This window comes from Polaromonas sp. P1_A2 (assembly GCF_056406895.1).
Map to the genome: position 1 here is coordinate 676,921 of NZ_JBFTZI010000002.1, position 111,305 is coordinate 788,225.

104 protein-coding genes (1 of these 104 running past the window's edge) are annotated in these 111,305 nt (G+C 65.0%); 51 read left to right on the forward strand and 53 right to left on the reverse strand.

Annotated features, from left to right (window positions below):
- Positions 1-660 carry the 5' portion of a Crp/Fnr family transcriptional regulator gene (locus AC1D09_RS10170; protein ID WP_477663103.1) on the reverse strand. Its footprint begins 36 nt before the window's first position, so only the first 660 of its 696 coding nucleotides appear in the window; the start codon lies at positions 658-660; the stop codon falls past the left edge of the window.
- 230 nt (positions 661-890) lie between these two features.
- Here AC1D09_RS10170 and AC1D09_RS10175 point away from each other — a divergent pair, with 230 nt between their 5' ends.
- The 19 genes from AC1D09_RS10175 to AC1D09_RS10265 all read left to right on the forward strand — a co-directional run bounded on the left by AC1D09_RS10175 (position 891) and on the right by AC1D09_RS10265 (position 21,683).
- On the forward strand, positions 891-2,519 hold the full coding sequence (locus tag AC1D09_RS10175) for a 3-(methylthio)propionyl-CoA ligase (RefSeq protein WP_477701037.1): 1,629 nt from the start codon (positions 891-893) through the stop codon (positions 2,517-2,519).
- Between the two features lie 304 nt (positions 2,520-2,823).
- Entirely contained in the window at positions 2,824-4,089 is a 1,266-nt protein-coding gene (locus AC1D09_RS10180; protein WP_477701067.1) for a branched-chain amino acid ABC transporter substrate-binding protein, read from the forward strand.
- An 85-nt stretch (positions 4,090-4,174) separates the two neighbouring features.
- The gene (locus AC1D09_RS10185; RefSeq protein ID WP_007874505.1) at positions 4,175-5,128 is read left to right on the forward strand and encodes a branched-chain amino acid ABC transporter permease; all 954 of its coding nucleotides are present in this window, start codon (positions 4,175-4,177) and stop codon (positions 5,126-5,128) included.
- 14 nt (positions 5,129-5,142) lie between these two features.
- A complete protein-coding gene (locus AC1D09_RS10190) occupies positions 5,143-6,435 on the forward strand; it encodes a branched-chain amino acid ABC transporter permease (RefSeq protein ID WP_477663106.1) in 1,293 nt (430 codons plus the stop codon).
- Positions 6,432-7,211, forward strand: a complete 780-nt coding sequence (locus AC1D09_RS10195) for an ABC transporter ATP-binding protein (protein ID WP_477663107.1) — start codon at positions 6,432-6,434, stop codon at positions 7,209-7,211. Before AC1D09_RS10190 ends, AC1D09_RS10195 begins: the two co-directional genes overlap by 4 nt.
- Entirely contained in the window at positions 7,211-7,906 is a 696-nt protein-coding gene (locus tag AC1D09_RS10200) for an ABC transporter ATP-binding protein (protein ID WP_477663108.1), read from the forward strand. Before AC1D09_RS10195 ends, AC1D09_RS10200 begins: the two co-directional genes overlap by 1 nt.
- Positions 7,907-8,124: 218 nt before the next feature.
- Positions 8,125-10,233 (forward strand): 3-hydroxyacyl-CoA dehydrogenase NAD-binding domain-containing protein, encoded by a 2,109-nt coding sequence (locus AC1D09_RS10205; protein ID WP_477663109.1) that lies wholly within the window; start codon positions 8,125-8,127, stop codon positions 10,231-10,233.
- A 47-nt stretch (positions 10,234-10,280) separates the two neighbouring features.
- Complete coding sequence (locus tag AC1D09_RS10210; protein WP_074574256.1) at positions 10,281-11,456, forward strand: acetyl-CoA C-acyltransferase; 1,176 nt, start codon at positions 10,281-10,283, stop codon at positions 11,454-11,456.
- Between the two features lie 91 nt (positions 11,457-11,547).
- Positions 11,548-13,371 carry an acyl-CoA dehydrogenase gene (locus tag AC1D09_RS10215; protein WP_477663110.1) on the forward strand — a complete coding sequence of 608 codons (1,824 nt, stop codon included), beginning with the start codon at positions 11,548-11,550 and terminating at the stop codon, positions 13,369-13,371.
- Positions 13,371-13,601: a hypothetical protein gene (locus tag AC1D09_RS10220; RefSeq protein WP_477663111.1), complete on the forward strand. Its 231-nt coding sequence runs from the start codon at positions 13,371-13,373 to the stop codon at positions 13,599-13,601. The genes AC1D09_RS10215 and AC1D09_RS10220 overlap by 1 nt, the downstream gene beginning before the upstream one ends.
- A 193-nt stretch (positions 13,602-13,794) precedes the next feature.
- Positions 13,795-14,586, forward strand: coding sequence for an SDR family oxidoreductase (locus tag AC1D09_RS10225; protein ID WP_477663112.1), 792 nt, complete (start codon positions 13,795-13,797; stop codon positions 14,584-14,586).
- A gap of 6 nt (positions 14,587-14,592) precedes the next feature.
- Positions 14,593-15,048 carry a PaaI family thioesterase gene (locus tag AC1D09_RS10230; protein ID WP_477663113.1) on the forward strand — a complete coding sequence of 152 codons (456 nt, stop codon included), beginning with the start codon at positions 14,593-14,595 and terminating at the stop codon, positions 15,046-15,048.
- A 50-nt stretch (positions 15,049-15,098) separates the two neighbouring features.
- A complete protein-coding gene (locus AC1D09_RS10235; RefSeq protein ID WP_477663114.1) occupies positions 15,099-16,115 on the forward strand; it encodes an NADP-dependent oxidoreductase in 1,017 nt (338 codons plus the stop codon).
- A 24-nt stretch (positions 16,116-16,139) separates the two neighbouring features.
- On the forward strand, positions 16,140-17,780 hold the full coding sequence (locus AC1D09_RS10240) for an isovaleryl-CoA dehydrogenase (protein WP_477663115.1): 1,641 nt from the start codon (positions 16,140-16,142) through the stop codon (positions 17,778-17,780).
- Positions 17,781-17,806: 26 nt separating this feature from the next.
- A complete protein-coding gene (locus tag AC1D09_RS10245) occupies positions 17,807-18,745 on the forward strand; it encodes a glutathione S-transferase family protein (RefSeq protein ID WP_477663116.1) in 939 nt (312 codons plus the stop codon).
- Positions 18,742-19,197, forward strand: a complete 456-nt coding sequence (locus tag AC1D09_RS10250) for a GNAT family N-acetyltransferase (RefSeq protein ID WP_477663117.1) — start codon at positions 18,742-18,744, stop codon at positions 19,195-19,197. Before AC1D09_RS10245 ends, AC1D09_RS10250 begins: the two co-directional genes overlap by 4 nt.
- A 101-nt stretch (positions 19,198-19,298) precedes the next feature.
- Positions 19,299-20,204 carry an SDR family oxidoreductase gene (locus AC1D09_RS10255; RefSeq protein ID WP_477701038.1) on the forward strand — a complete coding sequence of 302 codons (906 nt, stop codon included), beginning with the start codon at positions 19,299-19,301 and terminating at the stop codon, positions 20,202-20,204.
- Positions 20,204-21,043 carry an alpha/beta fold hydrolase gene (locus tag AC1D09_RS10260; protein ID WP_477663119.1) on the forward strand — a complete coding sequence of 280 codons (840 nt, stop codon included), beginning with the start codon at positions 20,204-20,206 and terminating at the stop codon, positions 21,041-21,043. The genes AC1D09_RS10255 and AC1D09_RS10260 overlap by 1 nt, the downstream gene beginning before the upstream one ends.
- 46 nt (positions 21,044-21,089) lie before the next feature.
- Positions 21,090-21,683 carry a DsbC family protein gene (locus tag AC1D09_RS10265; protein WP_477663120.1) on the forward strand — a complete coding sequence of 198 codons (594 nt, stop codon included), beginning with the start codon at positions 21,090-21,092 and terminating at the stop codon, positions 21,681-21,683.
- Between the two features lie 6 nt (positions 21,684-21,689).
- Here AC1D09_RS10265 and AC1D09_RS10270 read toward each other — a convergent pair whose 3' ends face one another.
- The 11 genes from AC1D09_RS10270 to AC1D09_RS10320 form a co-directional block, all read right to left on the reverse strand.
- Positions 21,690-22,550 (reverse strand): calcium-binding protein, encoded by an 861-nt coding sequence (locus tag AC1D09_RS10270; protein ID WP_477663121.1) that lies wholly within the window; start codon positions 22,548-22,550, stop codon positions 21,690-21,692.
- A 364-nt stretch (positions 22,551-22,914) separates the two neighbouring features.
- Positions 22,915-23,262, reverse strand: coding sequence for a hypothetical protein (locus AC1D09_RS10275; protein ID WP_477663122.1), 348 nt, complete (start codon positions 23,260-23,262; stop codon positions 22,915-22,917).
- A 247-nt stretch (positions 23,263-23,509) separates the two neighbouring features.
- Entirely contained in the window at positions 23,510-24,739 is a 1,230-nt protein-coding gene (serA, locus tag AC1D09_RS10280) for a phosphoglycerate dehydrogenase (RefSeq protein WP_477663123.1), read from the reverse strand.
- 119 nt (positions 24,740-24,858) lie between these two features.
- Positions 24,859-26,463, reverse strand: a complete 1,605-nt coding sequence (locus AC1D09_RS10285; protein WP_477663124.1) for a calcium-binding protein — start codon at positions 26,461-26,463, stop codon at positions 24,859-24,861.
- Positions 26,406-27,548, reverse strand: a complete 1,143-nt coding sequence (locus AC1D09_RS10290; RefSeq protein ID WP_477663125.1) for a M10 family metallopeptidase C-terminal domain-containing protein — start codon at positions 27,546-27,548, stop codon at positions 26,406-26,408. The genes AC1D09_RS10285 and AC1D09_RS10290 overlap by 58 nt, the downstream gene beginning before the upstream one ends.
- 208 nt (positions 27,549-27,756) lie before the next feature.
- Positions 27,757-28,242: a rod shape-determining protein gene (locus tag AC1D09_RS10295; RefSeq protein WP_477663126.1), complete on the reverse strand. Its 486-nt coding sequence runs from the start codon at positions 28,240-28,242 to the stop codon at positions 27,757-27,759.
- 23 nt (positions 28,243-28,265) lie between these two features.
- Positions 28,266-28,784, reverse strand: coding sequence for a hypothetical protein (locus AC1D09_RS10300; protein ID WP_477663127.1), 519 nt, complete (start codon positions 28,782-28,784; stop codon positions 28,266-28,268).
- 12 nt (positions 28,785-28,796) lie between these two features.
- Positions 28,797-29,147 carry a GlpM family protein gene (locus AC1D09_RS10305; RefSeq protein WP_477663128.1) on the reverse strand — a complete coding sequence of 117 codons (351 nt, stop codon included), beginning with the start codon at positions 29,145-29,147 and terminating at the stop codon, positions 28,797-28,799.
- 75 nt (positions 29,148-29,222) lie between these two features.
- Positions 29,223-29,720, reverse strand: coding sequence for a GNAT family N-acetyltransferase (locus AC1D09_RS10310; RefSeq protein WP_477663129.1), 498 nt, complete (start codon positions 29,718-29,720; stop codon positions 29,223-29,225).
- A gap of 30 nt (positions 29,721-29,750) precedes the next feature.
- Positions 29,751-30,494 carry a DUF1223 domain-containing protein gene (locus AC1D09_RS10315; RefSeq protein WP_477663130.1) on the reverse strand — a complete coding sequence of 248 codons (744 nt, stop codon included), beginning with the start codon at positions 30,492-30,494 and terminating at the stop codon, positions 29,751-29,753.
- A 104-nt stretch (positions 30,495-30,598) separates the two neighbouring features.
- Complete coding sequence (locus AC1D09_RS10320; protein WP_477663131.1) at positions 30,599-31,117, reverse strand: hypothetical protein; 519 nt, start codon at positions 31,115-31,117, stop codon at positions 30,599-30,601.
- 206 nt (positions 31,118-31,323) lie between these two features.
- On the opposite strand from AC1D09_RS10320, the gene AC1D09_RS10325 reads away from it, so the two are divergent.
- Both AC1D09_RS10325 and AC1D09_RS10330 read left to right on the forward strand, forming a co-directional pair.
- The gene (locus AC1D09_RS10325) at positions 31,324-33,696 is read left to right on the forward strand and encodes a Tex family protein (protein WP_477663132.1); all 2,373 of its coding nucleotides are present in this window, start codon (positions 31,324-31,326) and stop codon (positions 33,694-33,696) included.
- Positions 33,697-33,776: 80 nt separating this feature from the next.
- On the forward strand, positions 33,777-34,862 hold the full coding sequence (locus AC1D09_RS10330; RefSeq protein ID WP_477663133.1) for a patatin-like phospholipase family protein: 1,086 nt from the start codon (positions 33,777-33,779) through the stop codon (positions 34,860-34,862).
- A 4-nt stretch (positions 34,863-34,866) separates the two neighbouring features.
- Here AC1D09_RS10330 and AC1D09_RS10335 read toward each other — a convergent pair whose 3' ends face one another.
- Positions 34,867-35,973, reverse strand: a complete 1,107-nt coding sequence (locus AC1D09_RS10335; protein WP_477663134.1) for a porin — start codon at positions 35,971-35,973, stop codon at positions 34,867-34,869.
- A gap of 514 nt (positions 35,974-36,487) precedes the next feature.
- Here AC1D09_RS10335 and AC1D09_RS10340 point away from each other — a divergent pair.
- Both AC1D09_RS10340 and AC1D09_RS10345 read left to right on the forward strand, forming a co-directional pair.
- Positions 36,488-37,279, forward strand: coding sequence for a calcium-binding protein (locus AC1D09_RS10340; RefSeq protein ID WP_477663135.1), 792 nt, complete (start codon positions 36,488-36,490; stop codon positions 37,277-37,279).
- Positions 37,233-38,930 carry a hypothetical protein gene (locus AC1D09_RS10345; protein ID WP_477663136.1) on the forward strand — a complete coding sequence of 566 codons (1,698 nt, stop codon included), beginning with the start codon at positions 37,233-37,235 and terminating at the stop codon, positions 38,928-38,930. Before AC1D09_RS10340 ends, AC1D09_RS10345 begins: the two co-directional genes overlap by 47 nt.
- A gap of 124 nt (positions 38,931-39,054) precedes the next feature.
- Here the strand turns inward: AC1D09_RS10345 and AC1D09_RS10350 are convergent, their stop codons facing one another.
- A complete protein-coding gene (locus tag AC1D09_RS10350) occupies positions 39,055-40,191 on the reverse strand; it encodes an iron-containing alcohol dehydrogenase (protein ID WP_477663137.1) in 1,137 nt (378 codons plus the stop codon).
- 175 nt (positions 40,192-40,366) lie between these two features.
- Here AC1D09_RS10350 and AC1D09_RS10355 point away from each other — a divergent pair, with 175 nt between their 5' ends.
- Positions 40,367-41,323 (forward strand): alpha/beta hydrolase, encoded by a 957-nt coding sequence (locus AC1D09_RS10355; protein ID WP_477663138.1) that lies wholly within the window; start codon positions 40,367-40,369, stop codon positions 41,321-41,323.
- A 13-nt stretch (positions 41,324-41,336) separates the two neighbouring features.
- The gene (locus AC1D09_RS10360) at positions 41,337-42,194 is read left to right on the forward strand and encodes a YbgC/FadM family acyl-CoA thioesterase (RefSeq protein ID WP_477663139.1); all 858 of its coding nucleotides are present in this window, start codon (positions 41,337-41,339) and stop codon (positions 42,192-42,194) included.
- Here the strand turns inward: AC1D09_RS10360 and AC1D09_RS10365 are convergent.
- Together AC1D09_RS10365 and ygfZ are read right to left on the reverse strand one after the other, a co-directional pair.
- Positions 42,181-42,999, reverse strand: a complete 819-nt coding sequence (locus AC1D09_RS10365) for an NRDE family protein (protein WP_477663140.1) — start codon at positions 42,997-42,999, stop codon at positions 42,181-42,183. The two genes, AC1D09_RS10360 and AC1D09_RS10365, sit on opposite strands and share 14 nt — an antisense overlap.
- A gap of 5 nt (positions 43,000-43,004) precedes the next feature.
- Complete coding sequence (ygfZ, locus tag AC1D09_RS10370; RefSeq protein ID WP_477663160.1) at positions 43,005-43,943, reverse strand: CAF17-like 4Fe-4S cluster assembly/insertion protein YgfZ; 939 nt, start codon at positions 43,941-43,943, stop codon at positions 43,005-43,007.
- Positions 43,944-44,028: 85 nt separating this feature from the next.
- Here ygfZ and mltG point away from each other — a divergent pair, with 85 nt between their 5' ends.
- From mltG to AC1D09_RS10415, 9 genes are all read left to right on the forward strand, one after another.
- Complete coding sequence (gene mltG / locus AC1D09_RS10375) at positions 44,029-45,036, forward strand: endolytic transglycosylase MltG (RefSeq protein ID WP_477663141.1); 1,008 nt, start codon at positions 44,029-44,031, stop codon at positions 45,034-45,036.
- Positions 45,037-45,038: 2 nt separating this feature from the next.
- The gene (gene tmk / locus AC1D09_RS10380) at positions 45,039-45,734 is read left to right on the forward strand and encodes a dTMP kinase (protein WP_477663142.1); all 696 of its coding nucleotides are present in this window, start codon (positions 45,039-45,041) and stop codon (positions 45,732-45,734) included.
- The gene (locus AC1D09_RS10385; protein ID WP_477663143.1) at positions 45,731-46,834 is read left to right on the forward strand and encodes a DNA polymerase III subunit delta'; all 1,104 of its coding nucleotides are present in this window, start codon (positions 45,731-45,733) and stop codon (positions 46,832-46,834) included. Before tmk ends, AC1D09_RS10385 begins: the two co-directional genes overlap by 4 nt.
- A 62-nt stretch (positions 46,835-46,896) precedes the next feature.
- Positions 46,897-47,277, forward strand: a complete 381-nt coding sequence (locus AC1D09_RS10390; RefSeq protein ID WP_007874426.1) for a PilZ domain-containing protein — start codon at positions 46,897-46,899, stop codon at positions 47,275-47,277.
- Between the two features lie 94 nt (positions 47,278-47,371).
- Positions 47,372-48,172 carry a TatD family hydrolase gene (locus tag AC1D09_RS10395; RefSeq protein WP_477663144.1) on the forward strand — a complete coding sequence of 267 codons (801 nt, stop codon included), beginning with the start codon at positions 47,372-47,374 and terminating at the stop codon, positions 48,170-48,172.
- Positions 48,169-48,837, forward strand: coding sequence for an ankyrin repeat domain-containing protein (locus tag AC1D09_RS10400; protein ID WP_477663145.1), 669 nt, complete (start codon positions 48,169-48,171; stop codon positions 48,835-48,837). Before AC1D09_RS10395 ends, AC1D09_RS10400 begins: the two co-directional genes overlap by 4 nt.
- A gap of 302 nt (positions 48,838-49,139) precedes the next feature.
- Complete coding sequence (locus AC1D09_RS10405; protein ID WP_477663146.1) at positions 49,140-49,625, forward strand: hypothetical protein; 486 nt, start codon at positions 49,140-49,142, stop codon at positions 49,623-49,625.
- 84 nt (positions 49,626-49,709) lie between these two features.
- Positions 49,710-50,174, forward strand: coding sequence for a type II toxin-antitoxin system Phd/YefM family antitoxin (locus AC1D09_RS10410; protein ID WP_477663147.1), 465 nt, complete (start codon positions 49,710-49,712; stop codon positions 50,172-50,174).
- Positions 50,171-50,758: a DUF6036 family nucleotidyltransferase gene (locus AC1D09_RS10415; protein WP_477663148.1), complete on the forward strand. Its 588-nt coding sequence runs from the start codon at positions 50,171-50,173 to the stop codon at positions 50,756-50,758. Before AC1D09_RS10410 ends, AC1D09_RS10415 begins: the two co-directional genes overlap by 4 nt.
- Positions 50,759-50,807: 49 nt before the next feature.
- Here the strand turns inward: AC1D09_RS10415 and AC1D09_RS10420 are convergent, their stop codons facing one another.
- A complete protein-coding gene (locus AC1D09_RS10420; protein ID WP_477663149.1) occupies positions 50,808-51,425 on the reverse strand; it encodes a LysE family transporter in 618 nt (205 codons plus the stop codon).
- 115 nt (positions 51,426-51,540) lie between these two features.
- On the opposite strand from AC1D09_RS10420, the gene pdxR reads away from it, so the two are divergent.
- A complete protein-coding gene (gene pdxR, locus AC1D09_RS10425) occupies positions 51,541-52,980 on the forward strand; it encodes a MocR-like pyridoxine biosynthesis transcription factor PdxR (protein ID WP_477663150.1) in 1,440 nt (479 codons plus the stop codon).
- Here pdxR and AC1D09_RS10430 read toward each other — a convergent pair.
- Complete coding sequence (locus AC1D09_RS10430; protein ID WP_477663151.1) at positions 52,969-54,138, reverse strand: citrate/2-methylcitrate synthase; 1,170 nt, start codon at positions 54,136-54,138, stop codon at positions 52,969-52,971. The two genes, pdxR and AC1D09_RS10430, sit on opposite strands and share 12 nt — an antisense overlap.
- Before the next feature lie 108 nt (positions 54,139-54,246).
- Between AC1D09_RS10430 and AC1D09_RS10435 the strand changes: the two genes are divergently transcribed.
- Genes AC1D09_RS10435 through AC1D09_RS10445 form a run of 3 tightly spaced genes read left to right on the forward strand, consistent with a single transcriptional unit; the run spans position 54,247 to position 57,246 of the window.
- Positions 54,247-55,200 carry a 2-hydroxyacid dehydrogenase gene (locus tag AC1D09_RS10435; RefSeq protein ID WP_477663152.1) on the forward strand — a complete coding sequence of 318 codons (954 nt, stop codon included), beginning with the start codon at positions 54,247-54,249 and terminating at the stop codon, positions 55,198-55,200.
- Positions 55,201-55,256: 56 nt separating this feature from the next.
- Positions 55,257-56,231, forward strand: coding sequence for a Bug family tripartite tricarboxylate transporter substrate binding protein (locus tag AC1D09_RS10440; protein ID WP_477663153.1), 975 nt, complete (start codon positions 55,257-55,259; stop codon positions 56,229-56,231).
- Between the two features lie 40 nt (positions 56,232-56,271).
- Positions 56,272-57,246: a Bug family tripartite tricarboxylate transporter substrate binding protein gene (locus tag AC1D09_RS10445; protein WP_477663154.1), complete on the forward strand. Its 975-nt coding sequence runs from the start codon at positions 56,272-56,274 to the stop codon at positions 57,244-57,246.
- A gap of 301 nt (positions 57,247-57,547) precedes the next feature.
- On the opposite strand, the gene AC1D09_RS10450 is transcribed toward AC1D09_RS10445, so the two are convergent.
- The 6 genes from AC1D09_RS10450 to AC1D09_RS10475 all read right to left on the reverse strand — a co-directional run bounded on the left by AC1D09_RS10450 (position 57,548) and on the right by AC1D09_RS10475 (position 64,434).
- Positions 57,548-58,258 carry a hypothetical protein gene (locus tag AC1D09_RS10450; RefSeq protein WP_477663155.1) on the reverse strand — a complete coding sequence of 237 codons (711 nt, stop codon included), beginning with the start codon at positions 58,256-58,258 and terminating at the stop codon, positions 57,548-57,550.
- Positions 58,259-58,620: 362 nt separating this feature from the next.
- Positions 58,621-61,206: an ATP-binding protein gene (locus AC1D09_RS10455; protein WP_477701039.1), complete on the reverse strand. Its 2,586-nt coding sequence runs from the start codon at positions 61,204-61,206 to the stop codon at positions 58,621-58,623.
- Positions 61,207-61,258: 52 nt separating this feature from the next.
- Positions 61,259-62,362 (reverse strand): sulfotransferase family protein, encoded by a 1,104-nt coding sequence (locus AC1D09_RS10460; RefSeq protein WP_477701040.1) that lies wholly within the window; start codon positions 62,360-62,362, stop codon positions 61,259-61,261.
- A gap of 107 nt (positions 62,363-62,469) precedes the next feature.
- Positions 62,470-63,147 carry an adenylyl-sulfate kinase gene (gene cysC, locus AC1D09_RS10465; RefSeq protein ID WP_477664569.1) on the reverse strand — a complete coding sequence of 226 codons (678 nt, stop codon included), beginning with the start codon at positions 63,145-63,147 and terminating at the stop codon, positions 62,470-62,472.
- 233 nt (positions 63,148-63,380) lie between these two features.
- On the reverse strand, positions 63,381-63,983 hold the full coding sequence (locus AC1D09_RS10470) for a flavin reductase family protein (RefSeq protein ID WP_477664570.1): 603 nt from the start codon (positions 63,981-63,983) through the stop codon (positions 63,381-63,383).
- Position 63,984: 1 nt separating this feature from the next.
- Positions 63,985-64,434, reverse strand: a complete 450-nt coding sequence (locus AC1D09_RS10475; RefSeq protein WP_477664571.1) for a VOC family protein — start codon at positions 64,432-64,434, stop codon at positions 63,985-63,987.
- Between the two features lie 113 nt (positions 64,435-64,547).
- Here AC1D09_RS10475 and AC1D09_RS10480 point away from each other — a divergent pair, with 113 nt between their 5' ends.
- Positions 64,548-65,429 (forward strand): LysR family transcriptional regulator, encoded by an 882-nt coding sequence (locus AC1D09_RS10480; RefSeq protein WP_477664572.1) that lies wholly within the window; start codon positions 64,548-64,550, stop codon positions 65,427-65,429.
- A 44-nt stretch (positions 65,430-65,473) separates the two neighbouring features.
- Here the strand turns inward: AC1D09_RS10480 and AC1D09_RS10485 are convergent, their stop codons facing one another.
- Both AC1D09_RS10485 and AC1D09_RS10490 read right to left on the reverse strand, forming a co-directional pair.
- On the reverse strand, positions 65,474-65,848 hold the full coding sequence (locus AC1D09_RS10485) for an antibiotic biosynthesis monooxygenase family protein (RefSeq protein WP_477664573.1): 375 nt from the start codon (positions 65,846-65,848) through the stop codon (positions 65,474-65,476).
- Between the two features lie 21 nt (positions 65,849-65,869).
- On the reverse strand, positions 65,870-66,742 hold the full coding sequence (locus AC1D09_RS10490; protein ID WP_477664574.1) for a nuclear transport factor 2 family protein: 873 nt from the start codon (positions 66,740-66,742) through the stop codon (positions 65,870-65,872).
- 168 nt (positions 66,743-66,910) lie between these two features.
- On the opposite strand from AC1D09_RS10490, the gene AC1D09_RS10495 reads away from it, so the two are divergent.
- Positions 66,911-67,798, forward strand: coding sequence for a helix-turn-helix transcriptional regulator (locus AC1D09_RS10495; RefSeq protein WP_477664575.1), 888 nt, complete (start codon positions 66,911-66,913; stop codon positions 67,796-67,798).
- A gap of 21 nt (positions 67,799-67,819) precedes the next feature.
- Here the strand turns inward: AC1D09_RS10495 and adeC are convergent, their stop codons facing one another.
- The 3 genes from adeC to AC1D09_RS10510 are packed head-to-tail and all read right to left on the reverse strand — an operon-like array spanning position 67,820 to position 73,632.
- Complete coding sequence (adeC, locus tag AC1D09_RS10500; RefSeq protein ID WP_477664576.1) at positions 67,820-69,265, reverse strand: AdeC/AdeK/OprM family multidrug efflux complex outer membrane factor; 1,446 nt, start codon at positions 69,263-69,265, stop codon at positions 67,820-67,822.
- Position 69,266: 1 nt separating this feature from the next.
- Entirely contained in the window at positions 69,267-72,431 is a 3,165-nt protein-coding gene (locus AC1D09_RS10505) for an efflux RND transporter permease subunit (protein WP_477664577.1), read from the reverse strand.
- 19 nt (positions 72,432-72,450) lie between these two features.
- Positions 72,451-73,632, reverse strand: coding sequence for an efflux RND transporter periplasmic adaptor subunit (locus AC1D09_RS10510; protein ID WP_477664578.1), 1,182 nt, complete (start codon positions 73,630-73,632; stop codon positions 72,451-72,453).
- Positions 73,633-73,791: 159 nt separating this feature from the next.
- Between AC1D09_RS10510 and AC1D09_RS10515 the strand changes: the two genes are divergently transcribed.
- Positions 73,792-74,394, forward strand: a complete 603-nt coding sequence (locus AC1D09_RS10515; RefSeq protein WP_477664579.1) for a TetR/AcrR family transcriptional regulator — start codon at positions 73,792-73,794, stop codon at positions 74,392-74,394.
- A 132-nt stretch (positions 74,395-74,526) separates the two neighbouring features.
- Here AC1D09_RS10515 and AC1D09_RS10520 read toward each other — a convergent pair whose 3' ends face one another.
- The 7 genes from AC1D09_RS10520 to AC1D09_RS10550 all read right to left on the reverse strand — a co-directional run bounded on the left by AC1D09_RS10520 (position 74,527) and on the right by AC1D09_RS10550 (position 79,430).
- Positions 74,527-74,718, reverse strand: coding sequence for a hypothetical protein (locus AC1D09_RS10520; protein ID WP_477664580.1), 192 nt, complete (start codon positions 74,716-74,718; stop codon positions 74,527-74,529).
- 83 nt (positions 74,719-74,801) lie between these two features.
- Entirely contained in the window at positions 74,802-75,008 is a 207-nt protein-coding gene (locus AC1D09_RS10525) for a DUF3606 domain-containing protein (RefSeq protein WP_477664581.1), read from the reverse strand.
- 161 nt (positions 75,009-75,169) lie between these two features.
- Complete coding sequence (locus AC1D09_RS10530; protein WP_477664582.1) at positions 75,170-76,390, reverse strand: pyridoxal phosphate-dependent aminotransferase; 1,221 nt, start codon at positions 76,388-76,390, stop codon at positions 75,170-75,172.
- Positions 76,387-77,049 carry an RraA family protein gene (locus AC1D09_RS10535; RefSeq protein WP_477664583.1) on the reverse strand — a complete coding sequence of 221 codons (663 nt, stop codon included), beginning with the start codon at positions 77,047-77,049 and terminating at the stop codon, positions 76,387-76,389. Before AC1D09_RS10535 ends, AC1D09_RS10530 begins: the two co-directional genes overlap by 4 nt.
- A 4-nt stretch (positions 77,050-77,053) precedes the next feature.
- On the reverse strand, positions 77,054-77,725 hold the full coding sequence (locus AC1D09_RS10540) for an RraA family protein (RefSeq protein WP_477664584.1): 672 nt from the start codon (positions 77,723-77,725) through the stop codon (positions 77,054-77,056).
- 2 nt (positions 77,726-77,727) lie between these two features.
- On the reverse strand, positions 77,728-78,705 hold the full coding sequence (locus AC1D09_RS10545) for a Bug family tripartite tricarboxylate transporter substrate binding protein (RefSeq protein ID WP_477664585.1): 978 nt from the start codon (positions 78,703-78,705) through the stop codon (positions 77,728-77,730).
- Positions 78,706-78,731: 26 nt separating this feature from the next.
- The gene (locus AC1D09_RS10550) at positions 78,732-79,430 is read right to left on the reverse strand and encodes an RraA family protein (RefSeq protein WP_477664586.1); all 699 of its coding nucleotides are present in this window, start codon (positions 79,428-79,430) and stop codon (positions 78,732-78,734) included.
- A 68-nt stretch (positions 79,431-79,498) separates the two neighbouring features.
- Between AC1D09_RS10550 and AC1D09_RS10555 the strand changes: the two genes are divergently transcribed.
- Positions 79,499-80,398 carry a LysR family transcriptional regulator gene (locus tag AC1D09_RS10555; protein ID WP_477664587.1) on the forward strand — a complete coding sequence of 300 codons (900 nt, stop codon included), beginning with the start codon at positions 79,499-79,501 and terminating at the stop codon, positions 80,396-80,398.
- On the opposite strand, the gene AC1D09_RS10560 is transcribed toward AC1D09_RS10555, so the two are convergent.
- Genes AC1D09_RS10560 through AC1D09_RS10575 form a run of 4 tightly spaced genes read right to left on the reverse strand, consistent with a single transcriptional unit; the run spans position 80,395 to position 82,032 of the window.
- Positions 80,395-80,799, reverse strand: coding sequence for a DUF1801 domain-containing protein (locus AC1D09_RS10560; protein WP_477664588.1), 405 nt, complete (start codon positions 80,797-80,799; stop codon positions 80,395-80,397). The two genes, AC1D09_RS10555 and AC1D09_RS10560, sit on opposite strands and share 4 nt — an antisense overlap.
- 34 nt (positions 80,800-80,833) lie before the next feature.
- Positions 80,834-81,265, reverse strand: a complete 432-nt coding sequence (locus AC1D09_RS10565) for a DUF1801 domain-containing protein (RefSeq protein WP_477664589.1) — start codon at positions 81,263-81,265, stop codon at positions 80,834-80,836.
- A gap of 30 nt (positions 81,266-81,295) precedes the next feature.
- A complete protein-coding gene (locus tag AC1D09_RS10570) occupies positions 81,296-81,712 on the reverse strand; it encodes an SRPBCC family protein (RefSeq protein ID WP_477664590.1) in 417 nt (138 codons plus the stop codon).
- Positions 81,709-82,032 (reverse strand): ArsR/SmtB family transcription factor, encoded by a 324-nt coding sequence (locus AC1D09_RS10575; protein ID WP_074575104.1) that lies wholly within the window; start codon positions 82,030-82,032, stop codon positions 81,709-81,711. The genes AC1D09_RS10570 and AC1D09_RS10575 overlap by 4 nt, the downstream gene beginning before the upstream one ends.
- Before the next feature lie 130 nt (positions 82,033-82,162).
- Between AC1D09_RS10575 and AC1D09_RS10580 the strand changes: the two genes are divergently transcribed.
- The 4 genes from AC1D09_RS10580 to AC1D09_RS10595 all read left to right on the forward strand — a co-directional run bounded on the left by AC1D09_RS10580 (position 82,163) and on the right by AC1D09_RS10595 (position 86,775).
- Positions 82,163-83,089, forward strand: coding sequence for a LysR family transcriptional regulator (locus AC1D09_RS10580; RefSeq protein ID WP_477664591.1), 927 nt, complete (start codon positions 82,163-82,165; stop codon positions 83,087-83,089).
- A gap of 76 nt (positions 83,090-83,165) precedes the next feature.
- Positions 83,166-84,590 carry an FAD-dependent tricarballylate dehydrogenase TcuA gene (gene tcuA, locus AC1D09_RS10585; protein WP_477664592.1) on the forward strand — a complete coding sequence of 475 codons (1,425 nt, stop codon included), beginning with the start codon at positions 83,166-83,168 and terminating at the stop codon, positions 84,588-84,590.
- Positions 84,577-85,761, forward strand: a complete 1,185-nt coding sequence (gene tcuB / locus AC1D09_RS10590; protein ID WP_477664593.1) for a tricarballylate utilization 4Fe-4S protein TcuB — start codon at positions 84,577-84,579, stop codon at positions 85,759-85,761. Before tcuA ends, tcuB begins: the two co-directional genes overlap by 14 nt.
- A gap of 69 nt (positions 85,762-85,830) precedes the next feature.
- The gene (locus tag AC1D09_RS10595) at positions 85,831-86,775 is read left to right on the forward strand and encodes a Bug family tripartite tricarboxylate transporter substrate binding protein (RefSeq protein WP_477664596.1); all 945 of its coding nucleotides are present in this window, start codon (positions 85,831-85,833) and stop codon (positions 86,773-86,775) included.
- 138 nt (positions 86,776-86,913) lie between these two features.
- Here the strand turns inward: AC1D09_RS10595 and AC1D09_RS10600 are convergent, their stop codons facing one another.
- The 4 genes from AC1D09_RS10600 to AC1D09_RS10615 all read right to left on the reverse strand — a co-directional run bounded on the left by AC1D09_RS10600 (position 86,914) and on the right by AC1D09_RS10615 (position 90,073).
- Complete coding sequence (locus AC1D09_RS10600; RefSeq protein WP_477664594.1) at positions 86,914-87,816, reverse strand: hypothetical protein; 903 nt, start codon at positions 87,814-87,816, stop codon at positions 86,914-86,916.
- 212 nt (positions 87,817-88,028) lie between these two features.
- On the reverse strand, positions 88,029-88,436 hold the full coding sequence (locus AC1D09_RS10605; protein WP_477664595.1) for a BLUF domain-containing protein: 408 nt from the start codon (positions 88,434-88,436) through the stop codon (positions 88,029-88,031).
- A 201-nt stretch (positions 88,437-88,637) separates the two neighbouring features.
- Positions 88,638-89,492, reverse strand: coding sequence for a pirin family protein (locus AC1D09_RS10610; RefSeq protein ID WP_477664833.1), 855 nt, complete (start codon positions 89,490-89,492; stop codon positions 88,638-88,640).
- On the reverse strand, positions 89,489-90,073 hold the full coding sequence (locus AC1D09_RS10615) for an NADPH-dependent FMN reductase (RefSeq protein ID WP_477664832.1): 585 nt from the start codon (positions 90,071-90,073) through the stop codon (positions 89,489-89,491). Before AC1D09_RS10615 ends, AC1D09_RS10610 begins: the two co-directional genes overlap by 4 nt.
- A 126-nt stretch (positions 90,074-90,199) precedes the next feature.
- On the opposite strand from AC1D09_RS10615, the gene AC1D09_RS10620 reads away from it, so the two are divergent.
- Positions 90,200-91,129 (forward strand): LysR family transcriptional regulator, encoded by a 930-nt coding sequence (locus AC1D09_RS10620; protein WP_477701041.1) that lies wholly within the window; start codon positions 90,200-90,202, stop codon positions 91,127-91,129.
- A gap of 16 nt (positions 91,130-91,145) precedes the next feature.
- Here the strand turns inward: AC1D09_RS10620 and AC1D09_RS10625 are convergent, their stop codons facing one another.
- The 3 genes from AC1D09_RS10625 to AC1D09_RS10635 form a co-directional block, all read right to left on the reverse strand.
- Complete coding sequence (locus AC1D09_RS10625) at positions 91,146-91,400, reverse strand: hypothetical protein (protein ID WP_477664830.1); 255 nt, start codon at positions 91,398-91,400, stop codon at positions 91,146-91,148.
- Positions 91,401-91,937: 537 nt separating this feature from the next.
- Positions 91,938-94,109, reverse strand: coding sequence for a response regulator (locus tag AC1D09_RS10630; protein ID WP_477664829.1), 2,172 nt, complete (start codon positions 94,107-94,109; stop codon positions 91,938-91,940).
- Positions 94,106-100,138: a hybrid sensor histidine kinase/response regulator gene (locus AC1D09_RS10635; protein ID WP_477701042.1), complete on the reverse strand. Its 6,033-nt coding sequence runs from the start codon at positions 100,136-100,138 to the stop codon at positions 94,106-94,108. Before AC1D09_RS10635 ends, AC1D09_RS10630 begins: the two co-directional genes overlap by 4 nt.
- 295 nt (positions 100,139-100,433) lie before the next feature.
- Between AC1D09_RS10635 and AC1D09_RS10640 the strand changes: the two genes are divergently transcribed.
- The gene (locus tag AC1D09_RS10640) at positions 100,434-101,162 is read left to right on the forward strand and encodes a hypothetical protein (protein ID WP_477663085.1); all 729 of its coding nucleotides are present in this window, start codon (positions 100,434-100,436) and stop codon (positions 101,160-101,162) included.
- A 90-nt stretch (positions 101,163-101,252) separates the two neighbouring features.
- The gene (locus AC1D09_RS10645) at positions 101,253-102,164 is read left to right on the forward strand and encodes a hypothetical protein (protein ID WP_477663084.1); all 912 of its coding nucleotides are present in this window, start codon (positions 101,253-101,255) and stop codon (positions 102,162-102,164) included.
- A 15-nt stretch (positions 102,165-102,179) separates the two neighbouring features.
- Here AC1D09_RS10645 and AC1D09_RS10650 read toward each other — a convergent pair whose 3' ends face one another.
- The 3 genes from AC1D09_RS10650 to AC1D09_RS10660 are packed head-to-tail and all read right to left on the reverse strand — an operon-like array spanning position 102,180 to position 103,235.
- Positions 102,180-102,389 carry a hypothetical protein gene (locus AC1D09_RS10650; RefSeq protein ID WP_477663083.1) on the reverse strand — a complete coding sequence of 70 codons (210 nt, stop codon included), beginning with the start codon at positions 102,387-102,389 and terminating at the stop codon, positions 102,180-102,182.
- A 41-nt stretch (positions 102,390-102,430) separates the two neighbouring features.
- Positions 102,431-102,769 (reverse strand): hypothetical protein, encoded by a 339-nt coding sequence (locus tag AC1D09_RS10655; protein WP_477663082.1) that lies wholly within the window; start codon positions 102,767-102,769, stop codon positions 102,431-102,433.
- A gap of 31 nt (positions 102,770-102,800) precedes the next feature.
- Positions 102,801-103,235 carry a response regulator gene (locus AC1D09_RS10660; protein ID WP_477663081.1) on the reverse strand — a complete coding sequence of 145 codons (435 nt, stop codon included), beginning with the start codon at positions 103,233-103,235 and terminating at the stop codon, positions 102,801-102,803.
- A 351-nt stretch (positions 103,236-103,586) separates the two neighbouring features.
- Here AC1D09_RS10660 and AC1D09_RS10665 point away from each other — a divergent pair, with 351 nt between their 5' ends.
- Positions 103,587-103,856, forward strand: a complete 270-nt coding sequence (locus AC1D09_RS10665) for a hypothetical protein (protein ID WP_007865479.1) — start codon at positions 103,587-103,589, stop codon at positions 103,854-103,856.
- A 109-nt stretch (positions 103,857-103,965) separates the two neighbouring features.
- Positions 103,966-106,140: a catalase gene (locus AC1D09_RS10670; protein ID WP_477701043.1), complete on the forward strand. Its 2,175-nt coding sequence runs from the start codon at positions 103,966-103,968 to the stop codon at positions 106,138-106,140.
- Positions 106,141-106,152: 12 nt separating this feature from the next.
- Here AC1D09_RS10670 and AC1D09_RS10675 read toward each other — a convergent pair whose 3' ends face one another.
- The 3 genes from AC1D09_RS10675 to AC1D09_RS10685 form a co-directional block, all read right to left on the reverse strand.
- Positions 106,153-108,660 carry a penicillin acylase family protein gene (locus AC1D09_RS10675; protein ID WP_477663078.1) on the reverse strand — a complete coding sequence of 836 codons (2,508 nt, stop codon included), beginning with the start codon at positions 108,658-108,660 and terminating at the stop codon, positions 106,153-106,155.
- 101 nt (positions 108,661-108,761) lie between these two features.
- A complete protein-coding gene (locus AC1D09_RS10680) occupies positions 108,762-109,697 on the reverse strand; it encodes an FHA domain-containing protein (protein WP_477663077.1) in 936 nt (311 codons plus the stop codon).
- A 134-nt stretch (positions 109,698-109,831) separates the two neighbouring features.
- The gene (locus tag AC1D09_RS10685) at positions 109,832-111,259 is read right to left on the reverse strand and encodes an aldehyde dehydrogenase family protein (RefSeq protein WP_477663076.1); all 1,428 of its coding nucleotides are present in this window, start codon (positions 111,257-111,259) and stop codon (positions 109,832-109,834) included.
- Positions 111,260-111,305: the final 46 nt, after the last annotated feature.

The following is a 111,305-nucleotide window of genomic DNA, read 5'->3' on the forward strand; positions in this document are numbered from 1 at the left end:
GGCCAGCGCCTGCTCGTCGAGCAGGGCCACGCGGCCAAACTCCAGCGACACCAGGCCCAGCCCTTCCAGGGTCTGCAGCACGCGGTTGACGGTCTGGCGCGACAGGCCGGCCAGGTGGCCCAGTTCTTCCTGCGACAGCAGCAGCTTGCGCCTACCCTGCCAGAACACCCGGCTCAGGTAGAGCGCCACACGCTGCTCGGGCGCGCGCAGGCGGCCCGCCTCGATGATGGTCATGGCCTGGGCCAGGCGCCGGTTCAGGTGGGCGACCAGGTAGTGGTTGAAGTCCAGGGAGCCGGCCAGCAGCTCGTCGAATTCGGCGCGCGGCAGGCACAGCAGCGTGGTGTCGCGCAGTGCGATCACGTCGTAGCGGCGCGGTTCGGTCTTGAGCGCCGAGCCCTCGCCAAACCATTCGCCGTCGGGCACACCCAGAAAGGCCGACACCCGGCCCTCGGGCGAGGTGCTTTGCAGCTTCACCAGGCCCGACAGCACCGCATACCAGCCCTGAACCGGCGCGCCCGCGCCCAGCAGCACTTCGCCCTTGCGCCCGTCCAGCGTGAAGCTGTGCTCCAGCAAGCGCGCCTGGTGCTCGGCCGTCAGGCCGGGGAACCAGGGCTGGCCGCTGAGGAAGCGATGCGGCAAAGGGGCGAGGTCGAAGGGCATGGGCGCAATTGTCCTCTGACCGCGGCACGGGGTATTTACCTAGAACCTGTCGGCCGGACGACAGGCTTTGCCTTCCGCCCGCCAGGCGGCGACAGTAGGCTGCGCGGTGTCGCCAAGGCGCCGCCGCTGGGGACTTTCCCGGGGCCTGACGCGCAAGCCCCGGGGGTACCATGGCCGCGCAGACAGTTGATTCACCCATACGCCCACCGGGCAGGAAAGGAAAGCCGACGATGTTAGGTTTGATGCAAAGCCAGCCACTGCTGATTTCCGGTTTGATCGAGTTCGCGGAGCGCCACCACGGCGACGCCGAAATCGTCTCGCGCCGCGTGGAAGGCGACCTGCATCGCTACAGCTACAAGGACATGGGCCAGCGGGCCCGCCGCGTCGCCAAGGCGCTGGACGGCCTGAAGCTGGCTTTCAGCGACCGGGTCGCCACGCTGGCCTGGAACGGCTACCGCCACCTGGAGCTGTACTACGGCGTGAGCGGCTCGGGCCGGGTGCTGCACACCATCAATCCGCGCCTGCACCCGGACCAGATCGCCTGGATTGCCAACCATGCCGAGGACCAGGTGCTGTGCTTCGACCTGAGTTTTTTGCCGTTGGTGCAGGCCGTGCATGCCCGCTGCCCGACCATCAAACACTACATCGCGCTTTGCGACGCCGACAAGCTGCCGGCCGATTCGGGTGTGCCTCACCTGCAAAGCTATGAAAGCTGGATAGGGGCGCAAAGCGCCGACTACACCTGGCCCAGCTTTGACGAGAACACGGCTTCGAGCATGTGCTACACCAGCGGCACCACCGGCAACCCCAAGGCCGCGCTCTACAGCCACCGCTCCAGCACGCTGCATGCCTATGCGGCCGCGCTGCCCGACGTGATGTGCATCTCGGCGCGCGACGCCATCCTGCCCGTGGTGCCCATGTTCCACGTCAACGCCTGGGGCATTCCGTACTCGGCCGCGCTCACCGGCGCCAAGCTGGTGTTCCCCGGCCCGGCGCTGGACGGCAAGTCGATCTACGAGCTGATAGAGGCCGAGAAAGTCACCTACGCGGCCGGCGTGCCCACGGTGTGGCAGATGCTGCTGACCCATATGAAACCCGCGGGCCTGAAGTTCTCCACCTTGAAGCGCACCGTCATAGGCGGCTCGGCCTGCCCGCCGGCCATGATCCATGCCTTCCGCGAAGACTACGGCGTGGAGGTGCTGCATGCCTGGGGCATGACCGAGATGAGCCCGTTGGGCACGTTGTGCACGCTCAAGAACAAGCACGACGCGCTGCCCGAAGCCGAAAAAATGAAGATACGCCTCAAGCAGGGGCGCGCCATTTACGGCGTCGACATGAAAATCGTGGACGCCAATGGCGAGGAACTGCCCTGGGACGGCAAGGTCTTCGGCGACCTGCACGTCAAGGGGCCGTGGATCGTGCGCGAATACTTCAAGGGCGAGGGCGGCGACCCGCTGGTGGGCGGCTGGTTCCCCACGGGCGACGTCGGCACCATAGACCCCGACGGCTATTTGCAGATCACCGACCGCAGCAAGGACGTTATCAAGTCGGGCGGCGAATGGATCAGTTCCATCGAGATCGAGAACATCGCCGTGGCCCACCCGGCCGTGGCCATGGCCGCCTGCATAGGCGTGGCCCATCCCAAGTGGGACGAGCGCCCCATCATCGCGGTCGTCAAAAAACCGGGGATGGATGTCACCCGCGATGAGCTTCTGCGCTTTTACGACGGCAAGACCGCCAAATGGCAAATCCCCGACGACGTGGTTTTTGTCGACGCCATCCCGCTGGGCGCCACCGGCAAGATGCTCAAGACCAAACTGCGCGAGATGCTCAAAGATTACAAGCTGCCACAGGTATGAGCCCCCACGTTCGCTCACTGCGTGTAGCTCTCTGCCCCCCGAGGGGGCGCTGCGCCTGCGGCCCGGCAAAGCCGGTTCCGCGGCCCCGGCTGGTACTGAAGAGTTTTCGCCGCTTAGGCCCGGGTCACAAGGGTGACATAGCGCTAGGGCATTCCCTGACGCAGTGCAGCATTAATTAACCTAACCTTTGCCCGCTCACCGTCAGATTTCGTTCGCAAATTCATAAATTTTCAGGAGACAAGGGATGACAACCCAAACCCGATTTTTCGCGCGGCATGCAGGCGTCGCCCTGGCGGTGTCCGCCATGCTCTACAGCGGCATGACGCTGGCCCAGGCGCCGGCCAAGGCTGCCGCCCCGGCCAAAGCCGCCGTCGCGGCGCCCGCCGCCGGCGGCGCCGTGAACCTGAACCAGACCGTCAAGATCGCGTGGCTGGACCCACTGTCCGGCCTGATGGCGGCGGTCGGCACCAACCAGCTCAAGGGCTTCCAGTTCCTGGCCGAGCAGTTCAGCAAAAAGAACAAGGCCGGCGTGAAGTTCGAGATCATCGGCATCGACAACAAGCTCAGCCCGCAGGAAACCACCAACGCGCTGAAGTCCGCCATCGACCAGGGCGCGCGCTACATCGTGCAGGGCAACGGCTCCGGCCCGGCGCTGGCCATCATGGACGCGCTGTCCAAGTACAACGAACGTAACCCCGGCAAGGAAGTCGTCTACCTCAACTACGCCGCGGTGGACCCGGACCTGACCAACAGCAAGTGCGACTACTGGCACTTCCGCCTGGATGCCGACACCTCCATGAAGATGGAGGCGCTGACCGCCTTCATGAAGGAGCAGCCGGACATCAAGAAGGTCTACCTGATCAACCAGAACTACTCGCACGGCCAGCAGGTCGCCAAGTTCGCCAAGGCCAACCTTGCATCCAAGCGCCCCGACATCCAGATCGTCGGCGAAGACCTGCACCCGCTGGCCCAGGTGCGCGACTTCGCGCCCTACATCGCCAAGATCAAGCAGTCGGGTGCCGACACCGTGATCACCGGCAACTGGGGCTCAGACCTTTCGCTGCTGGTCAAGGCCGCCAACGAGGCGGGCCTGAACAACGTCAAGTTCTACACCTACTACGCCGGCGTCACCGGCACGCCGACCGCACTGGGCGCGGGCTCGGCCGGGCGCGTCTACATGGTGGCCTACAACCACCTCAACATGGGCGGCGAGATCCAGCAGATCCAGGCCGAGTACAAAAAGAAGTTCAGCGACGACTTCTACACCGGTGCGATCTACCACGCCTTCACCATCCTGACCGAAGCCATGGCGCAGACCAAGTCGACCGAGCCGGCCGTGGTGGCCAAGGCCATGGAAGGCCTGCGCTTCAAGAGCTTTAACGGCGACGTCGAGATGCGCAAGACCGACCACCAGCTGCAGCAGGGCCTTTACATCGACAAATGGGAAAAAGCCGGCGGCAAATACCCCTACGATGCCGAGAACACAGGCTACACCTTTGTGCCGGTCAAATACTATGAGCCCTATGTGGCCAGCACGCCCACCTCGTGCCAGATGAAGCGCCCGGGATGACACCGGCGTCCCGCTGACGGACCCAGGCCCGATCCGAGTTCGGGCCTTTTTTTCATCCGGTTTTTATTGCAACAGGCGCTTATCGATGAATCTGGAATCCTTCACCATCGCGATGCTCAACGGCCTCAGCTACGGCTTGCTGCTGTTCATGCTCAGCTCTGGCCTGACGCTGATCTTCAGCATGATGGGGGTGCTCAATTTCGCGCACGCTTCCTTCTACATGGTCGGCGCCTATATCGCCTACAGCACCTCGCAGGTCATAGGCTTTTGGTGGTCGCTGCTGGTGGCGCCGCTGCTGGTATTCGCCATGGGCGCGGCTTTCGAGCGCTTTTGCCTGCGCAAGGTGCACAAGTTCGGCCATGTGCCCGAGCTGCTGGTCACCTTCGGGCTGTCCTACCTGCTGCTGGAGCTGGTGCAGCTCGTGTGGGGCCGCTCGGCCGTCAACTACGTGCTGCCCGAAGGCCTGCAGGGCCCGCTGTTCACGGTGTTCGGCACCAACTTCCCGAAATCGCGCGCCTTCATCATGTTCATCTCGCTGGCCATGCTGGCCGGCATCTGGCTGCTGCTCACGCGCACCCGCATAGGCCTGGTGATCCAGGCCGCGCTGACCCATCCTGAAACGGTGGAGGCGCTCGGCCACAACGTGCCGCGTGTCTTCATGCTGGTCTTCGGCGGCGGCGCGGCGCTGGCGGGCCTGGCCGGCGTCATAGGCGGCAACACCTTCATCACCGAGCCCGCCATGGCCGGCTCGGTGGGTGCCATCATCTTTGTGGTCGTGGTGGTGGGCGGCATGGGCTCGCTGAGCGGCGCTTTCCTGGCCTCGCTGCTGATAGGCCTGATACAGACCTTCGCGGTGCAGATGGACCAGTCGCTGATGACGCTGCTGGCCAGGTTCAGCTACACCGTGACGCCCGAGACCTTCGGTTATCCGCTGCTCAAGCTCACGATCTCGCAGGTGGCGCCCATACTGCCATTCCTGTTCCTGGTGCTGATCCTGATCTTCAGGCCCAAGGGCCTGCTCGGTACGCGGGAAGGGTGAGGCAAAAGAAGAACATGTCGACCCCGTACTACCAATTCAAACCCTATAACGTCGGCCGCTGGCTGCTGTGGACGCTGTACGCGCTGCTGCTGATCATCGCGCCGCTGATGTTCAAGAGCAGCCTGGCGCTCACCATGCTGTCGCAGGCCGGCTACCTGGTCATCATCTGCCTGAGCTACAACATCCTGCTGGGGCAGGGCGGCATGCTCAGTTTCGGCCATGCGGTCTATGCCGGGCTGGGCTCCTTCCTGGCCGTGCATGCGATGAACCTGGCCGGCAAGGGCACGTTCTACATCCCGCTGTCGCTGATCCCGCTGGTGGGCGGCCTGTCGGGCCTGTTCTTCGCGGTGCTGCTCGGTTATGTCACCACCAAAAAGGCCGGCACCACCTTTGCCATGATCACGCTGGGCGTGGGCGAGCTGGTGTTTGCCATGTCGCTGATGTTCCCCGAGTTCTTCGGCGGGGAGGGCGGCATCACCACCAACCGGGCCTACGGCAAGCCGGTGTTCGGCATCAGTTTCGGCCCGCAGATCCAGGTCTACTACCTGATCGCGTTTTACTGCTTTGTCTGCACCGCCGCGATGTTCGCCTTCACGCGCACCCCGCTGGGCCGCATCCTGAACGCCGTGCGCGACAACCCCGAGCGCGTGGAGTTCATCGGCTACAACACCCAGCGCGTGCGCTACTACGCCTTCATCATCGCCGGCTTCTTCGCCGGCATAGGCGGCGGGCTGGCGGCCATCAACTCGGAAATCGTCACGGCCGAAGTCGTGAGCGGCGTGCGCTCGGGCAGCCTGCTGCTGTTCACCTTCCTGGGCGGGGCGACCTTTTTCTTCGGCCCCATCATCGGCGCCGGCTTGCTGGTGGTGGCGCTGATCCTGCTGTCGGAGCTGTCCATGGCCTGGCTGCTGTATGTGGGCCTGATCTTCCTGTTCATGGTGATGTATGCGCCCGGCGGCATCGCCAGCCTGATCATGATGAACCTGCGCGTGGCCGCCTTCGGCAAGCTCAGGGAGTTGTGGGTCGGTTACCTGGGCCTGGCCGTGACGGCCTTTACCGCGCTGGCCGGCGCGGCCGCCATGGTCGAGATGGTCTACCACCTGCAGCTCAACGCGGCCCTGGGCCCCGAGCTGGGATTCATGGGCGTGCGGCTCAACGCGACCAATCTCAACAGCTGGCTGGGCGCGGGTTTTGTGCTGGCCACTGGCCTTGGGCTGTTTGAACTCACGCGCCGGCAATTCCTCACGCAATGGGGCCAAATACAAGATGACATCGAAAAAGAAATCAAGCGGAGGGAGCTGTTGTGAGTGCCATCACCTGTTCGCTTGAACTGAAGGATTTGCGGAAAAACTTCGGCAAGACCGAGATCATCCGCGGCGCCAACCTGCAGGTGAAAGCCGGCGAGCGCGTCGCCATCATCGGCCCCAACGGCGCGGGCAAGTCCACGCTGTTCAACCTCATCAGCGGGCGCTTTGAGCCCACCAGCGGCGAAGTGTTGCTCAACGGCCAGCGCATTGACGGCAAGAAGCCGTTTGAGATCAACCGGCTGGGCCTGTCGCGCAGCTTCCAGATCACCAACATCTTCCCCAAGCTCAGCGTGTTCGAGAACCTGCGCTGCGGCGTGCTCTGGAGCCTGGGCTACAAATACACTTTCTTGCGCTTCCTGGCCGACCTGGACGACGCCAACCAGCGCGCCGAGGAGCTGATGGCCATGATCAAGCTCGATAAAAAGCGCGACGTGCTGGCCACCAACCTGACTTACGCCGAGCAGCGCGCGCTGGAAATCGGCATCACGATTGCCGGCGGTGCCAGCGTCATCCTGCTCGATGAACCCACGGCCGGCATGAGCCGCTCCGAGACCAGCCGCTTCATCAGCCTGATCAAGGAAGTCACCGTGGGCAAGACCCTGTTGACGGTGGAGCACGACATGGGCGTGGTCTTCGGCCTGGCCGACAAGATCGCGGTGGTGGTGTATGGCGAAATCATTGCCTATGACACGCCGGAAGCCGTGCGCGCCGACCAGCGCGTGCAGGAGGCTTATCTCGGCTCTTCCGTTGCAGATGCCCAGGCGGGAGGCCACTGATGCTGCATATACAAAACCTCCACGCCTTCTACGGCAAAAGCCATGTGCTGCACGGCGTGCATTTCGACGTGCAGCCCGGCCAGATCGTCGCCTTGCTGGGGCGCAACGGCTCGGGGCGCTCCACCACGGCCAAGGCCATCATGGGCCTGGTCGACTGCCAGGGCTCCATACTCTGGAAAAAGCAGGAGATTGTCGGCAAGAAGGCCTACCAGATCGCCCACCTGGGCATAGGTTATGTGCCCGAAAACCGCGACATCTTCCCCAAGCTCACGGTGCACCAGAACCTGCTGCTGGGCCAGAAGGGATCGGGCAAGGGCTCGCGCTGGTCGTTTGAAGACATGTACCAGATGTTCCCGCGGCTGCGCGAACGCCAGCACACCGAGGCCGGCGTGCTCTCGGGCGGCGAGCAGCAGATGCTGACCTTGTGCCGCACGCTGATGGGCGATCCCGACCTGATCATCATCGACGAGCCCACCGAGGGCCTGGCGCCCAAAATCGTCGAACTGGTGGGCCAGTACCTGCAAACGCTCAAGGCCAAGGGCATTTCGGTGCTGCTGATCGAGCAGAAGCTGACGATTGCCATGGCGATTTCCGACCGCGCGCTGGTCATGGGCCACGGCAGCATCGTGTTTGACGGCACGCCCGACAGCCTGCGGGCCGACGTCTACATCCGCAAAGAGTGGCTTGAGGTGTAAAAACCTGTGTGAATTGCCTCGGGCGTGTCACCGCAGGGACAAAAATAGACCAAACACCCCAACCCAGGCCTTGTGCCGTCACAAACGCCCCCTACAATAGAAAAAGAACGGTCGTACTTTTTTGGCGACCGCTGGTGTCGCCACCAGGGCTTGCAGGGCCGCAGCGCCAGCCGAGACAACTGAAAACCGAAACTCCCATCAAGGAAAGAAGCACCGCAATGACCACTCTTTACGAAGTCCACGGCCCCGTCGCGCTCATCACGCTGAGCAACCCGCCCGTCAATGGCCTGGGCCACGCCACGCGCCTGAGCCTGACCGACAACCTGGCAAAAGCCAATGCCGATGCGGCCGTCAAGGCCATCGTGATCACCGGCGCCGGCAAGGCCTTCTCGGGCGGCGCCGACATCAAGGAGTTCGGCACGCCCAAGGCGCTGACCGAACCCAACCTGCTCAGCGTGATCCGCGCCGTCGAGAATTCCGCCAAGCCCGTCGTGGCCGCCATCCATACCGTCTGCATGGGCGGTGGCCTGGAGCTGGCCCTGGGTTGCCATTACCGCATCGCCGCGCCCGGCACCAACATTGCCTTGCCTGAAGTCAAGCTGGGCCTGCTGCCCGGCGCCGGCGGCACGCAGCGCCTGCCGCGCGTGCTCGGCGTGGAGCCGGCCCTGAACATGATCGTGAGCGGCGAACCCGTCAAGAGCGAGCTGCTCGCGCAAATCCCCGGCCAGAAGCTGTTCGACAAGCTCGCTGCCTCGCCCGAATCGCTGGCCCAGGAAGCCCTGGCCTTCGCGCAGTCGATCTCCGATACCCGGCCGCTGCCGCTGGTGCGCGAGCTGCGCGCCAAGCACCCCAACGGCGACGCCTACTTCCAGTTCGCCCGCAACATGGTCAAGGGCATGTCCAAGAACTTCCCGGCGCCGCTCAAGTGCGTGGACGCCGTGGAAGCCGCCACCAAGAAGAAATTCGAAGAAGGCATGGCCCTGGAGCGCGAGTTCTTCATCAACCTGATGTGGACGCCCGAAAGCCGCGCGCTGCGCCATATCTTCATGGCCGAGCGCGCCGCCTCCAAGATTCCCGACGTGCCGGAAGACACGCCCAAGCGCGAGATCAACTCCGTTGCGGTGATAGGCGCGGGCACCATGGGCGGCGGCATTGCCATGAACTTCCTGAACGCCGGTATTCCGGTCAAGATCCTGGAGATGAAGCAGGAAGCCCTGGACAAGGGCCTGGGCATCATCCGCAAGAACTACGAAGCCCAGGTCAAAAAGGGCAAGCTCAAGCAGGACAAGTACGAGCAGCGCATGAGCCTGCTGAGCACCACGCTGAGCTACGACGACCTGAAAGACGCCGACATGGTGATCGAGGCCGTGTTCGAGGACATGGGCGTGAAGGAAAAAGTCTTCAAGGAACTGGACCGCGTGATGAAACCAGGCGCCATCCTGGCTTCCAACACCTCGACGCTGGACGTCAACCAGATCGCCGCCTTCACCAAACGCCCGCAGGACGTGGTGGGCATGCATTTCTTCAGCCCCGCCAACGTCATGAAGCTGCTTGAAGTGGTGCGCGGCGCCAAGACCGGCAAGGACGTGCTGGCCACCGTGATGGCGGTGGGCAAAAAAATCCGCAAGACGGCCGTGGTCTCCGGCGTGTGCGACGGCTTTATCGGCAACCGCATGATCGAGCAGTACGGCCGCCAGGGCGGTTTCCTGCTCGACGAAGGCTGCACGCCCGAGCAGGTCGACAAGGCCATCGAGAAATTCGGCTTCGCCATGGGCCCCTTCCGCATGGGCGACCTGGCCGGCAACGACATCGGCTGGGCCATACGCAAGCGCCGCTACACCGAAAAGCCCGACATGAAGTACAGCAAGACGGCCGACCTGCTCTGCGAAAAAGGCCGCTTCGGCCAGAAGACCGGTGCCGGCTGGTACGACTATGTGCCCGGCAAGCGCGACGCCATCCCGAACGCCGAAGTCGTCAAGATGATCGAGGACCACCGCAAGAGCCTGGGCATCACGCCGCGCAAGATTTCCGACGAGGAAATCGTGCAGCGCCTGGTGTTCTCGCTGGTCAACGAGGCCGCGCACATCCTGGAGGAGGGCATTGCCTCCAAGGCCAGCGACATCGACATGGTCTACATCATGGGCTACGGCTTCCCGGTCTACCGCGGCGGCCCCATGCTGTACGCCGACCAGCTGGGCCTGTTCAACGTGGTGCAAAGCATGAACCGCTTCGCCCAGAACCCGCTGGACGACGCCAAATTCTGGAAGCCCGCGCCCCTGCTGGCCAAACTCGCGGCTGAAGGCAAGACCTTCAACCCGACCGTCTGAACCCAGCGCACCGCACAGATCAACGCACCCAGATTCCGGAGAATTTCATGAGCTCAGCAGTCATTGTTTCCACCGCACGCACCCCCCTGGCCAAAAGCTGGAAGGGCTCTTTCAACATGACGCACGGCGCCACCCTGGGCGGCCACGCCGTCGAGCATGCGCTCAAACGCGCCGGCATCGAGGCCGGTGAAGTCGATGACGTGATCATGGGCTGCGCCACGCCCGAAGGCGCGACCGGCGCCAACATCGCGCGCCAGGTCGCGCTGCGCGCCGGCTGCCCCGTCACCGTCTCGGGCATGACGGTCAACCGTTTTTGCTCGTCGGGCCTGCAGACCATTGCCCTGGCGGCCCAGCGCGTGATCGCCGGCGAAGCCGACATCTATGTGGCCGGCGGCGTCGAAAGCATCTCCTGCGTGCAGCAGGAAATGAACACCCACATGCTGCAGGAAGCCTGGCTGGCCAAGAACAAGCCCGAGATTTACTGGAACATGCTGCAGACGGCCGAGCAGGTCGCCAAACGCTACAACATCTCGCGCGACCGCATGGACGAATACGGCGCGCTGAGCCAGCAAAAGGCCACGGCCGCGCAGGCCGCGGGCCTCTTTGAAGCCGAGATCGCCCCCATCACCGTGACGGCCGGCGTGGCCGACAAGGTCATGGGCCTGACGACCAAACAGGTCACCGTCAGCAAGGACGAAGGCATACGCGAAGGCACGACCAAGGAAGGCATCAGCGGCATCAAGCCGGCGATTCCCGGCGGCGTGATCGCGGCCGGCAATGCCAGCCAGTTCTCCGACGGCGGCGGCGCCGTGGTCGTCATGAGCGAAACCGTGGCGCAAAAGAAAGGCCTCAAGCCCCTGGGCCGCTTCCTCGGTTTTGCGGTCGCCGGCTGCGAACCCGACGAGATGGGCATAGGCCCGGTCTTCGCGATCCCCAAGGTGCTGGCCAAGCTGGGCCTGAAGATTGACGACATCGACCTCTGGGAGCTCAATGAAGCTTTTGCCGTGCAGGTGCTGTACTGCGCCGACAAGCTGGGCATTCCCATGGACAAGCTCAACGTCAACGGCGGCGCGATTGCCGTCGGCCACCCCTACGGCGTGACCGGCCAGCGCCTGACGGGCCACGCGCTGATCGAGGGTAAGCGCCGCGGCGCCAAGCGCGTCTGCGTGACCATGTGCATTGGCGGCGGCATGGGCGCGGCTGGCATTTACGAAGTCCTCTAAACCGGGCAAGCACCATGGATGAAACCCTGCTCCTTCAGAAAGGGCAGGTGTTTCCTGCCTTCCCGCCCGCCTGCCAGCCGGGGAGCCCGTCATGAGCCTCAGGCCCACGCTGGACTTCCTGCTGTACCAATGGCTGGATGCCGAGTCGCTGAACCAGCGCGAGCGCTTCGCCGACCATTCGCGCGAGACCTTTGACGCGGTCTTTGATACCTGCGAGCGCATCGCGCGCGAGAAATACGCGCCCTTCAACCGCGCGGTGGACACGCAGGAGCCGCATTTCGACGGCGAAAAAGTGATATTGCCGCAGGCCACGCATGATGCGCAGAAGGCCTATGCGGCTTCCGGCATGCTCAGCGCCGCGCAGGACTATGAAGTCGGCGGCATGCAGTTGCCCTATACCGTCGAGGCCGCGGCCAACGCCTTTTTTGCCATGGCCTCGGTCAGCATAGGCTCCGGCCTCTTGACCACCGGCAATGCCAACCTGCTGATGGTGCACGGCACCGAGCTGCAAAAAGAAGTCTTCGCGAAGAACGAATTCTCGGGCCGCTTCTCGGGCACCATGTGTTTGTCCGAGCCGCAGGCCGGCTCTTCGCTGAGCGACGTCACCACGCGCGCCGTGCCCGACGGCGAAGGGTTTGAGGCCGACCCGCTGGGCGCGCGCTACCGCCTCAAGGGCAACAAGATGTGGATCTCGGCCGGCGAGCATGAGCTGACTGACAACATCATCCACCTGGTGCTGGCCAAGATACCGGGGCCGGACGGCAAGCTGATCCCCGGCACGCGCGGCATCTCGCTGTTCATCGTGCCCAAGAAAATGGTCAATACCAGAGGCGAGCTCACCGGCGTGCGCAACGACGTGGCGCTGGCGGGCCTGAACCACAAGCTGGGCTGGCGCGGCACCACCAACACCTTGCTCAATTTCGGCGAAGGCAAATACCCGGTGGACGGCCAGGCCGGCGCCGTCGGCTACCTGGTGGGCAAGCCGCATGAAGGCCTGCGCTGCATGTTCCACATGATGAACGAGGCGCGCATAGGCGTGGGCACGGCCGCCACCATGCTGGGCATGGCGGGTTATTACGCCAGCCTGGACTACGCCAAAAACCGGCCGCAGGGCAGGCCGGTGGGTGTGGGCGGCAAGGACGCCTCCCAGCCGCAGATCCGCATCATCGAGCACGCCGACGTCAAGCGCATGCTGCTGGCGCAAAAAGCCTATTGCGAAGGCGCGCTGGCGCTGGAGCTCTACTGCGCGCGCCTGGTGGACGAAAACCATACCGCCGAAGCGCAGGCCGCCGACGACGCGCGCCTGCTGCTGGAGGTGCTGACGCCGATCGCCAAGAGCTGGCCCAGCGAATGGTGCCTGGAGGCCAATTCCCTGGCCATCCAGGTGCACGGCGGCTACGGCTACACGCGCGACTTCCCGGTGGAGCAGTACTGGCGCGACAACCGCCTGAACATGATCCACGAGGGCACACACGGCATCCAGGCCATGGACCTGCTGGGCCGCAAGGTGCTGATGGAAGGGGGCAGGGGCTTGCAACTGCTGGCCGCCCGCATCAATACCACGATTGAAAAAGCCATACAGCAGCCCGCGCTGGCGGTGCATGCCAACGCGCTGGGCAAGGCGCTCCAGCATGTGGGCAGCGCCACCAAGGCGGCCTGGGCCACGGGCGAACCCGGCGAGGCCCTGGCCAATGCGGTACCCTATATGCAGGCCTTCGGCCACACCGTGCTGGCGTGGCTGTGGATGGACGTGGCCCTGGCCAGTCTCTCATTGTCCGCGGATGCACCGCATGCGGGGCGAATGGGGGCCATGCGCTACTTTTATCATTACGAGTTACCCAAGATCGACGCCTGGCTCAAGGTGGTTGAAAACCGCGACCTGACCTGCGCCGAGCTGCCCGAGGAGGCTTTTTAATGGCATTTTTCAAACCGTCCGCCGACCCTGTGTCCAACAAGAACGTGGCGCGCCTGCAGGCCCTGATCTGGATACTGATCTACGGCGGGCTGCTGACCCTGGTGCTGGGCCTGTCGGTCCAGCGCACGGACGACGCCATAGGCTGGTCGCTGGTGGTCGTCGGCGGCCTTGTCGCGGCGGTGGGCTTTTTGCTGATCTACGTGCGCTCCCGCATCAACGTGGGGCCCTGAGCAGCGCCTGGACGGAAGTCGCCGCCACGACAGCAGGGACTGCAAGCGGCGCGATGTTGTGCCAATATGGCGAGGTCCGACCCAAGTGAAAACATCGCAGCCGCGGCTGCCTGACACCACCCTCATTTCAACACCATCATCCCCGCCCGGCACAAAGGGAGGGCGCATGAACAACACACACAGGAGACCCTCCATGACCCGTAGCATCCAGCAACTGTTTGACCTCAAAGGCAAGACCGCCCTCGTGACCGGCGGCTCGCGCGGCCTGGGCCTGCAACTGGCCCAGGCGCTGGGCGAGGCCGGCGCCAAGGTCATCCTGAGCTCGCGCAAGGCCGAAGACCTCATCGAGTCCGCCGCCGAACTCAAGGCCGCCGGCATAGACGTCGACTGGATCGCCGCCGACTGCTCGAAAGAAGAGGACATACGCGCGCTGGCCGACGAGGCCATCAAGCGCCTGGGCCATGTCGACATCCTGGTCAACAATGCCGGCGCCGCCTGGGGCGCGCCCGCCGAAGACCACCCGGTCGAAGCCTGGGACAAGGTCATGAACCTCAACATCCGCGGCTATTTCATCCTGAGCCAGCACATCGCCAAGCACAGCATGATCGCGCGCAAGTCCGGCCGCATCATCAACGTGGCCTCCATCGCCGGCCTGGGCGGCAACCCGCGCGAGATGACCACCGTGGCCTACAACACCTCCAAGGGCGCCGTCGTCAATTTCACGCGCGCGCTGGGCTGCGAATGGGGCAAGTACAACATCACCGTCAACGCCATCTGCCCGGGCTTTTTCCCGAGCAAGATGACCGTGGGCACCCTCAAGGCGCTGGGCGAGGAAAAACTCGCCTCGCACGCGCCGCTGGGCCGCCTGGGCGACGACGAGGACCTGAAGGGCCTGTGCGTGCTCTATGCCTCGGATGCCGGCAAACACATCACCGGCCAGTGGCTGGCCGTCGACGGCGGCGTATCAGTCGTAACGGGTGGTTAAGTAGAGATGGGTTGGGAAGAGCTGATGGACTTCGGCGCCGATATCCCTTTTGTCAGGCATCTGGGCTTTGAGCTGGAGCTGTTCACGGGCGGTGCCTCGGCCATAGGCTATACACCCCAAGCCGAGCACCTCAACTCTTTTGCCGTGACGCACGGCGGCGCCATCATGACGCTGCTGGACGTGACCATGGCCACGGCGGCGCGCAGTGTGCAAAAAGACATGGGCGTGGTCACCATTGAAATGAAGACCAGCTTCATGCGGCCGGCGCCCGGCGACGGCAGCCGGCTGACGGCCAAGGGCCGGCTCATGCACCGTAGCGCCACCATGGCGTTTACCGAAGCCACGCTATACGATGTGCTGGGCCAGGCCTGCGCGCATTCGACCGGTACCTTTAAATACGTCAAACGCAAGCCCGCTGCCGGCCAGGCGGACGCGCCCGGCGGCGCGATTTCCACCGATTGACGCCCCCCCGCCGCGGCCCGAACGCGGCACACGATTCACAGGAGACCCCCATGCCCATCAACCAGCAAATCCTTCTCGACAACCGTCCCACCGGCGAGGCCAGCGCAAGCAACTTCATGCTGGTCTCCAGCGACACGCCGCCCCTGCAGGACGGCCAGGTGCTGGTGCGCCACCACTACCTGAGCCTGGACCCGTATATGCGCGGCCGCATGAACGACTCCAAAAGTTATGCCGCGCCCCAGCCGCTGGGCCAGGTCATGATTGGCGGCACGGCCGGCGAGGTGGTCGAAAGCCGCTCGCCCAAGTTCCAGCCCGGCGACAAGGTCGTCGGCATGGGCGGCTGGCAGGAATACAGCGTGGTCAGCGCCGACCAGCCCGGCGCGCTGCGCAAGGTGGACACCACCCATGTGCCGCTGTCGCACTACCTGGGCGCGGTCGGCATGCCCGGCGTCACCGCCTGGTACGGCCTGGTCAAAATCATAGAACCCAAGGCCGGCCAGACCATGGTGGTCAGCGCCGCCACCGGCGCCGTGGGCAGCGCCTTTGCCGCGCTGTCCAAGGCGCGCGGCTGCCGCACGGTCGGTATCGCGGGCGGGCCCGACAAATGCAAATACGCGGTCGATGAACTCGGCTTTGACGCCTGCATCGACTACAAGCTGCACGCCGACGCGGCCTCGCTGTCCAAGGCCTTGCGCGATGCCTGCCCCGACGGCATAGACGGCTATTTCGAGAACGTGGGCGGCATGGTGCTGGACGCCGTGCTGCCGCGCATGAACGCCTTCGGCCGCATCGCGCTGTGCGGCGTGATCGCCGGCTACGACGGCCGGCCCTTGCCGCTGGCCCACCCGGCGCTGATTCTGACCAGCCGCCTCAAGCTCGAAGGTTTTATCGTGGCCGAGCACATGGAAGTCTGGCCCGAAGCGCTCAAGGAACTCGGCACCCTGGTGGGCACCGGCAAGCTGCGCCCGCGTGAAAGCGTGGCGCAGGGCATTGAGTCGGCGCCTGAAGCGTTTCTGGGTCTTCTTAAAGGCAAAAACTTCGGCAAGCAGCTGGTCAAGCTCATTTAAGCCAAACCCCGCAGGAGGTTTGCCATGAACCCCACCCATGAAGTCTTCAACCAGCCCGCGCCGCTGTCGGACTACAACCTGCTGGCCAGCAACCGGCCGCTGCGCGATGCGCTGAAATTCAACGCGCCCGGCCTGGACAGCACGGAACTGGGCCAGCTGGGCGCCGCGCTGGGCAGCAGCGCCATGCAGACCCATGCGCGCCTGGCCAATGTGCACGGGCCGGTGCTGCACAGCCACGACCGCTTCGGGCGGCGTGTGGACCAGGTGGAGTTCCACCCAAGCTATCACGTGCTCATGAAGCTGGCGACGGGTGCGGGCCTGCATGGCACGCCCTGGACCGATGAGGCGGTGTCCCCGCATGTGCGGCGCGCCGCGGGCTTCATGCTCTTCACCGAGCTGGAGCCGTCGATCCTCTGCCCCATCTCCATGAGCTATGCGGCCACGCCCGCGCTGCGCGGCAACACGGCGATTTACGCCGATTGGGGCCCCAAGCTGGCCAGCCGCGCCTACGACGCCGAACTCAAGCCCTGGCAGGCCAAGGCCGGCCTCACCATGGGCATGGGCATGACCGAAAAGCAGGGTGGCTCCGACGTGCGGGCCAACACCACGCGGGCCGAGCCTTCGGGCCGCGACGGCTGGGGCGAGCGTTATGCCATTACCGGCCACAAATGGTTTTTTTCGGCGCCCATGTGCGACGCCTTCCTGGTGCTGGCCCAGACCCAAAGCGGCCTGAGCTGTTTTTTCTTGCCGCGCGTGCTGCCCGATGGCAGCCTCAACACCATCCGCATCCAGCGCCTGAAGGACAAACTCGGCAACAAGGCCAATGCCAGCTCCGAGGTGGAGTTTGAAGGCGCGCAGGCCTGGCTGGTCGGCGAGGAAGGCCGCGGCATTCCGCAGATTCTGGAAATGGGCACCATGACGCGGCTGGACTGCGCCCTGGGCACCAGCGGTTTGATGCGCCAGGCGCTGGCCCTGGCGCTGAACCATACCTCCCAGCGCAAGGCCTTCGGCAAGCTGCTGGTGGAGCAGCCCTTGATGCGCAATGTGCTGGCTGACCTGGCGCTTGAATCCGAAGCCGCCACGGCACTGGCGATTCGCCTGGCCCGGGCCTTCGACCGGCCGGGCGATGCCCACGAAGCCGCCATGGCGCGCCTCTTGACGCCGGTTGCCAAGTTCTGGATCTGCAAGCGCGGCAGCCACTTCGCGCAGGAGGCCATGGAATGCCTGGGCGGCAATGGTTATGTGGAGGAGGGCGGCGAGGGCATCATGGCCCGCGTCTACCGCGAGATGCCGCTCAACTCGATCTGGGAAGGCGCTGGCAACATCATGGCGCTGGACTTGCTGCGCGCCCTGCGCAAGGCCGATGCCGTGGCCGCGCTGGCGCAGGAGCTTGCCGCAGCCAAAGGCGCGCACCCGGCGCTGGACAAACTGGCCGCCGCCTTGCCCACGCGCATTGAAGACATGGCCAGTGAGGTCGAAGCGCGCCGCCTGGCGCAGGACGTGGCGCTCGCGGTGCAGGCCGCGCTGCTGCTGCAGACGGCACCCTCGGCCGTCTTCGGCGCTTTTTGTGATTCGCGCCTGGCCGGCAACTGGGGCCAGTCCTTCGGCACGCTGGGCGCCGGCACCGATTTCAACGCCATCATCGCGCGGGCCATGCCTCGTTAATCCCACAAAAAATCCCGGAGACACCCATGAGCGAGCTGATTCTTCACCACTACCCCACATCGCCCTTCGCCGAAAAAACGCGGCTGATGCTGGGCTACAAAAACCTGGCCTGGAAGTCCGTCATCATCCCGATGATCATGCCCAAGCCCGACGTGGTGGCGCTCACGGGCGGCTACCGCAAGACGCCCATACTGCAAATTGGCGCCGACATTTATTGCGACACCGCGCTGATCAGCGACGTGCTCGAGCACCTGCAGCCCACGCCTAGCCTTTACCCCGAGCCCAGCAAAGGCCTGGCGCGCACGCTGGCGCACTGGGCCGATAACACGCTGTTCTGGACCTCCATGGCCTACAACAGCCAGCCCAAGGGCATCGCGCAGATCTTCGAGAAAGCGCCGCCCGAAGCCGCGCGCGCCTTTGGCGAAGACCGCAAGGCCATGAGCTTTGGCATGCCGCGCCTGCGCGCCGGCGATGCCGCGGCGGCCTACAAGTCCTATCTGCGGCGCATCTCCGACATGCTGGACGACAGGCCCTTTCTGCTCGGCGAGGTGCCCTGCATCGCCGATTTTGCGATGTACCACCCGCTGTGGTTCACGCGGGTGCAGACCCCGGCGCTCGCCGGCATCCTCAAGCTCACGCCGGCCGTGCTGGACTGGATGGACCGCATGGCCGCCATAGGCCAGGGCAGTTCTGAAAAACTCAGCTCCGCCGACGCCATCGCGGTGGCCGCCGCCGCCACGCCCGCGCCGCTGCACGACGAGCTGTTCCAGGACGAGCACGGCATCCCGCTGGGCACCCTGGTGCAGGTCACCAGCGAAAGCTTCGGCCCCGAGCCCACCGAAGGCGAGCTGATTGCCGCCACGCGCATGCATTACACGCTGCGCCGCAGCGACCCGCGCGCCGGCACCGTGCACGTGCACTTCCCGCGCATAGGCTATTCATTGAAAGCAGCTACCCGCGCATGACCGGCATCATCACCTGGCGTTTCATCCCCTTCAAGGCGCTGACCACCCTGGAACTGTATGAATTGCTGCAGCTGCGCAGCGAAGTCTTTGTGCTGGAACAGGCCTGCGCTTTCCAGGACCTGGACGGCGCCGACACCGAGGCCATGCATTTGCTGGGTGTGCGGGACGGCCGCCTGGCCGCTTATGCGCGCTGTTTTGCCGCCGGCGTGAAATTCGCCGAGGCCAGCATAGGCCGCGTGGTCACCCATGCCTCGGCGCGCGGCGGCGGAACTGGCCATGTGCTGATGAAGGAGGCCGTTGACCGTCTGCAAGCGCACTGGGGCCCGCAAGCCATACGCATAGGGGCCCAGGCGCGGCTTGAAAAGTTTTACCAGCAGCACGGCTTTGTGCAGAACGGCGAACCCTATATCGAAGACGGCATACCGCACATCGAGATGCTGCGGGCGGCCTGACTGACCCGAATGACCTGAACTACCTGAGTTCCCTGGGTGACACGCGCAAGGGCGCGCCTCATGGACAATTTTCCTATTCAAGCTATCAAGGAAGACACGCAATGATCACGGACTTCAAAGGCAAAACCGCGGTGCTGACCGGCGCGGGCTCCGGCTTCGGCCTGGAATGCGCGCGCCTGGGCGCCAAACTCGGCATGAACCTTGTGCTGGTCGACGTGCAGCAGGACGCGCTGGACAAGGCCGAGGCCGAAATGAAGGCCGCCGGTGCCCAGGTGCTGTCCTTCAAGCTCGACGTCTCCAGCGCCGCGCAGATGGAGGCCATGGGCCAGGCCGTGTACGGGCGCTTCGGCGCGCCGCACTTCGTCTTCAACAACGCCGGCGTGGGCGCGGGCGGCCTGATCTGGGAAAACAGCCTCAAGGACTGGGAATGGGTGATGGGTGTCAACGTCATGGGCGTGGTGCACGGCGTGCGCATCTTCACGCCCATGATGCTCGAAGCCGCCGCCAAAGACCCGTCATGGCAGGGCCACATCGTCAACACCGCCAGCATGGCCGGCCTGTTGAATCCGCCCAACATGGGTGTCTACAACGTCAGCAAGCATGCCGTGGTGGCCCTCAGCGAAACCCTGTACCAGGACCTGGGCCTGGTGACCGACCAGGTCGGCGCCTCGGTGCTGTGCCCCTTCTTTGTGGCCACCGGCATAGGCATGAGCCACCGCAACCGCCCGGCAGATCTCGCCGCCGGCAAGCCCACCAAAAGCCAGATGATCCAGCAGGCCATGACCGGCAAGGCCGTGGGTTCCGGCAAGGTCACCGCGGCCGACGTGGCGCAGCTGGTGTTTGACGCCATCGCCAGCAACCAGTTCTACATCTACAGCCACCCCAAGGCCATTAACTCGGTGCAGACCCGGCTGGAAGACGTGCTGCAGGCACGCAACCCGACCGACCCGTTTGCCGACAAGCCCGAGATAGGCCAGCAGCTGAAGGCCGCCTTGCGCGGCGCCTGATGCGCCGCATCTGCCTGGCCCTGGCCGGCCTGTTGCTGGCCGGTTTGCCTTGGGCCGCCTGGGCCCAGCAGGCCACATGCCCTGACGGCAAAAAGGCCGACGGCATTGAGCGGGCAGGGGACAGCCGGCACTGCCTGGTCATACGCACGATTGCGCCCGCGCAGGCTTCGACCCGCACCACGCCCAAGGTGCTGGTCGTTTTCCTGCATGGCGACAACGGCGGGCGCACCGAACTGAAGGCCGACAGCGGCGCTGCCGCCATGCTCTCCGAAAAACTCCAGGCCGTCACAGTCGCGGTGCAGCGGCCCGGCTACCGCAGCGACCTGGGCACGTCCGACGGCCAGTCCAGCCCGGGCGACGACGACTACACGCCGCAGAACATCGAGATCGTGGCCAGCGCACTGCAAAACCTGCGCAGCCTCAATCCCAATAAAAAAATCCTGCTGGTCGGCCATTCAGGCGGCGCGGCCATGGCGGCGCTGCTGGCCGGCCGCTTCCCCGGCAGCGCTGATGCCTACCTGCTGGCCGCATGCCCTTGCGATGTGCCCGCGTGGCGGCAGTGGCGGGCCGGTTCGGCCGGCAAGAAAGGCGCCTGGACCAGCCTGTCGCCGCTGGCCGAAGCCGGCAAGCTGCCGCCGGGCACCCTGGTCAGCCTGGTGGTCGGCAACAAGGACGAAAACACCTTGCCCCTGTTCAGCGAAAGCTACACCCGGGCCTTGCAGGCGCGCGGCCTCAAGACCCGCGTGACCTATGCGATGAACGCCACCCATGTGTCGGTGCTGCGCTCGCCGGAATTCTTGATGCTGGCGGGGGAATTGGCGGAGACGCTGTCGAAATAGAGGGGCTGAGCTATTCTTGGCCTTTCGTTCACCAACGGCCGCCACCATGCTCAAACCCCTGACCTCATTTTTCGCCGCCGCGTTAATGGCCGCCAGCCTGTTGCTGGCCGGCTGCAACGACGCCCCCGAAGCGTCCGCACCCAAACCCGCGGCGGCCGCAGCTGTTTCGGTGGACGCCATCGCGGCCGAGGCCAAGGGTTTTATCGCCGGCTCGCAAATGAGCAAGCGCACCGTCTATGTGTTTTTTGACGCGCAGTGCCCGCACTGCGCCGTGCTGTGGGAGGCCGCCAAGCCTCTCAAGTCCCAGGCCAAGTTTGTCTGGATTCCCGTCGGCATCCTCAACGCCGCCAGCACCTCGCAAGGCGCCACCTTGCTGGCCGCCGGCGACCCGGTGGCCGCCATGGATGAACATGAAGCGTCCATGAAAGCAGGGCGGGGCGGCATCAGCGCTGCCAGCAGCATAGACCCGCAAAAAGACGCCGTTGCCAAAAACACGGCCCTGATGACCCGCATGGGTTTCAGCGGCATCCCCAGCATCGTCGGCATCCATGCCCAGACCGGCGCGGTGGTATCGCAGGAAGGCGCCTTGCCGACGGCCGCGCTGGCGGAGCTGCTGGGCTTGCAGGTGCCGGCGCAGTAAGCCGTATCAGTGCCAGCTGGCGGCCAGCACGGGCGCCAGCGCGGTTTGCTGCGCGACCGTCAAGGTCGTCTGGCCCATGGGCGGCGGTGCAAAGGCGGCCATGGCTTGCACCAGGTTTTGCACCTGCGTGTCCAGCAGCAGCTTGCCGTCGCCGGCTTTGATCTGCTCTACGTGGTAGGCATTGCCCATATACCAGTTCTCCACGATGGCCTTGTCACCCGTGCCGATGATGCTCACTTCCAGGTTGCCGCCGGCTTGGCGGAACCACAGTTGGCTGGCAATGATACCGGCCTGGAACTGCAGCACGTCAGTTTTACCGGCCGTAGTGTCATACCCCAGCACGGTATCCACGCCATAACCACGGCCCATGAGGAAAGTATCATTGCCCGCGCCGCCGACCACCATGTCCTTGCCCGCTTGGCCATCAAGCACATCATTGCCGTCACCTCCGTGCAGGAAGTTGGCCGCCGCATTGCCGGTCAGCATATTGGCCAGAGTATTGCCGCGGCCATCGATGGCTGCGCTACCGGCCAGCTTGAGGTTTTCAAGATTGGCTCCCAGCGTGTAGCTGACACTGGCCTGCACCGTGTCCATGCCGGCGTTCACCTCTTCAATCACCAGGTCACTGGCGTTGTCCACGACATAGCAGTCGTTACCCGCGGTTGGCCAGGCTTTTGTTAAATGAATGTCAAATACCCATGTGCTACTCATGGCAAGGTGAATCGCCCAGGCTGCAACCCACACCGCAGCCAAGGCAAATGAACTGCTTGGTGACCGGAGCTCTTCAACGGCCGCTACAAGCGTCATATATAGGGCAGGCATCGAAAGCGCGTAGGTAAACACCACGACAAAAAAACGCGGGATCACGTTAACTCCTCATCACAAAGATCAGATTACCGATAGAACGCGACGACTTTATGAAGTTGGCGGCTTGATTGAATTGGAACTTCGGTAAAGCGAAAGCGATGAAAGCAAAAGAGGATGCGTCCGAGCAATTCAGGCCGATTCATTTCGGCAACCCACTCAAAAACAAAGCGCGGAGCTTACAAGCCAAAGCGCGCAACTTCCGGGTGTCGCATCGTCCCCAGGCAACAATCGTGACTCCTTTGCCCGCAAAAAGACATTGGCCTAAGTCATTTGGTTTATCTGGCGCCTGATCGGAAGGGGTGCGACCGGCCTTTGTGTCCATGCGCAAGGAGAACCACAGACAACGAATACACAAGGACGATGCTTATCGTGTGGTTTTTCCAGGCAACAGCGAAACAGGCCGTTCTGCATGCGGGGCGATGGTCCCATTGCTTCCCAGGTTGCAGCGCCACGACCCGGCCAGCCACAGGGCCACCGTCTCCTCATGCGCGCACTGCAGCGCGCTGACGATGTCGTGGCCCTCGATGTTTTCGCATGGAGGCTCGTACGGCTCACGGCAGCAGAGATGCCAGAGGTTGTTGGCGTGGTAGATCTCACTCGGCAGCCCGGCCGGCAGCGGGCCGCCGCCCTTGGCCGCCTGCCCGTGCCGCCAATAAGTACCCGCCATGTTGGCCATGTGCGGCAAGCTTGGGTTGAATAAGGGTTCGCGCATTTTCTTGACTCCTTCACGGTTTCACGGTGTGGATGTCTTGCGGTCTGCTGTTTTTCAACGCAAGACGGTTGAACCGGTGCGGAGCTTATGCGCTGTGCCGGGCGCTTGCTGGGCTATCGCCACTTCTTTGTCCGCGGATGGACAAAGTTTGGCTATTTGGGTGATATTCACTTCTTTGCGGCCTGCGCCGCTGCACACCGGGCGTGCGCGCGCCGGCCCCGGGCGGTGGGCGAGGAGGTGCCCGGCCTTAGAACAGCACGCGGCTGCGTATTGTCCCAGGCACCTCGGCCAGCTTGGCCAGTGCCATGTCGGAATGCGCCGCGTCGATGTCGATCACCACATAGCCCACGGCCTCGTTCGTCTGCAGGTACTGCGAGGCGATGTTGATGCCGTTGCCAGCGAATACCTTGTTGATGTCCGAGAGCACGCCGGGCACGTTGCGGTGTATGTGCAGCAGGCGGTGTTTGCCGGGGTGGGCGGGCAGCGCGACTTCGGGGAAGTTGACGGAGGAGGTCGAGGTCCCGTTGTCGCTGTACTTCACGAGTTTTTCGGCGACTTCTATGCCAATGTTTTCCTGGGCTTCCATGGTGGAGCCGCCCACGTGCGGCGTGAGGATCACGTTGTCCAGGCCGCGCAGCGGTGACTCGAAGATGTCCTTGTTGCTGCGCGGCTCCACGGGGAAGACGTCGATCGCGGCGCCCAGCAGCTTCTTGTTTTTCAGCGCCTGGGCCAGCGGCTCGATCTCGACCACCGTGCCACGCGAGGCATTGATCAGCACGCCGCCGGGCTTGATGGCGGCGATTTCGGCCGCGCCCATCATCCACTGCGTGGCCTGGGTTTCAGGCACATGCAGGCTCACCACGTCGGACTGGGCCAGCAAGTCCTTGAGCTGGGCCACCTGGCGCGCATTGCCCAGGGGCAGCTTGGTGACCACGTCGAAGAACACCACATGCATGCCCAAAGCCTCGGCCAGCACCGAGAGCTGCGTGCCTATGGAGCCGTAACCGACGATGCCCAAAGTCTTGCCGCGGATTTCATACGCGTTCTCGGCCGACTTGAGCCAGCCGCCGCGGTGCGCCACCGCGCTTTTTTCGGGTACGCCGCGCAGCAGCAGGATCGCCTCGGCCAGCACCAGCTCGGCCACCGAGCGGGTGTTGGAGTAGGGCGCGTTAAACACCGCGATGCCGCGCTCGCGGGCCGCGACCAGGTCGACCTGGTTGGTGCCTATGCAAAAGCAGCCGACGGCGGCCAGCTTGCCGGCCTGGGCAAACACCTCGGCCGTGAGCTGGGTGCGCGAGCGTATGCCGACAAAATGCACGTCGGCGATCTTGGCCTTGAGCTCGTCGTCGGGCAGGGCGCCCGGCAGGCTTTCAATATTGGAGTAGCCCGCGGCCTTGAGAACCTCCACGGCGGAAGGGTGTATGCCTTCGAGCAGCAGGAATTTGATTTTGTGCTTGTCGACCGAGGTTTTGTTCATGGAGGCGGCGCGGTGCTGAGTAAAGGGCCACCCAGTATGACGCATGCCAAATACCCATGCAGGCGGGCGGTTGGTGCCGCCAGGCCCTTTGCCGCGGTCTCGGCCGGCGGCCCTGGCACTCAATGCCAGGCAGCCGCCAGTACTGGCGCAAGCGCCCTCTGGTAAGACGGCGGCAGTGTGGTCTGCCCCGCGGCCGGTGGCGCAAAGGCGGCCATGGCTTGCACCAGCTTGTCGACGTCGATGTGCTGCAGGGTCTTGCCGTCATGGATTCTCATCTGCTCCACATGGTGGCGGGTGCCCAAGTACCAATTCGTGATGGTCACCATGTCGTTGGTGCCGATGATGCGCACCTCCAGGTCGTTGGAGACCCGGCGCAGCCACAGCTGGCTGGCCTGAATGTCTCCTCTGAGGTGGTCATTGAATACCAGCTCATCCCGGCTGCCGGCGGTGGGGTCATCTTCTTCCACCACGTCCGCTCCATAGCCACGCCCAAACCAGTAAGAATCCCCACCAGCCCCACCGGCCAAAGTGTCGCGCCCATCCCCACCCATCAGGCCGTCGTCGCCGTCACCGCCAAGCAGCCTGTCGTCGCCGGCGTCGCCCCACAGGATGTCGTTGCCGTTATCGCCCTGCAGGAGATCGTTGCCGCCTCTGCCATACTGGTAGTCGTTGCCCTCCTGGCCGAAGATGCTGTCGTTGCCTTCTCCGCCATCAAGCAAGTCATTGCCTGCGTCCCCATTGAGCCGGTCATCGCCCGCCTGGCCATTCAAGGTATCGTTGCCGTCGCCGCCCGATGCCGTGTCGTTGCCGTTCTCGCCATTGATCGCGTCATCGCCCGCCTGGCCATAGAAGCTGTCGTTGCCATTGCCGCCCAGCAGGGTGTCATTGCCGGCTCCGCCGTCCAGGGCATCGTCGCCCTCATCGCCCTGCTGGTAGTCATTGCCGTTTTCGCCGTAAAGCTGGTCGTTGCCGGCCTGGCCGAACAGGCTGTCGTTGTTATCACCACCCCACAGGGTGTCGTTGCCCGCGTCGCCATTGAGCCGGTCATCGCCCGCCTGGCCGTTCAAGGTGTCGTTGCCGTCGCCGCCCGATGCCGTGTCGTTGCCGTCGTCGCCCTGCAGGAGGTCGTTGCCGCCTCCGCCATACTGGGCGTCGTTGCCCCCCTGGCCGAAGATGCTGTCGTTGCCTTCTCCGCCATCAAGCAAGTCGTTGCCCGCGTCGCCATTGAGCGTGTCGTTGCCCGCCAGTCCCCAGACGGTGTCCTTGCCGGCAAGTCCGGACACTGAGTCGTCGCCGTCGGTGCCCATCAGGCTGTCGTCGCCGTCCGTGCCCACCAGGCGGTTGACGGGCGCGCTGGCGATGCTGGCCGGGCTTTCCCGGGTGCCGCCGCCATCGGTATAACTGACGGCCAGGCGCACACTCCGGCCGGCAAGCTGGGGCGTGAGCGTGAGGCTGGCGGCCGTGGCCCCGGCGATGGCGCTCCAGGTGAGCCGATCCGCCGAAACCTGCCATTGGTAGCTCACAAGGCCCAGGCCGTCCACATCGGTCACCGTGCCGGTCAGGCTATTGCCTTGGCGTATTGTCGTTGTGCCCGTGATGGGGGCTGTGCCGCCCTGCAGCCTGAGCTCGACCTTGGGCGCGTCGTTGACGGCCGTGATATTGAAGCTCAGGGTGTTGGGCGCGGAGTCAAACAGGCCATCCTGGCTCTGGACCGAAAGCAGCATGCTGGCATACCCGCACCGCCATAAAGGATGTCGTTGCCCAGTGCGGCGAACACGCTGTCATCGCCACCGCCCCCTGAGAGCGTGTTGTCTAACGCATTCCCCGTCAGGCTGTCGTCGCCTGATCCGCCCACGGCGTTTTCAATCTTCGCGCCGAAGGCAATGGCGATGTTTTTGGTCATTCCCGCCGCGTCGCTGAAGGCGCCTTCGTTGAGGTCTATCCGTGACGCCGTGGTGTAGCCCGACAGATCCAGCGTATCGATGCCGCCGGCATCCCAGATGCACAGAACGGGTTTTGTGTTGACGCTAAAGTTGAAAATTCCAGCAATATCCCCCAGGCCCGAGGCATTAAAACCGTAAGTGGTGTTGCCTGTTCGGGTGCTCATGTTGGCGCCGTAGGCTTTATGCACTGCGGCGATGTCATGGAGTTGCGGCGTTTGGGGAAACTTGTTCCTGTAATCGGCGCCGCTGAGACTCGCGGCTGGGTATGACATGACCGCGTATTGATGGGTGTCTTCCGCATAGACACCAGAATAAACTTTGTTTGAATCGTTAGTCGTATGGGAAAGGCCAATGCCATGGCCAATTTCGTGAAGCAACACCATACCAGGGCCCCAGGGGAGGCCTAGGTGGGGTAGCGACGTACCACTGTCCCAGACGGTTTTTTTGATAAAGACCTTACTCTGCTTAGCAAAGTGGTCCCCTCTATCTTGTGGATCAGCAGGATTAGGCCACTCAGTGATTCCGTCCCAGGCCTCATCACAGTCGCTAGTTGCGAAATAGATGCACTTGACCCCGCTACCGGGATCTGGATCGGGAATCTCGTCCACCAAGTTGAAGCGCACGTTCGCGACATCAGCCCAAAGCCTGAGCGCCAACTGCGTTTGACGCTTTTGCTCCTCCGTAAACGGGATACCCATTAGATATCGCTCGTCCTCGTCGTGGCGACTAGCCAGTGTCTCCAGCTCCGACTGTGAATAGAAATGGTAGGTGTAGGTTACGGGCAAACCTCCGGCAGGGGTGGCCCACTCGCGTATGAAATTGTCTGCGGCTTGCTCGGAAGTCCAGTGGGGCAGAGGTGCTGGCATGGCGTGCGTCCTTGGGGTCTTGGTGGGCCGGGATAAGGTTTCACCCTGGCTCCCATTTGCCGCTCTTGTTCGCGGCATCCGCTGGCCCCGTCAGGAAAGCGAATCAGGTCACCATGGCTGTGTGAGTAAATAGTAGTCATGGCCGCATGGTGACCCGAGCGGAATTGTTTTCTTGCGGACAATTTTTGTGAACTTCTGGGCTATACCGCTATTCCAGCACCCGCCCCGTGGAGGGGTAGTTGCGCGACAGCACCTGTTCGTCGGTGAGGTCCTGGCCCTGCCAGATGGTGACTTCCGAAGCGCCGGCGCCCAGGGCCATCTCGTGCAGGGCCCTTATCTCTATCTGGGTGAAGCCGCCGGCCGGGTCACCCTGGGGATGGAAGACCACGCGGGGCGCGGCGGCGAGGGCGCTGCCCTTGGGCAGCTTCTTGATAAAGGCCTTGATCAACTGCTGGCCCAGCGTGAAGTCGGACACCAGGGTGCGCGGATGGCTGAAAGGGTTGAGCACCTGCGCCGACTTGCTGGATTTGTACAAGGCGGCTTCGTCGCCGGCGCCCAGCAGCTTGGGCTTGGGTCCGCGCGAGAGGGCGATCTCGGGCACTTCAGACACCAAGGCGCCGGTCTTGACGTTGCGCACCGTCAGGCGAAACGGCGACAGGCGTATGTACAACGGTGGCTGGAAAAGATCGAACATGGTGCGAAAAATCCCCGTGAAATTCAGCCTTCAGAAAAAACGGCTTTCAGCGCCGCCAGCAGCCTGGCGCCCGCCAGCTTGAGTCGCGTCTTCAGGCGGCGCGCCACACGCCAGGCCCAGGAAGCCCTGGCCTGCGCGATGAGCTTGTCTTTCCAGGCCTTCCAGGGCGTGTAGAGCCGCGCGAACCAGGCCATGCGCATCAGCGCCGGTTGCGTCAGCTGGAACAGGCGGGCCGCCATTGCCGTTCCCGCAATCTTCGCTGCAAGAATCAAGCCCAGCCCGATGGTGATATGGCCCTGGCCGAAGAGGTACAACGCCAGCAGTTTGACGGGAATCAGCGCCAGCACGGGCACGCCGAAGGCCAGCAGCGCGGCCCAGGGCGGCAGGCCGGTGATGAAGCGCTCCAGCCGGCCCCACCAGGGCAGCCGGCCCAGCGCCGCGAAGGCAGCGGCCAGCGGTTCCCAGCCCCATTCCTCGAACAGCAGGAACAGGGCCACCGGGGCCAGCAGCAGGCTTCGCAGGATTTTTTTGAGTCTGTTCACGCGGGCTTGGGCTCAGAAGGACGTGGGGTAAGCGCGGCTCCATCCCAGCAGCAGCGCACCGGCCGCCACAGCCCAGGCCAGGGTGGCGGCGGCCAGTGTCACGGTTAATGTGGTCCGCACGCTGAGCCAGTACACCGCCAGCAGGTAAGCCGCATAAGGAATCAGCGACCACAGGCCGAACAGCGCGGTGGCGCGCAAATCGGCGGCACTGCGTTCACTGCCCACCATGTAGTGCGCGATCAGCGCGAAAGTGGGGAACAGCGGCACCAGTCCGGCGATGACAAAGTTGCGCGAGCGGGACAGCAGGGCAATCAGCAGCACGGCCAGCGCGCCCAGCAGGCATTTGAGGAACAGCGAGATCATGCGAAAAAGAAAGAAGGGCGCGCGGGGCGGCAAGAAGGCATGCGGCAGAGTTTAGCGAAGGCCGGGCGCCGGGCTTCAGGCCTGCTTGCGCATGGCAAACACCCGCGCGTCCGACAGGTCCGGCACCACGGCAAAACCCAGGCGCTCGTAAATCGCCAGCGCCGGGTCGTTGTCGCGATAAACACGCAGCGTGAAGGCCGTGGCGCCGACGGCGCGCGCGGCCTCGGCCATCAGCAGTTCGCACAGCGTGGTGCCCAGGCCCTGGCCGCGCGCCGTGGGCGCCAGGATGATGCGGGCCAGGTGCGCCACGCCGGGGTCGCGCACCCAAAACTGCCCGAAACCCAGGGCCGGGGCCGCCGGGCCGCGGCTCATCACAAAGCTGTTGGCGCCGGGCTCGGCCAGCAACTTCGCGAGCCGTGCCGGCCTGAACGGATACTTCAGCTTGGGTCCGGCCCAGCGCAGGCAGGTGTCGGCGTCGCGGATCCAGCCGCCCAGTGCCAGGTAGTCGGTGGCCTCAGGCGCGCGCAAGCCGGGTGGCAGTGAAGAGGGCGAGGGCGCGGGCCGGGGATCCATTGCGCCATTGTGCGGCAAGCCCCAATTTTCCTAAACCGGGCATTGCAGGCTCACGGCTTGGAGGGTCTTGCCGGTTTTGGGGTCGAACACCACGAGGTTGACCTGGCGTTCATGGCCGGGGGTGGCGGCGATGCTGCGAAAGGCCAGCTTTTGCGGCGTCGCGCTTTGGCCGGGGTATTCACCCGCCTGGGCGTACTGGCGCACCACAAAGTCGTGCTTGAGAACGGCGCCGGCGTTTTCGCCGGCCTGCACCTTGGAGTTGTGGCCGTGTTCGGTGACGGTCCAGTAGGCCGCCCACGAAGGCGACAGCTGTCGCCCGGCCACCGGCGTCACCACGGCTTCGAACTGGTCGGCGCCCAGCTGCGTCAACACGATGGCCGCGCGCGCCGGCTCCTTGCCGCCGGGCGGCCTGGGGCCCCAGGCCGGCAGGTCCTTGCCGTTGAGCACGGCTTGCGGGGTGTAGACGCTGCGCAGGCCGTTGCGGGCGGCCACCTCGTGCTGGCGCCGGGTGTAGGCGGGTGCGGCAAAGCGGTCCACCCAGCCTATGTAGTCCCAGTAACCGACGTGGAAGGCCTGCACCACCATGCCCGAGCCCTTGAGCGAGGACAGCCATTTGTCGGCGGGCGGGCAGGAGCTGCAGCCTTCGGAGGTGTAGAGCTCCATCACCGGCGTGACCGCCGGCCCCGACGCGGCGCTGCAGGTGTTTTGCGCCGCAAACACGCCGCAGCTCAGCGGTAGCAAGGCAGCGGCGATCCAGGGTGAAGGGTTGGGCATGGGCGTCTCCAATGGCGTTGAAGCAGCGCCGCACCCGAAAAGGGCAGGCGGCTGCTGATGGCCGTTGGTCGCGCGGCGCCGGGCTTTCTTACAGCGCTACACCCTCATACCAGGGGCATGGTCAGGTGGTCTTTTTGCAGGCTGTTCATGCCGTTGCGCCGCTCAAGCTGGTCTTCCAGCTGGCCCACGTGGGCCGCCACGCTGTTGTCGATCTGCTCCAGCCGCGCCAGCAGGGCTTGCTGCTGCTGGGCAAACCGTTCGGCCAGCACGGTGGCCGCGGCGGCCTCGCGGTGCTGGGCGGCCAGCGCCTGCACCTCCAGGTAGCTGCGCAGTTCGGTGAAACGCGAGGCCTCGGCCTTGTCGGCGAGTTCGCGCTGGGTGTTGAGTTCGCGCGCGTACTTGCGGGTTTCCAGCAGGTGGGTGCTTTGGATATAGAGCGTGCTGGCCAGGAAGACCACGGTGGCGATCACCAGCAGCAGCAGCATGAGCAGGCCCAGCGACACCTGCACGGTGGTAAAGCCCAGGCTCAGCATGCTCACGCGCGTGAACTCGTCAAGGTTGAGGGCAACCAAACCCGACAGCAGCAGGATGCCTACCACCAGCAATATCGTGCGGATTCGCATATCAGTCTCCCCTGGAATAAATGTAAGAAATTGCTTTTCAGCCCGGCTCAATTATTGGGAGCGGGCCCCGGGTTTGCCTGTGGGACAATGCCGACCCTTGGCGTCAGTTTCCGGGTTCGCGAGTCCCGCGCCTGCGGCCGCCCGATCCCGTTTCATCCGTTCATCCGTTTCACCCTCTTTAGCCTTTCCAGCCACTTTTTTCCGATATGCAAAAAATCATCCGCCAGATCGCGGCAGAAATCAAAGTCCAGGAACACCAGATCAAGGCAGCCGTGGAGCTGCTGGACGGCGGCGCCACCGTTCCCTTTATCGCGCGCTACCGCAAGGAGGCCACCGGCGGGCTCGACGACATCCAGCTGCGCGAACTTGAATACCGGCTCGGTTACCTGCGCGAGCTCGAAGAGCGCCGCGAGGCCGTGCTCAAAAGCATCGAGGAGCAGGGCAAACTCACACCCGAGTTGCGCGCGGCCATTGAATTTTCCGCCACCAAGCAGGACCTGGAAGACCTGTACCTGCCCTTCAAGCCCAAGCGCCGCACCAAGGGCCAGATCGCGCGCGAAGCCGGCATAGAGCCGCTGGCCGACAAGCTGTTCGCCGACCCCTCCCTGGTACCGGCCGACGAGGCCGCGGCCTTTGTGAAGGCCGAGAAAAACGAAAGCGGCGACGACTTCACCACGGTGCAGGCGGTGCTGGACGGCGTGCGCGACATCCTTTCCGAGCGCTGGGCCGAGGATGCCGGACTGGTGCAGTCGCTGCGCAACTGGCTGTGGAGCGAAGGCTTGTTCAGCTCCAAGCTGGTGGCCGGCAAGGACGAGAACAACGCCGACAACAGCAAATTCCGCGACTACTTCGAGTACGACGAGCCGATAGGCCGCGTGCCTTCGCACCGCGCGCTGGCGGTGTTCCGCGGCCGCGCGCTGGAGATCCTGGACGCCAAGCTGCTGCTGCCGGAACAAGCCGAGCCCGGCAAGCCCAGCATCGCCGAAGGCAAGATCGCGCTGCACCTGGGCTGGAGCCACAAGGCGCGCCCGGCCGACGACCTGATCCGCAAGGCCGTGGCCTGGACCTGGCGCGTCAAGCTCAGCCTTTCGCTGGAGCGCGACCTGTTTACCCGCCTGCGTGAGGAGGCCGAAAAAGTCGCGATCAAGGTGTTTGCCGACAACCTGCGCGACCTGCTGCTGGCCGCGCCCGCCGGCCCGCGTGTGGTGATGGGCCTGGACCCGGGCATACGCACCGGCGTCAAGGTGGCGGTGGTCGACGCCACCGGCAAGCTGGTGGAAACCGCCACCGTCTACCCGCACGAGCCGCGCAAGGACTGGGACGGCTCGCTGCACACCCTGGCCAAGCTCTGCGAAAAACACGGCGTGAACCTGATCGCCATCGGCAACGGCACGGCCAGCCGCGAAACCGACAAACTCGCCGCCGACCTGATCAAGGGCATGGCCAAGGTCGAGCAGGTGATCGAAAAAGTCGTGGTCAGCGAGGCCGGCGCCTCGGTCTACTCGGCCAGCGAATTCGCCTCGCAGGAAATGCCCGACGTGGACGTGAGCCTGCGCGGCGCGGCCAGCATCGCGCGGCGCCTGCAAGACCCTTTGGCCGAACTCGTCAAGATAGACCCGAAGTCGATTGGCGTGGGCCAGTACCAGCACGACGTCAACCAGAGCGACCTGGCGCGCAGCCTGGACACCGTGGTCGAGGACTGCGTGAACAGCGTGGGCGTGGACCTCAACACCGCCAGCGTGCCGCTGCTGGCGCGCGTCTCGGGCCTGTCGCAAACCGTGGCCAAGTCGGTGGTGCGCTGGCGCGATGCCAACGGCGCTTTTGCCTCGCGCGCCGATTTGCTCAAGGTGACCGGCCTGGGCGCCAAGACCTTTGAGCAGAGCGCGGGCTTTTTGCGCCTGCGCGGCGGCAGCAACCCGCTGGACATGACCGGCGTGCACCCCGAAACCTATCCCGTGGTCGAAAAAATCATGGCCCACACCGGCAGGCCGGTGGCCGAGCTCATGGGCCGCGCCGAGATGCTCAAGACCCTGAAGCCCGAGCTGTTCGCGAATGAACAGTTCGGCGTGATCACCGTCAAGGACATCCTGACCGAACTCGAGAAACCCGGCCGCGACCCGCGCCCCGACTTCAAGGTGGCGCGCTTTAACGAGGGCGTGGAAGACATCAAGGACCTCAAGGAAGGCATGACGCTGGAAGGCACGGTCAGCAACGTCGCGGCCTTCGGCGCCTTTGTCGACATCGGCGTGCACCAGGACGGCCTCGTCCATGTGAGCCAGCTCGCCAACAAGTTCGTCAACGACGCGCGCGAAGTCGTCAAGACCGGCGACATCGTCAAGGTGCGCGTGACCGAGGTCGACGTGGCGCGCAAGCGCATAGGCCTGACTATGAAACTGGACGCCGCGCCGGCGCGCCGCGACGGCCCGCGCGACAACCGCTTTGAAAGCGCGCGGCCCGGCGGGCAGGGCCGCGGCGGCAACTACGGTGGCAATTACGGCGGCGGGCGCGGCGCGCCGCAACCGGCGGCCGCCACGGCCATGGAATCGGCCTTCAGCAAGCTGGCAGCGCTCAAGAAATAAGCGGGCAGGGCGCGGCCGTCCCGCAAAGGACAAGCGCGCCACCGGCTTGATGCTCCAATACGCCCGACACTCCACGCTCCATGAAAGCCCTACGCATCTACGCCGGCCCCAAGGCGCGCCGGCACATTGAACAAAACGGCCTGCAGGCCAGGGACATCGGCGTGGTGCCGGGCGCGGCCGGCGGCCCCAAGGGCCTGATCCTGGGCGCGCTGGATCGTTTTATCTTTGGCGAGTGGCTGGCGCAGACCGACCATCCCGTCCATTTGGTCGGCGCGTCGATAGGCGCCTGGCGCATGGCCACGGCCTGCCTGAAGGACCCGGCGGCCGGCTTCTCGCGGCTGGAAGACGACTACATCCACCAGCACTATGAATTGCAGCCCGGCCAGAAGCGCCCGACCGCGGACAGGGTGAGCGAGCAGTTCGGCGAGAGCCTCAAGGCCTTTTACGGCGGCCGCGTGCACGAAGTGCTGCAGCACCCGCGCTACAGGCTGCACATCGTGACCTCACGCGGGCGCCACATGCTGGGCCGCGAGCACAAAGTCGCCACGCCGTTGGGCTATTTAGGCGCCTTCCTGACCAACAGCCTGCACCGCAAGGCCATGGGCGCCTGGCTGGAGCGTGTGGTGTTTTCCACGCCCGGTGTGAAACTGCCTTTCGCCACCGGCGACTACCGCACGCGCCAGGTCGACCTCAGCGAAGACAACTTCCAGCCCGCGCTGCAAGCCAGCTGCTCGATTCCCTTTGTGCTGCGCTCGGTGCACAACGTGCCCGGCGGGCCGCCCGGCGCCTACTGGGATGGCGGCATCACCGACTACCACCTGCACCTGAACTACAGCGCCCCAGGCGCGGCGGGCGGTGCCGGCCTGGTGCTGTATCCGCACTTCCAGAAATCGGTGGTGCCCGGCTGGCTGGACAAAGGCCTCAAGTGGCGCCACAAGGCCACCCACTTCCTGGACAACATGGTGCTGCTGGCGCCCGACCCGGACTGGATCAAAACCCTGCCCAACGCCAAGCTGCCCGACCGCCAGGACTTTGTGCGCTACGGGCCGGATATGCAGGCCAGGGTGAAAGCCTGGAGCGCGGCCACCGCGGCCAGCGCGCAGCTGGCCGAGGAATGGCAGGCCTGGCTGGCGCGGCCCGACCTGGGGAAGCTGGGCGCGCTCTGACCGTTTAGAACATGTGCGCGATACCCGCGTACACCGATTTCGGGCTCTGGCCGACGGCCGACAGCGCCAGCCCCGGCGAGCTGCCGCCGCCGCCGCTGATGGTGTAGCCGGCATTGGCCTGGTTGCTGATTTTTGTCACGCCGCCGTAAATCGTGGTGCGCTTGGACAGCGGGTAGTCGTAGCGCACGCCAATGGCCTTGGAGTCCGAATTCGCCGTGGTCTTGTTTTTCAGCTGGCCGTAAGTGGCGATCAGCTTGCCGACGCCCACGGGCGCCGAGGCGCCGATCTGGTAGGCGTCGAGGGCGGGCGCGCCGGCCATGTCGCCGCGACGGCGCACAAAAATCGCCGAAGGCTTGATCACGCCGAAATCGTAGGACGCCGCCAGGACGGTGTACTTGTCGGTGTTGCCGACGATGTAAATGGTTTTTTCCGTCATGTAGCTCGCTTGCGCCGACAGCGTGCTGCTGCTGTAGCCGGCCGCGATGTTGAGCGTGTTGCCGGTGGACTTGGGCTGGCCGCCCGCGCCGTTTGATTCACCAAAGGCGTAGAACAGGTTGGCCTTGAAGCCGCCCCAGGTCGGCGTGGTGTACTGGATGGAATTGTCGCGGCGCGTGGTGGCGTCGGCCAGCGAGCCGCCGTTGATGCCCACGCCGGGGCCGGCGTAGTAATTCAGGGCGCCCGACATGGTGAAACCGGCCGGGTCAAACGCCGCCATGGTGCCGAAGTGCGGTGTGTACTGCCGGCCTATGTTGACGGCGCCGAAGTCGCCGCTCAGGCCCACCGTCGCCAGGCGCTGGAAGATATAGGCGGCGCCCGTCGGCACGGTGCTGGTCGGAACGGTGGCGGTGCCGGTGCTGGCGCCCGTGTCCATCAAAATGCCGGCTTCCAGGATGAAGTTCGCCTTCAGGCCGCTGCCCAGGTCTTCCGTGCCGCGAAAGCCGAAGCGCGAGCCCATGGCGCCGCCGCTGGAGACGCGCGTCACCGTGCCGTTGCCCGCGGAGGCCAGCTCGAGGTAGGAATCGAGCGCGCCATACACCGTGACGGAGCTCTGGGCTTGCACCGCGCAGCTGGCGGCCGACAGCACCGAAAGTGCGAACAATTGGGTCTTCATGATGTCTCCTGATGTTGTTGATCCGGCGTGCTTAGCGACCGGCGTCCGGCCGAGGCCATGCGCCCGCAACCCGCCAGCGTGGAAATCGTTAACCACAAGCCGAAGCGTAACGGGATTTTGGTTATAAATAATAAGTAAATAGACTCTTGCCAAGTCGCCCGTTTATGGTTATGAAACGTAACCATATTCGGTTGAAGGCCCCGGCCACGGCCGCTCTGGGCCACCCCTGGCCTGCAGGCCCACCACGGCCATTGCCCGCGGCACCGGCGCAAGAAAGCCGGAAATCGTTCAAACAATGCCCGCCAAAAGACAAAGCGCCTCCTTGTTTTTGTGGCGGCATGTCCATAATTCGCCGGCCTGAGACATAGCACCAAAGCATTGCATGGGTGGTAAACGTGCAGGCATCTTGAATAAAAAAGAACTCCTCCTGGTGCATCCCCCGCCCAAGCGCCCCGGCGCAACAGGGCGGTGAAAAAGCACCCCGACCCAGCACACCGTCACCCAAGGAAACGACATGGCTCAAACACTGGCAAGCAGCCTCGCAGCGCAAAACCCCTCGGCCAAGCCCCTCAAGAAGAAACCGGGCGAAGCGGATGAAACCTTTGACCCCACCGCACAGGCGTGGGGTGAGGAGCAAGTCTTTTTGGGGGGGGCTTTTGGCGCGCCCGGAAGCGGCGCCGGCTGGAATGCCGGGGCCTCCGACGAAGGCTTGATGGTCGGGCTCGCTAGCGGGGGAGGGAGGACCATCATCGGTACCCCAGGCGATGACAACCTGGAAGGCACCGACTATAACGACCAGATATCCGGCCTGGGCGGCAACGATACCCTGGCGGGCTGGTGGGGGAACGACTACCTGGACGGTGGCGCGGGCCACGACTTCCTGGATGGCGGCTCCGGCCGTGACGTCCTTGAGGGGGGCGACGGCAATGACCGCCTGTGGGGCCACAACGACGATGACACCCTCAGGGGCGGCCTGGGCGAGGACACCGTCGACGGCGACAACGGGAACGACTACCTGGACGGTGGCACGGGCCAGGACTTCCTGAGTGGCGACTCCGGCCGTGACACCCTTGAGGGGGGTGACGGCGATGACATCCTGTGGGGCGGCGACCACGATGACATTCTGTGGGGTGGCCTGGGCAAGGACACCGTTAACGGCGACAACGGGAACGACCGGATAGTTCAGGCTATGGAGCGCGTACCTGAACGCCACCAACGGTACGCTGTCGGCCTTCGATCCCGTCAACAAACGCTGGACCTTGACGCCCACCGCCAACTACAACGGCCCTATCACCGTGGGTTATAGCGTCAGCGATGGCACGGCGATCACGTCGGCCACCCAGAGCTTTAACCTCATCCCGGTCAACGACTTGGTCACAGGTGGAATCAGCCTGATGAAGGGCAGCACGGTCGTGACCGCCGCTACCCTGGTGCAGCAGGGCGACACCCTGAGCGTCACTAGCACGCTGGCCGATGTGGACGGCCCAATCGTCGACATTGCCTATCAATGGCGAAGCTCGGCGGACGGCATCACCTGGAGCAACATTGTGGGGGCCAACGCGGCCAGCCTCCTGCTCGAGCCCAACCTGGCCGGCCGGAAGGTAAGCAGTGCCAACTCCTACATCTTGAGTGCGAACGTGGAGAGGCTCATCCTCACAGGGAGGGCAGGCGTTGGCTATGGCAATGAACTGGACAACATAATTCAGGGCAATGCGACGTCGTCCAATTACTTGCAAGGGTACGCGGGCAACGACGTCCTGTACGGCGGGGATGACAACGATGCCCTCATGGGCGGCTTGGGTAACGATCAGCTGCTGGGTGGAGGCAATAACGACAGGATGTATGGGGAAGATGGAAATGACACGATGGGTGGACAACGTGGCAGTGACCAGTTGTTCGGCGGTAATGGCTTTGACAAGCTGTTTGGTGATGAAGACAACGACACCCTCGGAGGTGGCATGGGTAACGACACGTTGTACGGCCAGGATGGTGATGACACTGGCTACGGCGATGAGGATGACGACAGCTTGTACGGCCAGGACGGTAACGACGTCTTGAACGGCGGAACGGGGAGGGACACGCTGGAGGGCGGGTATGGCAACGACACCCTCAATGGCGGCGAGGGAAACGATCAGCTGATGGGGGGAGACGGTCACGACGTCATGGACGGCGGAACCGGCGGGGACACGCTGGAGGGCGGGTATGGCAACGACACCCTCAATGGCGGCGAGGGAAACGATCAGCTGATGGGGGGAGACGGTTACGACGTCATGGACGGCGGAGCGGGCGGGGACACGTTTTATGGCGGTATCGGCAACGATACTTTTGTGGTGAACGATAACTCTGACCGGGTGATCGAATATGTCAACCAAGGCATCGACACGGTGCTAAGCTTTTTTTCGTATGCCTTGCCCGACAATGTGGAGAATCTCACCCTCATGACCAATTACGTGTACACCTCGGGCTACGGCAATGAATTGAATAACACATTGGTGGGCGATGAAAAGAGCAACGACTTGTGGGGCAATGGAGGCAACGACGTATTGGACGGTATGGCTGGTGACGACCAACTGGGTGGAGGGCCGGGTAACGATGTCTTCCGTCACTCCGAGTTAGGTCATGGAACCGACTGGATCCTCTCTGATAGCGGCGGTTCGGATACTCTGGTTTTTATGTGTGCGGAGGCTAGCCAGCTGCGGTTCAGCCATGGCGAAGGGACCTATCTGCAGATCGGCATCATCGGCGCGGCTGACATGGTGTTAGTGAGGGATTGGTTTACGGGCTGGCACCAGCTTTCGTCGATCGTTGACCGCAATGGCCGCGTTCTAAAGGACACCGATGTCGACAAACTGGTGCAGGCCATGGCCGCTTTCGCGCCGCCGGCCCCCGGGCAAACCACGCTGCCGCCGGCCTACCAGGCGGCACTCGCCCCCGTGATCGCGGCCAACTGGCATTGAGGCAGTTTGCCTCCGGGCAAACCGGAGAGCCCGAGGGCCTGGCCGAGATTCCCGGGCGGCATCATCCATCGCCCGGACCTCTTGGGGTTTCCCCAAGACAGCCGTGCGGCATGCCGCGATCTGCTTACAGCGAAGCCGCCAGCATGTCCTCATACTCCTGCGCCGTCGCGATGCGCGGGTTGGTCTTGTGGCAATGGTCGGCCAGCGCGCCGCTGATGATCTGCCCGAACTGTTCACGCTCAACCCCCATGGCCGCCAGCCCGGTGGGCAGGCCCAGCCGGGCGTTCATGTCGCGGATGGCTTCGGCAATATCGCCGCCCGAGGCCAGGCCCATGGCGCGGGCCATGCGGTCCAGGCGCCTGTCTTTTTGCACGGATTCGGCCCCGGCGTTAAAGCGCACCACGGCCGGCAGGAACATCGCGTTGAGCGTGCCGTGGTGCAGGCGCGGGTCCACGCCGCCCAGGCTGTGGCTTAAGGAATGCACGCAGCCCAGGCCTTTCTGGAAGGCCATGGCGCCTTGCATGGACGCACTCATCAAATTGAAGCGCGCCTCGCGGTCGCTGCCGTCGCGCGTGGCGCGCTCGATATGCGCCCAGCCGCGCTCCAGGCCGTCCAGCGCAATGCCGTCGGCCGGCGGGTTGAAGGCGGCCGACATATAGGTCTCCATGCAATGCGCGATGGCGTCCATGCCGGTGGCGGCCGTGAGTTTGGCGGGCAGGCCCAGCGTGAGTTCGGGGTCGCAGATGGCCGTTTTGGGCACCAGGTGCCAGGAATGGAAACCCAGCTTGCGGTGGTCGTCGACGATGATGATGGCGCCGCGCGCGACCTCGCTGCCGGTGCCGCTGGTGGTGGGCACGGCGATCAGCGGCGCGGCGCGCTCGGTGATTTTCAGTGAGCCGCCTTCTATGGTGGCGTAGGTGGTGAGCGGCCCTTCGTGCGTGGCGGCAATCGCCACACCCTTGGCGCAGTCGATGGCCGAGCCGCCGCCCACGGCGACCAGGCCGTCGCAGCCGCTGGCCTTGTAGAGTTCGGCGGCGGCGCGCACGGCGGCCTCGGTCGGGTTGGAAGGTGTCTGGTCGAAGACCGTGACCTTCATGCCGGGCAGGGCGTCCAGCGCTTTTTGCAAAATGCCGGCCGCCTTGACGCCGGGGTCGGTCACGATGAGCGGGCGTGTGATGCCCACGCGTTCGCATTCCTGCTTGAGCAGTTTCACGGCGCCGAACTCGAACTGGATCTGGGTGACGTAATAAATGAAGGCCATGCGGGCGGTCTTTCTGCGTTGTACGATGTGGAGCTATGCGGGTCTTTGCGCTGACTTTAATGGCTTTCAAGGCCTTTTGTCCCTTTTACCCCTTTTGCCAGAATCCCCCGCACGCCAACGCCTGTTCCCGTCACCTTGGCGATAGCGCCCGCGCTGCCGCCCCCAGCCTTCACTGATGCCGCCCAACCCGCAAACCCTGCTGACCCCCGCCATGCGCGATGTGCTGAGCCGCATCGCGCGCGCCAATCGCCCGGCCTTCCATACCCAAACACCGGACCAGGCCCGCGCTGCCTATGCGGCCGGTGCCGGTGTGCTCGAAATCCCCAAGCCCGCGCTGGCCCGGGTGGAGGATTTACAGATTCCCGCGCGCGACGGCGAAGGGCTGGGTGCGCGGCTGTATGCGCCGTCGGAGCAGGCGCTGCCGGTGCTGCTGTTTTTCCATGGCGGCGGCTTCACGGTGGGCAGTGTCGCCACGCATGACATCCTGTGCCGCCAGCTCAGCCTGCTGGCCGGCATTGCCGTGGTCTCGCTGGATTACCGGCTGGCGCCGGCGCACAAATTCCCGACGGCGGCCAACGATGCCTGGGATGCGCTGCAATGGCTGGCCGCCAACGGCGCTTCGCGGGGCCTGGATGCTTCGCGCATCGCCGTGGGCGGCGACAGTGCGGGCGGCACGCTGGCCGCCATGTGCGCGGTGCTGGCGCGCGACGCCGGCCTGCCGCTGGCCCTGCAGCTGCTGATTTACCCGGGCTGCACCGCCCACCAGGACACGGCTTCGCACAAGACATTCGCCGAGGGTTTTGTGCTCAGCGAAGCCGACATCACATGGTTCTTCAGCCAGTATGTGCGCGGCCCGGCGGATCGCGAGGACTGGCGTTTTGCGCCGCTCAATGCGCCCGACGTGGACGGCGTGGCACCGGCCTGGGTGGGCCTGGCCGAATGCGACCCGCTGGTCGACGAGGGCGTGATGTATGCCGACAAGCTGCGCGCGGCCGGCGTGGCGGTGGACCTGGAGATTTACCGCGGCGTGACGCATGAGTTCATCAAGATGGGCCGCATCATTCCCGAGGCCAGGCGCGCCCATGCCGATGCGGCGGCGGCGCTGCGCGGCGCCTTTGGGCTGGACGGATAAGGAGACGAAACGGATGAAACGACAGGACTTCCGCTTTTTCCACCGCCTGCGCGTGCGCTGGGCCGAGGTGGACATGCAAAAAATCGTGTTCAACGCGCACTACCTGATGTACTTCGACACAGCCATCACCGATTACTGGCGCGCGCTGGCCTTGCCCTATGAAGAGGCCATGGTGCATCTGGGCGGCGACCTTTATGTCAAGAAAGCCACGCTGGAATACCACGGCTCGGCGCGGTTTGACGAGCAGATCGACGTGGCGCTCAAGTGCGCGCGCATCGGCAATTCGTCGATGGCGTTTACGGGTGCGATCTTTCGCGGCGACCAGCTGCTGATCAGCTGCGAGCTGGTCTATGTGTTTGCCGACCCGGCCTCGCAGACCTCCAAACCGGTGCCCGAGGCCTTGCGCCGCGTGCTGACAGGCTATGAAGCCGGCGAAGCCATGCTGCAGCTCAAGACCGGCGGCTGGGCCGCGCTGGGCGCCGACGCCGGCAAGGTGCGCACGGCCGTGTTTGTGCAGGAGCAGGGCATTCCCATGGAGATGGAATGGGACGAGGCCGACAGCACGGCCCTGCATGCCGTGGCCTACAACGGCCTGGGGCAGGGCATCGCGACCGGGCGGCTGGTGCAGCAAGCGCAGGGCGTGGGCAAGATAGGCCGCATGGCGGTGCACCATGCGCTGCGCGGCTCACGCGTGGGCAGTGACATTTTGCGGGCGCTGATGGACGCGGCGCGCGAGCGCGGTGACCGCGAGGTGATGCTCTATGCCCAGCGCAGCGCAGAGGGCTTTTACCAGCGCCTGGGCTTTATGCCGCGCGGCGAGCCGTTTGAGGAAGTCGGCATCCCGCACATAGAGATGGTCAAGGCGCCTTGATGCTGAATTGCTCGCGGTGCACCGCTACGGCGGCCGGGCCTTCGCGGCCGTGGCTGCGCTCTTCCAGCTCGATGTTCCAGCCGCTGCGGGAAGCCGTTGCCAGCAGCACGGTGCTGCAGCGCGTGCCGTAGCCGCGCCCCGGTACCTCGACAAAGGCGCTGGAGAGGGCCTCCTCCAACTCGGGCGGTACACCGGTATGCGGAAGGTCCGCGGGCAAGGCGCGCTGCCGGTTGCCCAGCGCCGTCCATAACTTTTGCAGGCCCTCGGGGCCGTCGCCGCTTTGCAAGGCGGCCGCCAGCACGCGCTTGAGTTCCAGGGTTTTGGGCCAGGGCGTGTCCAGCCCGGCATTGGACAGGCCGTAGAGGCCGGGCGCCAGAGCCTGGGCATGCAAGGCCGGTGCGCCTTCATATTTGTTGGTGACCCAGGTCCAGGACTTTTGCCGCAAATCGCCCAGCACCAGGTTAAAGCCGCCAAAGGCCGCGCCTTTACCCTCCAGCGCCGCCACAAAATCCGCCGCGTCGCCGGCGCCTTCGAGCCAGCGCGTGACCAGCTCGCCGCGCGAGCGCGGCGCGGCCTCGGGCTGGGCCTGGCGCACATTGGTCAAAAAAGCAATGCGGCCGGCTGGCGTGATGCCCATCCAGGTGCCGCCGGCGCGCAGGTCGCGGCCCGAGATGATTTCCTGGCCGGAGGCGGTCTGCCAGCGCGCCAGCGGCAGGGTGGGCCGCTCCAGGAATTCATCGCGGTTGGCCGCGATCAGCAGCGGCCAGCGGTCGGAAGCGCCGACGGCGAATGCAACCAGGCACATAAAGGCTAGATGTCTTCGAGCAGCGCGTAGGGCAGGGGGAGCAGGGTCAGGGCTTCGCCCGAGGCGCTTCCCAAGGTGAGGCGGCCGTCCGCCGCATCAGCCGCCGCGGAGGTCTGCATGGAAACAATGGCGTCAAACCCGCCGGCCGGGTTGGGGGCGGCCGCGGCGACCAGGCCGCAGGGCTGGGAGGCATCGGAGGCATGGAACACTTCCTGGCCGACCGCAGGTGTTCCGGCGGTGTGGGCGACATAAGCACGCCGCTTGAGCGTGCCGCGGAACTGGCTGCGCGCCACGATTTCCTGGCCGGGGTAGCAGCCTTTCTTGAAGTTGACGCCGCCCACGGATTCATAGTTCAGCATCTGCGGCACAAAGGCCTCGAAGATGGGCTGGGTGATCATCGCAATGCCGGAGCGCACACCCAACCATTGCCAGTCGGCCAGGCTGATGGGTGAGCCCTGGGGCGCGGGCGAGCCGGCCGGCAGGCAGCACAGTGCGCGCGCCTGGCCGGCGCCGGGATGCAAAAACACCAGGCTGGTTTCGCCGATTTCGGCTTTTTCCCAGAGGGCGCCGGTGCGGCCCGCAAGCTGGGCCACGGCGGCACCGGCGACGCCGTACAAGGCGAATTCCGCGCTGGCATCGCTGAGTTTGGCCTTGGCGCGCAGCACAAACATGGACAGGCGCTTGAGTGTGGCGGGCAGGATGTCGCGGCTGCAGACCAAAAGCAGGTCCGCGCCGCGCCTGAAGACCACAAAGCTGGCCTGCATGCGGCCCTTGGCATTGCAAAAAGCCGCCAGGCGGGCTTCGTTGTTGGCCATCAGTGCCACGTCCTGCGTGAGCTGGCCCTGCAAAAAGGTGACGGCGTCGTCGCCCGTGACGCGGATGACGCCCAGGTGCGTCAGTTCGGTGGTGCCGGAAATCGGGTGGGCGGTGCTGGGCAGGGTCATGGGGGTCTTCACGGTCGGTGGGGAGATGGGCTGAATTATCATAGGCCTCGGCTTTTGCGTTCTGTACAGAAAAGGTAGCTGGGTTGTGCGTCGTGTCTTTACAAGTCTCTTGATACTGGTATTTGCCGGCGCCCTGCTGTTGTTCGGTGCGGGATTGTGGTGGCTGCACGAGCCGATTCCGCTGCGCCTGGCGCCCGGCAGCCAGGTGGTGGACCTGGAAATCGAGCCCGGCACGCCCGCCAGCGGTGTGGCCGAAACCATAGTCGCCAGCGGCGCCGATGTGCCGGCGGTTTTGCTCCATGCCTGGTTCCGTTTTTCGGGTCAGGGTCGGCTGATCAAGGCCGGCAGCTATGAACTGGCGCCCGGCACCACGCCGCAAAAGCTGCTCAGCATGCTGGTGCGCGGTGATCAAGCCCTCAAAAGCGTGACGCTGGTCGAAGGCTGGACCTTTACCCAGGTGCGCGCGGCCCTGCAAAAAGCCGAGCAACTGTCGCCCGACACGCTGAACCTGGCGCCCGAAGCCATCATGGAAAAACTGGGCAAACCCGGCGTGCACCCCGAGGGCCGCTTTTTCCCCGACACCTACACCTATGCCAAGGGCTCCAGCGACCTGGCCGTGCTCAAACGCGCGGCGCGCGCCATGGACAAGCGACTGGATGCCGCCTGGTCGCTGCGCAGCCCGGACACTCCGCTCAAAACCCCGGATGAGGCGCTGATCCTGGCCAGCATTGTCGAAAAAGAAACCGGCAAGCCCTCGGACCGGCCGCAGATAGGCGGTGTTTTCAGCAACCGGCTGCGCCTGGGCATGCTGCTGCAAACCGACCCGACGGTGATTTATGGCCTGGGCAGCAAGTTCGACGGCAACCTGCGCAAGCGCGACCTGCTGGCCGACACCCCTTACAACACCTACACCCGCGCCGGCCTGCCGCCCACGCCTATCGCCATGCCCGGCCGGGCCGCCTTGCTGGCCGCGGTGCAGCCGGCGCCCACCAAGGCCATTTACTTTGTGGCGCGCGGCGACGGCAGCAGCCAGTTCAGCAGCAGCCTGGACGAGCACAACCGTGCCGTCAACAAATATATAAGAGGCCAGTAGCCATGCATTCAAAGCATCCCGTGCATGGCCTCTTTATCAGCTTCGAAGGCATAGACGGCGCCGGCAAGTCCACGCACATCGCCGGCCTGGCCCAGGCTTTTAAAGATCAGGGCAGGGCGGTGACGCTGACGCGCGAGCCCGGCGGCACGCCGCTGGCCGAAAAGCTGCGCGCCATGGTGCTCAACGACGCCATGGATCCGCTGACCGAAGCGCTGCTGATCTTCGCGGCGCGGCGCGACCATATCGTCAATGTGATCGCCCCGGCGCTGCTGCGCGGCGAGGTGGTGCTGTGCGACCGTTTCACCGACGCCACCTTTGCCTACCAGGGCGCGGGCCGCGGCTTTGACCTGAAGCTGCTGGCCACGCTGGAGCAATGGGTGCAGTCCGACGAAGGCCTGCTGGGCGACCCGGCCGGCAACACACCCATGAAGCCCGGCGTGGAAAGCGTGATCGAGCCGCACCTGACGGTCTGGTTCGACCTGGTGCCCGAAGAAGCCGCTTTGCGCCTGGCCGGCGCGCGTGTGCCCGACAAGTTTGAAGCCCAGCCGCTGGAGTTTTTCCGCCGCGTGGCGCAGGGGTATGCCGACCGGCAGAAAAACCACCCCGAGCGTTTTGCCCGCATAGACGCCGCCAAAAGCCGCGACGAGGTCTGGCAGGCGGTGCGCCAGGTCTTTATGGCCAAGGGCTGGCTGCCATGAGCGACACCGACACCGTGGACGGCGCGGCCGTATCGAACAACCCGCCGCTGGCACCCTGGCTGCAAACCCAGCTGGAAAGCCTGCTGGTGCAGCGCGGCCACGCCTGGCTGCTCAGCGGGCCGTCCGGCCTGGGCCAGTTCGAGCTTGCGCTGGCGCTGGCCCGCGCCTGGCTTTGCGAAGAACCCACGCCGCAAGGCGCTTGCGGGCACTGCGGCAGCTGCCATGCGGTCGACGTGCACACCCATGCCGACCTTTGCATGCTGATGCCCGAGACCCTGTCGCTGGCGCTGGGCTGGCCGCTGGACGAAAAAACCCAGGACGAGCTCGACAGCAAGAAGCGCAAGCCCAGCAAGGAAATCAAGGTCGACGCCGCGCGTGAGGCCGTGTCCTTCACCCAGTTCACGCGTTCGCGCGGCACGACCAAGGTGGTGCTGGTGTTCCCGGCCGAGCGCATGAACAACGTGACGGCCAACACCTTGCTCAAGACGCTGGAAGAGCCGCCCGGGGCCGTCAAATTCATCCTGGCCACCGATGCGGCGCACCAGCTGCTGCCCACCATACGCAGCCGCTGCCTGGGCCACACCATGGTCTGGCCGGATTTTGAGCTCGCGCTGGGCTGGCTGCAGCAGGAAATCGACCAGGCGGGCGAGGGCGGCAGTGCCAAAAAAGCCGCGCCCGCGCCCAAGCCGGCCGACCTGCAAACCCTGCTGGTCGCCTCGGGCGGGCGCCCGGCCGACGCGCTGGCCTGGGCCCAGGATGCGCCGCCCGGCGAAGCGGCCCAGCACTGGCAGGCCCTGCCCAAGGCCATGGCGCGCGGCGACGTGAGCGCCCTGTCGGACTGGGCGCCGGCCCAGGCGGTGGACGCGCTGCAAAAGCTTTGCCACGATGTGCTGGCCGTGCGCATGGGCGCCGCGCCGCGGTTTTTCAGCGCCGCCGACCTGTCGGCCGCGGCCGGCAAGGCCGGCGCCGGGCTGTATGCGCTGGCCAGCTGGTCGCGCGAGCTGGCGGCCATCGCCCGCACTGTGGAGCATCCCTACAACCCGGGCCTGATGCTGGAGTCGCTGGTCAGCCGCGCCCGGCTGGCGCTCAATGCCAAATAAAAAGCCCGCCATTCATCCCGCAATTGCGGACACCGCCGCCTTCAAACCGATAAACTAGCGCCATGAGCACAACGCCCCCCGCCAGTTCCCCCGCAGCCGCCGGCGCCCGGCCCAGCGTCGTCCAGCTGGCCATCAAGGAAAAAGCGGCTTTGTACGCCGCCTACATCCCGCTGTTCAAGGAAGGCGGCGTCTTCATTCCCACCGCACGCGACTACAAGCTCGGCGACGACGTCTACGTGCTGCTGACGCTGCCCGAAGACACGCAGCGCTACCCGGTGGCCGGCAAGGTGGCCTGGGTCACGCCGGGCAGGGCGGCCGGCAACCGCACCCAGGGCGTGGGCGTGCGTTTCCCGTCCGACGAGAAATCCCGCCTGCTCAAGATCAAGATCGAGGAAATCCTGGGCGCGCACCTGGCCTCCGACCGGCCCACCCAGACGATTTAAGCGAAGCGGCGGCCGCGCCCCGCTTTCCATGCCTTTCGCCCCCTGTCCCTCTATATATAGTGGGATAGCGGCACCCATCCAGAGCCCTTGCGCCATGTTCACCGACTCCCACTGCCACCTAAGCTTTCCCGAGCTCCAGGCCCAGCTGCCGCAAATCCGCCAGGCCATGCAGGACGCCCAGGTCGACCGGGCGCTGTGCATTTGCACCACCCTGGAAGAGTTCGAGACCGTCCACGCCCTGGCCACAGGCTATGACAACTTCTGGGCCACCGTGGGTGTGCACCCCGACAACGAGGACGTGCGTGAACCCAGCCTGGACGACCTGCTGCAGCGCGCCGCGCTGCCCAAGGTGGTCGGCATAGGCGAAACCGGGCTGGACTATTACCGCCTGGGCGAGCGCACCGTGGCCGACATGGAATGGCAGCGCGAGCGCTTTCGGGTACACATACGCGCGGCCCGCCAGACGGCCAAGCCGCTGGTCATCCACACCCGCAGCGCGTCTGACGACACGATTGCCATCCTCAAGGAGGAGGGCGGCAGCGCGGGGCAGCCGGGCGCCGCCACCGGTGTTTTCCATTGCTTTACCGAAACCCTGGCCGTGGCCAGGGCGGCGCTGGACCTCGGCTTTTACATCTCGTTTTCCGGCATCCTGACCTTCAAGAATGCGGCCGATCTGCGCGAAGTGGCCCAATTCGTGCCACTGGACCGCATGCTGATAGAGACCGACAGCCCCTACCTGGCGCCCATGCCGTACCGCGGAAAAACCAACAACCCGTCTTACGTTCCCTTTGTGGCCAAGCAGATCGCCGAGCTGACGCAGCAACCGCTGCAAACCATCGCCGAGGCCACCAGCCGCAACTTCGAGCAGCTTTTCAGTGGGGTGAAGGCCTCATGAAAAACCTCATCCAATACTTTAAGAAGGCAATTTACCTTATTGTTATTGCTGGATTTTCTGCGGCGAATGCCGGCTCCTACGAAGATTTTTTCGCGGCCATACGGCAGGACAATCCCGCCGTCATCCAGAACCTGCTGCAGCGCGGTTTTGACCCCAACACCCTGAACCCGGCGGGCCTGACCGGCTTGTACCTGGCCTTGCGCGAGCCGTCGCCCAAGGTCGCCGAGGCGCTGATCGCCTGGCCCAAGACCGACGTCAACATCCTCAACAGCAAGGATGAAAGCGCCCTCATGCTGGCCGCGCTCAAGGATCACCAGGCCCTGGCCGAAAAGCTGATCAAAAGGGGCGCCGACGTCAACAAGACCGGCTGGGCGCCGCTGCACTATGCCGCCAGCAACGGCAACGTGGCCATCATCAGCCTGCTGCTGGAGAACAACGCCTATATCGACGCCGAGTCGCCCAACGGCACGACGCCGCTGATGATGGCCGCCATGTACGGCACGCCGGCGGCCGTCAAGCTGCTGCTGGAAGAAGGCGCCGATCCCCAGCTCAAGAACCAGCAAGGCCTGACCGCCTTGCAGTTCGCCGAGCAAGCGAATCGCCCGGACGCCGTCGAAGCCATCGCCGCGGCGATCCGGAAGAAGCGGCCGGCTGGGCAATGGTGATTGCATCCGTCTGATGCTTAGCCTGGTTTGAGAGTGGCGGCGGCTGTTTGCCTGGCTGCCTCATATCTTTTATATGTTCTACGATGTATATTATGTTAAGTGTTATTCGCGCATCGCTTTGGGCCTCAAAGACGGCCGTGTCTTTTGACAGGACGGCTAGCCTGATCGCTGTCTGCACGTTGCTCGTTGCCGGTTGCGCCGCTGATCGCCCTGCGCCAGTCAACACGCGCTGCGGTGATCTTCAGCTAAGCCAGAACGACCGTCTCGTAGAGTCCAACGGAGCGTCGGTCACGATCCGCCGCATGCCCTTCGCTGTGAGCTATGCCGGAAAGGCACAGGGCGTGTTCAGGCTGCACGCGGCCTCGCCGAATTCCTTGACCAACGTCTTGCGCGATGCGCCCAAGGATCTCTGGCTTGTGGATTCCAGAACGCTGGTGCGCGAGCCTGGCGATCTGCGCCTCGCCGGACATCTTCTGGAACACGGACGCTCGTCCAGCTACGATGCAGGCCCTGACATGAGCATGACTCGGCAACTCCGGCGTCCGGCAGGCTCGCCTTCGGACTCCCGCGCCGTTGGCCGCTTGGACTACAACGAAACGGCTGCTGGCGACGACCCCGGCAAGCGGCTGATGCGGGTGACCAAGCTGCACGGGCAGGCACTTCCCGGCTCGAAGTGGCCTGTGTTGCATCTGACTTCGCTGGTCAGCACGCCGGCGCCGGCCTCCTCCGCCCCAGCCTCTGCCCCGGAAGTGGTGAACTGGTCGGTCTGCACCGTGTTCTTCGAATAATTCACTCCTGCATGGCATCCCCGGGCTAAAACAGACAAATTGGACATTTTTAATTAAAATGGACAATTCAACGTGGAGCCCCAGATGGAGCAATTCCCCTCAAGCATCGCCAAGCAGCAATTTGGGCAGCTCATCAAAGCCGCGGGAATTGCGCCCGTGGCCATTGAAAAACACGGCAAGGTTGTAGCCTATGTCGTCTCACCCGAGAGATTTAACCAGGCGCAGCCTGACGATCCACAGCGTTCGGCGCGCCAGCTTGCCCGAGCGAATCAGGCCATGGTTGAAAAAGACCGGCTGAACAGGCACCACAGAATTGCGCTGGATCTGGTCACGCTGCCTGCCTCCCAGCGTGACCAGCTCATTCAGAACGCTAGAGCCGTGGTGGATCGCTGGAAAAAAGAACGGCTCTGCAGCACGGACTACATCCGGAAATGGGAGCAGATCTTGAGTTTGGATCCAGTCGCCATGGCAAGCACCATGGTTTCCGACGCCGATGGATGGGGTCCTTCGCTGCGGCAAAACTCGCCGTGGGTGGGAGTGCACGCATGAACCTGGACGCCCTGTTCGCGATGTTCAAAGAGGCCCGGATCTTGTCCGGCCACACCGACTTTGTCGTGATTGGCAGCCTTTCCATCCTGGGTTTGGAGCAGAGCTTCGAGATCCCCGAGGCCATGACCTTGTCCAACGACGTGGATTGCTTCACCCAGGCCGATCCCGGCCGCATCTTTGACATTGCGAAATCGTTGGGGGAAAACTCGGCCTATCACGAGAAGTCAGGCTATTTTCTCGACGCCGTCTCCCCTGATTTACCGGCATTGCCGGACGGCTGGCGTGACCGCCTCATCAAGGTTGAGCGCGACGGACTGAGGGCCTGGTTTCTGGATCCAAACGACGCCGCCCTTTCCAAATATGCCCGTGGTGAGCCCCGCGACCGTCGGTGGATTCAGGCGGGAATCCTTGCCGGAGTCGTGTCGATGCCGATCGTGAAGTCCCGGATCGGAAGTACAAGCTTTTTCGACACAGAGGAAGAGCAACGCGCTCGCGCGCTGGTTGAAGAGGATCGCGCCTGGTTCGAGTTCATCAAAGACGCCCGCTCGGAGGCGATGCGAGGGAATTTGAAGCCGCCGCAATAGTGCGCGAACGATCCATGTCGCTGCTCATCGCCGGCCGGCCTCCCCCGCGCTACAGCATCAGCTTGACCCCGAACGCCGCCATCAGCGCCGCACAAGCCCGGTCTATAGGCCGGCGCAGCGTCATATAGCCTTCGATCACGCGCGGCGTCGAGAACAGGCAGGCGGCCAGGCTGTACCAGAGCAGCGCGTCGAAAAGCACCAGCCCGACCGCCGCGGCGCGAAGCGGCCAGCCGGCGTCGGCCGGCACCAGCAGCACAAAGATGCTTCCGAAGTAAGCCAGCGACTTGGGGTTCAGCAGGCCGGTGGCCAGGCCGCGCAGCAGCGCCTGGCGCGCCGGCTGCGCGGCCCGTTCGGAGACGGCCACCGTGGGCTTGGGCCCCGCGTGCGAGCGCCACAGGCGCACGGCAATGTACAAAAGGTAGGCCGCGCCGGCGATACGGATCCCCGTCTGCAGCGAAGGCATGAGCTCAAAAACCGCCGTCAGGCCGGTGACCGCGATCAGCGCCCACATGGCGCCGGCGGCGGCCAGCCCCACGGCAATCAGCAAGGCACCGCGCCGGTCTCGCTCGGCGGCCGCATGCACGACCAGCAGGATGTTGGGGCCCGGGCTGACGATGGCCAGGCTGTCGATCAGGAACAGCGAGAGCAGGACGAGTGCGGTATCCATTTGGGCATCACCCTTTGTTTCAGGTTTTATTTCATGTTTCCGGCCCGCAGCATGGCATGCCATCTGGTACCTTTGAAGCTCCACAATTTGCTAATCCATAAGGGCCATAACAGGCATGGAATTTCATATCGACATGCCCGCGGCCGGCTCGCGGGAGCGCTTCGCCGCCCTGCACCGGCAGATCCGGGCGGCGATCATCGACGGGCGCCTGGCCGCGGGCGTGCGGCTGCCGACCACGCGCGAACTCGCGGACCGGCTGGGCGTGTCGCGCAACACCGTGCTGGCCGCGTATGACCACCTGGCGGCCGAAGGTTATCTGCTGCCGCGCCAGCGCGCCGGCACTTTTGTCGCGGCGACCCTGCCGCCGCGCGGCCACGCGGCGCCGCCGTCAAGCCCGGCCGGCCCGCCACGCGCCGACCTGCCCGACGCATGGCGGCGCGTGGCGCCCTGGTCCGCCGAAGCCATGCCGCCTGGGCCGCGTTTTGACTTCCGCGTGGGCCTGCCGGACCACTCGCAGTTTCCCTGGGCCGGCTGGCGGCGCCTCTGCGCCCGCGCCCAGCACGACTTCGCGCGCGCCCCCAGGGCCTACACCGACCCCGCCGGCGACCTCCAGCTGCGCGAAGCGATTGCCGGCCATGTGTCCTTGTCGCGTGCAGTGGCCTGCAGCGCCGATGACGTGGTCATCACCTCGGGCGCGCAGCATGCCTTCGCCCTGCTGGCCGACCTGCTGGTCACGCCGCAGGCCACGGTGGTGGCCGTCGAGGACCCGGGTTATGCGCCCTTGCACGCGGCCATGGCGTTTCGCGGCGCCCAGCTGCAGCGCGTGCCGCTCGACAAGGAAGGCCTGCGCGTGGACCGCCTGCCGCCAGAGGCCCGGGTGATCTGCGTGACGCCCTCGCACCAGTTCCCGGTCGGCACCGCAATGTCCTTGAACCGCCGCTCGCAGCTGCTGGAATTCGCGCGGCAACACCAGGCCGTCGTGATCGAAGACGACTATGACGGCGAGTTCCGCTACGGCGGGGGACCGCTGGACGCGCTGCATTCGCTGGACGACAACGGCCTGGTGTTTTATGTCGGTACTTTTTCGAAGGTGATGTTCCCTGCCCTGCGCGCCGGCTTTGTGGTGGCGCCGGCCTGGGCGCGGGAGCGGCTCGCGGCGGCGCTGCATGCCACGCAGGGCGCGCCGCCCTTGCTGACGCAATTGGCGCTGGCCGCCTTTATCCGCGAAGGGCATCTCGCACGGCATGTGCGGCGCATGCGCCGCGTCTATGCGGCGCGGCGTGACGCCCTGCTGCAGGCGATGGAGCAGCATGCGGAAGGGCTGCTGATACCGCTGCCGTCGGCCGCCGGGCTGCATGTGAGCGCGATGCTGGCGCCGCAGTTCGAGGCGTACAAGGTGGCGCGCGCGGCCGCCGAGGCGGGCATCGCGGTGGAAGCGCTGGACAGGTCCGGGCTTCGGCGGCTGCGCTACAACGGCCTGACTTTTGGGCTGGGCCTGATCGGCGACGGCGAGGTGACCACCGGGTTGCGGGCCCTGGTCAAGCTATTGGGCTAAGCCCGCCCTGCCCTGCGGCATGTCCGGCATGACGCCCACATAACGCCCGCGCGGCCGGATCACCTGGGCAACACCCAGCTGCTCCAGGCTGTGCGCCAGCAGGCCCACGCTGCGCGCGGTCGCGAACAGCGCGAAGGCCGCATCGGCCGGCAGCTGGTGGTGGGCGACCAGCGCGGCCAGGGCCACGTCGATATTGGGCTGCAGGCCGGTCAGCTGCGTGGCCTGTTCGATAAAGCGCGTGATCATTTTTGAAGGCTCAAACAAGGCCAGCAGCGCGGCCGCGCGCGGGTCGCCGTCCGGGTAGATGTGGTGGCCGAACCCCGGCAAGGCCAGGCCGGTCGACAGGTAATGGTCTATGGCCCTGTCTTCGCCGAGCCGCTCCACCTCGCCGAACAGGGCGTGGACACGGCCGGAGGCATCGCCGTGCAGCGGGCCCGAGAGGGTGGTCAATCCCGCCAGCAGGCAGGCCGGCAATGAGGCGCCTGTCGAGGCCGCAATGCGCGCGGCGAAAGCCGAGCCGGTGAGTTCGTGGTCGGCCAGCAAGACCATGGCCGTGCGCAGCAGTTCGGCCACCTCGGACGGCTGTTTCCAGCCTTGCGCGAGGCGCACATGCAGCGGCTTGCTCCCTTGCCGGGCGCCGAAGGCGTTGGCCACCAGGCCCACCAGGCGCTGCCCCTCGCCGTGCAGCACCCGCGTCAGGCGCCCGCGCGTCGAATGCCCTTCGGCCGCCAGGCCGGCCAGGGCGGTGAAGGCCAGGGCCCTGCCCGGCTTGCCCGGCGCTGCTTCAGGCGACGAAAAATCGACCGCCTGTTCGGCATTCCACAAGAGCTGCGCCACCTCCTCCAGGGTGGCGGAGGCCGCCAGGCCGATCACGTCCCGGCCCCGGTAATACGGGCGCCCGCGGAAAAAGGCTGTCAGCGCCGTCGGGATGCTGGGTTCCGCGCCGAACAGCGTGTTGGCGGCCACGGTCTCGTGCTTGCGGCCGGCCTGTTTGCGTTTGGCCAGGGCCGCCACGTCTTCTGCGCGGTACAGGCTGCGCCGCGTGTCGGCCGGGTCGGGTGCGACCTCGAGCTTGCCGCGGCTGACATAGGCGTAAATCGTCTGCGGCCGCACACCGAGAAGCTCGCAAGCCTCGTTCATTGAAATCCAGGAAGCCATGGTGATGGGAAGAATGAATTTATATTGATTTTATACATCAATATTGACGATCATATCAATTCATTCATACCATGCGCTTCACCTCGCCCCATGAACTGAACCCTCTCCATGAAACCCCGGATCCTCCAACTCAACCCCATCCTGATCCCCGCCATCAACGACAAGCTGGCTTCCCTTTACACCGTGCACAAGCTGTTTGAGCTGGCCGACCCGCAAGCCTGGCTGCGGGAGCATGGCGCGTCCATGGACGCAGCCATCACCGGCGGGCATACCGGCATTTCACGGGCCATGCTGGAGCAACTGCCCGGGCTCAAGGTGGTGGCCGTCAACGGCGTCGGCACCGACGCGGTCGACCTGGCCTACTGCCGGACCCGCGGCCTGCCCGTCACCGCGACCCTGGGCGCGCTGACCGAAGACGTTGCCGACCTGGCCATAGGCCTGCTGATCGCCACTTGCCGCAACCTGTGCGCGGGCGACCGCTTTGTGCGCGAAGGCCAATGGGAGCTGCGTCCCCAGCCCAGCGCCCTTCCGCTGGCCCGCCGCTTCAGCGGCATGCGCGTGGGCATTGTCGGCATGGGCCGGGTCGGGCGCGCCGTGGCGCAGCGGGCCGCGGCCTTTGCCTGCCCTGTCAGCTACACCGACCTGGCGCCCATCAACGGCGTTGCCCATCCGTATGTGCCTGACCTGCTGGCGCTGGCGCGCGGCTCCGATGCGCTGGTGCTCTGCGCCGCGGCCGACAAGGCTGAAGGCATCATCAATGCCGCCGTGCTGGACGCGCTGGGCCCGCGCGGCTTCCTGGTCAATATCGCGCGCGGCCGGCTGGTCAACGAGGCCGACCTGACTGAGGCCCTGGTCGCCGGCCGCATTGCCGGCGCGGGCCTGGATGTTTTTGTCGACGAACCGCGCGTGCCCCTGGCGCTGCGCCAATCCGACGCCGTGACGCTACAGGCCCACCGCGCCAGCGCCACCTGGGAAACCCGGACCGCCATGGGCGAGATGGTGCTGGACAGCATTGCCCAGGCCCTGGCGGGCCAGCGGCCGGCCATGAGCCTGACGACCTAGGGCCCCGCGTTCGCCTTTTGCAGACCGAACCTAAAAACAAATGATGGAGACAAAAAATGATCAGCAGACCTCTTGCCCTTGCCATGGCTTTCGCCGTGGCCGCCCTCGCCTGCACCGGCACTGGTGCGCAGACCTTTCCCACCCGGCCGGTCACGCTGGTGGTGCCCTTCCCGCCCGGCGGCGGCAGCGACACGGGCGGCCGCATCATTGCCGAGCAGCTGACCAAACGCTGGGGCCAGCCCGTGATCGTCGACAACAAGGGCGGCGCGGCCGGGCAGATAGGCGCCGACTTCGTGGCCAAGGCGCCGCGTGACGGCTACACCTTGCTGCTGGGCAATATCGGTACCCAGGCCATCAACCCCTCGCTGTATCCCAGACTGCCCTATGACCCGGACAGCGCCTTTGCCCCGGTGTCGCTGGTGGCCGAACTGCCGCTGGCCATGATGGTCAACCCGGCGGTGCCCGCGAAGACCGCCGCCGAATTCATTGCGCAGGCCAAGTCCCGGCCCGGCCAGCTGACCTACAGCAGCTCAGGCGCCGGCGGCGCGCCCCACCTTGCCGCCGAGATGTTCAAGGACCAGACCGGCACCTTCATCCTGCATGTGCCCTACCGCGGCGGCGGGCCGGCCATCGCCGACCTCATCGCAGGCCATGTGCAGCTGTCTTTTATGACCGTGCTGGAGGCCTCGGGCCACATCAAGGCCGGCAAACTTCGCGCCCTGGCCGTGACCGGCGACAAGCGCGTCGCCGCCCTGCCCGATGTGCCCACCCTCTCGGAAAGCGCGCTCCCGGGCTTTAACGCGATTTCATGGATAGGCCTGCTGGCGCCCGCGGGCACGCCGCCCGATCTGGTGGAGAAGATCGCCGCCGATGTGCGCGCCGTCATGGCCGATGAAGCGGTCAAGGCGCGTTTCGCCTCGCTGGGCGCCGTGCCGCGCACCACCTCGCCGCAGGAATTCTCCAAACTGATTGCAGCGGACAAAACCCGTTACGCCCAGATCATCCGCAGCCGCAAGATCACCACGCAATAAGGTGAGCGGGCCCGAACCACAAACAAGGAGACAAATAAACATGCAACGCACAACCCTCATCAGGGCCCTTGCCGTTTCGGCCTCGCTGGCTCTGGTCCCGGCCCTGGCCCTCGCCCAGGCCTACCCCACGCGCGCCATCAAGATCATCGTGCCCGCGCCGCCCGGCGGTGCCATAGACACCATTGCCCGGGTCGTCGGCGACAAGCTGGCGGCCTCCATGGGGCAGCCGGTGATCGTCGACAACCGGCCCGGCGCCTCCAACAACCTGGGCACCGAAGTCCTCGCCAAGTCCGCGCCCGACGGCTACACCATAGGCATCGTGGGCGGCAGCCACAACACCAACAAATTCCTGTTCAAAAACCTAGGCTGGGACCCCGAAAAAAGCTTTGAGCCCATTGTCTACACCCACGAGGTTCCGCTGGTGTTTGCCATGTACCCGCAGATTCCGGCCAGGACCCTGCCCGAGTTCGTGGCCTGGATGAAAGCCAACCCGGACCAGGCCAAGGTCGCCACCTCGGGCCGCGGCAGCGCCCAGGAAATGGCGGCCGAGATGTTCCGCATGGCCAGTGGCGCGCAGATGCTGCTGGTGCCCTACAAAGGTTCTTCGGCCGCCCACCCGGATTTGCTGGCGGGCCGCACCGCGCTGTACATAGACACCATCAGCGCCATCCAGTCGCAGGTCAAGGCCGGCAACGTCCGGGCGCTCGCCGTGTCGACACGCAAGCGTGCCATGTCGCTGCCGGACGTCCCGACGGCCGACGAGCAGGGACTCAAGGGCTATGACGCCAACACCAACGGCGGTTTTCTCGCGCCGGCCGGCACGCCGCCGGCCGTCGTCACCCGGCTCAACACTGAAATCAACGCGGCGCTCAAATTGCCCGACGTCAAAGCCAAGCTCGAGGCCGCCGGCATAGAGATACAGGGCGGCACACCCCAGGAATACGCCGCATTGATCAAGTCCGACCTCGCCAAATGGGCCAAGGTCGTCAAGGCCGCGAACATCCAGGCGGAGTGACCCCGGCCCGCTGAATCTCTCCCTGTTGTCTCTCCTGTCACTTTGGTGGTGACAACTTCATCCCGCATGAGAACTGCGGGATTTTTTTGCCTGCTCGTCAAAGCGCAAGCCCGGCCGTGTTTCGGGCGGGCGAGTTGGACAGAGGATCGGTGATTGGCCGCCTCCTCGGGTTGAACTGAGCTTCTCCGGACGAACTCGCTCGGGGTCAAGTGGCCGAGCGAGCCGTAAGGACGAGGATGGTTGTAATTGTCCAAGGCTTGTCGGCGCGGAGCCCGCGCCGACAAGCGGAAAATGCCGCTCTCTATAACTTGACCTTGTTGCCCTTGGCCGCGCGCTCGATCTCTTCTTGATGTGCTTTGACCGCGGCGACCAGCAATGCGCGCTCGTCAACCAGGCGCTGGCCTTCATAGGTTGCCACATGGATTTCCGAGGCAAGCGCGCCTGGGCCAGCCAGGATGTTTGCAGAGGTGGCCGTACCGCATTGTGGTTTCGGCGTGACACTCTCGATCGGAGACTGGGCACTAACGGCGCATTCCGTATTACCAACCGGCGCACCAGCTGCCGTATAGGTCCAGAGTAAGCTGTTCGGGCTGCCGCGGAAAGTCGGTTGGCCGTATTTTTGGATCAGGCTGTCGACAGCGGCCTGATGCAGCACGCCGTTGCCGACCTTCAGCACACGCGTGACAAACAATGCCTTTTTAGAGAGATGACCAAAGGTAACGACGATTTCGTCTTTGCATGGCCCATCAGGCACCGCTGAGCTGCAACCACGGATCTTGGCTATCGAGGCTGGGACGCCAGGCTGGGCCCTCCAGCTCGCCAGGTCGGCGATCTTCATCGTAGCGTCATGTGCCTTAAGCGCCGCGCGCGCCTCATCAGGTGACATGCCCAACTTGAGGCCGACGATGTCGGTGGCCTTGGCTTGGCCGAAAGACTGACCCGAGAGGCCCAATGTGGTGACTGCTACCACTATGGCGAGTAAAAACTTCTTGTTTTTCAAACTTGTAATCATGCTTCTCCCTTAGGTTCTCGATAAAAAAAACAGGCCTTGGGCAAACATTCCCTTTGGCCTGCGTTGCGACGGCGCGTCCCTGCCGCGCCGCGGGCCATCTTAGCGAGCGCCCCACAGCGGCCTGGAGAGGCACGCACATGAATTGCAACGAAGCGTTTCCGGGGCGGGATTTATTCCTGGAGAACGTGAAATAGTTGGCAGGGCCACGCGCGCTCGCAGGCGAGCTGCGTGATCGCTGTGGTGTGCTGATGAAGGCCGAGCGGGCTTTGCCTGCGGATGCAGGCCCGCCTTCACGGCGCCGCCGTAAAAATTTTTCATCCCCACCTCACGAAGTTAATCCGGCGCTGCCCGCATGGGGCTGCTCAGGGGGTCGGGGCGGCGGTGCCTGGGTCTGCGGGAATCTGCAGAATACGCTGGATGGTGCTTAACAGCTCCATGCTGGAGGTACGGGCCTTGAGCAGGACTGCCTCGGCCCGCTTATCTTCCGCCAGGTCCGTGTCGCTGGGCGAAAACACGATCACCGGCGGCCGCGGATCGAGCGCGTCAATGTCCTCGACCAGGTCCCAGCTTGACTCCTTGCCCGGCCCCAGGTCCAGCAGCACCAGGTCAAAGGGCTGCTCCCGCAGCAGGGCACGGGCTTCGTCCAGCGTGGCGGCAGATGTGAAGTTGGCGAAATCCTGGGCCACCGCGGCAACGATGCGCTGGATATCGAGATCGGCTTGCACATGCAGTATGCGCGGCTTGCCGGCCTGCATGCCGGCGACGGCCCGGCGTACGCTGAGGACCAGCAGATCTTCATCAATTGGCTTTTGCAGCCAATCCGAGACAGTGAGCGGTTTGTGGTTGAACTCCAGCCGCCCTTCCTCGGCCAGGGCCGAGACCACCACGACCGGCAGCTTGCGTGTGCTTTCGTTGTCGCGCAGCGCACTGATGAAGGCGATACCGTTCTGGCCGGGCAGCTTCAGGTCCACGGTCACGGCATCGTAGTTGTTCTGCGCAAGGCAGGCCAGAGCCTGTTCAGCGCTGTAGGCCATCTCGGCCTCAAATCCCGCCTTGGCCAGCATCATGCTGATGAGCCTGGCCACGTCGGGGTCGTCCTCGCAAATCAGGATGCGCGGCTGGAAGGCGTCAGCCTTGGCCCGGAACGGCTGCAGCAGCGGCACCTGGCTCTGCCATTCGGGCAGCTCGAAGAAAAAGGTCGTGCCCGTGCCCAGCGTGCTGCTAAAGCCTATGCGGCCGCCCATCTTCTCGATGAGCGCCTTGGAGATGTTGAGCCCGAGACCGGTCCCGCCTTTTTGCCGGGTGTCGGAAGAGTCCGCTTGCGAAAATTTCTGGAAGATGCGGCCGCGAAACTCCTCCGGAATACCGGGTCCGCTGTCCACTACTTCGACCCGTACACCCTGGGCCTCGCGCGACACCCGCACCTCCACGACCCCGCCCTGCGGCGTAAATTTCACGGCATTGGACAGCAGGTTGGTCAGCACCTGGATCATGCGGTCCCCGTCAATGCGCACCTGCAGCGGCGCATCGGGCGCCTGCAGCCGCAAGGTCGCGCCGTACTGGCCCGCGAATCCCTCGTTGGCGGCCAGCACCTGCTGGATCAGCGGCCTGAGGTCGATGACCTGCAGGTCCAGGCGCATCTTGCCGGATTCGATCTTCTCGCTGTCCAGCATGTCGTTGATCAGCCGGATCAGGCGCTCACAGTTGCTCTTGGCGATGCCCACCAGGTTCTTCACGGCCTCGGGCAACTCGCCGCCCACGCCGCCGAAGATCAACCCGAGCGAGCCGCGAATGGAGGTGAGCGGGGTTCTCAATTCGTGCGAGACCGTCGAAATGAATTCATTTTTCATGTTTTCGACCCTCTTGCGCTCTATCAGGTCGTAGGCAACGCAAAGAAAACCCGTCAGCGCAAGCTGCTCATCCCTCAGCGCTGTGACCGATACCATGACAGGCAAACGGCTGCCGTCCTTGCGGATATAAGTCCATTCCCGTTCGTCCGCCAAACCGCCGCGCGCCCTGGCAACGAGCGCTTCAAAACCGGCTTTGACCGGTTGTCCCAGTTCAAGGCTCAGCTGTTGCGCGCGCTCCGCCATTTCGGTTTCGTCGTGCAGCAAGTCGGGTGTTTGCCGGGCGAAGAGCTCGCTGGCTGAATAACCCAGCATGCGATGCGCCCCATTGTTGAACAGGCGGATCACTCCGTTGATATCCGTCGAGATGATGGAGAAATTGGCGCTGTCCAGGATTGCCTGCTGCAGTTCCGTGCTTTCCGACAGCTGGTGGTTCAGCGAGCGCTCGACCTCCCTGGAGCGTTTGTGCGCCACCAGCCAGAACAGCAGCGCCAGGACGAACGCGATGGACGTGGAGACTGCAACGATGAATCGCGCCTGTTCCGACTGCGCATTGTTGCTCGCGACCAGTTCCTGCATATGCGCGACCTGCTCGTCGGACAGCTGTTGTACCGCGGCCTGAAAGCTGTTCTGCGCATACATCAGTTCCTGCTCGATGATGCGGCTGACTTCGCGCTCGTCGCCGGCCTTTTTGGCCTGGAATGCGTCGGCGCGGATCTTCTGGTATTGCAGGCGCCGCTCGGTTGCCGCGGAAAAGGTTTCCACAATCGGGTCATCGTGCAGGGCCGTGTCCAGATTGCGCAGGATGCCGTTGACTTTTTTGACCGTTTCGTCGATCTCGGCGCGAACTTCCTTTTCCAGTACCGGGTCATTGGTTTTGAGCAAAAGCAGCGTCCGCAAGGTATTGGCCCGCGTCAGGCGGTGCCATTCCTTGATCTGCCGCTCCACCGTCAGTCCCGCGTCAACCGCCTCGTCGTTGACGCGCTCCAGCTTCATGATCCACCACACGCCCGTGATGGCGATCAACGCGGTGAATCCCAGCATGGAACCCAGGCCAACGAGGAGTTTTCCTTTGATGCCGCCGAATTGCCAATGTTTCATCGCAGTCTTTTCGTTCCGCATGCAATTTCGCCGCGTTCGTTATTGAAGAATTTCACGCCATGCGAGCCGCATCGCCCGCGTTGCCCGCAACGGCCATCGGCAAATGGCCCAGGCGATTGTGTACCTGCTGCAGGTAGTCCGACCGGAAACGGCGCAAGATGAAATCCCGGTAATCGCCCTGCTCCAGATCGTGCCAGGCGCGCCGCTTCGCTAACTCGGAATCTTCGCGGGAGCGCGCCATCATGCTGTCGCTGATCTCTGCCTGCGCATCCGTCATCAGTTCATAGCCATAAAGCGCCATGTAGTCGCGCGCCAAGGTCTCGATCACTTCGATTTCCTTCATCGAAAGCTGCGTTTTGAACTTGTCCGCGTTGGCGGCGATCGGCGCGAAACAATTCGAAGCCCAGAGCGCCGACATATGGGAGAGCTGCTGTGCCTCGTGCGAACGCGTGACATCCAGCATTTGCGGCAGGTACTCGATGCCGAAGAAGCGGCAGATCTTGCGCAGCGTGCTCTCCTGATCGGCAAGAAAGTCCTCATAGCGCACGGTAAGCACCCGTTCCGGATAACGCTCCGCCAGCGACAGCGCCACACGATACGCATCAACCCATGCCATCGCGTTCAGGGTGGCATCGAAGTCGTGGATGATGGCGCGGGTCATGGAGGCCACCTGCGCGCGCGGATCCCGCACGACATTCAGGAACAGCAGCTGCGGAAACAAACTCATCAGCTCGTCCGCGTAGTGCACGCTGTCCAGCGATTTATCCATGACGATTCTTGCGCCATGCAACTCCCCGGCGCGTAGCAGCAACTCCCAGACGACGCGATGCACGCTGCGCCTCTCGAGGCGTATCGCCTCGAATATCTGCCTCGGATCAAATACCACGTTGGGCCACTTGACCGGGCTTGCCGCCTGCAAACCCACCACGTCCACCACCATGCGGAAATACGCCCGGTCATCGGAAAGATCGCCATAGAGCGGCACCAGCGGCATGAAATCCACGATATGCAAGGGATAGGGCGAGTAAAAGTGCGGATTGAAGCTCAGGCGCAAGCGCAAGGCATGGCTGCCGCAGCGCCGCAGCGGGATCATCAGCACGGGCCGTGGGCGAGAGTGCGCAAGGGCGCCGGCATCCTTTGCTTCTGCTACCTCCATACGCCTGCTCCTGTTATTGCTTACCTTGAGTAAGCTGAAATATTCAGCGAAAAATGGCCAGAGAAACTTTCGACCCGTCGATCATGGGGCCCGCTTTGTGCTGCGGCTCATTTAAAGCAGCGCTGCGCAACAAGGTCGAGCAAAGTCTGGGTCGAATCTTTCAAAGGCAATGCGTCGGTGTCGAGCACCAAATCAGGTATGAGCGGCGTTTCGTAGGGAGACGAGATTCCGGTAAATTCCGCAAGCTGTCCGGCGCGCGCCCGCACATACAGCCCTTTCGGGTCGCGCTGTTCACAGACGGTTGCCAGCGTACTGACATGGACTTCAACAAATCGCGCATCGCCGATGATGGCTCGCGCCATTTTCCGGTCGTCCCGGAATGGCGAAATCAAGGCTGTGATCACGATCAATCCGGCTTCATTCATCATGTGCGCGACTTCGGCCGTGCGCCGAATATTTTCACGCCGGTCTGGCGCAGAGAATCCCAGGTCTTTGCTCAGCCCGTGGCGGAGGTTGTCCCCGTCCAGAACGAAGCAAGGGTGGGCGAGATCCAGCAGCATGGCTTCCAATGCGTACGCGAGTGTGGACTTTCCTGCACCGCTCAATCCGGTCAACCAGACTGTGGCCGGGGCGTGCCCGAGCAAGGCTTGCCTGCATTGCTCGGTGACCGTGCCGGCATGGTAGAAAACATCTGTGCCAGGCACGCTGCGGCCCTGTTCTGAAGGCTTTACGGCCGCTGCGGCAATGTCAGTCGCGGAGTCCTTCGCCACATCGAACATACGCATAGACGTTCTCATGCTGAGAGTTCCTCGCTTGAATACGTTCATCCGCCAATCTGGATATTGCGCAAGCGCAATATCGGCGGGTCAATATCAGACAGAAGCGCGCAAAGGTCACCAAAGGCAAAGCACAAGATACTCTGCGGGGACGATTAGTCAATACTACCTTCGTCTATATGGGCGTTATGGGAAATATTACCTTCGTGCTGAAGGCCAAGTTCCGATTCACGCGCCCATGTTCATTGCGAGCCCGGAGGCCGCGCCGCCGCGGCGTCACCCGCATAAAACATCCCGCCCGACCTGACAAAATTACCGCCGCCCAGGTGGTGGATGGTCTGCAGCTCGCGGTTGTCATCGCCAAAACGCCAGTGCCCCTGCTGGAACACACGCTCATCGGCGGCCGCGGCGACGACTTCCGCAAAACAGGTGTCGTAAGCGTCCTCGGTGTGCGGCTCGGGGATCAGCCGGCATTCCATCCAGGCCGCGCAGCCCTCTTCCAGCAAGGGAACGCCCAGGACAGGGCCGCTGCGGGCTTTCAGGCCGTAGTGGGCGAATTTGTCGATATCGCGGCCCGATTCGCTGCCCACCGCATGCGTCAAGGCGGCCAGGGTGCTGCCCGGGATGCAGATGCCGAAACCGCCGCTGGCCATGATGAGTTCGCGCGTATAGGTCTTCTTGTCGATCACCACGGAAATACGCGGCGGCACGAATTCCACCGGCATGGACCAGGCGGCCGCCATCACATTGCGCGCCTTGCCGTGCGCGCTGGTCACCAGCACCGTGGGGCCGTGGTTGATCAGCCGGCTCGCGTGCTGGAGCGCGACCTCCTTGAAATGGCTCATGTCACTTGGCAAACAGGTTGTCCAGGCTGGCAAAGGCCTTGAACTCGATGGCGTTGCCGGACGGGTCCAGGAAAAACATGGTGGCCTGCTCGCCCGGTTCGCCCTTGAAACGCACATAGGGCTCGATCACAAACTTGGTGCCGGCCGCCTTCAGGCGCGCCGCCAGCGCATCCCACTCGGGCAGGGACAAAATCGCGCCGAAATGGCGGACCGGAACGTTGTGGCCGTCCACTGCGCTGGTCTGGCGATGGCCGCATTCTTCGGGCGCCAGATGGGCCACGATCTGGTGGCCGTAGAAATTGAAGTCCACCCATTCATTGGAGCTGCGGCCTTCGGAGCAGCCCAGCAGCTCACCATAAAACTGGCGCGCCACGGCCAGGTCATGGACGGGGAATGCCAGGTGGAAAGGAGGCAGGACTTTGGCGGGTGCTGTGGTGTTGTGTGCGGTCATCGTGAGCCTTGGGAAATCATGAAGACCTTACTGTAGGGCGATTCATGGAGTTTGAAAAACGATATATATTCAAACTGAGAATCAATAATTTCGATGAATTAAGGCCCTCCCCGATGATCACCGAGCTGAAAACCCTGATCGCGGTCGTGCGCTACGGCGGCTTTTCCGCGGCCGGCGAGCAGATCGGCCTGACCCAGTCCGCCGTGAGCAGCCAGATCCAGCGGCTGGAGGAATCGCTGGGTTTTGCGCTGTTCGACCGCACGCGGCGTTCCGCCGTACTCAACGAAGCCGGCGCCAGGGTGCTCGCGCGCGCCGAAGACATCGTGGCGCTGTATGCCAGATTAGGCGATGCGGGCGGCGAAGAGGAACTCGCCGCCACCTTGCGCATAGGCGCCATTGCCTCGGTGCAGTCCTCGGTGTTGCCGCGCGCGCTGGCGGCGCTGCGCAAAGACCATCCCAGGCTGCTCGTCAACATCATCCCGGGTGTTTCGATGAAGCTGATGGACCAGCTCGACAGCGCCGAGATCGACGCGGCCGTCATGATCCGGCCGCCCTTCGGCATCCTGCCCGAGATGAGCTGGCAGCCCTTGATGCGCGAGCCCTTCAAGCTGCTGGCCCCCAAAGACAGCAAGGGCCGGGACTGGCGCATGCTGCTTGAAACCCAGCCCTTTTTGCGCTATGAGCGCACCTCTTTCGGCGGGCGCCTGGTAACGCGCTTCCTGCGCGACAACAAACTCAGCGTGCAGGATGCCATCGAACTTGACGAGATCGCGGGCCTCATGAAGCTGGTCGCCGAAGGCCTGGGGGTCGCGCTGGTGCCCATGGTTGACGCCTACCTGCCCTTGCCGCCGGGCGTGCGCGCGATTGACCTGGGCGACAAGACTTTTTACCGCGAGATCGGCATCCTGCGCAAAGGACTGGGTTCGCGGCAGCCGGTGGTCATGTCCCTGGAAAAACACCTGAGAGAGGCCATTCCGGCAGCCGGCGCCGGGTGATCCCATGCGCAATGGCGGATTGCCCGGGCCCCGCGGGAACCAGGTCACTTTTCAAATCGCCGCATCCGCATCGTCGATGCGTCCAGGCTGGCCATGAATCTGGCCGCGGCCGGTGCTTTCTCAAAGCTGGCCATGGAGGCGTTCGCGTCTGCGGCGGAACGCCAGTGCACGATCACCAGCCATTCACTGTCTTCACCCGCTGCGCTCTCGCGCGAGACAAAGCCGGGCTGTTTTGACACATGCTGCGCCTCGACCTCCTGGTCGACAAGCCTGAACTGCGCCGCCGTGACACCGGGCTTGAGTTTGAAGGTCACGACTTCGATGACCTTGGCCGCGGGTGCAGCAGCGCCGGCAGCACCGGCCTGCATCGCGAACGTGCAGGCCATGATGCCGCCATAAAGCCACTTCGAGATGTCCATTGAAGTTCTCCCTTGCCGAGATCAGAATTTGCCGTTCGCGTTCTTCCATTCGGCGCGCGGTGCAATGGTTTCTATGGTGTCCCAGTGTTCGGCGATCTTGCCGTTCTGCACACGGAACAGGTCGTAGAAGCTGCTCGGCTTCCCGGCAAAGCTGCCTTCGCTGGCTACCAGCACGAAATTGCCCTCGCCGAGCACGCGGTGGATGCGGTCGTACTTCATCGTGACGCCGGCCTTGGCCATGGCCTGCAGCGCCTGGCCGAGGCCGGACAGGCCGTCCGCGATCTGCGGGTTGTGCTGAACATAGTTGTCCCCGTCGTAATAAGCGGCAAGCTTGTCCATGCGGCCGTTGACGAGGATGTCCTCGACAAAGGACTTCACGAGCGCCTTGTTCGCGCCGGTCTTGTCCAGGTCCGTGGGCTGCGCAGGCCCGTCGACCATGGTGTGGCCGCTGGGGTTGGCCTTGGCCGGCGTTTCCTGCAGGTTGTCCCAGTGCTCGACGATCTTGCCGTCCTCGAAGCGGAAGATATCGAAGCCGATCTTCGGCCCGAAGAAGTTGTATTCGGTATGGGCAAAAACCAGGTCACCGTCCTGGAACACACGCACGGTGTTCGCCTTGGCCGAGCCCTTGGGCAGGGCCTGCAGCAGCGCCCCGAAGCCGGCCAGGCCGTCGGCGGCGGACAGGTTGTGCTGGATGTATTTGTTCGGGTTGATCACAGCCACTGGAGCGGCGTCGCCGGTTTCTATGGCTTTGAGCAAGGCGACGACTTGCTGTTTTTGCGGGCTCACGGATGGGCTCTCCTTGGATGCGTGAAGGGATGGCCTGCCAGCGCAGGCGGCAAGGCCGGTGATGGCCAATGCCGCTGCGGCCCAGCGAAACGCGCTAACGATGGTCATGGTGAAATCCTGGCAGGTGCTGATGGAAAAAGTCGGTGGTGGCCTGAGGCCTTGCCGGTTCGTCATGGGTGATTTTGTTCACCTTGGGTGCAGTCGAAAAGATTGAATCGCCCCAATTAATGGTCAAAACCAGGATTTCCCAGGAAATCCACCCTAGACTCCCAAGTCATGAAAGCCAGCGCACCCCGCATTCCCGAGATCCATTTCAACAATCCCCGGCTGGCCAAGGTGGGCGTGGAGGCGATGACGCTGCATGAGCTCAGGCAACGCGCCAGCGCACGCCTGCTCTCGACACCGCAGCGTGTCGATTTCCACCACCTGCTGCTGGTTCAGGCGGGCCGCGCGCGGCACATGGTCGATTTCATTGAACATGGCCTGCAGCCCGGCTCGGTGCTTCTGGTGCGGCCGGGCCAGGTGCAGCAATGGCATATGGCCGATGAACTGCAGGGACAGCTCACCTTGATCTCGGCGCAGGCCCTGGCCCCCGCGATGGACATGTCGGCCATGGACAAGGAGTTGCTCGCCCTGGACCAATGGCCCAGCGTTTCCACGCCTGGCCGGGACCTGTTTATTGAAGCCATGGCCGACAGCAGCAGGCTCAGGGCCGACATCGACCGTTTCGACGGCAGCCTGGGCTATGCCGCCCTCATCCGGCACGAGGTCCTGGCCATGCTTTTGCGGCTGGCCCGCGTGCTGCGCGGCCAGGCCGGCACACCCGAGGCGGCGCGGGAAGCAAGGGTGTATCAGCTGTTCTGCCGCGAGCTGGAGTCGCACTTCAGGACACGCCCCAGCGTGCTCGACATGGCCGGGCGGATAGGGTTTTCGGAAAGCACCCTGTCACGCGCCTGCGTGGCGGCCGCCGGCCGGACCGCCAAGGAGGTGATCGACCAGCGCATTGCACTGGAGGCCAAGCGCCTGCTGGTTCACAGCCCGGCGAGCATCGCGGAGATAGCGCATGAGCTGGGCTTTACCGAACCCACCAATTTCGTCAAGTTCTTCAAGCGCATCGCACTGGCCACGCCGGTGGCATTCCGCAGCGGCCATCGCGCTTCCTGAGCGTCTTCCAGGCGCCGGGCCTCAGCCGCCCTGCCCGGCCGCCGCCAGCTTGCCGGCGCTCTCTTCCGACCAGCCGCCGCCCAGTACCTTGTACAGGGTGACCAGGTTGGCCATTCGCGAGAGCCGTGTGCCTATCAGGTTTTGCTGCGCGCTGTAGAGCGAGCGCTGGGAATCGAGTACCGCGAGGTAGCTGTCGACGCCCTGCGCAAAACGCGCGCGCGACAGCGTGTTGCTCTCGGCCGTGGCATCCACCAGGGACTGCTGCGCCTCCAGCTGGTCACCCAGCGTGCCGCGCTGGGCCAGCGCGTCCGACACCTCGCGAAACGCGGTCTGTATCGCTTTTTCGTACTGGGCGACGTTGATGTCGCGGCTGATCTTCGCGATATCCAGGTTGGCGCGGTTGGCCCCGCCATCAAAAATCGGCAACGATATCTGCGGCAAAAAGCTCCAGGTGCCCGAACCGCTCTTGAACAGGCCGTCCAGGTCGGTGCTGGACGAGCCGGCCGAGGCGGTCAGGCTGATGCGCGGGTAAAAAGCCGCCCGCGCCGCGCCGATGTTCGCGTTGGCCGACTTCAGCTGGTGCTCGGCCTGCAGGATGTCGGGCCGGCGCTGCAGCAGCGCCGATGGCAGGCCGGCCGGCAGCTCGGGCAACGCGTTGAGCGAATCGGACAGCTTGGCGGGCAGCAGTTCGTCCGGCACCGGCGAGCCCACCAGCAAGGCCAGCGCATTGCGGTCCTGCGCCACCTGCGCGGTGTAGCGCGCCACGTCGACGCGCGCGGTGTCCACACTGGTCTGCGCCTGCCGCAGCGCCAGCGCCGTCAGCACGCCGACCTCGAAGCTGCGCTGGTTGAGCCGGTAGGACTCGTCCTGGCTTTTGAGCGTGTCCCGCGCCAGGGCCAGCCGCTCCTGGTCGGCGCCCAGGGTCAGGTAGGCGTTCGCCACTTCGGCCACCAGGCTGATGTGGGTGCTGCGGCGTGCCGCCTCGGTCGCGAAAAACTGCTCCAGCGCCTGCGCGCTCAAACTGCGCACGCGGCCGAACACATCGAGCTCGTAGGCGCTGACGCCCAGGTTGGCGCTGTACTGGCGGCTGATCTCGGGGTTGCCCGGCTGCCGCAGCTTGTCGGCAGTGCGGGTGGCGCTCTGGCTGGCCGTGGCATTGACGCCCGGGTAGAGGGCGGCGTCCTGCACACGGTATTGCGCGCGCGCCTTCTCGATGTTGAGCGCGGCCACGCGCAGGTCGCGGTTGTTGGCCAGCGCCAGCGCCAGCAGCCGGCGCAGGCGGTCGTCGGCGAAAAACTCGCGCCAGCCGATGTCGGCGGTCTCCATCGATAAGGCCGGGACGGATGCCGAAGCGGCCACCGGGTAGGCGTCGGGCACCGGCAGCGCCGGCCGTTCATAAGCGGGCATCAGGCTGCAGCCGCCCAGGACGGCCGCGCAGGCCAGGGTGATCAAAGTCAGGCGGTTCATGTCAGCGGCCTTCCAGCAAGGGGGTTTCGGGATGCGCCAGCGGCGGCGCGGCTGCGGCTTTGGGCCGCCTGTCGAAAAGGCGGCGCACAACCACGAAGAACAGCGGCACAAAAAAGATGGCCAGCACCGTTCCCGAGACCATGCCGCCGACCACGGCCGTGCCCAGCGCGTTCTGCGCGCCGGCCCCGGCGCCCTTGCCCAGCATCAGCGGCAGCACGCCCAGGATGAAGGCCAGCGAGGTCATCAGGATGGGCCGCAAGCGCATGCGCGCCGCGGTGAGGGCAGCCTCGACCAGGCTCATGCCCTGGGCGTGCAGGTCCTTGGCGAACTCGACGATCAGGATCGCGTTCTTCGAGGCCAGGCCCACGGTCGTCAGCAAGCCGACCTGGAAATAGACGTCATTCATCTTCCAGCTCAGCAGCGCGCCCAGCAGCGTGCCCAGCACACCCAGCGGCACCACCAGGATCACCGAGAACGGGATGGACCAGCTCTCGTACAGCGCCGCCAGGCACAGGAACACGACCAGGATGGACACCGCGTACAGCAGCATGGCCTCGCCGCCGGCTTCGCGCTCCTGGCGCGAGATGCCGGTCCACTCAAAGCCGATGCCGGCGGGCAGCTTGGCCGCGTGGCGCTCCACCAGGTCCAGCGCCTGCCCGCTGGACATCGCGCCGGGCATGGCCATCCCGAGAATTTCGACCGAGGGCACGCCGTTGTAGCGCTCCAGCCGCGGGGAGCCCGAGGTCCAGCCGGCCTTGGCGAAGGCGCTGAAGGGCACCATCGCGCCGCTGGCGTTGCGCACAAACCAGTTGTCGATGTCGCCCGGCAGCATGCGAAACGGCGCATCGGCCTGCACGAACACTTTTTTCACGCGCCCCTTGTCGATGAAATCGTTGACGTAGCTGCTGCCCCAGGCGGCCGAGAAGGTGTTGTTGACGTCGGACATGGAGAGGCCCAGCGCGCCGACCTTGTGCTCGTCGATGTCAAGCCGGAACTCGGGCGTGTCTTCCATGCCGTTGGGCCGCACGGCGACCAGGCCTTTTTCTTTCATCAGCGTATCCAGCAGCTGGTTGCGGGCCTGCATCAGCGCGTCGTGGCCGAGGTTGGCGCGGTCCTGCAGCATCAGGTCAAAGCCGCTGGCGTTGCCGAGCTCGGACACCGCGGGCGGCGCGAAAGCGAATACCGTCGCGTCGCGCAGCGCCTGGAAGTGGCCTATCGCCTTGTTGGCCACCGCCGCCGCGCTCAGCTCGGGGCGCGTGCGTTCGCTCCAGGGCTTGAGCTTGACGAAGGCGAAGCCCGCGTTCTGCCCGCTGCCGGCGAAGCTGAAGCCGGCCACCGTGAAGATCGAATCGACCGCGTCCTTCTGGTCCACCAGGAAGTGCTGCTCGACCTGTTCGATCACCTTCAGCGTGCGGTCCTGCGTGGCGCCGGGCGGCAGCTGCACCAGCGCAAACAGCGAGCCCTGGTCTTCGTCCGGCAGGAAACCGGCGGGAATCTTGGCGAACACAAAGCCCACCACCAGCCCAAGCACCGCGTAGCCCGCCATATAGCGCCAGCCGCGGCCCAGCATGTGGCGAACCACGCCCTGGTAGCGCTGGTTGCCGCGGTCGAACAGGCGGTTGAACGCGCCGAAGAAACCGGTGGTGGCCAGCGCATGGCCTTTTTCCACGGGCTTGAGCAGCGTGGCGCACAGCGCCGGCGTGAGGACAAAAGCCACCAGCACCGACAGCGTCATGGCCGAGACAATGGTGACCGTGAACTGGCGGTAGATCACGCCGGTCGAGCCGCCGAAAAAGGCCATGGGCACAAACACGGCCGCCAGCACCAATGCCACGCCCACCAGGGCGCCGGTGATCTGCCCCATGGATTTTCGCGTGGCCTCCAGCGGCGAGAGCCCTTCTTCGCTCATGACGCGTTCGACGTTCTCCACCACCACGATGGCGTCGTCGACCAGCAAACCGATGGCCAGGACCATGGCCAGCATGGTCAAGGTGTTCAGCGAATAACCGAAGGCCGCCAGCACGCCGAAAGTCCCCAGCAGCACCACCGGCACCGCAATCGTCGGGATCAGCGTCGCGCGGAAGTTCTGCAAAAAGAGGTACATCACGACAAAGACCAGTACGATGGCCTCGACCAGCGTCTTGACCACTTCCTCGATCGAGATGCGCACAAAAGGCGTGGTGTCGTAGGGCTTGATCACCTCCACGCCGGGCGGGAAGAACTTGCCGAGCTCCTCTATCTTCGCGTCGATGCCGCGCACCGTGTCCAGGGCGTTGGCGCCGGTCGCCAGCTTGATAGCCAGGCCGGCGGCGGGCTTGCCGTTGAAGCGGCCGACGGTGGCATAGCTCTCGCTGCCCAGTTCGATGCGCGCGACGTCGCTCAAGCGCACCGCGGAGCCGTCGGCCTGCGTGCGCAGCAGGATGGCCTCGAACTCGGCGGCCGTTTTGAGCCGTGTCTGCGCGGTGATGGTGGCGTTGAGCTGCTGGTTTTTGACCGCCGGCAGGCCGCCGAGCTGGCCCGCGGAGACCTGGGCGTTTTGCGCCTGGATCGCGTTTTTCACGTCCAGCGGGGTCAGCTTGAAGCTGTTGAGCTTGCTCGGGTCCAGCCAGATGCGCATCGCGTAGGAGGCACCGAACAGCGTCGTGTCGCCCACGCCCTCGACACGGCTGATCGCGTCCTGCACATTGGCCGCGACATAGTCCGACAGGTCGGCGTCGGTGAGCTTGCCGTCCTTGGACACAAACGCCAGCACGTTCAGGAAATTGTTCGCCGACTTGGTGACCTGCACGCCTTGCTGCTGCACCTCCTGCGGCAGCAGCGGCGTGGCCAGCGCCAGCTTGTTCTGCACCTGCACCTGGGCGGTATCGGGATCGGTGCCGTTCTCGAAGGTCAGCGTGATGGTGACCCCACCCGACGATTCGCTGGTGGAAGCGATGTAGGCCAGCCGGTCCAGGCCTTTCATCTTCTGCTCTATGACCTGGGTCACCGTGTCTTCCAGCGTCTTGGCCGATGCGCCCGGGTAGTTGGCCGAAATGGCGATGGCCGGCGGCGCGATGGTCGGGTATTGCGCGATCGGGAGGATTTTGATGGCCATCACCCCGCCCAGCATCACGATGATGGCGAGTACCCAGGCAAAGATGGGGCGGTCGATAAAAAAACGAGCCATGGTGTGAATCTCCTGGAACTCAGTTCGCCGCCACGCGCGCGACAGCAGCCACGGCCGGCGCGGCCGGGGGCACGACCTTGACGGCCTGTCCCGGGCGAGCCTTCTGCTGCCCCTCAACGACCAGGTGGTCCCCGGCCTTCAGTCCGGAGGTCACCAGCCACTGGTCGCCTACGGCGCGTTCGGTGGTGATGGCCCGTGATTCAAGCTTGCCGTCGGCACCGACCACAAAGGCCACCGGCTTTCCGGTGGCGTCGCGGCTGACTGCCGGCTGCGGCACCAGCAGGGCCTGCTCGCTCACGCCCTCCTCCACCACGGCGCGCACATACATGCCGGGCAGCAGGTCGGCCTTGGGGTTGGGGAACACGGCGCGCAGGGTGATCGCGCCTGTCCCCTGGTCGACCGTCACATCGGAGAACTGCAGCTTGCCGTTCAGCGGGTAGGTGCTGCCGTCTTCCAGCAGCAGCTTGACGACGGCGGCATCCGCGCCGCCGCGCTTCAGGTCGCCCTGCGCCAGCGCATGCTTGAGCCGCAGCACCGCGCTGCTCGATTGCGTCACATCCACATAAATCGGGTCCAGCTGCTGCACCGTCGACAGCAGCGCCGACTGGTTGGCCGTGACCAGCGCGCCCGGCGTCACCGACGACTTGCCGATGCGCCCCGAGATCGGCGACGTGACGCGCGTGTAAGCCAGGTTGATGCGCGCGCTTTCCAGTGCCGCCTTGGCCGCGGCCACATCGGCCTCGGCCTGCTGCAGCGCGGCCGAGGCGTCGTCCTGGTCCTGCTGGCTGACCGCCTTGATGGCGACCAGCTCGCTGTAGCGCTGCGATTTGAGCCGGGTCGCGCGCAGGTTGGCTTCATTCCTGGCCAGCGTGGCGCGGGCATTGTCGTAACTGGCCTGGTAGCTGGCCGGGTCGACCTGGTACAGCGCCTGGCCGGCTTTCACCAGGCCGCCCTCCTCGAAATTGCGCGTCTTGATCAGTCCCGTGACTTGCGGACGCACTTCGGCAATCTGGTAAGGCACGGTGCGGCCCGGCAGTTCGGTGTTGAGCGCGAAGCGCTGCGGCTGCAGCACCTGCACGCTGACCTGTGGCGGGCCCGAGGCCTCGGGCGGGCCGTGAGGCGGATCGCCGCAGGCGGCGAGCAGCACCGGCAACAAGGTGAACGCCGCGGCGCCGCGGGCCAGGGAAAGAATCGAAGACATGGGCAAACTCCTTGAATGAGGCGGAATTGGACAATCGGGATTCGGCGACCCATTCCGTCGGATCACCACTTAAACATACTTGTGAGTACATTTTAAACATTGACCCATTTGGGGTGTCAAGCGATAATGAACTCATCAGTTCAAAATAAAAGGGTTGACATGAGAGTAAAAACCGAGGCAAAGCGCGAATCCATCCTTGAAATCGCCTCGCAGGTGTTCCAGGAAATGGGTTACGAACGCACGTCCATGGACGAGATCGCCGCGCGCATGGGCGGCTCCAAGGTCACGCTGTACGGCTACTTCCCGTCCAAGCAAAACCTGTTTCTGGAAGTCGCCGCCTATGCCGGCGCGCGCCACCTGGGGCCGGCCTACGATGAATTGACGCCCGGCGGCGACGACCTGCCGCGCATGCTGCGCCGCTTCGGCGAGAAGTTCCTGTCCTTTGTCTGCACGCCGGAGGCCACGGGCACCTACCGCATGGTGGTGGCGCAGTCCGGCCAGTCCGACATAGGCCGCAGTTTTTTCGAGCTGGGACCCAAGCGCGGCGAGGAAACCGTGACGGCCTTCATCCAGTCCGAAATGGACGGCGGCCGCCTCAAGAAAAAGGACGCGTTGGTGGCGACCATGCACCTGACGGCCCTGTTGATGTCCGAGACCCAGCACCGCATACTGATGAACGCTGCGCCGCCGCCCACGCGCCAGCAGATCAAGCAGATGGTGGATCGCGCGGTGGTGGTGTTTATGGAGGCGTATGGCCTGTAAACACCGGGCTGCGTGGCGTATTCAGAAAAGCGGATTGCAGCCAAAGCGCAGGGTTTGGCGCCTGAGCGCCCCAGGCATTCGTGTGGCACTCCAAGCCGGCGTGGTCAGCCGGCTTTTGTGCATGCCTCTGCTTCAGAACAGGTCGAGAAGTTCTTTCAGCACAGGCGCGATGAGAAGCACCGCGTAGCCCGCCAGATGCACCGCCATGAGCGCGCAGATACCGAGCGCCAGGCCGAACAGGAGCTCGCTGGTGCTGGACGCTTCTTCTGGCTCTTCCCCGGGCGTGGGGGCCTCAATCACGGGGGGATGGATTAAAGTGTTCATGCCGCATCATCCGCAAACAAAATCATTCATGGGGTCGGGTGATGCCTTGTCCCAGGCTCGGTGGAAAACCTACAGGGAAACCCTCAGTCCTCCAGCATTTCCGGCGTTTCCCTGCGGCGGCCGAAATAGCGCCTGACCTGCCCGGGATCGCTGCCCACGGCGTAAATGGCCGCGCGCAGTTCGTGCTCGGTGCATTGCAATTCAGCGCACCAGGCCTGCACGACCTGCGGGTCAAGCAAGGTAATGCGGTCAACCGCCGCGGCGGTTGGGGGAGCTCGCGAAGCCATCATGGTTCTCCCTTCAGGTGGGACATTTCATGGAGCCGAAAGATGCCCGGGCCGTTCCCGGGCCCGGATACATCCTGCTACATGACTCTGCTACCTTTTGGGCTATAGCGCATCCCCCAATTGGAGGAGGTGGCTGGAAACGCCAGCTTACGAATTCGGGGGATTCAGGCCGGGCCGGCCAGGGCGCAGAAGTCCCGGACCGCGGCGCCTGCCTGTTGCAGGGACGCCTCACCGATCGCATAGGCGAAGCGCAGGTGATGCGCCAGGCCGAAAGCGGAACCGTGCACCACACCCACGTTCGCCTCCTCGAGCAGCGCGACCGCCACGGCTTCATCGGAATCGAGCAGAACGCCGCCCGCGCTGCGCCTGCCTATCAGGCCGGCACAAGAAACAAATGCATAGAACGCGCCGGCGGGCGTCTCGCAGCGCAGCCCCGGGGTCTGGTTCAGCTGCGCGACCAGCAGGTCGCGCCGCCGCTGGAACTGGGCGCGGCTTTGCGCGATGAAATCCTTGGGGCCGTTGAGTGCCGCGAGGGCGGCGTGTTGCGAGATCGAGCAGGCACCCGAGGTCTGCTGCCCTTGCAGTTTTTCCATGGCCTCCAGCAGCCAGCGGGGCCCGGTGCCGAAGCCTATGCGCCAGCCCGTCATCGCGTAGGCCTTGGACACACCGTTCATGGTCAGCGTTCGCTCCTGCAGTGCCGGAACGGCCTGGGCCAGGGTGCAAAACGCCGCGCCGTCGAAGATCAGGTGCTCGTAGATGTCGTCGGACAGGATAAGGACGTGCGGGTGCGCCAGCAGCGCGCGACCGAGTGCCTCCAGTTCTTCGCGGCTATAGACCGCACCCGTGGGATTTGACGGGGAGTTCAGGATCAGCCACTTGGTTCGGGGCGTGATCGCGGCCTCAAGGGCAGCGGGCGTCAGCTTGAAACCGGTTGCCGCGTCGCAGGCAACGATCACGGATACGCCGCCGCAGATCTGGACCATCTCCGGGTAGCTGACCCAGTATGGCGACGGAATGATCACCTCGTCGCCCTCGTTGAGCGTGGCGGCCAAGGCGTTGTACAGCACCTGCTTGCCGCCCGAGCAGACGATGGTGTCCCGCCACGCTACGTCGAGCCCGTTCTCGCGCTGGTACTTCGCGGCCACCGCCTCGCGTAAGGCCCGCAAGCCGGCCACCGGCGTGTAGCGCGTGTGCCCCGCCCCAATGGCGGCGATGCCCGCCTCGCGCACATGGGGCGGCGTGTCGAAGTCGGGCTCTCCCGCAGTCAGCGAGACCACCGGGTGTCCGGCCGCCTTGCGCAGCGCGGCGCGGTCCATCATGCGGTAGGTCGCGGAGGGCTGCGCGGCGGCGAGGCGGGTGTTCAGCAGGCTGTGGGCGCGCGTCATTTGCGCTCCGCGGCAATGGCTTCAAACTCCTTGTCGTGCATCACGTCGGCGACGGAGCGCCCTGCCCTGACCGCGGCGACCATACCCTCCTGGCGGCGGTTGATCTTTTCCCCCAGGGCCAGCACTTCTTCGATCTTTTCTTGCGGGATAAAGACGGTGCCGCAACGGTCCGCAATCACGTAGTCGTTTTCGTGCACGGTCACGCCGGCCATTTGTACCGGCTTGCCGGCGTCGAGCTGGACGACGCGGTTGCGCGCGCTGACCATGGTGATGCCCTTGCCGTACACCGGGTAGGCGATGGACTCGCTGCCTTCGATGTCGCGGCTGCAGCCGTCAATGACGGTGCCGCGGATTTTCTTGGCTACGGCGGCGTTGGCCAGAATGTCGCCCCAGCACGAAATGCCATCTATGCCACCCGAGATTACGAGCACCCTGTCGTCCGTCGTGACCGCGTCTATCACGGGCGAGATCAGGTGGACCGTGGGTTTGGCTTCGGTCTTGGGCCCCAGCAGGACGGTGCTGGCCCGGCCCACGACCTTGGGGCAGTCCCAGAGCGGCCTCAGCCCATAGGTGGCGCCGGGCAGCCCCAGGAAATCCAGTGCGTCGGAAACGGTGTTGCTGTCCAGCGCCGCGAGGCGCTGCAAAGTCGGCTTGTCCATGGTGTCAAACGCCTTTCTGGCTCAGGGTGGCATCCACCCAGGCCGATGAGTATGTACCCGCGAGGATCGCGGCGATGGTGGCCTGCTCGTCCCGCACCTTGGCGTGGGCTTTTCCCGCGACCTCGGCCGCAAGCGCGGCGGGCACCGCGACAAGGCCATCCGAGTCGCCAACCATCACGTCCCCGGGCTGCACCAACAGGCCGCCCACGGTGACAGGCACGTTGATGCTGCCGGGACCGTCCTTGTAAGGACCGCGCAGGCTGACGCCCCTGGCCCAGCACGGAAAGCCCTGCGCCTCGAAGGCGTCGACGTCGCGGATCGCGCCGTCCATCACAAAGGCCGCGGCGCCGCGCATGCGCGCCGTCGTCATCATGATCTCGCCCACCAGCGCGCGCGAGATGTCCCCCTCCCCGTCCACCACCAGCACATCGCCGGCCTGCAGCATGTCCAGGGCCTTGTGGATCAGCAGGTTGTCGCCGGCCCGCACCCGCACCGTGAAGGCATTGCCGCAGCAGCTGACGATGGAGCGGTTGACGGGCCGCAGCGCGGTCGTGCCGACCAGGCGCCCGCCCATGACGTCGCCGATCACCGAGCTGGGCAGGCCGCGCAAGGCGTCCAGCGCGGCGGCGTCTTCTTTCACCCGGGGGTGGATCTCGATTCCATTGAATGCCGCCATGCTCAATCCACCTTCGCGCCCGAGCGCTTGACCACGGACTCCCACAGGGGCAGCTCCGAGGCAATGAATTTGGCGAAGGCTTCGGGGGTGCCCTTGACGTCGGCCGATCCCATTTTGTCCAGGCTCATGCGCGCTTCCCTGGAGTCGAGCACGGTGTTGAGCGCGCCGTTCAGCCGCTTCACCAGCGCCGCTGGCGTGCCGGCCGGCGCGAACAGGCCGTACCAGTTCTCCGTCACAAAGCCGGGCATGCCCTGCTCCTTCATGGTCGGCACATTCGGCAAGCCGGCTGAGCGGGCCGCGCCCGTCGTGGCGAGGGCACGTATGCGGCCCGACGCGAGCTGCGGCACGATCACGCTCATGGCTTCGAAAGACATTTCCACCTGCCCCGCCACCACATCCTGGATCGCCGGCCCCGAGCCTTTGTAGGGGATGTGGGCCAGGGATATCTTTTGCTCCAGCTTGAGCAGCTCACCCATCAAATGCTGCGGGCTGCCGCTGCCGGCCGATGCATAGCTGAGCTTGCCCGGGTTCTTTTTGGCGAGCTCCACCAATTGGGCCAGGCTGGTGGCCGGCACGCCCGCGCTGACATACAGCACCAGGGGCACGGAGGCGACCTGGCCGATCGGCGCAAGCCCCTTCACCGGGTCCACGCGCAGCTTGTACAGGTTCCGGTTGATCACGATGCCGGTGTTGCTGCCCAGCAAAAGCGTGCATCCGTCCGGCGCCGCGGTGGCCACAAACTCAATACCGATATTGCTGCTGGCGCCGGCCTTGTTCTCGACGATGACGGGGGTCCCGAGTTCCTTCATCAGGCCGGGCTGGATCAGGCGCGCCAGCAGGTCGGTGGTGCCGCCGGGCGGATAGGGCGACACGAGCTTGACCGCGGGGCAAGGGTAAGCGGCTTGCGCCCAGGCCGCGCCCGATGCGATGGCGAGGGCCGTGGATGCGGCAAGGGTGGAAAGAAGGCGTACGGGGTTCATGGTGTTTGTCTCCGGAAATCAGGGCTTCAGGTCGTCAGTGGCGAATCGGCCGCGCGCTGCAGCGTGTGGTACTTGAACTGCTTGCGGGCCTCGGCCAGCGGCATGCCGGCCAGGGCTGCGGCGAGGATCTGCTCCTCAATCACCCGGGTTTCCAGCGCCTTGGCCAGCACGTCCTGCAGGTGGGCCCGCGGCACCACCACAATGCCGTCCGCATCCCCGACGACCAGGTCGCCCGGACAGACCCGCACGTCGCCCAGCGTCACCGGCTGCTCATAGGCCTCGACCTGCACGCGGTCCTTGCCGGTGCGCATGAAACGACCATGGGCATACAGCGGGTAGCCCACCTCATCGGCCTCCGCCGTGTCGCGGCAGACGCCGTGGATGACGGTGCCGGCCAGGCCCCTGTGCGCGGCGAGCCGGCTCAGGATGCCGCCCCACACCGTGCAGTCCAGGCGGCCGCCGTTGTCGAGGACCGCGACGGTGCCGGGCTTGAGCGTGTCGATGAAGTCGCCCACGGTTCCGGGCGAAGACCGGTCAATGGGCGCAAAGCGCACGGTGAAGGCGAAGCCGAACAGCTTGGCCGGGCCTGCCACAGGGCGTATGCCCAAAGCGCTGCCGGGCAGCTTCAGCGCGTCCAGCGCATCGGAAATTTCGGCGGTGGACAGGGCTTTGGCCTGCTGGAACCAGGTGGCCTGGTAGATGTCCTGGGGGATGTCATTGCTCATGAGGAGCGATGATGAGCTAGTGAATATCTGAATGCAATTGCCGATTTTTGAACTAATATTCAAAAATAATGAACTTAAAGCAAGTCAGATACTTTTGCGAAACCGTGGACGCCGGGAATGCCCGTGCCGCGGCCGAAAAACTATTCGTCGCGCCGACGGCCATCAGCATGCAGATCAGCCAGCTGGAGGCCTTGCTGGGTGGCGCCCTGTTTGACAGGGCAACCCGGCCCATGGGCCTGACGCCGCTGGGCCAGTTTGTCTACTCCAAGGGCACGGAGCTGCTGTCGGCCAGCGGCCGGCTGGAAGTCGAGGCCAAAGGCATGGCTGCGGGCAGGCTGGGCTGGCTGGGCATAGGTTTTACGCGCTCCACGATTTTTTCCATCCTGCCCGAGGCCGTGCGCGCCATGCAGTCGGCCTTGCCCGACGTGCGCATCGACCTGGAGGAAATCCTTACCGAGGAACAACCGGCCGCCTTGCGCAGCGGCGCCATCCACCTGGCCATCGCGCGCACCCTGGGCGCGTTCACGCGCGAGCCCGACCTGCACTACACCGAACTCTTCGACGACCCGCTGGTCGCCGCCCTTCCCGCGCAGCATCCGCTGGCGGCGCAAGCCAGCCTGCGGGCCGCGGAGCTGAACGCCCTGCCCTATGTGAGTTACCCCAAGGTGGCCAACGCGCACTTTTCCCGGCAGGTGCTGAACATCCTCGAGCAGGCCGGCGCCAAGGTCCAGGTCGGCCATGAGGCCAAAGAAATCAACACGGCGCTGGGACTGGTGGCCGCGGGCCTGGGCGCGACGGTGGTGGGCCGCAGTGTCGCCACGAACAACCGCGGCGACATCCGCTTTGTGCCGATTGCCGACCTGTCCGTCGGCAGCAAGGTTCTCGCGGTCCGCAAAGCCGGTCCCGTAAATGCGCTGGTAGAAGCCTTTCTCGACAAGCTGCGCGAGCAGGTGCCAGGCCGCGACTAAGCCTTGCTGTTCAGCGCCGCGGCGGCGCGCACCAGTGCCTTCAAGGCCTTTTCATCGAGGCTGTCACCCTCGTGGATATCGATGGCGCGCCGGGTGTTGCCTTCGAGGCTGGAATTGAACAGGCCTGACGGGTCCTCAAGCTTCGCGCCCTTGGCGAAAGTCATCTTCACGGCGCTCTTGTAGGTCTCGCCGGTGCAGATGATGCCGCCCTGCGACCAGACCGGAACCCCGCGCCACTTGAGCTCTTCGACCACCTCGGGAAGCGCTTGCTGGATGATCTTGCGGATGCGGGCCAGCGTTTCGCCGCGCCAGTCATTGAGTTCACGAATCTTCAGGTCTATCTGGGCGGAGGCGGAACCGCCCTCACTGGCTTTCGCGTCGCTGCTCGTTGCTTTTTTCATGGTGGATGCTGCTTTCTCTGAAGGTTTTAGCCGCTCACATTTTTTCGCCGGGCAATTCGCTGGCCTGCTGGATCCACGCCGCCAACTGGGCCTCGTCGAACCGGCCGTCCTCCAGGATGTGGAGATAACGCGTGTCCTGGCTTTTGGATTCGACCGGCGGCACGGGGCGCAAAGAGCTGCCGCGAAAAAAGGCTACTTTGACGTAATTCGTGAAGCAATGAAAGCTCAGGAACCAGCCCTGGCCCGCCACGCCGTAGAACGGCGAGTTCCATTTGACGGCCTTGTGCGCGCCGGGCACGGTGCGCGTGATCAGCGCGTCCAGGCGCCGCCCCACATCGCTTTTCCAGCCCGGCATGGCCGCGATATAGGCCTGCACCGGGGCATCGCCCTCGCCTTTGGCGATCTGCGGGTTGCCGCCCGCGAGCAGCGCCGGCTTCGCGCGGGCCTTGCTGGCCGTTGTTTTCATCTCCGGGCCTTCCTGCGAAGAATGGGGGCCTCAGTTCGCCCGCGCCAGCACCTGCTCCAGCTGGCCAAAGAACTGTTGCCAGCCGTGTTTCGCGCCCTGGTAAGCCTGTTCCTGGTCGGTCCGGAAGCCGGCCTGCTCCATGCGCAAACGGGTGCCCGTGCCTGTGGGCGTGAGTGTCCAGGTGACCACGCTCTCCAGGCCGTAGGCCGCCCAGGTGTAGGACAGGGTTTTCTCGGCTTCGACGGTTTTCACCTCGCAGTCGACAGAGCCCCAGTCGGCGCTGAGCTTGAAGCCGCGGCCCACAACAGGCTGGAAGTCGTTTTTCATGAGCCATTCGGCGATCAGATGCGGCTGCGTGAGCGCGCGCCAGATCTTGGCTGGCGGGTGGGGAATCTCCCGTTCAACAACAACGGAGCGGGTTTCGGTAACGGCTTGGGCTTGGGTCATTGGTCCATCCTTTTTAACAGTGATTCAAGGTCATCGAAGCGTTCATTCCAGAACGCGCCATAGGTGCTCACCCAGTCGCGCAGCGGCGCGAGCGCCAGCGGCTGGGCGCTGTAATGCGTCTCGCGGCCCTGCTGCCTGTCGTTCACGAGTTTTGCCTGTTTGAGCACGCGCAGGTGTTTGGACACCGCGGGCTGCGACACCCCGGCGCGGTCGGTCAAGGCGCGCACGGTCTGCTCACCGTCGCGCGCCAGGCGTTCAAAGATCGCCCGGCGTGTCGGGTCGGCCAGGGCTTTAAAAACTTCGTTCGCAAGGGCTTGCATGGCCAAATCATAACCAAGTGGTTATTGATTTGTCAAATCCGGCGCAAGCTCTTGAACTGCTCTTCAGTTTGGTGGGCGCCACTTGCAGATGAACGGGAATACGATGGCGTTCATTCACTCTTGGACCCTCATGGAACTCCGCCAACTCCGTTATTTCGTGAAAGTCTGCGAACTGCGCAGCATGGGCCGGGCAGCCATCGAACTCGGCGTGGTGACATCTGCGCTGAGCCAGCAGATAAGCCGTTTGGAGAGCGAGCTCAGCACCCGATTGCTTCAGCGTGGCAGTACCGGTGTGAGTCCCACCGACGCGGGCGTGGCCTTCTTGCAGCAGGCCCAGCTCACGCTGCGCCACGCGCAAGAGGCGGTGCGCGCGGCCCAGCAGGCGCGCCTTTCGGGCCATGTGAGCGTGGGCCTGGCGCCGACCACGGCCTCGGTGCTCGGCCTGCCGCTGATGCAGGCCATGCGCGCGCGTTACCCGGATGTACGGCTGCACCTGGTGGAGTCGCTGTCGGGCCACCTGGCCAGCATGCTGCAGGCGCGCCAACTCGATCTGGCCGTGCTGTTCGAGCCCACCACGCCGCGCCGCTGGAGCATCGAGCCCCTGCTCGACGAAAAGCTGTTCGTCCTGGCCGCCGCCGGTTTGGTTCAGCGCCCTTGCGGCCTCAAGGTGCGGCTGGCCCAGCTCGCCGACGTGCCGCTGATCATGCCCAGCGCCGGCCACGGCCTGCGCGCCACCCTCACCGCCGCCTTTGCCCGCGCGCGCATCGAACCCGACGTGGTGGCCGAGATCGATGGCCTGGCGCTGCTGATGGATGCCGTCCGGGCCGGCCTGGGGGCCACCATCCAGCCGGGCGCCGCCGTTGCGCGACAGTCAACAAAGGACGTGCTCAGCAGCCAGATCACCGACGCGCATGTGAGCCGGCGCAACCTGCTGGTCAGCCTGTCGGACGACGAGCTGTCGCCGGCCGCGCTGGCCACGCGGGTGGTAATGGCCGACACGGCGCGCACCTTGGTGCGCGAAGGCCGCTGGGCCGGCGCAAGCCTTCTCGAAAACTGAACACCTGTTGCCCGATCCGGCCTTTCGCAGAAAGGGCCGCCTGCCTAAAGTCTCCTGACCCACAAGGAGACAAGAAGTGAGCGATGAGCAGGTCGATGTACTGGTCGTAGGTGGCGGCAATGCCGCACTCTGCGCCGCGCTGATGGCGCGTGAGGCCGGCGCCAGCGTGCTGCTTCTCGAAGCCGCGCCCAAGGCCTGGCGCGGCGGCAATTCGCAGCACACGCGCAACCTGCGCTGCATGCACGACGCGCCGCAGGACGTGCTGGTGGAAGCCTACACCGAGGAAGAATACTGGCAGGACCTGCTGAAAGTGACCGGCGGCATGACCGACGAACACCTGGCCCGGCTCGTCATCCGCGCATCGTCGAACTGCCGCGACTGGATGCGCCGCCACGGGGTGCGCTTCCAGCCGCCGCTCTCGGGGGCACTGCATGTAGCGCGCACCAACGCATTCTTCATGGGCGGCGGCAAGGCGCTGGTGAACGCCTATTACCGCAGCGCCGAACGACTGGGCGTGCAAATCCGTTACGAGATGCCGGTGGCTTCGGTGGAGCTCGACGGCGAGCGCTTCACCGCGGTACACACCGAAGCCGGCGAACGCATCACCGCCAGAAGCTGCGTGCTCGCCGCCGGCGGCTTCGAGTCCAACCGCGCCTGGTTGCGCGAGGCCTGGGGCCAGAACGAGCGCGGCGAATGGCCGGCTGACAACTTCCTGATCCGCGGCACCCGCTTCAACCAGGGGGTGCTGCTCAAGCAGATGATCAAGGCCGGTGCCGACGCCATCGGCGACCCCTCGCAGGGCCACATGGTGGCTATCGACGCCCGCGCCCCGCTCTTTGATGGCGGTATCTGCACCCGCATCGACTGTGTGTCGCTGGGCGTGGTGGTCAACCGCGAGGCCCGGCGCTTCTACGACGAGGGCGAGGACTTCTGGCCCAAGCGGTACGCCATCTGGGGCCGGCTGGTGGCCCAGCAGCCCGCCCAGGTGGCCTATTCCATCATCGACCAGAAGGCCGTGGGCCGCTTCATGCCGCCGGTGTTTCCCGGCACCACCGCCGACACGCTGCAAGGGCTGGCGCGGCAGCTCGGCCTGGACGAGCCCGGCTTCCTGCGCACCATTGCCGACTACAACGCCGCCTGCCGCGTCGGCCGCTTCGACCACACCGCGCTGGACGACTGCCGCACCGAAGGCCTGGCACCCGCCAAGACCCATTGGGCCCGGCCCATTGACACCGCGCCCTTCCACGCCTATCCGCTGCGCCCCGGTATCACCTTCACCTACCTGGGCCTGAAGGTGGACGACACCGCCGCCGTGCGCTTCGGCGGCCGGCCCAGTCCCAACCTCTTCGTGGCTGGCGAAATGATGGCCGGCAACGTGCTCGGCAAAGGCTATACCGCCGGTGTCGGCATGAGCATCGGCACCGCCTTCGGACGCATCGCGGGCACCCAGGCCGCCGCCGCCGCCCTGAAGCAGAAAGAGTCCCAGCATGCAAACGCTTGAAGCCCTGGCACGCGAGGCCGTGTCGCTCGCGGACGGCCCGCGCCGTGTCATTCCCATTCTTTCCACCGCCGAGACCGAGGTCGGCCGGCAGATGCAGATCTGCAACGCCTGCCGCTATTGCGAGGGCTTCTGCGCCGTGTTCCCGGCCATGACCCGACGGCTCGAATTCGGCCAGGCCGACATCCACTTTTTGGCGAACCTCTGCCACAACTGCGGCGCCTGCCTGCATGCCTGCCAATACGCGCCGCCGCATGAGTTTGCCGTGAACGTGCCCCGGGCCATGGCGCAGGTACGCGGCCAAACCTATGTGGACTACGCCTGGCCGCCCGCGCTCGGCGTGCTCTACCAGCGCAACGGGCTCACGCTGTCGCTGGCCCTGGCCGCAGCGCTGGTGCTGTTCCTGGCAATGGCCGTGGCGATGAAGGGCAGCCTGTGGGGCGCCGCGCCAGGCGACACCTTCTACAGCGTGTTTCCCCACAAGCTGCTGGTGAGCCTGTTCGCCCCTGTGTTCCTGTTTGCCACATTGGCGCTGGCCATGGGCGTGCGGCGCTTCTGGCGCGACATCACGCCCGCCACCAGCGGCGCGCCGCTGAACGCGCCCGCCGCCGCCGAAGCCGCCGATGCGGTGCTGCGCCTCAAATACCTCGACGGCGGCCACGGCGACGGCTGCCACAACGAAGACGATACCTACACGCTGTCGCGCCGGCGCTTTCATCACCTCACCTTCTATGGCTTCATGCTGTGCTTCGCCGCCACCAGCGTCGCCACGCTCTACCACTACGCCTTCGGCTGGGTGGCACCCTACGCCCTGCCCAGCCTGCCCAAGCTGCTCGGCGTGGCCGGCGGCATCAGTCTGGTGCTCGGCAGCGCCGGCCTGTGGCGCTTGAACCGCAAGCGCCATCCCATGCACGGCGACCTGGCGCAAAAACCGATGGACCTGGGCTTCATCGCCCTGCTGTTCCTCACCAGCGCCAGCGGCCTGGCCCTGTGGCTAGGGCGCGGCACACCCGCCCTGGCCCTGCTGCTGTGCCTGCACCTGGGCGCTGTCATGGCCCTGTTCGCCACCCTGCCCTACGGCAAGTTCGGCCACGGCATCTTCCGCGGCGCCGCGCTGCTGCGCCATGCCGTCGAAAAACGCCTTCCCAATCCGATTGGCCTTGGCGCCGATTGAGAACCACAAAACACAAGCACCCCAAGGAGACAAAGCATGAACAAACGAAAATTTCTGCGCACCATCACGATGACGGTGGCTGCGCTCTGCGCAACCGGCCATGTACCGGCTCAAGACTTCCCCCCCAGGAAATCCATCACGCTGGTGGTGGGTTTTGCCCCTGGCGGGGCAGCCGATGCCGCGGCGCGCCTGATCGCGAAGAAACTTGGCGAGGACATCGGCCAGACGGTGATCGTGGACAACAAAGCCGGTGCCGGCGGAAACATCGCCCACCAGTATGTGGCCAACGGCCCCACCGACGGCTCGATGTTGTTGTTCGGCTCCGTCGGACCGCTGACCATTGCACCGCATGTCATGAAGGTCGGCTACGACCCCTTCAAGGACCTGGCCGCGATCTCGGGTGGAGTGAACTTCCCTAATATGCTGGTGGTGCACAAAGGCCTGGGCGTGAAGACCCTGGCCGAATTCGTTGCGCTGGCCAAAAAGAAGCCCGGCAGCATCGACTTCGCCTCTACCGGCGCCGGCTCGGCTTCACACCTGGCCGGGGAGCTGTTTAACCAGCGCGCCGGCATTGACATGGTGCACGTCCCGTACAAAGGCGGCGCTCCGGCCCTGCAGGATCTGCTGGGCGAACGCGTCGCCTCGTATTTTTCGGCACCGCCCACCGCGATGCCGCACGTCGAAGCCGGCAAGCTGGTTCCGTTGGCTACCACTGGCCTCACCCGCCCTGCCTACATGCCCAACATCCCGACGGTGGCTGAATCGGGCTACCCCGGGTTCGAGGCTCTTAACTGGTACGCCTTCCTGGCACCCGGCAAGACCTCCGTGGCCATTCTTGAGCGCTGGAACCAGGCCATCGTCAAGGTGCTGGCCGACCCCGGCGTGAAGGAGGCCCTTAACAAGCACGGCCTGACGCCGCAGCCGACCACCCGCGCCCAGTTCACCGACTTCATGCGAAAGGAAGATACCAAGTGGGGAGCCATCGTGCGCGAGCGAAAGATCACCGCAAACTGATGGATGAAAATTTGGGCATGCAAATCAGCAATTGGGATGCGGGGCCGCCTGCCGAATCGACTGTCCAGTTGCCTTAAATCGTTGGCCGCCCACCTTGTGTCCCGTGCCCGATCGGTTTGAAGCTGCCCCCGTGAAGCTCTACTTGCCCAACCCAATCGCCGCGCGCATCTTCTCCAGCTGCTCCGCCGTCGGCACCACAAAGGAGAACTGCGGGCCCAGGTCCATGGCCACGGCAAGCGGCTTGGACGGTGAGGTCAGTCCCTGGAAGGCGGCAATGGCCTTCTTGGCGGCGGCATCGGGCACGCTGGCGTGCAGGTACAAGCCAAAGCCGACACTGGTGGCCTTGGTCGGCACCACCACGAGGCGTGCCTGGTGCACTTTTTCGGAGCGCCCGGCCAGGCCCTTGAGGCTGACGCCCAGTGCGGAAGGCTCGCGGGTGACGGCGCCTGCCCAGGACTGCTCCTCCCACGCAAAGACGGCTTTTGCAATCAGGCCCTGCTGGCCGACGGTGGCTTGCGGCGCGACGTCCTCCACATTGCCGCACAGGCCTTCGGCTTTGGCGATGGCGGTTTCCACGCCGGCGGCCGTGCCAAAACATTTGGAGCGCTGCAGCTGGTCGAGCACGGCTTTCTGCTCCGCCGGTGGCAGGGTTTTCAGCGCCACGGCGCCCGCGTCGGTGGCGGCCTTGCCGGCCGCTGTGATGGCCAGCACGGCGGGCTGGACCACTTCATTGTTGAACACCGCGAGCTTGTAACCGCTCATCAGGCCGGTGACCTGGTTGGTGTAGACCCAGCAATACGGTGTGCGCCCCGAGGCGGTGATGTCGTCCACTTTCTTGATGGCGTACAGCGGCGTCTGCGGCAGGCCGGCGCGGCCTATGAAGGCATGCATTTCCTGTTCGGCCACCGCGCTTTGGTAGGCGGCCTCACCGCGGAAGAGCTGGGGGTTCATATAGGCCCCTCCCTCGCAGTTTTGCGCCTGGGCGGCCGGTGACAGGCAGGCGGCTGCCAGTGAAAAGGAAATGAGGGACAGATAACGCATGTTGGGCTCCCGAAGCAGTGGCGTTTGGCGTTGAGGTAATTGGGCTGTGGCTACCCGAATTGGTAACCAAACGTCACAAGCACGCTTTGGGCCATCATACTGACGCGCTTGCTGAAAATGCTAACTTTTTACTGCGGGTTGACCCGAATATTAGGCTGAAAGCGTAGCCATCAGTTCTACAGTTTGGCACTCCGGCACCCGAGCTCTCCATATCAAGGCAGCGCCTGTATTCTTGAAAAAAACACATGCATCAGGTCCGTGAACGCATCCGCCGGCACGGTTTCATGCCGGCGGGCGTCCAGTTCGGCAATGTGCTCCATCTCCATGGGCTGTGCTTCAAGCGCCGCCATGGAGATGTCCTTGAAGATGCGTTCCTGGGTCGTCGTGATGTAGACGATGCGGCAGTTGTGGTGGCGCATGTCGGTCGCGATCTGCACATACTTCCTCAGCACCGCCTGCTCCGGGCCTTCCAGGATTTGGGCGAACACGCCGCCCCCAAAAACCAGCAGGCCGGTGATGCCCAGGGGCGGGTTGTTTTTGGCCGCGCTTTTCAGGACGCCATTCACGGCTTCTTCGTTGATGCCTTCATGGGCGTCACTGAGGTAGAGCAGTCTGATCATGATGCGGCTCCTTGACTGGACTTGCAGTGTCCGCATGGGGAAGAGATGGCTTCCCCGGGCAATGAAGCCCCATCATCCCACCTCGCGCCACTTTGTGGTGGATCTTTCAGGCAGAAAAAAACCCTCCGCTCAGGGGAGGGTTTTTTGGCATTAGGGGGCATTATGGAGATTGGCGTCCTCCGCCCGCATACCGGACAAGGGCTAGCCCAGGCGCCCTTCTTCGCGCAGCCGCATCCCTATCCGCTGGATCTCGGCCTCCCCCTGGGCCAGCGCGGCCCGGCTGGTGTGCACCGAGTAATACCCCATGACCAGTTCATGCGGATGTTTGACGGCCGAGCCCAGCACAAAGGCCGTGTCGCCCTGGGCCGTGAAGGCTATGGCCTCGCCGGATTCTTCGAACACCGCGAGTTCGCCGGTGGCTAAGGGGCCGCCGCTCTCGTCGCCCGCATCCAGCCGTCCCTGGTTGACCGCGACCCAGCCCACGGAGTGGCCTTCGGGCGGTGTGTAGCGCCACTGCTCGCCGTCCTTCAGCGTGACGGCCAGGTAATTCATGTCAGCCGGCGCGGGAATCGGGCTTTGCGCCGCGCCGTAGCGGCCCAGCAGCACACGCGCCGGGCCTTCTTGCGGCAACTGCCCGGGCGACAGGTAAAGGCTTTCGGCCGGCGCGTTTTCTTCCGCGGCCGGCAACGCGACCCAGAGCTGGAAGCCCTGGACCGGTGAATCGCTGACGGGCGCGCCAGTGTGCCAGACGCCATTGCCCGCGCGCATCCACTCGACGCCGCCGGCCGGCAGCACGCCCTTCTTGCCGGTCGTGTCTTCATAGCTGACCTGGCCTTCGACCATATAGGTCAGCGTGGCGATGCCCGAATGCGGGTGCATGCCGAAGCCTTTGTGGCCGGCCGCCGGCTTGAAGCCGAACAGGTCCAGGAAGACAAAAGGCTTGAGGAACTCCCCCAGGTCGCCGGGGCTGACCAGCCGCGTGATGGGTCCATGGGCGCTGCCGCGCGTGCGGTGCACGATGGCGCGGGCGGCCGTCGCAACTGCGGCGCTGCTCATACAGCCTCCCTGGCGGTCTTGAGCGCCCTCGCCCACCAGGCCATGTCGTCCAGCAGGCCGGTGGCGGCCTGGGCCAGGTGCGGAAAGTCTTCAAAGCTTTTGCCCTGCTTCCAGATGCCCATGAACTCCACCATGCCGATGTGCACCGCATTGCGCACGGGCGCCATCTGCAGCTCGGTGGCGACCAGGCGCAGCTGCTCGACGGCCCGCGCCGCGCCCACGCCGCCGTAGCCGACAAAACCTATGGGTTTGCGGATGAACTCCTTGTAGGCATAGTCCAAGGCGTTTTTGAGCACGGCGCTGGGGCCGTGGTTGTATTCGGGCGTGACCACGATCAGGCCGTCCAGCGTGGCGAGTTTGGCGGCCCAGCGCTGCGCGGCCTCGTTCTTCACGGGCGCCCAGGCCGGCGACATGGGCTCGGCGAAGAAAGGCAGCGGATGGTCGCGCAGGTCTATCAGCTCAAAGGCCAGGTCTGTGCGCTGCTGGGCAAGCGTATGAATCCACTGCGCGGGCTTGTCGCCGAAGCGGCCTTCGCGGGTGGAGCCGATGATGATGCCGATACGGGGGGTGTTTGAGCTCATGGGATGGTCCTGAAAAACAAGGTGGGAGGCCTGTACGGCCCATGGACTGAAGAGTAAGGTCGCCCTCATTGATTTACTAGATGGCAGAATCGGATTGCACCCATCCATTCAAAGAAGGAATAAACCATGCTGGACCTCAACGACATCGCCATGTTTGTGCAGGTGGTGCGCTGCGGCAGTTTTGCCGAGGCGGCGCGGCGCCTGGGCCTGCCGGCCAATACCTTGAGCCGGCGCGTCCAGCAGCTGGAAAACCAGCTAGTCACACGGCTGATGCAGCGCTCCACGCGCAAGCTCACCTTGACCAGCGCGGGCCAGGCTTTTTATGAGCGCTGCGCGGGCGCGGTCGACGGGCTGGCCGAGGCCGGCCAGGAGTTGGCGACCGGCAGCCAGGAGCCCAGCGGCCTGGTGCGCGTGGCGGCGACCGCCGATTTTTTTGATTTTTTCCCCATGGAATGGGTGGCCGAATTCCTGGCCGCGCACCCGCGCGTGCGGCTGGACTTTGTGCTCAGCGACGCCCACGCCGACCTGATTGCCGAGCAGATCGACGTGGCTTTCCGTGGCGGCCCCATGCGCGACTCGGGTTACGTGGGCCGGCAACTGCTGGGCGCGCGCAGCGACGGCATGGTCGCCAGCCCGGCTTACATCGCCGCACGCGGCGCGCCGGCCACGCTGCAGGATTTGCGGGAGCACGATTGCGTGACCTCGCCCCACCCCAGCGGCCGAACGACCTGGCGCCTGACAGGCCCCGGCGGCATGGAAGAGGAAGTGCAGGTCGCGGGACGCTTCAGCGGCAACACCGCCCAGGCGCTGCGCAAGGCCACGCTGGCCGGCCTGGGCATCGCACTGCTGCCGCCCGCCATGGCCAGGCTGGACGTGCAGGCCGGGCGGCTGCTGCCCGTGCTGCCGCAATACCAGCGCACGGGCCACGGGCTCAGCGTGCTTTACCCCAGCCGGCGGCAGTTGCCGCTGGCGGTGTCAGCTTTTATCGCGTTGGTGATGGACAAGCTCAGCGAGGTGGAGAGCTTGCCGGAAATACTGAAGCCCGAACGGCGCTGAGCGGGTAGCGCGTCGATCAGTTCACCGAAATGTTGTCCATGTTCACGGTGATATTGATCACCGCGACATTGCCGTATACATCCACCTTGATGGAAATCTGGTTGGGGGCCGTGGTTTTATAGACGACGAGGTCACATATGCCTTCCGCCACATTCTGCGGCTGGCCGAAGTTCGCGGTGCCGTTGAGGCCCCACCTGACGTTTCCCACGGTCACGGCGGTCGTGTTTTGCGCTTGGGTTCCACCCACAATATTGACGGTTACATCGGTCATGTCGTTCTCCATCCGGTTTGAAAAAATGGTGTGCGTCCACTGGATCGGCAGGTTCACTGTCCAGGGGAAATCACTGTAGGACCGTGCTTGCTGGAACACCATTACGCGCCATTACGCCGGGCATGCCGATGCGCTTGGACGGGGAAATCCGGAATCTCCAATATCGAACTCCAAAACAAAACAAGGACACGCCTTGGCGTGTCCTTGTTTGTATTTGTCTTCGTGGTTTTCTGTCCCCGCTCCCGCTCCCGATTGCCCCGTCCTGGCTGGGCCGAGGAGCGCAGAGGCAAGCGGATAAGGGCTCGCGATTGTCTGAGCGAAGCGAGTTCGAGCGAGACCCCGCTTGACTCGAGCACCGCAGGTTGCCCGTAGCGCAGCGGAGGGACCCAGACTGCGGGTCGCCTTTTCTTTGCTTACGTTCTTTTGGCGAAGCAAAAGAAAGTAAGTCGCCCGCCGGGGCGAGACCCGGCCAGCAGAACCAAGAAGAGGAAAGAGGAGGATGAGGAGGCAGAGCGCGCCCGCCGGAGCAAGACCCGGCTAAAGCCCCTTCCGAATCGCCAGCGGTTCACTCACAAGAGACAGCAGGTAATCAATATCCGCTGGCTTCACCACATGATGGTCAAACCCAGCATGTTGCGACCTCTGGCGGCTCTCGGCCTCGCCGTAGCCCGTCAGCGCGATCATCAAGGCATCCCTGGATTCGGGGCTGTTGCGCAACTGTCGGGCCACTTCAAAACCGTCCATGCCGGGCAGGCCGATGTCGAGGATGAGCACGTCGGGGGCAAACTCCCGGGCCACCTTGAGCGCCGCCGCACCGTCGTTGGCGATCCTGACCACATAACCCTCGAGTTCGAGCAGGACTTTCAGCGTGTCGGCCGATGCCGGCAGGTCGTCGACGACCAGGATTTTGCGGGAGGCCGCCGGCGCCGGCCTGGCGGGCTTGGGTGCGTGTGCGGCGGGCGGCGCGGCTCCCTCGGCCATCACGCGGGCCGGGAAGTACACGGAGATGCGGCAGCCTTTGCCGTGGCCCTCGCTGTAGGCCTCCACCCTGCCCTGGTGCAGTTGCACCAGGTGCTTGACCAGCGTGAGGCCTATGCCCAGGCCGCCCTGGGCGCGGTCCAGCGCCTGGTCGCCCTGGGCGAACAGGTCAAAAATATGCGGCATGAATTCGGCCTCTATGCCCTGGCCGGTGTCCGAGACGGTGATGCACAGCTCGTCGCCCTGGAGGGCGGCACCCAGGATGATCCTGCCCCCCGGATCGGTGAACTTGGAGGCGTTGTTGAGCAGGTTGGACAGCACCTGCGACAGGCGCACCAGGTCGCCCTGCAGGACGATGGCCTCGCCGGGGATGTCCAGCGTGAGTTCCTGCTGCCTGGCGGCCAGCAGGGGGTTGCTGGCCTCGACGGCGCGCTCGCACAGGGTGGACAGCCGCACCGCCTCCATGTGCACGGTGACCTTGCCGCGGACTATGCGCGAGACGTCCAGCAGGTCGTCGACCATCCTGGACATGTGGTCCACCTGGCGCGCGATCACATCGCGCGCCCAGGCCACGGTCGGGTCGGCGACCTGGGCCCCGTGGATGATGTGCACCGCATTGCGTATGGGCGCCAGCGGGTTGCGCAGCTCATGGGCCAACATGGCGAGGAACTCGTTCTTGCGGCGGTCGGCCTCCTGCACCAGGGTGTAAAGCCTGGCGTTCTCCATGGCGATGGAGGCCCGGCCCACGACTTCGCTGAGCAGGGCGGCATCGGCCTGCGCGAAGCCGCCGGCCCTGCCGAACAAGATGAGCGCGCCCAGTTGCTGCTCGCCGGCCACCAGCGGGCAGACGGCCATCTCTTCATGGTCGGCCGGAAATTCCAGCCACTCGGCGGGCGGCGTGGCCGCGGGCTGCGCCGCGCACAGCTCGGTCGCGGGCAGGAAGGCTATGTCCCGCGTGAGCATGGCATCACGGACCAGCGCCGCCATGGAGGGGCTCAGGTCGCGCTGGCATTCCAGCAAGACCGGGCCCACGGCGGGATCGGCGCTGCCCGAAATCTTCAGGCAGCGGCAGTGCAGATTCCCATGGCCGTCGAGCAAGGCGACGGCCGCCATGTCGCCCAGGCCGGGCACCGCGATGTCGGCCAGCGCATGGGCGGTGGCGTCGATATGAAGGGACATGGAAAGCCGCTGGCTGGCCTCGGCCAGGTAGGCGGCGCGGCGCGTGGCGTCTTCGGCGGCGGCGCGCGCCGCCTCGGAGCGTGCCAGCGCCTCGCGCTGCGCGGCCTGCTGCTGCAGCTGCCGGTGCATGCGGTGCAGGTCGACAAACACCTTGACCTTGGAACGCAGCACGTCGGGCACGACCGGGGACGAGATGTAGTCCACCGCGCCCAGCGCATAGCCCTTGGCGGCCTGGGCTTCATCGACGTAGGCGGTGATGAACAGGATGGGGGTCTGCGCGCTCTTTTTGTACTGCCGTATCAGGCCGGCGGTTTCCAGGCCGTCGATGTCGGGCATGTTCACGTCCAGCAGGATGACGGCGAACTCCATCTCCAGGATCAGGCGCAGGGCCTCCCGGCCTGAACGGGCGCTCACGAGGTTCTGCCCCAGCTCCTCGAGGATGCTGCCCATGACGACGTGCTTTTCGGGCAGGTCGTCGACGATCAGGATGTTGACCGGGTCCGGGTTCAGCATGCTTGCCGGCTCCTGCGGCATGGCGAGGACGGCGCTCATCGCGGCAACCAGGCGCGCAGCACGGCGAGCAGGTTCTCCGTGTTGACGGGTTTGGACAGGTAATCCCAGGCGCCCGCCTCTATGCATTTTTCGCGGTCGCCCTTCATGGCCTTGGCGGTGACCGCGATCATGGGCAGGGTCTTGCCGGCCGGCAGCTTGCGGATCTCCTGCATGGTGACCAGGCCGTCCATCACCGGCATCATGATGTCCATCAGCACCACGCTGAGCCGGGGGTCGGAGGCGACCTTGGCGATGGCGTCATGGCCGTTGTCGGCCCAGACGATGTCCATGCCCTCTTCCTCGAGCACGGTGGCCAGCGCGAAGATGTTGCGCATGTCGTCGTCGACGATCAGCACCCGTTTGCCCGCGAGCGACTTGTTGGCGTCGTGCAGGGTCCTCAAGGTGCCGCGCTGCCGCTCCGTCATGCGCGCCTCGTTCACATGCAGGGCGTGCAGGGCCAGGTCCAGCACCCGCGGGATGGACCTGGCCTCGCGGAACAGATAACCGTCGCGGGCCTGCCAGGCGGGCTGGTGCAGCGCGTCTATCGGGCCTTCGCGCCAGACCACCACCGGCAGCGGCCCGAGCACCGAGGGGGCCGGCAGGGTATGGCGCAGCTGCTCGAAACCGTCCTCCAGCGTGGGCTCATCGGTGATGGCGCATTCGAAGCGCGCAAAGTCCTCGGGCTTGACGTCCGCCAGCGAGGCCACCGTCTGGCACAGGATGTGGCTGTGGCCCAGCAGGCCGGTGACCTCGGCGCGCAAGGCCTCGTCCTGCAAGGCGACCAGCACATGCCGCACCGGGCGCGAGACATAGCGGTGCAGCTGGTCCAGCATCTCGTCGAGCACTTCCTTGGCGGGTATGGGCTTGGCGATGAAGGCCATGGCGCCGCTGCGGTAGGCGCGTTCCTGGGAATCATCGGTGGAAATGACGCAGACCGGGATGTGGCGCACGCTGAAGTCCTGCTTGATGCGCTCCAGCACGCGCCAGCCTTCCATGTCGGGCAGGTGCATGTCCAGCGTGATGGCCGAGGGCTTGAATTCGGCCGCCAGCGTCAGGGCGCCAGCGCCCAGCGAGGTCACCAGGCCCTTGAAGCCCTTGGCGCGCGCGGCGTCCAGCAAAAAGCTGGCGAAAGCCAGGTCGTTCTCGACAATCAGCAGCACAAAGTCGCCGGGCTGGATGTTGTGCCTGTCGTCCGCGGCCTCGTCGGCCGGCGCGGGGGCATCCAGGGACAGGGCGGCGTCGTCGAAGGCGATGTCCTGCTTTTCAAAACCCAGGCGGCTGACGGGCGCGGCGGTTTCCATGCGCTGCTCGGCGCTGCCGCCGGGCTTGCGCGCGCCGCGCCAGGAGGAATAGGTCAGCGGCAGGTAAAGCACAAAGCTGCTGCCCTCGCCCGGCGCGCTGGACAGGCGTATCTCGCCGCCCAGCAGGCGCGAGAGTTCGCGGCTGATGGCCAGGCCCAGGCCGGTGCCGCCGTACTTGCGGGAGGTAGAGCCGTCGGCCTGCTGGAAGGCCTCAAAAATGATCTGCTGCTTGTCGGCGGAAATGCCTATGCCGGTGTCGGTGACGGAAAACGCCAGCACTTGCTGGGCGCGGTTGAGTTCCTCGTGGTCGGTACTCCAGCCGGTGAAGGCCTCCTCGATGGCCAGGGCCACATGGCCCTGGTGGGTGAACTTGAAGGCGTTGGACAGCAGGTTTTTGAGGATTTGCTGCAGGCGCTTGACGTCGGTCACCATGGACACCGGCAGCTGCAGCCCGGTGGTGATCAGGAAGTCCACGTTCTTGGCCTCGGCCACGTGGCGGAAGGTGCGCTCCACATACATCTGCAGGTCGGACAGGCGCAGCTCGTTGACGTCCACCACCACCGTGCCCGACTCGATCTTGGACAGATCCAGGATGTCGTTGATCAGCATCAGCAAGTCATTGCCCGATGAATGGATGGTCTTGGAAAACTCCACCTGCTTGGCGGTCAGGTTGCCTTCGGAGTTCTTGCACAGCTGGTCGGACAGGATCAGCAGGCTGTTAAGCGGCGTGCGCAGCTCGTGCGACATATTGGCCAGGAACTCCGACTTGTACTTGGAGGTCAGCGACAGCTGCTTGGCTTTTTCCTCGAGCGCCTGGCGGGCCTGCTCGACCTCCTGGTTCTTGCGCTCCACCTCGTCGTTCTGCTGCACCAGCAGGTGGGCTTTTTCCTGCAGCTCCTCGTTGGTCTGCTGCAGTTCCTCCTGCCGGCTTTGCAGCTCCTGCGCCAGGGACTGCGACTGGGTCAGCAGGTCTTCGGTGCGCATATTGGCTTCAATCGTGTTGATCACGATGCCAATACTCTCGGTGAGCTGGTCGAGGAAGGCCTGGTGCGTGGGGTTGAAACGCTCGACCGAGGCGAGTTCCACCACACCGCGGACCTGGCCCTCGAAGATGATGGGCAGCACCAGGATGTCCATGGGCGCCACTTCTGTGAGGCCCGACGATATCCTGAGGCCCTGCGGCAGCGAGGAGGTCAGCAGGATCTTCTGCTTGTCGAAGGCGCACTGGCCAATCAGGCCCTGGCCCAGGTCGATTTCCTTGCCGTAAGCGCCCTGCCCGTCGGAGGCATAGCTGGCCATCAGGCGCAGGCGCGGCCTTTCCTGGGTGTAGCTCAGCACGTAGAACTCGGCCTGCTGGGCGCCCACCACGGGCGCGAGCTCGGACAGGATCAAATGGCCCACGGCCACCAGGTCTTTCTGGCCCTGCAGCATGCGGCTGAACTTGGCCAGGTTGGTCTTGAGCCAGTCCTGCTCGGTGTTGACCTGGGTGGTGTCCTTGAGGTTGCGGATCATTTCATTGATGGTGTCCTTGAGCGCGGCCACCTCGCCCAGCGCCTCCACCGTGATGGAGCGCGTCAAGTCACCCTGGGTCACGGCCGTCGCCACCTCGGCAATGGCGCGCACCTGGGTTGTCAGGTTGGCGGCCAGCTGGTTGACGTTTTCGGTCAGGCCTTTCCAGGTGCCGGCCGCGCCCGGCACCTTGGCCTGGCCGCCCAGCTTGCCCTCCACCCCCACCTCGCGCGCCACCGAGGTCACCTGGTCGGCGAAGGTGGCCAGCGTATCGGTCATGCCGTTGATGGTGTCGGCCAGGGCGGCGATCTCGCCCTTGGCCTCCACGGTCAGCTTGCGCTCCAGGTCGCCGTTGGCCACCGCCGTCACCACGCGCGCAATGCCGCGCACCTGGCTGGTCAGGTTCCCGGCCATGAAGTTCACGTTGTCGGTCAAGTCCTTCCAGGTGCCGGCCACGCCTTGCACATCGGCCTGGCCGCCCAGCTTGCCTTCGGTGCCCACCTCGCGCGCCACCCGCGTCACTTCAGAGGCAAAGGAGCGCAGCTGGTCCACCATGGTGTTGATGGTGTTCTTGAGCTCCAGGATTTCGCCCTTCACGTCCACCGTGATCTTTTTGGACAGGTCGCCGGCTGCCACGGCCTTGGTCACGTCGGCGATGTTGCGCACCTGGCTGGTCAGATTACCGGCCATGAAGTTCACGTTGTCGGTCAAGTCCTTCCAGGTACCGGCCACGCCCTGCACATCGGCCTGGCCACCCAGCTTGCCTTCGGTACCCACCTCGCGCGCCACCCGCGTCACTTCCGAAGCGAAAGACCGCAGCTGGTCCACCATGGTGTTGATGGTGTTTTTGAGTTCGAGAATCTCGCCCTTCACGTCCACGGTGATCTTTTTGGACAGGTCGCCGGCCGCCACGGCCGTCGTCACCTCGGCGATGTTACGCACCTGCGCCGTCAGGTTGGAACCCATGGAGTTGACCGAGTCGGTCAAGTCCTTCCAGGTGCCGGCAACGCCCTGCACGTCGGCCTGGCCGCCCAGCTTGCCCTCGGTGCCCACCTCGCGCGCGACGCGCGTCACTTCGGACGCAAAGGACCGCAGCTGGTCCACCATGGTGTTGATGGTGTTCTTGAGCTCCAGGATTTCGCCCTTGACGTCCACCGTGATCTTTTTGGACAGGTCGCCGGCCGCCACGGCCGTCGTCACCTCGGCAATATTGCGCACCTGGCCGGTCAGGTTGGAACCCATGGAATTGACCGAGTCGGTCAAGTCCTTCCAGGTGCCGGCCACGCCCTGCACGTCGGCCTGGCCGCCCAGCTTGCCTTCGGTACCCACTTCGCGCGCGACGCGCGTCACTTCAGAGGCAAAGGACCGCAACTGGTCCACCATGGTGTTGATGGTGGCCTTGAGTTCCAGGATTTCACCCTTGACGTCCACGGTGATCTTCTTGGACAGGTCGCCGGCCGCCACGGCCTTGGTCACCTCGGCGATGTTGCGCACCTGGCCCGTCAAATTGGAGCCCATGGAGTTGACCGAGTCGGTCAAGTCCTTCCAGGTGCCGGCAACGCCCTGCACGTCGGCCTGGCCGCCCAGCTTGCCTTCGGTACCCACCTCGCGCGCCACCCGCGTCACTTCGGAGGCGAATGAGGAAAGCTGGTCCACCATGGTGTTGATGGTGTTCTTGAGTTCGAGAATCTCACCCTTCACGTCCACCGTGATCTTCTTGGAGAGGTCGCCGGCGGCCACGGCCGTCGTCACCTCGGCGATGTTGCGCACTTGGCCCGTGAGGTTGGAACCCATGGAGTTGACCGAGTCGGTCAAGTCCTTCCAGGTGCCGGCCACGCCCTGCACGTCGGCCTGGCCGCCCAGCTTGCCTTCGGTGCCCACCTCGCGCGCCACCCGCGTCACTTCGGAGGCGAATGAGGAAAGCTGGTCCACCATGGTGTTGATGGTGTTCTTGAGCTCCAGGATTTCGCCCTTCACGTCCACCGTGATCTTTTTGGACAGGTCGCCGGCTGCCACGGCCTTGGTCACGTCGGCGATGTTGCGCACCTGGGACGTCAGATTGCCGGCCATGAAGTTCACGTTGTCGGTCAAGTCCTTCCAGGTGCCGGCCACGCCTTGCACGTCGGCCTGGCCGCCCAGCTTGCCCTCGGTACCCACCTCGCGCGCCACCCGCGTCACTTCGGACGCAAAGGATCGCAGCTGGTCCACCATGGTGTTGATGGTGTTCTTGAGCTCCAGGATTTCGCCCTTGACGTCCACCGTGATCTTTTTGGACAGGTCGCCGGCCGCCACGGCCGTCGTCACCTCGGCGATGTTGCGCACCTGCGCCGTGAGGTTGGAGCCCATGGAGTTGACCGAGTCGGTCAAGTCCTTCCAGGTGCCGGCAACGCCCTGCACGTCGGCCTGGCCGCCCAGCTTGCCCTCGGTGCCCACTTCGCGCGCGACGCGCGTCACCTCGGCCGAGAAGGTGCCCAGTTGCTCCACCATCTTGTTGATGATCATGGCGGTGCGCAGGAACTCGCCTTCGAGCGCCTTGCCCTCGGCCTCCAGCGCCATGCTCTTGGACAGGTCGCCTTGCGCCACGGCGCCTATCACGCGCGCTACTTCGCTGGTCGGGTGCACCAGGTCGGCGATCAGCGAATTGATGGACTCGGCGGAGTCGCGCCAGAAACCCGAGGCGTCGGGCACAAAGGCCCGCTCCTTGAGGCGCCCCTGCTTGCCGACCACACGGCTCAGGCGTTCGAGTTCGCGCGCCATGCGCACGTTTTCAGAAACCACGTCGTTAAAGGCATCGGCCACCTTGCCGGGAACACCGGTCCAGTCTTGCGGTAATGAAGCGCGCGCGTCGCCCTTTTTGAGGTCGGTCAATGCGGTCAGCACCACCTTGGTCTGCTCCGTCACCGTCTCGGCTTCGTCGAGCACGGTGTTGATGGCCATCGCGTTCTGCAGCCAGAAGCCTGAGAGTTTTTCCTCGGGCAGACGCCGGCTGGCGCGTGTCGACAGGCGGGACTTGGACGCCAGGCCTTTGCAGCGGCTGGTGGTCGCGGTCGTCATGGCCGACAGCTGATTGAATTCGGCGGCGATCTTTCCATAGACGCCGTCCCACTCGGTTGGCAGTGTGACGCCGGCTTCCCCACGCCTGAGCGCGCTCAGGGATTTGAGAATGGACTTCAATTCGGTGTCGCGCTCCACCACCGAAAGCTTGGTCAAAGCTTCCATGCTGTTCATCCTGTATTGAGGGTAACTTTTTGTAGAAACGGGTGCCGAGATTACTCGCGAAGATACAGAATGACAATCAAATCGCACACTATTTTCCTAAGCGAGAAAACAATGTGCGGCGAGCTTGTCACAAGGGCCAAACTGTAGGTTTTGGCTTACACGAGCTCCGCTTTGAGCGCTGTACATTTTGGAGTTACGCCTTGAAAAATATCGCGACCGGATGTGCGTCGCTGCACGGCGTGGGCCCTGCAGACTCGCCTGCAGTTTTTGTGAAACCACCATCGGCGGCAGCACCATGAGCGTTCCATCCAGCAGCACAGCAACACAGGCAAGCGGATTGCAAAGGTGCGAGGCGGAAGCGGCGCACTACGCGCTGCTGCGCCGGCTGGCCCCGGTGATACGCCACAACATGGCGGGAACGCTGCAGCCGATTGCCATGGTGGCGGCGATGCTGGAGCGGCGCCTGCAAAAAACCGACACGGACCCGGAAGCCCTGCTGAGAAACGCGCGCGATATCGTGGCGCTGACCAAGGAAGCGGCCGCATCCTGCGTGGACCTGATGAGCTGGCTGGCACCCAAGGAAAAGCGGCTGATCATGGCCGGCGCGGGCATCGCGGAATGCCTGGGCATGGTGGCGACGCAGCTGTCGTTCAAGGGCTTTTCGGTGGTCGACAACACCGGCGGCCCGCTTGTGCAACTGCCCCAGTCGGCGCTTCGCACCGTGCTGACCGCGGCCCTCATCGCGCTGACCGATGCGGCCGCCGCGCCCGGCAAGGTGCTCATAAGGGCGGAATTCGCGCAGGACATTCTTTCCCTTCACGTCGAGCTCAAGCCGGACGATGCCGCCGAGCCCATGCGCGCGGCGGACAAGCCGCCCTACCGCCTGCTGGACTGGCGCGATGTGCAGGTACTGGCGCAGCAGGAATCCGTACACATGGTTCGCGCGGAGAACCGGCTCACGCTGCAATTCGAAGCCACCGCCGCGGCGGATTCGCCGGCGCGGGCGGAGACGGTGCAAGCCTGAACGGCCGCAAGCTTCAGGCTCGCGGCGACTCCGTGTAGGACGAGGGAGCGTATGCACAACAGGCCTCGTTCGCGCTGGCACACTGAGGCCATGAGTTCTCTTCGACGTTTGGGGCGCCATGCCCTGCTGTGCGGCTGGCTGCTTTGCGCCGCCCATTTCCCGGCCGCGGCGCAAGCGCCGCAGGCAGCCGCCGCGAATGCGGAATCCGGCGCGCCGGCCCTGCTCGAAAAGCACGCGGAGCTGGCCGGGCAGCTTGCGCAGAATGCCTACCGCAGGCCGCTGTTCCTGGAGTCGGCCGAAAGCGCCAATGAGGTGACCGGCAGCGCGTATGCGGTGCTGAATTCGCCCTTCGCCACGGTCAGCGGCGCCTTCAAAAGCCCCAGGCGCTGGTGCGAGATGCTGATATTGCACATCAACACCAAGTACTGCCATGCGAGCGCCGACGAAAGCCCGAGCATGCTGAACATGCACATCGGCAAAAAGACCGAGCAGCCACTGGAAGACGCTTTTGCGCTGCAATTCAGCTACCGTCTGGCCGCCAGCTCGCCCGACTACCTGGCGGCGAACCTGAGGTCGGACAAAGGCCCCCTGGGCACCAACAACTACCGTATCGAGCTGCAGGCGGTGCCGCTTCCCGGCGGCAAGACCTTTATGCACCTGCGCTACTCCTACGGCTACGGCGTCGCCGGCCGCCTGGCCATGCAGGGCTACCTGGCCACTGCCGGCAGCGGCAAGGTGGGTTTCACGCGGGTGCAACGCGGCACCACCACCGCCTTTGTGGACGGCATGCGCGGCACGGTGGAGCGCAACACCATGCGCTACTACCTGGCCATAGAGGCCTACCTGGCCTCGCTGGACAAGCCGCCGGCCCAGCAACTCGAGGCGCGCCTGCAGCACTGGTTCGACGCGACCGAGCAGTACGCCCGGCAGCTGCATGAGGTGGACAAGGAAAGCTACCTCAGCATGAAGCGGGCCGAATACCAGCGCCAGCAAGCCTCCTGAGCTGGAAGCGAATGGCTAGAAGTCGGAAGTCCTGGCCGGCCTGGCCTGGGGCGGCACGTGGGTGCCCGGCTCGCGAATCGGCAGCGTGGGCTCAGGCGGCGGCGGATCGGTGATCTCGGGCGGCATGCCCGGTTCGGGCGGCACGATCAGCGGCGGGACTTCCTCGGGAATATGGATGCCCGGTGTGCCGGGCGGCGGCTGGGGAACATGAAGATGCAGGGGCATTGAGATTTTCCTTGACCTTGATTCAGGGTGCCCGCCCGGCCTTATCGCAAGCGGGACCGGCGCGCCAGCTGCAGGCGGCCGCGCAGTTGCGAACGCAAGGCCAGCATGGCCAGTGCGCCCGCCGCGGCGGCCAGCAGGGCTGACTGGCCGGGCCGGGCCGCGACATGCGCGCGGACGGCCTGCGTGAACGGCAAACCACGGCGGCCTGTGGCGGCAGCAGGACCGGATGGCGGCAGCGGCAGCGCGGCGGCACCGCCCTGCCCTTCAACCAGCACGGCTTCTTCGGCCGTCTGGAACACATCGTCGTCCAGCCGCCTGGGCCCGCTATAGGGCGGCAGCTCAAGGGGCATATCGGCGAGTGAAGCCGCAGGTGTGCTCATGGTCCGGGCTGGCTGTGCTGCGGGTTGGGGTTCAGGCGGACTGCAGCCTTGCATCCAGTGCGTTCCTGGAGTCGTCATTGGCCGCGGTTTCCAGCTTGCGGCTCTGCGTGAGGCAGTAGGCCAGCAGGCAATCGATTTCGGTGGACTTGTCGAACACCGCGTCCACGCCCAGCTCGGCGCAGCGCATGCGCATTTCGCGCGTGGCGTAGTTGCTGAAGACCACGATCTTCTGCGAGGGGCTGCGCTCGCGGCAGGCCTGCAGGATCCTGAGGCCGCTGCCCCGCTTGAGGAACAGGTCGACGATGGCCAGGTCCCACTGGCCTTCATGGTGCGTCAGCCATTGGGTGCCCTCGTCTTCGGTTTCACAGCTGCCGACCGACTGCACGGGCGCCAGCTCTTCCAGCGTGCTGATCAGGTTGTCGCGGATGGTCGGATTGTCTTCCACGAGGTAGGTTCGCATTTTCATGGTGGGGTGCCGATCCGCAACAAAGGCAAACAAGGGTGGTGGGGTGGGCTCATGCCGGTTTTCATGTCCTTGAATTTACGTGTGCTGCCCGCGGCTTTGTGCCGGAGGGGCGAGCATGGCCTTGTAGGAGAAAAGGCCACGCGGCGCCGCGGGCCTCTTCAAAAACCATGGCACCGGGGAAACAAGCGCGCCCGCGCCAGTTCCTGGTGGGCCGGTAAGCGGTGTCTTACGCGAGGAGCAGAAAGCCCTTACATGGCACGCCGACGTCGGGCTACCGCCCGGCCGCCCGCGAGCCCGTAATGTCCATGCACCACCCCAGTGACGATCACCCAAGCACAGGAAACCACCACCATGAAGCTGATGGCCGGACTTTTGACAGGCATGGCCGCGGGGCTGCTGACCGCCTGGCGAGTCCATGCCGACCCTCGCAATATCGACCTGCTCCATGCTTTCCTGACGGTGCTGGTCTGCGCGGCAGGCCTGTTCCTGGTGTCCATGGCCCTGCCGGACAGCATCGCGCAAGTCCTGCAGGAATTCATGGCCTGGTGCCTGGCGGGCACGATTGCCGCGCTGGGCCTGCTGGCCACCGTCAAAGTGCTGGAAGGCCTGCTCGACAACTGACCGCCACACGGCGCCGGTGCTTGGCCGATGTTTGCGCACCTTCCCTCCCGCATCCGCCTGTAGGCCATCGGCCCCAGGCGGAGCCTCTTTTTTTGACACAAGGATGTTCATGCCGCCCTCCAAGCGCAACACTGCCAGCCCCCATCGGACCACGGATGGCGCCAAAGACAAGAAGACCCAGCTGGAAGGCTTCACCGCGGGCAACGCCCCGGTGCTGACGACCAACCAGGGCCTGCAGATTCCGGACAACCACAACTCGCTGAAAGCCGGGGTGCGCGGCCCGACCCTGCTGGAGGACTTCATACTCCGCGAAAAAATCACCCACTTCGACCACGAACGCATTCCGGAGCGCGCGGTGCATGCCCGGGGCGCGGGCGCGCACGGCTATTTCAAGCCCTACAAGTCCATGGTGCAGTACACCAGCGCCGGTTTTTTGCAGGACCCGGATGTGGAAACACCGGTCTTCGTGCGCTTTTCCACCGTGGCAGGCTCCCGGGGTTCGGCCGACACGGTGCGCGACGTGCGCGGCTTCGCGGTGAAGTTCTACACCGCCGAAGGCAATTACGACCTGGTGGGCAACAACATCCCGGTCTTCTTCATACAGGACGCGATCAAGTTCCCGGACCTGGTCCATGCGGTCAAGCCGGAACCGCACAACGAAATGCCGCAGGCGGCCAGCGCCCACGACACCTTCTGGGACTTCGCCTCGCTGATGCCCGAGTCCACCCACATGCTGATGTGGGCCATGTCGGACCGCGCCCTGCCGCGCAGCTTTCGCATGATGGAGGGCTTCGGGGTGCACGCCTTTCGTTTCATAAATGCCCGGGGCGGCGCCTTTTTTGTGAAGTTCCACTGGAAGCCCAAGCTGGGCGTGCACGGCCTGGCCTGGGACGAGGCGCAGAAGATCGCCGGCAAGGACCCCGACTTCCACAGGCGCGACCTGTGGGAGGCGATTGAAAGCGGCAACTTCCCGGAGTGGGAGCTGGGCGTGCAGATCGTCGACGAAGGCAAGGAGGCCGAACTGGGCTTTGACATCCTCGACCCGACCAAGCTGATTCCCGAGGCGCAGGTGCCGGTGCAGCCCATAGGCAAGATGGTGCTGAACCGCAACCCGGACAATTTTTTCGCTGAAACCGAGCAGGTGGCCTTCCACCCGGGCCACCTGGTGCCGGGCATAGACTTTTCCAACGACCCGCTGCTGCAGGGCCGGCTTTTCTCGTACACCGACACCCAGCTGTCGCGCCTGGGCGGCGCCAACTTCCATGAAATCCCGATCAACCGCGCGGTCTGCCCCATGCACAACTTCCAGCGCGACGGCATGCACCGCCAGGCCATTGCCAAGGGCCGGGTCGCCTACGAGCCCAACACGCTGGGCAGCGGCACCGAGTTCAGGGTGGACGGCGGCGCGCAAGGCTTCCAGTCTTACCCCGAACAGCTGGAGCCACCGAAACTGCGGCGCCGCAGCCCGTCGTTTGACGACCATTTTTCCCAGGCCGAGCTGTTCTGGAACAGCCAGAGCCTTCCGGAGAAAGACCATATCGTGGCAGCCTTTCGTTTTGAGCTTTCCAAGGTGGAAGTGCCCGAGATCCGCCAGCGCATGGTGGACAACCTGGCCCATGTGGACCTGAAGCTGGCCACGCGCGTGGCCGCGCCCCTGGGCATCAAACCGCCCGACCCCAAGGCCGCGGCCGGCCGGCTGGGTTTTCGCGAACACCGCATCACCAGCAAGGTGGAGGAAGACCCGGCCCTGCGCATGGTGGGGCGACCGGGCGGCAGCGCCAAGACGCGCAAGGTGGCCATCCTGGTGGCCGACGGCGTGGAAGCCGCGGCGCTCAAACGCCTGCAGCAGGACCTGCTGGACGCCGGCGCCCAGTGCAAGCTGGTGGCGCCGCACCTGGGCACCGTGAGCACCTCATCGGGCCGGCAGCTGGCGGTGGACCACACTTTCACCAACATGCCCTCGGTGATGTTCGACGCGGTGCTGATACCCGGCGGCAGCGAGAGCGCCGCCACGCTGGGCGCCATGGGCGAAGCGGTGCACTTTGTGCTGGAGGCCTACAAGCACTGCAAGACGATTTGCGCGGTGAACGACGGCGCGCAGCTGCTGTCCACCCTGGGTTTCAGCCTGGGCAAAGACCCGGAAGCCGTCAGCGAGCCCACGCCGGGCGTCATCATTGCCGATGCGCGCAAGGTCACGGACGGCCAGGTGTCGCAGGATTTGCTGGCGGCGATCGCGCAGCACCGCCACTGGGACCGGCTCAACGTGGACGCGATCCCGGCCTGAGCCTCAGGGCCTTCAGGGCGTCAGCGTGAGCTGGTGCGCGAAGGCCGGTGGGTTCATCCGCAGGGGCCGGTATTGCACGGCGGCCCAGCTATCGCGCATGTCGCGGTAGCGGCCCGAAAACACCAGGCCGCTCTGCCCGGTCTGGTAGATAAAAAGGGACTTCTCGGGGTCGCCCATGTCGTAGACCGCGCGCAGGGACGCGGCCTGCCGGTTGGCAAAAGGCGTGGCATCGCCCGTGGCCCAGTACTGGCCCACGTTGACCGTGAACGGGTCGCCGCCCGTGGGCACGCGCACGTCAAACCAGGGCGCGAGCCAGGCGACGTTGCCGAAGGGCTTGTGCGCCGACAAGGCCGGATGCGCCCTGCCCCAGGTCCAGCCGCCCACGTCGGCGCCGTAAGCCGCCTGCAGGCGGTCCAGCGCCCGGGCCAGCGCCGCCTCGGACTGCGCCTGGCAACCGGCCGCGCCGCACCAGTTGCCGTCCTGGCGCTCCAGGATGTCTTCCAGTGCGCTCCTGAAATGGCGCTTGCCGTAAAGCGGCCTGAAGGTCGCCTCGCCCAGCTTGCCACCCAGGATGCCGCGCGTGAGCTCGTCGGCCCAGGCGGCAAACACCAGCGGCGCGGCCTGGTCGGCGCGCATGGTGCCGTCAAAACCGGCCAGGGCTTTGCGCGCGGCTTCGGCCAGCGGATGCTTCACCGGCTGCGCCAGCGTTTTTTGCAGGAAAGGCAGCAGCTTGAGCGTCGCGGGCGACAGCAGGTCGGCCTGGATTTTTTGCATGGAGGCCACATCGTGCTTTGGCGCGGCCGCCAGCAGCTGCTCGATGCGGTCGTAGCGGTAAGGCACGGTCCAGTCCTGGCCCATGAAGAAGGGATAAGCCGGCGGCGTGATGCGCTGGTTGGCCGTGGCCCACCAGCCTTTGGCCTCGATGGCGGCGCGGCCGGCCTCGGGCGTTTGCGCGTACGGCAGCCAGCCGGCCCAGTCGTAGCGGGCGTCCCATCCCGGCGACGGCGCGATGCCGCGAATGTCGTTGTCGGGCCTGCGCAGCGGCACCTTGCCGGCGGCCTTGAAGGCCAGGCCGCCCGCGACATCCGCCGCCACGACGTTTTGCATGGGCGAGTGGTGCGTCGCGAAGGCGTCCACCAGTTCCTGCACGGACTGGGCGCGGTTGATGCGCAGGCCCGCGAGCACCGTCTGGTTGTCGGCGTCCAGCGCGCTCCAGCGCAGCGCGATGACGTATTTGCGGGTGTCCAGCAGCTCGGCGTGCGATTTCTGCACGTCGCTGAGCACCGGGCCGTGGCGGGTTTCACGCACGTCCAGCAGCACATCGGGCTGGCCCTTGACCTTGATGGTTTCGCGGCGGGTCTGGAAGTCGGCCCAGGCGGTGCCTGCGGCGGCCGGGATGCGGTATTGCCCGGGGTTGGCGGGATTGATCTGCTCGAGGTACAGGTCCTGCACGTCGGGCGCGGTGTTGGTGAATCCCCAGGCCATTTTTTGGGTGCGGCCCAGGACCACAAAAGGCAGGCCGGGCAAGGTCGCGCCTATGACGTCCAGCCCGGGGCCTCCATCACCACCTCCGCCGGCGGGCGCCTGCAGGCGCGCGAAGTACCAGATGGCCGGCGCCGACAGGCCCAGGTGCGGGTCGTTGGCCAGCAGGGGTTTGCCGCTGGTGCTGTGCGCGCCCGCCACCACCCAGTTGTTGGAGCCCTTGCCGTCGACCTCGCCCAGCGCCCCGGCCCAGTGGTTGATGCCTTGCGCCATGGCGACCGCGCCGGCGTCCGGGCCGCGGGAGACCTTTTGGGTGGCGGGAAGCTCGGCCCGGTACACGCCGAGCTCGGCGTAGAGCTTGCTGAAGTCCACTTTCGACGCCGGCTGCTCACCCGGATAAGGCGGGAACAACTGCCAGAGTTCGGGGGTCTTGAGCACCCGGGCGGCCGACAGGCGCGCGAATTCGGTGCCCCAGTTGCCGCCCAGGTCCAGCGCCATCATCAGCGACCAGGCCAGGCTGTCGGTGGGCGACCAGGCCGTGCCGGAACTGCCGCCGGGCTTGACGCCCAGGATGTGGAACTCGGGGGACAAGGTCTGCGGCGAGCCGGCGTAAAAGGCATTGATGCCCTCGCTGTAGGCCTGCATGGCCTCGCGTCCCTCGGCGGGCAGGCCCTGCCACTGGCGTTCGGCGGCGCGCACCACGCCCAGCGTGCGCAGCAGCTTGTCGGTGTCCAGCGTGGCCGGCCCGAACACTTCGGAGAGCTCGCCGTGCATCGCGCGCCGGTTGAACTCCAGCTGCCAGCCGCGTTCCTGGGCGTGCACATAGCCAAGGGCGAACCAGGCGTCGCGCGGTGATTGGGCCTTGATGTGGGTGACGTCGGACGGGTCGCGCGCCAGGGTCACGCGATCCCGAAGGCCGGCGGCCCGCAGCTCACCGTCCAGCGCGGGGCTGGCCCGGTACACATAAATGCCCAAGGCCGCCGCGGCAAGCAGCAGCAAGGCGGCCAGGGCGGCAAAAATCCGTTTGAACCAGACCAAGATCGTGTTCCCTGTAAGTTCGCCGGAGGGAGGTCACCCGGCGGCAGCGCCACGGCGCGTGGCGGGCCTCGACATCCTGCACCCGGCAGGATGGCCCCGGCCTATTTTTTCTGCAAGTGCATTTTGCCGTCGGCAAACTTGAAACTGACGGTGGGCACGGTGAAATCTTCAAAGGGGGCGCCCAGCGCGATCTCGCCTTCGAGCAGCAGCACGCACTCCTGCCGGCGCAACGCGATCACCGCTGCGTTGTCGGAAAAGCGCACCCAGGTGCCGTAGCTGCTGACGTCTTCGAGGAAAAACTTGCCGGCGCGGTATTCAATCCGGGCGTGCCGGCGGGACACGCGCGGGTCCTGCACCACAAAATGCGCATCCTGGTCGCGGCCCAGGAAGATGGGCAGCTCGGTCGAGGCGAAGGCGGTGTTGATGTCCAGCCAGCACAGCTCGATCAGCGCCAGGGCGGCGGCCGGCGGCGTCGCCGGCGGCACCGTGAGGCTGGCGGGCACCGTGAAGGACTCCGACATGACCTCGGACTGCCATTCGATGCGGTGCACCAGGCAGGCCTCGCTGCGGCCGCGGATTTCCAGCGCGCCCAGGCTGCGCGAGCGCACGAGTGTGTCGGAGGGTAAGTGCCGGATGACGGCGTCGGTGGCCAGGATCTGGTCGGGGCCCGAGAGGTCGCTCAGGCGCGAGGCCAGGTTGACGGCGTCGCCGAAGCAGTCGCCGTCCTGCTCGACGATTTCACCGCGCGCCACGCCCACTTGCAGGCGCATCTTGAGCTGCTCGGGCCAGTTGCGGATGCGCTCGCGGTGGACCCGCTGCAGTTCGGTCACCGCGTCGACGGCGTCCGCATTGTCGGGAAACACCACCAGCACGCCGTCGCCGAGGTATTTCACGACGTGGCCGCGGTAGGCATGGCAGACCTTGCCTATCCACTGGGTCAGTCGCGTGATGGCCTGTGTGGCCTTGGCATTGCCCAGTGATTCAAAAACCCCGGTGCTTCCTGTGAGATCGGCAAAAACGACGGTAACTTCTGCCATAAATCGATGTAACTGCTTGTAGTTTTGACGCCATTAAAACATAAGTAGCACATAGAACTTATGACAAAGGCATCCCGGCGCGTTGCCCTGGCCACCTGCCCGGCCGGGCGGAGCCGGGGCCGGGGCGCAAAAACTCAGCTCGCGCTGGGCTTGAGCTGCATGGCCTTGAATTCCAGGAATTCCTCAAAGCCGTAGATGCCGTTTTCTCGGCCGTTTCCTGACTGTTTGTAACCGCCGAAGGGCGCTTGGCCGTTGAAAGGCCCGCCGTTGATGTCGACCTGCCCGGTGCGCAGGCGGCGCGCGACTTTCATGGCGTGCTCGTCGGTGCCGCTCCAGACGGCGCCGCCCAGGCCGTAAATGGTGCTGTTGGCGATCGCCACGGCCTCTTCCTCGTCCTTGTAGGGAATGACCACCAGCACCGGGCCGAAGATTTCCTCCTGGGCCAGTGTGTCGGTGGCCTTGATGCCCAGAATGGTGGGCTGGACAAAATAGCCCTTGTCGAAAGCGGGCGCCTCGGCGCCGCCGGCGATCACGTCCGCGCCCTCCTCGATGCCGGTGCGGATGAATCCCAGCACGCGGTCGCGCTGGCCGGCGCTGACCAGGGGGCCCAGCTTGCTGCCCTCTTCCAGGCTGGGGCCTATGCTGAACTTGGCGATGGCGGCCTGGGCCAGGGCCTTGACCTCTTCGTAGCGCCCGGCCGGCACCAGCAGGCGGGTGTGGGCTGAGCAGGTCTGCCCGCTGTTGAGCATGCAGGCCGAAACCGTGCCTTTGACGGCGGCCTCGAAATTGGCGTCGTCGAGCACCACGCTGGCCGACTTGCCGCCCAGCTCCAGCGCCACGCGCTTGATGGTCTGGCTGGCCAGCTCACCGACGCGCTTGCCGGCGCGGGTGGAGCCGGTAAAGCTCACCATATCGACTTCCGGGTGGGTGGCCAGCACCTCGCCCACCACCGGGCCCATGCCGTTGACCAGGTTGAACACGCCGGGCGGCAGGCCCGCCTCGTGAATGATCTCGGCCAGGATCATGGCGTTGACCGGCGCGATCTCGCTGGGCTTGAGCACCACGGTGCAGCCGGCCACCATGGCCGGGGCGATCTTCAGCGTGATCTGGCTCAGCGGGAAATTCCAGGGCGTGATGCAGCCGACCACGCCGATCGCCTCGCGCACCACCAGCGAGTTGCCGACGGTCTTTTCCCATTCAAACTGGCGCGCCACTTTGGCGAAATTGCCCCAGTGCCAGGCCGGGCCGCCCACCTGGACGGCACGGGCCATCTTCAGGGGCATGCCGACTTCGCGGGCAATCGCCACGGCCAGGTCCTCGGTGCGGGCCTTGACGCCGGCCGCCACCTTGTCGAGGTAGGCCGCGCGCGTCTCGACCGGCAGGGCCGCCCAGCCCTCAAAGGCCGCGCGGGCCGCCAGCACGGCGGCTTCGGCCTCTGCCGCGGTGCCGGCGGGCACCGTCGCCATCAGCGCCTCGGTGCTGGAATCATGGACGGGCAGGGTTTCGGGAGACTGGGCCTTGACCCATTGGCCATTGATGTAATGCGCGGGATATACGGTCATTTGTGTGCTCATGGCGGTCCGGAAAAGGCTTGAAGAAGGCCAGGGG

What these genes read in the sequence shown, in the direction of transcription:
- AC1D09_RS10295 (WP_477663126.1), bottom strand. Translation starts at nt 28,242, where the DNA reads ATGTTCGATCTTTTCCAGCCACCGTTGTACATACGCCTGTCGCCGTTT.
- AC1D09_RS10635 (WP_477701042.1), bottom strand. Translation starts at nt 100,138, where the DNA reads ATGGAAGCTTTGACCAAGCTTTCGGTGGTGGAGCGCGACACCGAATTG.
- AC1D09_RS10385 (WP_477663143.1), top strand. Translation starts at nt 45,731, where the DNA reads ATGAGCGACACCGACACCGTGGACGGCGCGGCCGTATCGAACAACCCG.
- AC1D09_RS10390 (WP_007874426.1), top strand. Translation starts at nt 46,897, where the DNA reads ATGAGCACAACGCCCCCCGCCAGTTCCCCCGCAGCCGCCGGCGCCCGG.
- serA (WP_477663123.1), bottom strand. Translation starts at nt 24,739, where the DNA reads ATGAACAAAACCTCGGTCGACAAGCACAAAATCAAATTCCTGCTGCTC.
- AC1D09_RS10320 (WP_477663131.1), bottom strand. Translation starts at nt 31,117, where the DNA reads ATGCGAATCCGCACGATATTGCTGGTGGTAGGCATCCTGCTGCTGTCG.
- AC1D09_RS10310 (WP_477663129.1), bottom strand. Translation starts at nt 29,720, where the DNA reads ATGGATCCCCGGCCCGCGCCCTCGCCCTCTTCACTGCCACCCGGCTTG.
- AC1D09_RS10660 (WP_477663081.1), bottom strand. Translation starts at nt 103,235, where the DNA reads ATGAAAATGCGAACCTACCTCGTGGAAGACAATCCGACCATCCGCGAC.
- AC1D09_RS10190 (WP_477663106.1), top strand. Translation starts at nt 5,143, where the DNA reads ATGTCGACCCCGTACTACCAATTCAAACCCTATAACGTCGGCCGCTGG.
- AC1D09_RS10650 (WP_477663083.1), bottom strand. Translation starts at nt 102,389, where the DNA reads ATGCCCCTGCATCTTCATGTTCCCCAGCCGCCGCCCGGCACACCGGGC.
- AC1D09_RS10680 (WP_477663077.1), bottom strand. Translation starts at nt 109,697, where the DNA reads ATGGCAGAAGTTACCGTCGTTTTTGCCGATCTCACAGGAAGCACCGGG.
- ygfZ (WP_477663160.1), bottom strand. Translation starts at nt 43,943, where the DNA reads ATGACCCTGCCCAGCACCGCCCACCCGATTTCCGGCACCACCGAACTG.
- AC1D09_RS10580 (WP_477664591.1), top strand. Translation starts at nt 82,163, where the DNA reads ATGGAACTCCGCCAACTCCGTTATTTCGTGAAAGTCTGCGAACTGCGC.
- AC1D09_RS10490 (WP_477664574.1), bottom strand. Translation starts at nt 66,742, where the DNA reads ATGACCATCGTTAGCGCGTTTCGCTGGGCCGCAGCGGCATTGGCCATC.
- AC1D09_RS10570 (WP_477664590.1), bottom strand. Translation starts at nt 81,712, where the DNA reads ATGACCCAAGCCCAAGCCGTTACCGAAACCCGCTCCGTTGTTGTTGAA.
- AC1D09_RS10240 (WP_477663115.1), top strand. Translation starts at nt 16,140, where the DNA reads ATGAACCCCACCCATGAAGTCTTCAACCAGCCCGCGCCGCTGTCGGAC.
- AC1D09_RS10255 (WP_477701038.1), top strand. Translation starts at nt 19,299, where the DNA reads ATGATCACGGACTTCAAAGGCAAAACCGCGGTGCTGACCGGCGCGGGC.
- tmk (WP_477663142.1), top strand. Translation starts at nt 45,039, where the DNA reads ATGCATTCAAAGCATCCCGTGCATGGCCTCTTTATCAGCTTCGAAGGC.
- AC1D09_RS10485 (WP_477664573.1), bottom strand. Translation starts at nt 65,848, where the DNA reads ATGGACATCTCGAAGTGGCTTTATGGCGGCATCATGGCCTGCACGTTC.
- AC1D09_RS10365 (WP_477663140.1), bottom strand. Translation starts at nt 42,999, where the DNA reads ATGTGCCTGGTTGCATTCGCCGTCGGCGCTTCCGACCGCTGGCCGCTG.
- AC1D09_RS10530 (WP_477664582.1), bottom strand. Translation starts at nt 76,390, where the DNA reads ATGACGCGCGCCCACAGCCTGCTGAACACCCGCCTCGCCGCCGCGCAG.
- AC1D09_RS10245 (WP_477663116.1), top strand. Translation starts at nt 17,807, where the DNA reads ATGAGCGAGCTGATTCTTCACCACTACCCCACATCGCCCTTCGCCGAA.
- AC1D09_RS10180 (WP_477701067.1), top strand. Translation starts at nt 2,824, where the DNA reads ATGCTCTACAGCGGCATGACGCTGGCCCAGGCGCCGGCCAAGGCTGCC.
- AC1D09_RS10605 (WP_477664595.1), bottom strand. Translation starts at nt 88,436, where the DNA reads ATGATCAGACTGCTCTACCTCAGTGACGCCCATGAAGGCATCAACGAA.
- AC1D09_RS10445 (WP_477663154.1), top strand. Translation starts at nt 56,272, where the DNA reads ATGCAACGCACAACCCTCATCAGGGCCCTTGCCGTTTCGGCCTCGCTG.
- AC1D09_RS10480 (WP_477664572.1), top strand. Translation starts at nt 64,548, where the DNA reads ATGATCACCGAGCTGAAAACCCTGATCGCGGTCGTGCGCTACGGCGGC.
- AC1D09_RS10185 (WP_007874505.1), top strand. Translation starts at nt 4,175, where the DNA reads ATGAATCTGGAATCCTTCACCATCGCGATGCTCAACGGCCTCAGCTAC.
- AC1D09_RS10235 (WP_477663114.1), top strand. Translation starts at nt 15,099, where the DNA reads ATGCCCATCAACCAGCAAATCCTTCTCGACAACCGTCCCACCGGCGAG.
- AC1D09_RS10505 (WP_477664577.1), bottom strand. Translation starts at nt 72,431, where the DNA reads ATGGCTCGTTTTTTTATCGACCGCCCCATCTTTGCCTGGGTACTCGCC.
- AC1D09_RS10560 (WP_477664588.1), bottom strand. Translation starts at nt 80,799, where the DNA reads ATGAAAAAAGCAACGAGCAGCGACGCGAAAGCCAGTGAGGGCGGTTCC.
- AC1D09_RS10360 (WP_477663139.1), top strand. Translation starts at nt 41,337, where the DNA reads ATGAAACGACAGGACTTCCGCTTTTTCCACCGCCTGCGCGTGCGCTGG.
- AC1D09_RS10250 (WP_477663117.1), top strand. Translation starts at nt 18,742, where the DNA reads ATGACCGGCATCATCACCTGGCGTTTCATCCCCTTCAAGGCGCTGACC.
- AC1D09_RS10395 (WP_477663144.1), top strand. Translation starts at nt 47,372, where the DNA reads ATGTTCACCGACTCCCACTGCCACCTAAGCTTTCCCGAGCTCCAGGCC.
- AC1D09_RS10340 (WP_477663135.1), top strand. Translation starts at nt 36,488, where the DNA reads ATGGCTCAAACACTGGCAAGCAGCCTCGCAGCGCAAAACCCCTCGGCC.
- AC1D09_RS10335 (WP_477663134.1), bottom strand. Translation starts at nt 35,973, where the DNA reads ATGAAGACCCAATTGTTCGCACTTTCGGTGCTGTCGGCCGCCAGCTGC.
- AC1D09_RS10440 (WP_477663153.1), top strand. Translation starts at nt 55,257, where the DNA reads ATGATCAGCAGACCTCTTGCCCTTGCCATGGCTTTCGCCGTGGCCGCC.
- AC1D09_RS10200 (WP_477663108.1), top strand. Translation starts at nt 7,211, where the DNA reads ATGCTGCATATACAAAACCTCCACGCCTTCTACGGCAAAAGCCATGTG.
- AC1D09_RS10565 (WP_477664589.1), bottom strand. Translation starts at nt 81,265, where the DNA reads ATGAAAACAACGGCCAGCAAGGCCCGCGCGAAGCCGGCGCTGCTCGCG.
- AC1D09_RS10670 (WP_477701043.1), top strand. Translation starts at nt 103,966, where the DNA reads ATGCCGCCCTCCAAGCGCAACACTGCCAGCCCCCATCGGACCACGGAT.
- AC1D09_RS10510 (WP_477664578.1), bottom strand. Translation starts at nt 73,632, where the DNA reads ATGTCTTCGATTCTTTCCCTGGCCCGCGGCGCCGCGGCGTTCACCTTG.
- AC1D09_RS10595 (WP_477664596.1), top strand. Translation starts at nt 85,831, where the DNA reads ATGACGGTGGCTGCGCTCTGCGCAACCGGCCATGTACCGGCTCAAGAC.
- AC1D09_RS10535 (WP_477664583.1), bottom strand. Translation starts at nt 77,049, where the DNA reads ATGGACAAGCCGACTTTGCAGCGCCTCGCGGCGCTGGACAGCAACACC.
- AC1D09_RS10495 (WP_477664575.1), top strand. Translation starts at nt 66,911, where the DNA reads ATGAAAGCCAGCGCACCCCGCATTCCCGAGATCCATTTCAACAATCCC.
- AC1D09_RS10415 (WP_477663148.1), top strand. Translation starts at nt 50,171, where the DNA reads ATGAACCTGGACGCCCTGTTCGCGATGTTCAAAGAGGCCCGGATCTTG.
- AC1D09_RS10665 (WP_007865479.1), top strand. Translation starts at nt 103,587, where the DNA reads ATGAAGCTGATGGCCGGACTTTTGACAGGCATGGCCGCGGGGCTGCTG.
- AC1D09_RS10640 (WP_477663085.1), top strand. Translation starts at nt 100,434, where the DNA reads ATGAGCGTTCCATCCAGCAGCACAGCAACACAGGCAAGCGGATTGCAA.
- AC1D09_RS10315 (WP_477663130.1), bottom strand. Translation starts at nt 30,494, where the DNA reads ATGCCCAACCCTTCACCCTGGATCGCCGCTGCCTTGCTACCGCTGAGC.
- AC1D09_RS10420 (WP_477663149.1), bottom strand. Translation starts at nt 51,425, where the DNA reads ATGGATACCGCACTCGTCCTGCTCTCGCTGTTCCTGATCGACAGCCTG.
- AC1D09_RS10355 (WP_477663138.1), top strand. Translation starts at nt 40,367, where the DNA reads ATGCCGCCCAACCCGCAAACCCTGCTGACCCCCGCCATGCGCGATGTG.
- AC1D09_RS10545 (WP_477664585.1), bottom strand. Translation starts at nt 78,705, where the DNA reads ATGAACCCCGTACGCCTTCTTTCCACCCTTGCCGCATCCACGGCCCTC.
- AC1D09_RS10470 (WP_477664570.1), bottom strand. Translation starts at nt 63,983, where the DNA reads ATGAGCCATTTCAAGGAGGTCGCGCTCCAGCACGCGAGCCGGCTGATC.
- AC1D09_RS10540 (WP_477664584.1), bottom strand. Translation starts at nt 77,725, where the DNA reads ATGGCGGCATTCAATGGAATCGAGATCCACCCCCGGGTGAAAGAAGAC.
- AC1D09_RS10610 (WP_477664833.1), bottom strand. Translation starts at nt 89,492, where the DNA reads ATGAGCAGCGCCGCAGTTGCGACGGCCGCCCGCGCCATCGTGCACCGC.
- AC1D09_RS10475 (WP_477664571.1), bottom strand. Translation starts at nt 64,434, where the DNA reads ATGACCGCACACAACACCACAGCACCCGCCAAAGTCCTGCCTCCTTTC.
- AC1D09_RS10600 (WP_477664594.1), bottom strand. Translation starts at nt 87,816, where the DNA reads ATGCGTTATCTGTCCCTCATTTCCTTTTCACTGGCAGCCGCCTGCCTG.
- AC1D09_RS10215 (WP_477663110.1), top strand. Translation starts at nt 11,548, where the DNA reads ATGAGCCTCAGGCCCACGCTGGACTTCCTGCTGTACCAATGGCTGGAT.
- AC1D09_RS10405 (WP_477663146.1), top strand. Translation starts at nt 49,140, where the DNA reads ATGCCCTTCGCTGTGAGCTATGCCGGAAAGGCACAGGGCGTGTTCAGG.
- AC1D09_RS10615 (WP_477664832.1), bottom strand. Translation starts at nt 90,073, where the DNA reads ATGAGCTCAAACACCCCCCGTATCGGCATCATCATCGGCTCCACCCGC.
- AC1D09_RS10455 (WP_477701039.1), bottom strand. Translation starts at nt 61,206, where the DNA reads ATGAAACATTGGCAATTCGGCGGCATCAAAGGAAAACTCCTCGTTGGC.
- AC1D09_RS10630 (WP_477664829.1), bottom strand. Translation starts at nt 94,109, where the DNA reads ATGAGCGCCGTCCTCGCCATGCCGCAGGAGCCGGCAAGCATGCTGAAC.
- AC1D09_RS10450 (WP_477663155.1), bottom strand. Translation starts at nt 58,258, where the DNA reads ATGATTACAAGTTTGAAAAACAAGAAGTTTTTACTCGCCATAGTGGTA.
- AC1D09_RS10430 (WP_477663151.1), bottom strand. Translation starts at nt 54,138, where the DNA reads ATGGCTTCCTGGATTTCAATGAACGAGGCTTGCGAGCTTCTCGGTGTG.
- AC1D09_RS10645 (WP_477663084.1), top strand. Translation starts at nt 101,253, where the DNA reads ATGAGTTCTCTTCGACGTTTGGGGCGCCATGCCCTGCTGTGCGGCTGG.
- AC1D09_RS10230 (WP_477663113.1), top strand. Translation starts at nt 14,593, where the DNA reads ATGGGTTGGGAAGAGCTGATGGACTTCGGCGCCGATATCCCTTTTGTC.
- AC1D09_RS10325 (WP_477663132.1), top strand. Translation starts at nt 31,324, where the DNA reads ATGCAAAAAATCATCCGCCAGATCGCGGCAGAAATCAAAGTCCAGGAA.
- AC1D09_RS10400 (WP_477663145.1), top strand. Translation starts at nt 48,169, where the DNA reads ATGAAAAACCTCATCCAATACTTTAAGAAGGCAATTTACCTTATTGTT.
- AC1D09_RS10550 (WP_477664586.1), bottom strand. Translation starts at nt 79,430, where the DNA reads ATGAGCAATGACATCCCCCAGGACATCTACCAGGCCACCTGGTTCCAG.
- AC1D09_RS10525 (WP_477664581.1), bottom strand. Translation starts at nt 75,008, where the DNA reads ATGATGGCTTCGCGAGCTCCCCCAACCGCCGCGGCGGTTGACCGCATT.
- AC1D09_RS10205 (WP_477663109.1), top strand. Translation starts at nt 8,125, where the DNA reads ATGACCACTCTTTACGAAGTCCACGGCCCCGTCGCGCTCATCACGCTG.
- AC1D09_RS10435 (WP_477663152.1), top strand. Translation starts at nt 54,247, where the DNA reads ATGAAACCCCGGATCCTCCAACTCAACCCCATCCTGATCCCCGCCATC.
- tcuB (WP_477664593.1), top strand. Translation starts at nt 84,577, where the DNA reads ATGCAAACGCTTGAAGCCCTGGCACGCGAGGCCGTGTCGCTCGCGGAC.
- AC1D09_RS10220 (WP_477663111.1), top strand. Translation starts at nt 13,371, where the DNA reads ATGGCATTTTTCAAACCGTCCGCCGACCCTGTGTCCAACAAGAACGTG.
- AC1D09_RS10410 (WP_477663147.1), top strand. Translation starts at nt 49,710, where the DNA reads ATGGAGCAATTCCCCTCAAGCATCGCCAAGCAGCAATTTGGGCAGCTC.
- AC1D09_RS10625 (WP_477664830.1), bottom strand. Translation starts at nt 91,400, where the DNA reads ATGACCGATGTAACCGTCAATATTGTGGGTGGAACCCAAGCGCAAAAC.
- AC1D09_RS10620 (WP_477701041.1), top strand. Translation starts at nt 90,200, where the DNA reads ATGCTGGACCTCAACGACATCGCCATGTTTGTGCAGGTGGTGCGCTGC.
- AC1D09_RS10210 (WP_074574256.1), top strand. Translation starts at nt 10,281, where the DNA reads ATGAGCTCAGCAGTCATTGTTTCCACCGCACGCACCCCCCTGGCCAAA.
- AC1D09_RS10275 (WP_477663122.1), bottom strand. Translation starts at nt 23,262, where the DNA reads ATGCGCGAACCCTTATTCAACCCAAGCTTGCCGCACATGGCCAACATG.
- AC1D09_RS10175 (WP_477701037.1), top strand. Translation starts at nt 891, where the DNA reads ATGTTAGGTTTGATGCAAAGCCAGCCACTGCTGATTTCCGGTTTGATC.
- adeC (WP_477664576.1), bottom strand. Translation starts at nt 69,265, where the DNA reads ATGAACCGCCTGACTTTGATCACCCTGGCCTGCGCGGCCGTCCTGGGC.
- AC1D09_RS10350 (WP_477663137.1), bottom strand. Translation starts at nt 40,191, where the DNA reads ATGGCCTTCATTTATTACGTCACCCAGATCCAGTTCGAGTTCGGCGCC.
- AC1D09_RS10515 (WP_477664579.1), top strand. Translation starts at nt 73,792, where the DNA reads ATGAGAGTAAAAACCGAGGCAAAGCGCGAATCCATCCTTGAAATCGCC.
- pdxR (WP_477663150.1), top strand. Translation starts at nt 51,541, where the DNA reads ATGGAATTTCATATCGACATGCCCGCGGCCGGCTCGCGGGAGCGCTTC.
- AC1D09_RS10260 (WP_477663119.1), top strand. Translation starts at nt 20,204, where the DNA reads ATGCGCCGCATCTGCCTGGCCCTGGCCGGCCTGTTGCTGGCCGGTTTG.
- AC1D09_RS10330 (WP_477663133.1), top strand. Translation starts at nt 33,777, where the DNA reads ATGAAAGCCCTACGCATCTACGCCGGCCCCAAGGCGCGCCGGCACATT.
- AC1D09_RS10655 (WP_477663082.1), bottom strand. Translation starts at nt 102,769, where the DNA reads ATGAGCACACCTGCGGCTTCACTCGCCGATATGCCCCTTGAGCTGCCG.
- cysC (WP_477664569.1), bottom strand. Translation starts at nt 63,147, where the DNA reads ATGCGTATGTTCGATGTGGCGAAGGACTCCGCGACTGACATTGCCGCA.
- AC1D09_RS10225 (WP_477663112.1), top strand. Translation starts at nt 13,795, where the DNA reads ATGACCCGTAGCATCCAGCAACTGTTTGACCTCAAAGGCAAGACCGCC.
- AC1D09_RS10265 (WP_477663120.1), top strand. Translation starts at nt 21,090, where the DNA reads ATGCTCAAACCCCTGACCTCATTTTTCGCCGCCGCGTTAATGGCCGCC.
- AC1D09_RS10575 (WP_074575104.1), bottom strand. Translation starts at nt 82,032, where the DNA reads ATGCAAGCCCTTGCGAACGAAGTTTTTAAAGCCCTGGCCGACCCGACA.
- AC1D09_RS10290 (WP_477663125.1), bottom strand. Translation starts at nt 27,548, where the DNA reads ATGCCAGCACCTCTGCCCCACTGGACTTCCGAGCAAGCCGCAGACAAT.
- AC1D09_RS10305 (WP_477663128.1), bottom strand. Translation starts at nt 29,147, where the DNA reads ATGATCTCGCTGTTCCTCAAATGCCTGCTGGGCGCGCTGGCCGTGCTG.
- AC1D09_RS10460 (WP_477701040.1), bottom strand. Translation starts at nt 62,362, where the DNA reads ATGGAGGTAGCAGAAGCAAAGGATGCCGGCGCCCTTGCGCACTCTCGC.
- AC1D09_RS10555 (WP_477664587.1), top strand. Translation starts at nt 79,499, where the DNA reads ATGAACTTAAAGCAAGTCAGATACTTTTGCGAAACCGTGGACGCCGGG.
- AC1D09_RS10285 (WP_477663124.1), bottom strand. Translation starts at nt 26,463, where the DNA reads ATGCTGCTTTCGGTCCAGAGCCAGGATGGCCTGTTTGACTCCGCGCCC.
- AC1D09_RS10520 (WP_477664580.1), bottom strand. Translation starts at nt 74,718, where the DNA reads ATGAACACTTTAATCCATCCCCCCGTGATTGAGGCCCCCACGCCCGGG.
- AC1D09_RS10685 (WP_477663076.1), bottom strand. Translation starts at nt 111,259, where the DNA reads ATGACCGTATATCCCGCGCATTACATCAATGGCCAATGGGTCAAGGCC.